Here is a 96,431-nt window from a genome sequence, read left to right as displayed (position 1 = left end):
AAGAGCCCTCTAAAACCTTCTGATTAACATTTGGTGGTAACTTCTCTCCAGTTTCCATATCGATGCGCTCAATAACATGCATCCCAACGAATGGTAGCCCACCGTCAGGATAATCTTGTTGCATGAAAAGCTGGTTGATAAAGAACACTAAAAAAACCTGTCAAGTATGATTTTTCATACTTTAAACTATACAAATGCACATGTAAACTCTAGGTGTCAAAAAGTAGATATATAATCAAACAAAAGGATACCTAGGAATGAAAATAATGCTTAAAGATGTACTAAAAGAAATGCGTGAGCGTAAGCAGTTAAAGCAAAGTGAAGTAGCGGAACACGTAGGTGTAACGGCTCAAACTTATATGAAATGGGAAAATGGTAAAAACGAGCCGAAAGCAAGCGATATTAAAAAGCTTGCCGAAATATTATGTGTGAGTGAAACCGAGATATGCAGGGGAGAAAAATTTGATAGTGACATAAGTGAAATACAATTTATGAAAAAAACCGCAAGCATAATGAAAGAGTTAGATGAGGTTACATTCACATTTATCCTATTTGAATTCATCAAAGATAAAAAAGGGTTTATGGAAAAACTGGATAATGAAAGGCCGACAGATGAAATGCTTCTTGAAAAATACATGTACGAAAAAGAAAAGGCCGAGCAATATGCAGAACATATAGCAACGCATGGATATGAAATTGCAGAGCAGCAAAAAAAAGAAGATGAAGAGTCATTCATGAGGTATGAAAGTGAACATAAATTTTAATTGAAAATTCCGGAATTCCGGAGTTAGTTCGGGTGTAACAGGAACCCGAACCGCTTCGCGGTCAAAAAGCAGCACGGCAAGTTATCCACAAATGTCTCAAAATGAGACAAGGGTACATTACATGCGGCTCCCTGCTCTCCTTAATCCTCCTCCTCAGTCTGGTCATCGTCATTCATCGTTTGGTCGCCAAATACACGTCAATAGATAGAAGAACGGCGACCGCTGACTTAATGCAGGTAGGGGAAATTCCGCTTCCTCGTAAATATTCGCGTAGCGAAATTTACTTGCGGCGAGCGGTTGAGGTTAAAAAGCAGGGATTCAAATGCGCATTATGCAAGTTATATTACGGGCTTCGCTTGTTAAGCGATTCTCTTTCCTAAGCATCACGGCCAGCGTTGCACTGGCCGGATTTAGCTAAGTCTTTCGCCCACTCTTAACGGGCTCTCAGGCCAAAAGGCAAACCCTCAACATAACTCATATCCATAATGCGCACTGGTATAGGGAATGATTGACTTACTTTTATCCTCATGCTTTGATGGAAAAACGTTAGATACAACAAGGATATGTAATGAAACGTGAAACTATTGCTTTACATCATGGATACCAACCAGATAACCAAAATGCTGTTGCGATCCCCGTTCACCAAACCACATCATTTAGCTTTGATAATGCTCAACATGCCGCCGATCTATTTGACTTAAAAGTTCAAGGGAATATTTACTCTCGAATTATGAACCCAACGTGTGATGTTCTTGAGCAGCGCATTGCAGCCCTTGAAGGCGGTGTTGGGGCTTTAGCCGTGGCTTCGGGTATGGCGGCTATAACCTATGCGATTCAAACTATTGCTCAAACTGGAGATAATATTGTCTCAATCAGTGAGCTCTATGGTGGAACATATAACTTATTTGCTCATACATTACCAAGACAAGGAATTGAAGTCCGTTTTGCTGATAAAGATAACTTTAATCACATCGCTCAGCTTATTGATGCGAATACTCGTGCTATTTTTTGTGAAAGTATTGGTAACCCATCTGGCAGTATTGTCGATATTCAAGCTTTAGCGGATATTGCTCATCAGCATGGTGTTCCTTTGATTGTTGATAATACGGTTGCAACCCCATTTCTTTTGCGTCCTTTTGAACATGGTGCTGATATCGTCGTACATTCTGCCACCAAATATATTGGTGGGCACGGCACCACTATCGGTGGATTAATTGTTGATTCAGGACAATTTCCATGGGCTGAACATACAGAGCGTTTCCCTTTACTTAACCAACCCGATGTTTCTTATCATGGCGTGAACTATACGCAAGATATTGGTGCTGCTGCCTTTATTGCTCGGGCAAGAGTCGTACCGCTTCGTAACATGGGGGCTGCACTCAGTGCTCAATCGGCATGGAATCTTCTACAAGGGTTAGAAACGTTAGCGCTGCGTATCGAGCGTATTAACCAAAATAGTTTGGCGGTTGCTCAATGGCTCTCCCAGCATCCACAAGTGAGTTGGGTAAAGTATGCAGGTTTACCCACACATAAAGATCATCACCTAGCAGAAAAATATATGCAGGGACAAGCATCGGGGATCTTAAGTTTTGGGATTGTAGGAGGAAGAGATGCCGGTGCCCGCTTCTATGATGCTCTGAAATTAATACTTCGTTTGGTTAATATTGGCGATGCAAAAAGTTGTTCTGCTATTCCAGCCGCAACAACACACCGGCAACTCAATGATGAAGAGTTAAAAGCTGCGGGTGTCTCAGCCGATATGGTCCGACTCTCTATTGGAATTGAACACATCGATGATTTAATTTCAGACCTTGATCAAGCCCTGAAAGCATCACAATAATACTTGGCTTGTTAACCTCGTAAATCAGTTCTTATCATTTAAAGCTCATTAAATGTGACATTGTCACTATATATTAATGAGCTTTTTCTCTACCTCATTTTATGTAAAAGTCTAAACAATTCACCACTAATAAAACTCCTGCTATATCCCGACATCTCTGATTGTTCTTCGTGCGCAATAAGTGACAGCGTTACGTTTTAGCATATTAAACTGGCAAGAATATTGCCATTGTTCATCGTGTAATTTTATTACAACCCCCCTTTCCTTAGTCCGTTCTGATGCGCTTATGGCAGCATTTAATTCTTCCATAAGTATATAAAATAAAAGTAATTTTTAATGGTTTTGCTTTTTTGAGCAAAAAAAAAGAGCGCTTTTAGCGCCCTATTCTTTAGTCTTTTCTGTAGTTTACTCTTTGCTTTGAGAGGCAGTTGTTTGCTTAGCCCGTATTTCTTCGGCAACAACTTTAATGGCTTGTGCTGTACTCATACCTTGTGACATCAATTGTTGAATTTGTTCAACTGCGGCTTGTTGTTCTGCATGGGTTAAGGTTGGTAAATCATCAAACATAAAAAAGGCTCCTATAAAGGAGCCAAACTATAGAGGTTCATTTAGTAACTCGCAAGGAAGTTTACATAGGCTCCCATCGCTTTTTCATTGGTATAACTCGCACCAATATCTAATTGAAATAATCCAAGTGGAGAGAGACCAACACCAGCAGTTACGGTATCTTCTGAATGACTATAAGCTAAGTTTTTGTTATACCCTGCTCTGAGCTTCAGTTGTCTCAGAATGTCCACTTCTCCACCGACTCTGATCATTTGTGTGTCATCCGCAAAATCTTTATAGCGTTTGTCGGTATTCAAATCATAATCAACACTAAGAGAAAAATAATCAGCGACAATCCCTGCCCCCAATGTAATCTGTGGACGAATTTGGTATTCATATTGTGTATTGCCAATACTACGGGTCTGTATGTCTCGACTGACTAAATTACTTGCTGAAAGCCCTAATCGATAAGGGCCATGAAACCATAATGCCCCCGCATCAATATTAAAGGTGGTTTCACCGGTCCCCTCATCTAAAAAATCTTTAAACTCATAGTTGGTAAAGCTGGCTTGATAAACATAGGTATAGATACGTTGTAGCTTGGGACTAATACCAAAGGACATATGTTGTCCTAATACCGTTTGATATTTTGCTAATGATATTCCAACCTCTGTTACGGCGACGGAAACGGCATTGACGGTACTCTTTTGTGCTTTTTCAAGAGTACAACTATCAGCTTCACTGGGATCAGAGCAAGTATTGGCTATCACTGGAGCGGCGAAGGCTTCAACATAAGCTTTGCCAAAAATATTGGCAGAGATATAACGATTCGGAATTCCAAAAGCAACGACCCCTCCTATATTGGCGTTAAGGACACTGCCATCGATATTGTCCATGGCAGCCTGTAGCTCACTCGCTTTTGACAGATCGTTGCTATTGATTAAATCTGCGATATTATCAATGCCTTTAACAAGCTTATCTGGGTCGTTATAGGTTAGGCCAACACTCGGTAATATCATACCCGCATCATCACTACGTCGATAAATAGCAACTATCGCAGGGTTATAAAATGGTGCTGTCAGGTAGTTCGCCGCAACTACCCCTACGCCCCCCATAGCATCACCACGGGCTTCAATGGCATAATTGGCAGAAAAGGCATTTCCTGCTGCCAATGTGGTCGATAACACTAAAAGGTGAATTTTATACTTCATGCTAAATAAACCGTCAGTCTCTTTTTTGTTTTAACGACCTATTCTCTATTAACTTTAGCTATTCCTCTAGTGAAACATTATAGGTTTTACTGATAACTTGAGCCTGCTCAATGGTTATTGCTCCCTGCCAACGTTGATGAGTCATTGATACGGCGAGGACGTAACGATCAGAAGCTAAACTTGTGAGTTCAAGTTCGGTGGGGTAATCCGATTCATAACTTTTCGTCCAGATCTCTTTATACTCACTATCGATATAATCAAAAACGGATACATCCAGTTTTGGCAATGGGCAGTATCGATTGAGTAGTGCATTTTTATCTACTACCCACTTATCTTTGGAGGCCCAACGCACGGTTTGCTTCGCTTTAGGCTCGCCAAAAATCACCCAGGAACTCCAAGATTCTTGATCATTTGCAGTAATATCTAGCCGATATAATCCAATGGGTAGCTTTGTATTTAAGTTGTAGCGTTTAAGATAGGTTCGCCAATCATTCGTGACATTGTCACCTTTTAGGTTAAGTATGACATCCGTAGAAAGTGGCTTCTTAACCCACTTCGTCAACTTAACATCTACCAGTTCTTTGTTTGTTTGTGCTTCAACTAAGACTTGGTAGGCATCCCTCCCCGGACTTTGAATATCGACATTGGTAATGGTGATAGATTTGATCCATTCAGGAAACGGTTTACTCTGTAACCCTTTTCCACAATCAACAGAAAGTGATTGAATTAATAAATCATTCAGATGAGTTTGTATATTTTGGTTCTGTTCAAGTTGCCACACCTCAACCAAAGAAGCAAACATACTCTCGAGATCATTGGTCAGTAAGTTTTGATGGGCTTGAGTTAAAGGGGTGTTTGTTTCAAACCAACCAGTGCTATGAACAAGGAAAGGCACGCTCGCTAACGTGCCTAAGATAAATGCTTTTTTTTGCATATCAGGCTTTCATCTTGTATCCCACACCACGCAACGTTTCAATTTCTAATCCGGGAAGCTTTTGGCGTAGTTGTAGAACATGAGTATCAACCGTTCGTGTTGTTGGGAAATGATTGTATCCCCATACGTGATCCAGAAGTTCATCACGGGTAAAAACACGCCCTAAGTTACTGGCTAAAAAGAGTAACAAATCAAATTCTGTTCGAGTTAGGGTCACAGATTGCCCATGAAAGAAGACTTCTCTCGTCGCTTTATCAATAAGCAAATTGGGAGTCATTACCTTGCTATCATCATGTTCATCACTATCAGGAGAGCGAAGCTGGGCTCGAATTCTGGCAAACAGCTCAGCTTCAGCAAAAGGCTTAGTTAAATAGTCATTGGCTCCTGCATCAAGGCCCGTTACTTTATCTTTGACGGTCACCAGTGCCGTTAATAAGATAACGGGAACCTCTTTGATTTTTTTCCATTCAGCCATATGCTGCACTGAGTCGCCATCTGGTAATTGGCGATCCAAAATCACTAAATCCGCTTTTTCCCAATGTTGTTTTACAGCTGCAATGGTTTCTGCATGTAAACAGTCATATCCTGCTTGCTCCAAGCTAACTAATAAGCCGTCAGCGAGGTTTTTATCATCTTCAACGAGAAGCAATGTCTGTTTCACAGGGTATCTCCAATATAAAAGTGGTTGGTGGTCCAATGAGGGTCATCGAGCCCCCCATCCTCCCAACCATCGATTCTACAATAGTTAAGCCAAGTCCTAAGCCGCTTTTGCTAACAAAGGGCTTGCGTAAATGACGCCAGTCTTTATTTGTCAGTGTTCCTTGGTCTGTCACTTTGATGGTGACAGAATTTGCTTGTGTCAAAACTTCCAATCTTATTGGAGGAATGCCATATTTGACCGCATTGCGGATTAAATTATCCACACAAGTTCCCAGCCAGTAGACATTTAATTTTGCGGCGATATCTTGGTTGATAATAAATTCAATCGGCTCTACAAATTCTTCTTCAACTTTATATTCTAGCCATTCAGCAACGGAAGGCACCCAATCCGTCGCCAGTGGTTTGTTATCTGATTGCAAATAGTCTTTGCTTGCTTCGGCTAACTGCCTTAAACGACGGGAATCTTCGCAGAGTCGGCGAAACTCATCGTATACGGATTCTGGCAAACGTTCAAACTCACGTCGAAAACCTTCAACCGTTAACGACAAGCTGGCAATCGGAGTTCTCAGCTCATGAGTGAGAATCTGTAAAATGAGCATCCGACTTTTCATATCTTGTCGTTTGGAATTCCATCGGTAAATAGACCAGCCGATCACCAGTAGGATATTGGCAATCACCAAGATCACCATACTAATACGTAAGAGATCAGAGTGATCTTCTATGTCCCAGCATAAATTGCCCCGCTGTACAAAACAGGAGCTATCATTACTGGCTAAGGTAAAAGACAATCCGGCCTTACTTACATTCTGTAGCCAGATGCTTTCTTCGAATAGGTAGTACTTGTCCCCTTTTCTAAGCCAAAACAGAGCTCCATCACTGAACATCACGGCGCCTGAAATCAAGGCGCTCATCGTTTCTTCATCCATGATTTGCAGCCGTCCAAGTAGACTCTCTTCTGGGGCTTTTGGACGTTCTTGAATATGCATAAATGATTCAAGTTCAGCAAACATGTCAGGATAAGATTCCACATAACGAGCAGCATAAGTTCCACCGCCAGGGTGAATGAGTGCGCTTCGAGAAAACCAACGTATCGGCAACTTTGTACCTTTACATAGTGCTCGAGTAAAAACCAACGGTTCCGTCACCAAAGGGTTCAACGGTAAATTACCTGAACAATTTTCAGCTAATCGATACAGTAACTGTATATCCTTTAGCGGATAAGCTGATGTTTGCGGTAACATCGTTTCGTGAATCAAGAGCCGTGTGGGGTACTCTTTCTGGATGCTACGAATGTCATAAGTGACGACCGCCGTTTGGTAATCAAACGATGAAACAAACTGATCGATCCGCTCTGGTAACGAATCGGCATAAACCGAAAAGACGGAGATGCTCGCCCATAAAAAAATAAGGGGGCGACGAATAGTGATCGCCAATGTTAATGCTCGTTTGATCATAAAACCCCAAAAATGGAGATTAATTATCTGATGGATATAACGTGCTCTTGTTATATCACTGTCAATAATAGACAGAGCTAACGTCAAAAAAGATTAGGCCATGTCTAAAATGAATAAAGCCAGCAGATGCTGGCTTTATTCGAACCTAAGGCAGAAGATTACAATGCTTTAGATATGGAGTCTACACTCTCTTTTGCATCACCAAAGAGCATATAGGTGTTTTCTTTAAAGAACAGAGGGTTTTGTACTCCAGCATAACCCGTGTTCATTGAACGTTTAAAGACAATCACATTTTTAGCATGCCAAACTTCTAAAACAGGCATACCTGCAATTGGGCTGTTCGGATCTTCGAGTGCAGCGGGGTTAACGGTATCATTTGCCCCAATAACTAAAACGGTATCGGTCTCAGCAAAGTCATCATTGATCTCATCCATTTCGAGCACGATATCATAAGGCACTTTGGCTTCTGCAAGTAGCACGTTCATGTGACCCGGTAACCGACCAGCCACAGGATGGATACCAAAGCGGACTTTCACCCCATGCGCACGGAGTTTTTCTGTAATTTCATGAACTGGGTATTGTGCTTGAGCCACTGCCATTCCGTATCCTGGAGTGATGACTACCGAGTTTGAGTTTTTCAGTAGATCCGCAACATCCTCTGCACTCATCTCACGGTATTCACCTTGCTCTTCATCCGCGTTAATCACGATCTCTTGGCCAAAACCGCCCGCAATCACACTGATAAAAGAACGGTTCATTGCTTTACACATGATATAAGACAGAATCGCACCTGAAGAACCAACTAATGCCCCAGTCACGATCAAGAGATCGTTAGCCAGCATAAATCCTGCGGCAGCAGCGGCCCAACCGGAGTAAGAGTTCAACATGGAAACCACCACTGGCATATCTGCACCACCAATAGAAGCCACTAAATGATAACCAAAGACCAAAGCAATAGCGGTCATCACAATCAAGGGGAAAAGTCCCCCATCGGTATTCAAGAAATTAACCAGTAAGAAGCCTGATACAACCAGTGCCGCAAGGTTTAACTTATGTTTGTGTGGCAAATTAAGCGGTGATGAACTAATCGTTCCCCGTAATTTACCAAAAGCAACGATAGAACCCGTAAAGGTTACCGCACCAATAAAGACACCCAGAAAAACTTCGACAAGGTGAATCACATGTTCAGCATGAGTGGCCACCAGAGGGGCATCAAGTAGGCTATTATAGCCCACCAATACCGCCGCCATACCAACAAAGCTGTGCAACATGGCAACCAGCTCCGGCATTTGGGTCATTTCCACTTTCTTCGCTAAGTGGATACCAATTGCCGCTCCAATGACCATGGCTAGTAAAATCCAACTGAGCCCTTGAGCATCTGGGCTGAAAATAGTCGCAAGTAAGGCTATTGCCATCCCCGCAATACCATAGTAGTTCCCTGCTCTTGCTGATTCTTGTTTTGATAAACCAGCCAAACTCAAAATAAAAAATAGAGCAGCAACAATATAAGCCGCGTGTACTAATCCTGCAGACATTGTGAACTCCCTTAGTCTTTACGGAACATTTCAAGCATACGTTTGGTTACCGTAAAGCCACCAAAGATGTTGATACTTGCAATTAAAACAGCAATGAATGCCAAGGCGGTAACAACCCCATTTCCTTGCCCTATTTGTAATAATGCTCCAACAACAATAATACCGGAGATAGCATTTGTAACAGACATGAGTGGAGTATGCAGAGCATGTGTTACGTTCCAAACCACGTAATATCCGACCACACAAGCCAGAACAAACACGGTGAAATGCCCTAAAAATGCAGCAGGGGCAACAGAAGCAACCCAAGCAAAGGCTCCAACACCTATGGCAAGCCCAAGAAATTTCTTGATGGGTGATGTCGGTTCAGGCTTCGCTTTTTCTACTACAGGTTTCGCCGGTGCTTGTTGAGGCTGGGCTGAAACTTGGATTGGCGGCGCAGGCCATGTGATTTCACCTTGTTTTATAACCGTAACACCACGTAATACCACATCATCAAAGTCGATATGAATATTCCCGTCTTTTTCTTTGCAAAGCAGTTTAAGCAAATTGACTAAGTTTGTGGCATAAAGCTGTGAAGATTGCGTTGGTAAACGTCCAACCATGTCGGTGTAACCAATCACTTTGACACCATTTTCCGTCACAAAGACTTGGTCTTTTACGGTATATTCACAGTTACCGCCATTAGCTGCTGCTAAATCAACAATCACGCTACCGGCTTTCATACTATCGACCATTGCTTTAGTAATCAGTTTAGGAGCCGGTTTCCCAGGGATTAGTGCTGTGGTAATGATAATATCGACATCTTTTGCTTGTTCCGCATAAAGCTCTGCGGCTTTACGGTTGAAATCGTCGGACATTTCTTTAGCATAACCATCGCCAGAGCCTGCGGTTTCTTGATAGTCAACTTCTAAAAAGTCAGCGCCCATAGACTGTACTTGTTCTTTGACTTCTGGACGGACGTCAAAAGCACGTACGATGGCCCCTAAACTTCCCGCAGCCCCAATGGCTGCTAGGCCTGCAACGCCAGCACCAGCAACAAAGACTTTTGCAGGCGGCACTTTTCCGGCGGCGGTAATTTGCCCAGTAAAGAAACGACCAAATTCATGGGCAGCTTCAACTACCGCTCGATAGCCAGCAATGTTTGCCATTGAAGAGAGAGCATCTAAGGCTTGAGCTCGAGAAATTCGAGGAACACAATCCATAGCAAGTACATTAATATTCTTGCGTGAAAGCTTTTCCATGAGCTCAGCTTGCTGCGCTGGCCAGATAAAGCTAATCAGTGTGGCTCCATCCTTGAGCAAAGAAATTTCGTCAATATCATCATCACTAACAGGGGCGTTTACTTTTAAAATCAGTTCTGAATTCCAGACTTGCTCTTTATCCGCAATTGTCGCTCCAGCCGCTTGAAAAGCGGAATCTTCAAAACTTGCTAAAATACCTGCTTGAGATTCAATGACGACCTCAAAACCTAGTTTTACTAACTGTTCAACCGATGAGGGTGAAGCAGCGACTCGCGTTTCTCCTGCGAGTATTTCTTTTGGTACACCAATTTGCATAGCAGTTCCTTGACTATTGGCACAATGATTCATCTATTCTTATCCGTTTACCCTAAAAATCTGATGACATAAATAACCTTAAGATCAGTATTTATTGGGAGAATGACTTGAATTTGCTGTTTTTAAACATCTCACGTGTATGAAGTCAGATAAGATAGCAAATCTACACAAGTCGTAACAGAGAAAAACAGGTTGTTGCAAAGTACGCAAATATATAAAAGAACCGTAAGCATATCGTCTTATGGCTCTTTTATTTATGATTTTTGTCAATAGCTTGGCGAATTATTCAAAGATCTGACCACTCATTTGGTCAATGTAGAGCTGTGCTTTCTTTAACATGAGTTCTTTGGCTTCCGTCTCTGAGGAAAGAAGATCGGAACGAATAAAGCGGTGCTCTTTCCTTTCCCCTTCTACTTCTTGAGTAATTCGGCCAGCAACACGAAATTGCCCCTGCTCATTAATCGGTTCCTGATAGATAAAAAAACCTTTGTATTCAACTGGCTGAGCCTCTTGCACTCTTTTTTTTGATTGGCCGCCAAACAGACGCGAAAATAATCCCACAACTACTCCTTTTCCATCATTTTATTGCCCATAATCGGCGTTTCATACCATTCTAAAGCGGCTTCTTCATCGATAATACGTTTTCCATATACAACCGGAGCTATTGTGTCTCGTTCGGTCCGGCGATCATCAATGATCATCGATTCAGCCGCTTCCACCGCCGTCATTGCCCGCTGTTTTAATACCACTAAACGCTCTTCTGGTAGTGAAGATAAAAAATCGATATCAAACCGAATATAAATCGGCCGAATTTGATTTAAAGCTAAACAAGCTAAATCGGCCAATTGATCATTATTATACTGTGAGACATAGTGATCTTGGGCGAGCACTTGCCCAACTAATGTTTCCATATAATTATGGACTTCCATGTTCAGTTGCATCTCTGAACTCCTCATTATTGTATAGTAAACAAAACGACTTTATCTCACTTGTGATACAGAAAGCCTGTTACACTGAGGTAAGAAGGTGAGTAATGAAAACTAATATTGGCTCTTTGCGCTAAAACGCCTGAACTCAAACGAAAGTGTTATTTTTGCGTTTAGTTTAGCAAAAGCTTGGCAATTGATGAAATCAACGTATCCTTATATTTCACGAGATAACGTCATTTATCTCTTTTCATAGCGTTTAATTTTTATCTCAACGTAATCACAGTAAATGGTTTATAAATAAAACATGTTAACGGGTTTTACCTCCTCGTCTTGGTTTCGTTTTGCTTTTCCTATTCTCTTACTGATCACAGTATGGGCAGGAATGAATAACGTGATTCTCATCAGTCGAACTAATAGTGGTTTTGCAGAAACATTGCCTTATGTGCTTTTCTCTGCCGCTATTGCAGTGGCGCATCTCTTTAAACAGAGCCGTATTGCGATGATTGCTTTCAGTATGCTACTCAGCTACTGGGTTATTCAATCTCGTTTACAAATGCCATTTGTCACCAGTTCAGCAATCCTTGAACTGTCTCTCTTAGCGATATTACTTCCTATTGCCTGCCTGATTGGTTATGCATTCAATAATGAAGGGTTAATCAGTAAAGGGGTTGCTCTTTATCTTGGTATATTAGCGTTTTTTACTCTATGGAGTGGCTTGATGGTCGTGCACTTCGATTCTGAAGGCTTTAATGGCTTAAATGAAGGGCTGCTTTATTCAGAACCTAAACTCTCTCGATTACCGATCATTGTGATTCTTTATCTTGTCTGTTTAGTGGGTATCTGCGGAATATTATTATTGACGAGAAACCGTTTGATGGATGCGGTGACCTATTCCTCTGTCTTATTAATCGCTAATACGTTTATTTTTTTCCATGTCCCTTACCTTTCTAGCACGATGTTTTCATTGGCAGGGTTGATCCTACTTTTATATCTACTTTCCGTTGGCCATGAATTAGCATTTAAAGATCGTCTCACACAGTTACCGGGGCGCTACGCTTTAGATCTTGATCTACCAAGGTTAGGCAAAAAATTTACCATAGCGATGTTAGACATTGATCACTTTAAAAACTTCAATGATAGCTTTGGCCATGATACGGGCGATGATGTTCTCAAGTTGGTCGCCAGCCGGTTAAGACATCTTCCTGCTAAAGGTCATGCCTATCGTTATGGTGGAGAAGAATTTACCATTTTGTTTAAAGGAAAAAATGTGGCTCAAGCACAAGAATCGCTTGAATGGTTACGCCGTGATATTGAGCAATATGATCTTGTGGTACGTAATGTCAGTGAGCGCCCTAAAAGCCAACGTGCAGGGGTAAAGCAACGAGTGAATGAGAAAAAAATGCCGGTAAACATCACCGTGAGTATTGGTATATGCGATAGCTCTGTTGAGCAAGATCCCAAACGAGCATTAAAGTTGGCAGATGAAGCCTTATATCAGGCAAAACATTCGGGAAGAAACTGTATTAGACAAGCCCCTTCTCTTACCGTTGTTGGGTCTTGTTCTTATTAATAAATGGGTTAGAAATACAAATCCCTCCTTGTATCGAGGAGGGATTTTCATTGAAAACGATTCAATTTTGTTGTTTTTCTTGAACGTATTGCTGGCTTACATCAACAATAGCCACATCTTTGAAAAAGCTTCTTCCTAATAAAATTGGAAAGGTTAAGTGGGTTCGGTTGGCGAGTGTAAATTCTGTTTTCTCCTTTAATTCACCAATTTGAATCCACGCGACCACAACAGGGCGTCGGTGCCCTCCTTCGCTAGCTGATTGTCGGATATGAACCCACCGCTCAACCGGAAGATTAATTTCACCACTTTGAATACCATCATGTTCAATGCGAAATTTAACCCAGTCTTTCCCATCTCGTTCAAATGGAACAATATCAACAGCGCTGATGGATGAGGTTGTCGCACCAGTATCAATTCTTGCTCGGAAATGTTCCTGCAACGCAGGAACATACACCCACTCTTTCTCACCAAGAATTAGCTTTCCATCTGAGGTTTTGGTCGACGCTAACACAACCACCGTTTGCTCTGTAGATTGAGGTTCTGAATTCGGTGTCCCCTCATCCTTCACCTGAGCCCCATCTTCATTTGAAATTTGGGCTTGTTCAACAGGCGCTAATGTCTGTTGCTCGGTAGGCATAAGGCTACACGCACTTAAACCTCCTGAAAGCATAAACGGGATAAGGATTTTCCATTGTGATTTCATTCATTCACCTAATCAAACTGCAGTTAAGATACCTTGACTATTGCTTCTGCCACATAAGGAATGTCTTTTTCTGTTAAACCTGCGATGTTAATACGGCCATCTGCAACGCCATAGATTGCAAATTCTTCTCGCAAATGATGCATCTGCTCAGCACTAAACCCAAGCACAGTAAACATCCCTTTGTGGTTTTCGATAAAGTCGAATTGTGCCGTATTATGTTGATTTCTCAACTCATTACATAAGGTTTGACGAAGGCTTAACAAACGATGTTGCATTTCGTTGAGTTCTTGTTTCCAAATCGAGGTTAATGCCTCGCTCTGTAACACGGTTTTTACTAATGCAGCGCCGTGAGCTGGTGGCATGGTGTAGGTCGAACGCGCTAAGGTCAGCATCTTACCTCGTGCATTGGCAACCTCTTGTGCATTTTTTCCCAGGACAATAGCTGCGCCAGTTCTTTCTCGATACAAACCAAAGTTTTTAGAACAGGAGGTCGTGATCAGCATTTCCTCAACTTGCGCCGCCATATGGCGTAGCCCTTTCGCATCCTCTTCTAAACCACCACCAAATCCCTGATAAGCAATATCGACAAATGGAGTAAAGCCTTGTTTGAGTGCTAGCTCTGTTATGGCTTGCCAAGCAGAGAAATCAATATCAGCCCCGGTAGGGTTATGGCAACAACCATGCAGTAACACCACATCTTTTGGCCCCGCCTGAGATAAATCATCCAGCATGCGTTCAACATCAACCATTTTGCTCTGTGAGCTAAAATAAGCATAGTATTTAACCTTTAACCCTGCTGCTTCCATCACGGGTTTGTGGTTAATATAACTAGGGTTGGTTAACCAAACGGTGGTTTCCGGCTGAGCGACCCGCATTAAGTCACCAAGCATACGTAAAGCACCGCTGGCGCCCGGTGTTTGAATGGCGGTGAGCCGATCAAATACAGGTGTTTCACCCAATACCAGCTTAGCAATACTCTGGTTAAACTCTTCACAGCCTGCTAATCCGACATACGATTTGGTGGTTTGTGTTTCGACAACCCATTTTTGTGCTTGCTGCACAGCTTGCATGATTGGGGTTTCACCTTGGCTATTTTTATATACGCCAATCCCAAGATCGACTTTTTCTGGACGAGGATCTTGGCGAAACGCCACGGAAAGGGAAAGAATAGGATCTAACGCTGGTGTTGATAAATGAGAAAGCATGAAAGTCACAACCCTTTGAAATTCAAGTAATGACTTTCAAGTAAACACTAGATAAGAAAAAATCGAAAGTGATTTTTACAATTTGAAGCGATGAATCACTTGATTACTGCTCCCCCGCCAATCCAAACTGGGATCCGCCAGTGATTGTTCAAACTTACCATCCACTAAGACATCTACATAATCAATGAGTTGACGTTGCTGTTCATCGAGTTCGTGTAAACAATAACCGGTCCATAACCAAATATCTTTACCGACACATTCCTGTTTCACTCGCTGAACCAACTGCAAGACTGCCGACACATTTTGTGGGTGCAAAGGATCGCCACCAGAGAGTGACAAACCTCTTCTAGGAATCCGCGTATCATTGAGATCAGCGATAATTTTATCTTCCATTTCAGAGGTAAAAGGGTGTCCTGAATCTAATGGCCAAGTGCTTTTATTATAGCAACCACGACATTGATGAAGGCAACCGGAAACGAACAAAGTGCAGCGTGTTCCCGGGCCATTTACCACATCAATCGGGTAGTATTGGTGATAATTCATAAGACTATAGATGTTTTACTCGACGTTTAACTTCTTCTTGCTTACCAAAGTTAAACGGACGAGCATCTGGACTGCCTAAATAGCCACAAACTCGACGCGTCACTGAAACTTTTGAAGAGTCATGGTTACCACATTTAGGGCATACGAATCCTTTACTTGTGCAATCAAATTCACCAGTAAATCCACACTCATAGCATTCATCAATCGGGGTATTGGTTCCGTAGTATGGCACTCGGGTATAGCTGTAATCCCATACATTCTCTAAAGCTTCAACATTACGCTGCATATTGGGAAATTCCCCATAGCAGATAAAACCACCACTAGAGAGCGGCGGATATGGCATCTCAAAATCTATTTTATCGTAAGGGTTAACTTTCTTTTCAACATCTAAATGGAAGCTGTTGGTGTAATACCCTTTATCCGTTACTCCATGAATCACGCCAAACTCTTTGGTATCAATACGGCAAAAACGACTGCATAGGTTTTCACTCGGAGTTCCGTACAGGCTAAAAGCATAGCCAGTTTCTTCTTTCCATTGATCCACTGCGGAGCGAAGTTTGCCAATGATATTTAAGGCATGTTGACGTAGCTCAGCACTGTCATAAACATGCTGTTCTTGGCCAAATAAAGCATTCACGGTTTCATGAACGCCAATGTAACCCAGCGAAATAGAGGCCCGACCATGTTTGAAAATTTGTGCAATAGAATCATCGGCTTTTAAGCGAACACCACAAGCCCCTTCCATGTATAAGATAGGCGCGACACGGGCTTTCACATTTTCTAAACGGCTAATCCGAGTTTCTAACGCTCGACGTGCTAGCTTCAATTTTGTATCTAATAGACGGTAGAAAGTATCGAGGTTCCCTTTTGCTTTTAATGCAATGCGCGGTAAGTTTAAGCTTACAACGCCAAGGTTATTACGACCTTCATGAACTAATTCACCGTGTTCTTCATACGGGTTTAAGAAACTGCGGCACCCCATCGGCGTTTTAAATGACCCTGTCACTTCTACCACTTTGTCATAGTTGAGAATATCTGGGTACATACGCTTAGATGCACATTCTAAAGCCAATTGTTTAATATCGTAGTTTGGTTCACCCACTTTATGGTTTAACCCATCTTTAATAGCAAACACGAGCTTAGGGAATACCGCTGTTTTACGATTTTTACCAAGCCCTGCAATTCGATTTTTTAAGATTGATTGCTGAATTAAACGAGCTTCCCAACTGGTTCCTAAACCAAACCCAAAGGTAACAAAGGGGGTTTGCCCATTGGCGGTATGCAAAGTATTGACTTCGTATTCTAAAGATTGAAATGCGTCGTAACACTCTTTTTCAGTGCGAGCCATAGCAAAGGCTTGAGGATCGGCAATCGCCCATTCTTGAGCAATAGCTAAGTGTTTGTCATAGCTAGAAGTAACATAAGGAGAGAGGACTTCATCAATGCGGTTAATCGTTGTTCCACCATAAATATGGCTGGCCACTTGTGCAATGATCTGGGCTGTAACCGCCGTGGCTGTAGAGATAGATTTAGGTGTGTCAATCTCGGCATTACCCATTTTAAATCCATGAGTCAACATGCCTTTTAGATCAATCAACATACAGTTGAACATCGGGAAGAAGGGGGCGTAATCAAGGTCATGATAGTGGATATCCCCTTCTTCGTGAGCCTGAACAATATCACGAGGAAGAATGCGTGTTTTCGCATAGTGTTTAGCAACAATACCTGCTAATAAATCACGCTGAGTTGGGATAACTTTACCATCTTTATTGGCATTCTCATTGAGAAGATCGGCATTGCTTTCTTGGATCAATCCCTCGATCTCTTTCGTCAATGTGCTTTGCTTTTCTCGGGCTATGTCACGATCATGGCGATATTCAATGTATGAACGAGCTAATGCTTTATAAGGGCCTTGCATTAGCTCGTTCTCTACTAGAGTTTGGATCTCAGCAATATGGACTTGTTCATAGGTTTTCAGCTTCAACTCGACCGCCAAAGCGACATTAAGGGCGTAAATAGCAATGTCACTCGTTACTTGATCGGCGGCGCTTTCTACGGCTGATTGAATGCGATCTCTGCTAAACGGGGCTTTTGAGCCATCACGTTTGATTACTATTGGTTTCACCATTTCTCCTTACCCAGCATATTCACAGAATTATCCACAAACACACTATATAGGGTTTTATAATCGCCAACGGACACTATATGTTGTGCTGTATTTAACGCAAAGACCTAACCAGCCGTATTGATTTAGATCAATTAAAAACAGACAATGGGTAAGAAGGAATCAATCTTATTGAATAAGATCTCAATCTGTTGAGAATGAATGAAAAGGCTATTTTCATAGAGAATAAACTTGATTTCTGTGTAACCCTTTTAAGTCAAGGGCTGGGAAAGATTAAAGCAAAAAAAGGCAGATAAATAACAAAATTATCACTGCCATAGATACCATCATGCGGTCATATTTATTTTCCTAAAGTTATGCACAGCCTGATAGAAAAAGCCCCATGCATCGAATGACACAGGGGCAAGCAGAAGCAGAAAAAGAGGATCACTGAATTCGATTTAATGATTTTTTACTTTAAGCCAACGGTTCATTACCCCTAACCCCACCATCATCGAGATAAAAAAGACCCAAACCCCAGGATTGCCAAGAGCCAAACTAGAGACGGCGGGCCCAGGGCAGATGCCAGCAATGCCCCAACCAAGGCCAAATAAAAGAGCCCCCATCAGTAACTTACTGTCAATCAGGCTATTTTTTGCTAGACAAAATTCCGGCGCATTTAACGGTTTTTGCTTAGGCTTAATCAGTAGAAAATAGGCTGGCATAAACACCAACAATGCCCCGCCCATCACAAAGATCAAACTCGGATCCCAAGCGCCCGTAATATCTAGAAAACCAATAACTTTCGTTGGGTTAGCCATACCGGATATCACCATTCCTATACCAAACAGTAACCCAGAAAATAATGCGGTAAGTTGAAAGAGTATTTTATTCATGAGGTTATCCTTACTCTTATTCCATTAAAGAAGATGAAGACGAAAATAAACGGTGATGCCAGCCACCAGCATGAAAACCCCAGTCGCAACAATCGAGCGAATGGATAAGCGTCCAATACCACAGATACCATGACCACTCGTGCAACCATTTCCTAAGCGGGTTCCTAAACCGACCAATAATCCAGCTAAAAACAGCAAACTATAGCTAGACTCAAACTGTAGAGGTACATCGCTCACAAAAGCCTGCACCCCTAATACGCCGCCAGAAACCATGCCGAAAACAAACAGTACACGCCAAGCAAAATCTTGCGCCTTAGCCGATATTATTCCCGCTAAAATACCGCTAATTCCCGCAACCTTGCCGTTGAGCAGCAACATTAAGGTTGCTGAGACGCCGAGTAACATACCGCCAAACAGCGATTCCCAAGGAATAGAAAACGTCATGATCACCTCATTATTATTGATTCACACTAAATTCAGAACAAAACACCATATGTAAATGGTAGATCAATTGATTGACTCGACTATCAGCGAGTGAATAAAAAACCTGCTGTGAAGCTTTACGCGCTTGAATTAACCCTTGTTTTCTTAACACGGTTAAATGTTGAGAAAACGCTGATTGACTCAGTGAAGAGCATTTCTGTAACTGTGTAACCCCCGCTTCTCCCTGAGTCAATTGACACAATACCCTTAGCCGTTCGGGATGAGCCATAATTCTCAATAAGTCAGAAACTTCAATAGCGTTATCATGCGTCAGCTTAATATCCACCTTATCCATATCTGCTCCTCCGTTTTGCTACTTATCGGAATGATACGGAAGAATTATTAAATTAGTCAAATCTTATTTAGCTTAATAAAATTTAGATAAATAAACATTAGACAAAGCTAAATCATGATTTTATAGTAATACTAATTTTGCAACGGAGGCTAAAACCATGACTATCGAAAATGGCATCAGAGTGATCGCAGGAAGTATGATTCTTCTTTCAGTACTATTAACCGTCTTTGTCCACCCTAATTTTGTATGGCTAACGGTCTTTATTGGTGCCAACTTGCTACAAAGTGCATTTACAGGCACTTGTCCCGGCGTTTTTGTCTTAAAAAAATTAGGCATCCTTGCTAAGTAAGGCCGGATCTATTGTCGTTGCCCTACTTACAACATAAATGGGTATAACAGGATTTATCATTTGCCCTACAGGCTTAAGGTGTGTAGGGCGATTACTTTTGGAGTCGTTATGAAAAAAATCGTTATTGTCGGTGGGGTTGCAGGCGGAGCTTCGGCCGCGGCCCGGGCTCGTCGTTTAAGCGAAGAGGCACACATTATCATGTTTGAACGAGGTCCTTTTGTTTCATTTGCCAACTGTGGATTACCCTATCATATAGGAGGCGACATAAAAGAACGCAGTCACTTACTGCTACAGACCCCAGAAAGCTTCTTGGCTCGTTTTAATGTGGATGTTCGGGTTAGGAATGAAGTAATACGAATTAATCGTGATGCAAAAACCGTAACGGTTCGTAACCTTATTGAACAAAAAGAATATGAAGAAAGCTATGATTTTCTTCTTCTTAGCCCTGGTGCAGGCCCTGTCATTCCCCCGATTCCCGGTTTAGATAACCCACTGACTTATTCGCTTCGTAATATCCCAGATATGGATAACATCATGAAAGCGATCCAGATGAACCAACCCAGCCATGCCACCGTTGTCGGTGGTGGGTTTATCGGGTTAGAAATGATGGAAGCGTTTCATCAATTAGGGATAAAAACCACACTCATTGAAATGGCCGATCAAGTTATGACCCCTGTCGATCGTGAAATGGCCGGTTTTGCCCATGCCGAAATTCGTGCTAAAGGCATCGACCTACGTTTAGGTGTCGCACTACAGTCCATCGAATATACTCCGACCACCTCAATAGCCAATGTGGATGCTGGCGAATCGGCAAACCGGCAACACCTTTGCGGTCAGCTAGAATTGACACTCAGTAATGGTGACACCTTATCTACAGAATTATTGATCATGGCAATAGGTGTACGCCCGGAAACCCAACTAGCGAAAGAAGCTGGATTGCATATTGGTGAACTGGGCGGCATCTGGACCAATGAATCAATGCAAACCAGTGATCCTGATATCTATGCTGTTGGTGATGCGATTGAAGAAAAAGACTTTGTCACTGGAGAACAAACTCTGGTTCCTCTAGCAGGCCCCGCCAACCGTCAAGGTCGCCTAGCCGCCGACAACATGCTTGGCCGCAATGAAACTTACCAAGGCACTCAAGGGACTGCGATTTGTAAAATTTTCGACCTCGCTGTGGCTTCAACAGGCAAAAATGAAAAACAGCTAAAACGTGCGGGTATCGAGTATGAAAAAGTGTACGTTCATACGGCAAGCCATGCGAGCTACTATCCAGGCGCAGAAGTGGTTTCGTTCAAACTATTGTTTGATCCCCAAACGGGTAAAATTTTCGGCGCGCAAGCAGTTGGTAAAGATGGTATCGATAAACGTATCGACGTAATGGCGGTAGCTCAACGCGCAGGAATGACAGTAGAGCAGCTACAACATTTAGAGTTGACTTACGCCCCCCCCTACGGCAGTGCAAAAGATGTGATTAACCAAGCCGCATTTGTTGCCAATAATCTTATAAAAGGTGACGCCAAAGCGATTCACTTTGATGAAATCGACCACTTAGATGAAAATCAGATCATATTGGATGTGCGTAATCCCAACGAACGAGAAGGCAACCAACACTTCATTGGTGATATCAATATCCCTGTTGACCAACTTCGCCAACGACTCAATGAACTGCCTAAAGATAAAGAAATCATCATTTATTGCCAAGTTGGGTTACGCGGTAACGTAGCCTATCGACAATTAGTGCATCATGGCTTTAAGGCTCGGAACTTAATTGGGGGATACCGTACTTACCTATTTGCCACTGCTTAACGTCCTTCCTTTCTTCAATAGCCAGCACCTAACCCGTGCTGGCTTTTTCTGTCTGGGCTCTATCAGCCTCGGTTCCTCTTCCTAGTGATAAATATAGTTTTTGCCTATCGATAATATAGGTATAAGCAATTTTATTTTAACAACCTGAAATGTGAATATACTTTCCGAACGCAAGACATTGCGAAATCAAAAAACTGAAAGGAAAGTAAAGAATGATTAACACTCAAATCAAACCATTTAGCGCAACAGCATACAAAAACGGTGAATTCGTAGAGATCACAGAACAAGATGTTCTCGGTAAATGGGCCGTGTTCTTCTTCTACCCAGCAGATTTCACGTTTGTTTGTCCAACTGAGCTTGGTGACCTTGCTGACCATTATGAAGAACTACAAAAACGTGGCGTAGAAGTGTTCTCTGTTTCAACAGACACACATTTCACACACAAAGCATGGCATGACAGCTCTGATACCATTGGTAAAATCAACTACTACATGGTTGGCGACCAAACTGGCAACATCACCAACAACTTTGGTGTTATGCGTGAAGGTCAAGGCCTTGCAGACCGTGCAACCTTTGTTATCGACCCAGAAGGTGTAATCCAAGCGATGGAAATCACTGCTGAAGGTATCGGTCGTGATGCAGAAGATCTACTACGTAAAATCAAAGCCGCACAATACGTTGCTGCACACCCAGGTGAAGTATGCCCTGCGAAATGGAAAGAAGGTGAAGCGACTCTTGCTCCTTCTCTCGACCTAGTCGGTAAAATCTAACCTTTACCTAACTGATTAAGAGCAAGCTGGGTGTTTTACTCTGACGACCTAAATGCCCAGTTTGCTCTCCCTTTTCGCTCAATCTCTATCATAAAGTCAACATCGATAAAAACTTAGCAGCGACCAAAGGGTATTTTGCATTTATCCAGAGTAGCCATTCTCTTTATCACATTATTCGACAGGATTAGATAACTATGCTAGACCAAGCGATCAAGCAACAATTAAAACAATATCTCAGTAATCTGAAAGAAGAAGTCCGTTTAGTGGTTAGTCTAGATGAAAGCAAAGCTTCACAAGACATTCTTTCACTAGCGAATGAAATTGCTGACCTCAGTGATTTGGTATCCGTGATCCAAGATGTTCAAGCCAGTGCACGTAAACCCGTGATGACGGTGAGTAACCCAACAAAAAATACCCAATTACGCTTTGCTGGCGTGCCTATGGGGCACGAATTTACCTCTTTAGTTTTGGCTCTGCTCCACTCAGGTGGACATCCAATGAAACTTGAACCTGTGGTTATCGAACAAATCGCGCAATTGGATAAACAGCTGGATGTGGAAATCTTTATTTCTCTCTCTTGCCAAAACTGTCCTGATGTTGTGCAAGCATTCAACATGATGGCGGCGATCAACCCTAATATTCGTGCCACCATGATTGACGGTGCCCTATTCCAAGATGAAGTAAAACAGCGCGACATCATGGCAGTACCAAGCGTCTTTATTAATGGTGAATTATTTGGTCAAGGCAGAATGAGTCTCACTGAAATTCTCAATAAATTGGATGATGGTGCAGCTAAAAAAGCCGCAGCAAGCTTAAATGAGAAGGCTCCTTATGATGTACTGGTTGTCGGTGGTGGTCCTGCGGGGGCAGCAGCGGCTATCTACGCGGCTCGTAAAGGCATTCGCACGGGAATCGTCGCCCAACGCCTTGGCGGTCAGGTGATGGATACCATGTCGATTGAGAACTTTATCTCGGTTAAACATACCGAAGGGCCAAAATTGGCTGCGGATTTAGGAGAACACCTCAAAGAGTACGGTGTGGATATTATTACGGAGCAGCAAGCAGATAAACTGATGAGCGCTGATTTTACTAACGATGGTAATATTCACCTCAGCCTTGAAAGTGGTGCCCAGCTGAAAAGTAAAAGTGTGATTTTAAGCCCGGGGGCTCGCTGGCGTGAAATGAACGTACCGGGTGAGCAAGAATACCGTAATAAAGGGGTTGCCTACTGTCCTCATTGTGATGGTCCTTTATTTAAAGGTAAAAAGACCGCGGTGATCGGTGGTGGTAACTCAGGGATTGAAGCGGCAATTGACCTTGCTGGTATTGTAGAACACGTCACTGTGTTGGAATTTGCTGATACGCTGCGAGCAGACCAAGTGCTGATCAATAAAGCCAACTCAACACCGAATATCGACATTATTACCATGGCACAAACCACAGAAGTGATTGGCGATGGGAAACGGGTTACTGGACTGAAATATAAAGACCGTAATACCGATGAGATCAAAGAGATCGAACTCTCTGGAATCTTTGTCCAAATTGGCTTAGTCCCAAATACCGAGTGGCTAAAAGATTCAGCGGTAGAGCTTTCTGCTCGTGGTGAAATTGAAATTGGCAGCCGTGGTGAAACCAGTATGCCGGGTGTTTTTGCTGCTGGTGATGCGACAACGGTTCCTTATAAACAAATTATCATAGCGATGGGTGAAGGGGCTAAAGCCAGCCTTGGCGCTTTTGATTACCTTATTCGTCAGCAAGGTTAATTCGCCCAATCGGATAGGAAGCAAAATAACGGGTAAATCTTCTTCGCCTTTTCTAGGAGCCTACCCATTTTGCTTTATCTTAAGCCGTTCACTTTATGAGCGGCTTTTTCTTTTCCGTACCAGTTTTATATTCAATCCCGATTCTTTTCACACTTTCTTCGCTTTATTCCACACACTGTATTGACTTTTGAGTGTAACTTTTTAGCATGGCGTTTTCCCTTGATGAGAAATCTTTCATGTCAGAAACGACTCAAACTGAAGCACCGACCATTACTTTAGATACTATTTCGCCTGAACTCCGCCAGGTCATCGAGTTTGACCAAGTGCCAGAGCAGATGTACAGCATGGTGACTTCTATCCATGAAGTATCAGAAGAAGTCGTTCGAGAGGCGTGGAATAGCCTTCCAGCCAGCGCACAAAATATTCTTGATAATTTCGAACAGTTCCATGCGCTTATTTCTGTGAGTCAGGCCTTTGCTGGTATTGATGTAATGGAAGAGTTTCCAAAACTAAACTTACCTAAAGAAATGACAGAGCAAGATAAGGAAGAATATCGCGCTCAGTTGCTTGATCAAGTTTTACACAACTGTGTCAAAGATATGGTTAAGCAAATTAAAAAAGCTCGCCGAGATCCCATTTTGAAACGTGACTTTAAAGAAGTGTTTCAAAAATAAGTAACGGCTAAACAAACCCTAGTATAGAAGCTCGCTATCGGCGGGCTTTTTTATTGCGGCCTCTTTCCCCCTAATGCTACCTCCCTGTCATCTTCTCCACTTATTTATCTTTTATCGTCATTTCACCAACCATGTGGTTTCCGATCCTACTTTGCGCTAGCCATAAGATAGAAAGTAATAGCAAAACATGATCAAGATCAAAAATAAACGAGTGAAAACTGCCATTCTTGAGCATTTGATGGTTTCATACGAACATAAACAAACATAATCGAGCGGAAAGGCCATCAAAATGAAAAAACAACACAGTTCAACGCCATTTAACGAACATGATGTGTTAGACATCATCGTGGTCGGAGGGGGTATTAATGGAGCCGGTATTGCGGCAGATGCCGCTGGAAGAGGGTTAAACGTCGGTTTATATGAAGCGAAAGATTTTGCTAGTGCCACCTCTTCTGCTAGCTCGAAATTAATTCATGGTGGGCTGCGTTATCTTGAGCACTACGAATTTCGCTTAGTTAGCGAAGCACTGGCTGAACGAGAAGTGTTACTTAAAAAAGCCCCTCATATTGTGACTCCTATGCGCTTTCGTCTTCCTCATCGCCCTTTTCTTCGTCCTGCATGGATGATTCGCATTGGCTTATTTTTATACGATAACTTAGGCAAACGAACCACGTTACCGGCGAGTAAAAAAGTCTCGCTCAAGGCGGGGAGCGTCACCAAAGCACAGATGAAAATGGGTTTTGAATATTCAGACTGTTGGGTTGATGATGCCCGACTCGTGATCCTCAATGCGATGCAAGCTAAGGAGCTGGGATCAGAAGTCATGAATTACTGCCGCGTTGAAAAAGCGGTTCGAGAAGGTGCGCTCTGGAATGTGACTTTATTTGATGAGCGAACGCAAACCCATTTTGTACGTAAAAGCCGAACATTAGTGAACGCAACGGGTCCATGGGTAAAACAGTTTTTAGATACGAATATTCAAATTCGCTCACCCTATGGCATTCGATTAATCAAAGGTTCACACATCATCGTTCCTAAAATTCATGATGAACCACAAGCGTACATTCTACAAAATGAAGATAAACGAATCGTCTTTGTGATTCCCTATCTGGACAAATACTCCATGATAGGAACCACCGATGTCGAATATAAGGGCGACCCAAGGGACGTCGCTATTTCCATCGAGGAACGACAATATTTAATCAATATTGTTAATAAACACTTTGTTCGTGAAATTACGGCCGATGACATCGTCTCTGAATTTAGCGGTGTTCGCCCCTTGTGTGATGACGAATCAGATTCACCACAGGCGATTACTCGAGACTACACCCTTTCGCTCGATCAACAAGGAGAGGAGGCTCCACTGTTGTCCATCTTTGGTGGAAAACTCACCACTTACCGCAAGCTGGCAGAAGCGGCCATGAAACAACTCACTCCATTTCTACCACCAATGAAACCGAGCTGGACCGCTCAATCCACCTTGCCCGGTGGTGAAAATTACCAGCCAAGCTCACTCTTGGAGACCATCAAACAACAAGTTTCCTTTGTTGATGAGCAAACGATCTCTCGCTGGCTTAAACAGTATGGTTCACGAACTCAAGAGCTGTTACGCGGAGTGGAAACCGTAGAAGATTTAGGCCACGCATTCAGTAATACCCTTTTCCAACGAGAAATTGATTATTTGATTGAGAACGAATATGCCTATCAAGCGGAAGATATCTTTTGGCGACGAAGCAAGCTAGGGATTGATCATGACGCCAGTTGTATCAAAAACGTCGAGTTATATTTAAAAAATGGAACGGAACTTTCACAGCCACACCATGCTCTTGGTTAAGCATGTTATCTTATAGTCGAAAAGTAAGTAAAAGTGCCGAAAATCTGAGAAATCACCAAGGGTGAGTAGATTTTCGGCAACCGAATTGAGAATATCATTCTCATTTATGTTTTATTGCGCAGTTGTTCTAACGAATTTTTAAATACCGCAGGCATGGTATAAAGCAGCAATAATCGAATCGCATGATTGACCATCACAAACGCAGGCTCTAATCCTAGTAAAAGGGCTACCGCTGTCATAGCTTCAACACTTCCGGGAACCCAAGAGAGCAGCAAAACTAACCAACTCATTCCCAGCCAGTGTGCCGCTAAAAAAGAAACACCAACCGCAACCGTTAACCCGATGAGCATCACCATTACGCCCGCTTTTGAGTAAGAACATGCTTCTCGTAAAGTCGTTTCCGCTAAGCGTACGCCAATCAATACTCCCAGTAGAGCGGTGGCAAATAACACCAGAGAAACGGGAACCAATAATGAGTCGACAGGCATTACGCTATTCACGGTTGCTGCAATTAATAGTGACGCAATCATATAAGGAGCGGGAATGCCAAATTTGATCGAGAGTTTTCCACATAACATACTGATAGCGACCAATATTAATAATATCGCCCAGTGTTGAATCGTCATAGTGACACTATTGATTGCCGTTTCAGTCGCACTATTGGAGATAACCCCAGCCATCAAGATCAAAATGATCAAACGAACAGAATGTGCATACACTACTTTTGATGACGGTTTACTGCCCGATTCACTGATCACCAATATGGCTGCCATTGCACCGGGTACCGCCCCTAATAACGATTCAAAGGGATGCCAACCTTCTCGCCTATATAGCCACCAGAAACCGCCACTGGTTTGTAAAATCAAGCAAATCACTAACCCCATCACAACGGGTAAACTTAATGTTTGGGCAAGTTCCCCTATCGAAATGGTTGCTCCGACGCTGATTCCTAATACCACTTGAATAAACATCAACAAAGTTTTAGGCAACGTTAACGCAATATTGGCTCTTTTTCGCAGAAGAATAACGAAAATTGCGGCTATAAACAGTTCTGCTAATGGCAGCGAGAAAAACAGCCCCAGTAACATCGAAAGTAAAGCGATGCTGGTAATTTTTAATAGATTAGATAAAGCGTTTTTTTTGAACACGAGAAAGCCTCACTAGGCTTAAAAAGCCATACAGACAGCAATACACGTTAACACCAAAGGTTATGCCATACTCGGATGAAAACGACTCCAGCTCACCAAAAGTAGACCAGCAAAAGCAATCCACACCAAAGTAGCAAAACTGAGTGTCCACAGTAGATTAAATTGGTAACTGAAGTAATAAACGGCCAGTAAATAAGCGGCATAAGGAATGAGTGAGTACAACCCAAAGAGCACCGCTATTCTTAATTCTTCCATGGTACGTTCAGTACCAACAATGTAGTGAGCGATGAGGGCAAAAGTAGGAAAAAGAGGAACCAAGCCAGAAATAAAAAAACTTTTACTTTTCGAAAGCAGAGCTATCAGCAAAACAGCCAATGCACCCAGCAGACATTTGAAAAACAGAGCCAGCATAACCATCCTTATTTTGCGACACTCACCGCGTTTGACTATAACCCTATGTAACCAAATGTAAAGTAAGAGTTATCACTCAATGATAAACAGCCTATTCAACGTGAAAATAGGTCGCAATAGATCGCTTATTTTTCCTTACTCCAGATTCAGCGGTTTGAGTTCAATCACATTACCTTCGGGATCTTCAATATAAATCGAACGTCCAAACCCTTGTGCACCATAGCGTTTGTCAAAATCTGAATGTGGGATCTGGTGTTTATCCAGATATTGGATGAGCGAAGCTTCGGCAAGCGGGGTAATTTGTAAACAGAGATGGTCAACATTGCGTCCATCTTGCTGAGGGGCCCTTCCCCCCATTTGACCGAGTTCACTATTGACGGTCACTAAATCAATCAAGGCATTACCCGCTCGAAGTTGTGTCAAACCTAGTTCTTTCGATAAGTCTCTTTCTATCTGACAACCTAATATTGAACAATAGAAATACACCATTTGCTCTAATTGCGTAGTGCGTAAAACAACATGATCCAATCCATGTATTGTCAGCATCTTGCTCCTCTCCGATTCCTCTGCCATAGGTTCAATGTAGTTAAGCTATTTGATCAGTGAAAGGATCGTTTTGAAATGTGGTGATCGACAGTCTTCGACCATCTCATAAAGGCACATCTCTACCGAGGTTAACTTTGCCCCTAACTGCTGCATTTTATTGAGAGCCAATTGCTTATTCGCCATTTGGCGAGCACTGATGGCATCAACCACCACTTCAACCTGATAACCGAGTTGTAATAACCCACAAACGGTTTGATAGACACAAATATGAGCTTCAATTCCACAAACCAGCCAGTGGGAAATCTCCGCTTGACGTAATTGCTCCACCAAAGTGGGTTCTTGTGTTGCATCGAAGGTCATTTTATTTATGGGAAAGGTAGAAGAATGAAGTAATTGAGCCAGTTGAGGGGCCGTTGGCCCTAGCTTTTCTGAATTTTGCTCAAGCCATACGATAGGAAGGTCTAACCGCTGAGCCCCTTGAATAAGCCGAGCCGTTTGTGTCATCAGCTCTGCACTGTTCTCCACTATCTGAGCTAATTTCCCTTGAATATCAATAACGATAAGTCCGGTATTATATTGAGAAAGCATCCTGCCTCCAGAAAATGATCAGTTCTTACCCAAAACAGGGTAAACATAAAGATAATACCACACTCTTTCTCCGTGGTTAGCGCACGGATTTAACGCTAGACTAATGAAAATGTTCTCTCATCAATCAAACCAAGGATTCATCATGATCAAACAAGGACAACCACTTCCAACGGGTACACTGAGCCAAATTACCCCTGAAGGCATGGTTAATCATAATGTTAACGAGCTCTTTGCTGGCAAAAAAGTCGTCCTTTTTGCGGTTCCCGGAGCATTCACCCCCACCTGCTCTGAAGCTCATTTACCCGGCTATGTAGTCTTAGCGGATCAATTAAAAGCCAAAGGTGTCGATATGATTGCTTGCGTAGCCGTCAACGATGCCTTTGTTATGAAAGCATGGGGCGAAGCACAAAATGCCTCAGAGCTGATAATGCTTGCTGATGGTGATGCCAGTTTTACTAAAGCACTCGGTTTAGAAATGGATACCGCCAGTTTTGGAGGTATTCGTTCACAGCGCTATGCGATGATTATCGACAACGGCATCATCACGACATTAAATATCGAAGAAGCAAAAAGCTTTGAAGTCAGTAAAGCAGAAGCCATTCTCGCTGCACTGTAAGACTATCGATGACCAAGTTCAGAGACCTTCCTCTGAGCTTGGTATGACAGTGAAAGCTAAATAAAACAACCTTTTTATTCCAAATACTATCGGATATCTTGTTCCCATTCGATTTAATTTCGACTAGCTCTACAACTCCCTCCTTGGGTGGCATACAATAGCGATTCATTTTCACGTTATTCTAGTCGGAGCCAAGATAAGTGAGCGCAAAATATACCCATCTAGCCTGGCAACTCAATTGTGCAAGCCCAGCTGAAAAGCTGGTGTTACTGATGCTTGCAGATAGTACAGATGATATGGGGTATGTCACAGTTAACTTAGAACATATGGGCCCCTTGTGCTGCCTATCGACTTTTGGACTTGCCGAATGCTTGCGTGCGTTATGTGAGCAGCAGCGATTAGAAAAAATCAAAGTAGAATATCGTCAAGGTGCTGAATTACATATTTTTAAGATGCTGATCAATCAGCAAAGTAACGAGGAAGTTCTGACTGCACCAGCACCAGCACCAGCACCACAGGAAACCTTTCCTAATTTACCCAAGCAAGCACTACACTATCGTAATAACGCCTCAAATCTTATGCAGGGTAATGCGATTGCCACACATGATTTGGATGAAAATGAAATTCCAATGTGGGCAGAACGCGCTTTCAAATTTTCGGGGATTAGTAATGATCACATTTTAGTTTGGAAGAAATTTGTTCTTTGGCATAAATCTAAAGCCAGCGAATTATTAACCATTGCGCGGTTAGAAAACAAACTCCAGTATTGGCTGACTAACGAGAAACTTAATGAAAGACAGCAAGCGAAAACCTCTGAACATTCAGGAAATCGAGAGCAAACTGCGGGAAATGGGTATAAACCAAAGCTTAGCCCATCTGAGCGCTTCCGACAGCAGCTTATCCAAAGAGGAAAAAAACCCACCTTCTGAGCCAAGCATGCCAGAAGTGCTTGGACATGAAGAACCGTCAGACTGGTGTCTGCATGTCTTTGGATCTTTTCTGAGTGTCTATGAAACTCAATGGGAATACCAATATGGTAGTCAGCCTACGGGAAAGTTTATTGATTTTGCCGAGTCGATTGACCCAAATAGTCTGAATCGAGTACTAAAACATTGCCATGAACGAATTCAATTAGGGAACAGTTGGCCACCACAAATGGGGGAACTGTGGGTTCTCCGTGATGCGTTAACCGCAGAAGAGTTGTTAGATAGCCGTATTCGAGTTTTGTCCCGAGAGCCAGAAAACCAAATTGAAAAATGGTTAGTACAAAATAAATTGTATGATTTAAAACGCGTAGCAGAAAACAAACTCGATCAACTGTTCAAAAAATATTATCTAGAAGCTAAACGGTTAGAAGAGAAAGGGAAATTGATGACGGAGTTACCTGACAACCTGTTGCCCTCTCACTCCGTCAAAAACCTCAATGATATCAAACGGGAAGAGTATGAGCAGCAACATGGCAAACAACTCAACCCTCGTATACAAGCGATTTTAAATAGTAAGAAATCTTGATAGTAGGCGTCATAAAACGCCTACCATTTTTTAATTAAGCGTCCGAATAAGTTAGGATGATAATGCCAACAGTGATCAAACATACTCATGAGTTCTGGATTTCCATGACGTGATACTGTCACGGCATGAAATCGATTTTTTCGCGTTTTTAATCGTTGGACTTGCTGTAAAATGCTGTCATTTTGTTTCGGTGCAATAAAATCAGAAATGATGATGAGATCAGCATTGCTATAACGTTCTCCATTCATTTGTTCAATGGCTTTTTCCATCGCTAAATCGAGATCTGTTCCGCCATGAAAGGTATAACTTAAAAAGTCACTGGCTTCTCTTAGCCCATCTTGTCGAGTGAGTTCATAGACAATCGCCTGAGTGGAAAAAAGCACCACAAAGCAATCACGATCTTCCGCCAATGCTATTTGCATCAACGCATAAGCCATCGCTTTAGCACTCTGTTCAGGAAAACCTTTCATAGAACCAGAAGCATCAATACAGATAATAAATGGGCCTTTTTCTATATCCAACGGCTTATTTTCGGTCGATTGAGAATGAACTTTACGTAACGTGCGTGATTTCCCCTGCATACGATAATTCATCAAGCGTTTATCAATAAGATGCTTATAAAAAACCACTTCCAATTCAGGGTAAGCTAAAAATAAGGTTTCGTTAAGTAGCAGTTTATTCAAATCATCACTAGCGTGAATTCCTACAATATCGTCTGTCGCTTGATCCGATTTCTCTTCAACCATCTGAAGTTGCTCGGTATGCTCGTGATTAAAAGTGGGATCATCCAGTTGGCTGGCCATTCTTCCTAATTGTTGAGCGATTTCTTGCAAACCTTGATGCTTTTTAAGAAATTCCGCATGATGCTTTAGGGTTGAGAGATCCATCCGGCTCAGCTTAGATGAAGCCATATCCCATAAGCGCCCCACACTGGCTTCATCACCACTGCCTGACACTTTATCCAAATTACGCAGCGTTTCCATTCGTTGGTAAAGATCAAGATACTCTTTCTCTTTACTGCTTTCGATCTCTATGATTTGGGCTTGTTTTATCTCATGGCACAGTGCTTTATACCAACGGTCACAGAAAAAATGCGCAAACATCGGGTTATTAAATGTCTTTTTATCTTCAACTAACTGACGGGCCTGAGTATAAAAAGAGGAATGCCATTCTAACTGCTTCAATAATTCTGGAAGCTGTTTAATAAAATCGTGTTCGGTAAGCTGGACAGTTTGTTGATACAGTGCAATTTCTGTTTGGAAATGATCCGCTTCTCCAACTTCAGTCATGCGTTTTTTAACACGATGATGCCATTGTGTTAGATGCTTCTTAACCGATAAACGCAGAGCTTCGTTCTCAATCATGACAACTTGAGAACGTGCAAACAAATCGTTCACCGCTGTTTCTATAATTCCGGATTCAGCAATAGCTAACACGATATTGACGCTATCGGGTCCAAGCATTATTTCGCCTCACTAATCAAAATATTGCTGAAGGTATCGAATGCGCTGAGCATTTTTATCGCACTCTTGATGTGTTGTCTCTAACTGTTGTTGTATCTGATGTAAGGTCGCTTCCATTTCAATCGGTAGATCAGGATCAATGAAGTTATGAGGTAGTGAGCCATGGAAATGAGAGCGTACTTTACGTAAATGGTACTCCGCTTGTTTCAGTTGGCTCATCGCTTGCTCTGACTTCACTAGCCACTCTTGATTTCTCACTTCCTCAAGGCCCTCTTGGGTAGCAAGGGCCAATAATATGGAACGGTTAGCAATGTCTTTAATGGCCAGCTTATGGTTAGCGTCAAGTTCAAAACGCAAACGATATAGGTTTGGGTTATGGTTCACATACCCATAAATATCCCCTTGCCCCTCTTTGATTAAGCGTTCCATGTCAGATTTTGTGATATAAACCCAACGACTATCGCCTTTTTCATCTTCAGCCACAGACATGTTGCTTTGCAGCAAGACTAGCTTAATGAGATTCTTGATCTGCCCAACTTGATACATCTTGGCTTGACTAAAATCGTATTGGTATACTTGTTTCTTTCTTAGTCCATTGGACATTTCCTGTGACAAAACAATCGAGAGTTCTGCTTCAATTTCCTCTTGAAGCGCGGCAAATTCCATTCGGCAAAGATCTAGCTGCTGCTCAACCTGAGATTGATCAAACGCCTCTCGAAGCGCAAATTCACGAATGACTCGATAAACCACATCACGTGACTCAGGGCTATTCCATAGACAGTCTTGCAAAAGTAGTAAATCTAATGGGCTGATTTGATCTCGCCCATTAAAAAAAGCACTCGCTTTTAATAGTTTAACCGCCTTCTTCCATCTTCGGTCAGAAACATAAACATCTTCCGTCGGCAAAGCACTCTCTTTCGCCGCCTGCTCAAGCATACTTTTTAGTTGGTAAAGTTTTTCAAATACCTCATTGCTTAACGGTAATTGATTCATTTGAGCCAACCACTGATGATACTCTTGATCGGTAATCGCAAGACCAGCAGGAATTTTTGCTTCTTGCTCTGTTCCCACCGTTAGCATGGACTTGAAGTTCTGTTTATTTTGAATACGATTGACAAAAATTCGCACGAGAATACGGTCATAGAGCGCATCCAGCCCACTTTCTTCATCCGGTAGTTCGTTAGAGGCCGAAATTAAGACACGCATAGGAACAGGCTCAATGTCACTGCCATTTTTAAAGGTTTTCTCATTCACAACAGTAAGTAGTGTATTCAAAATCGCGGGGCCTGCTTTCCAGATTTCATCAAGGAACACGACTTGAGCCGTAGGCAGATAGCCCTCAGTCAAACGAACATAACGCCCATGATCCTTTAACTCTTGAATACTCAGTGGACCAAACACCTCTTCTGGCGTTGAGAAGCGAGTCATTAAATATTCAAAGTAGCTACTGTTATCAAAAGCTTGAATTAAACGTTTCGCAATTAAACTTTTCGCAATGCCAGGAGGGCCTAACAAAAAAACACTTTCCCCCGCCAACGCAGCCAACAAACAAAGCTTGATGGTATTTTCTCGTTCGTAAACACCATCAGAAAGAGCTTGAGCTAATTTATTAATTCGTTCTGCCAATAGTGCTTTTTGAGAATAAGAAGCAGAAGGGGAATTTATCATTGAATCACTCCGATACGGGACACAGGATAGGAAGTATAAATTAATTTATAGTTTGGTTATCATTTTGTTACATTTTCACTTTTGTTTCAACGTGTTTTTATATCAGATCTTGCCTTATTGAAAGTAATTGCAATCAATGTTTGCAGTTGTGAGTCCAGAATGGCGGATTAATAACGGCTATTAATCATCATTTTTACTCAATAATTCCATTTTTAGCCAATATCCATCCATTTATCTAACGATTCGCCAAAACCATTCACAAAAAAAGGAATACTATTTGGGCTCCTTTTACCAAATAAGGTAAGGTAATGCCTTCTGATTTGAGGCAAAGACCCTACCTATGAGCAAAATCATACACCAATGGAAAGCGATCAGTTTAATCGAAATCCCTGTGGGACTTCCTACAGGAAAAACCGTTGTCCACACCATGATAAAACATCCAGGTGCTTCGGTTATCCTTCCAATTAACGATAATAATGAAATTATTATCGTTAATCAGTTTCGCCCTTCTCTGAATAAATGGCTACTTGAGCTCCCAGCCGGTACCATTGATGCGGGAGAAAAGCCATTGGAATGCGCTCAACGAGAGCTAGAAGAGGAAACGGGCTATAGTGCCAAAGAATGGGTTGAACTCGGGCAAGTTACCCCAATGGCAGGGTTTTGTGATGAAATTCAACACTTATTTGTTGCCAAGCAGCTCAGTAAAACAAATCGTTTAGCCTGTGATGATGACGAGGTTATTGAAGTATTGACCTTATCGCTCTCTGAAGTCGAAAAAAAGATTATTTCTGGAGAAATCAGTGATGCAAAGACCATTGCTTGCCTCAGTAAAGCCAAGTTATGTGGATGCTTATGTTAACCGGTGAGAGTCACTTTATCGTGACTCAAGCTAAATTCATCAATCATCAATGAGCGTTTTTATCCACTTAATCTATCTTGACGGTTTCAATAATTTCCTCTCCAACGTAAATATCCCCATCAATAATATGCAGGGGGATCGGTTCTAGCCCAACACCTTTACAAGGTCCTTCCGTACAATGACCATCGTGCAGATTGAACTTAGCGTAGTGAATAGCACACATAAATTGGCGGCGATCTGAAGTAAACATTTCACCCGGCTGAACGTTTAGAGGTACATCAAAATGAGGACAAACATTCATATATGCCCGAATGTAACCTTCATCGTTATACAAAAACATACGAAAAAGGTTTTTCTTTTGCTTGCCAAAACTAAATTCCATTACTCCATTTAGTGGAATATCATTAGTTGAACATAAATATGTTCCAACTGCTGGCGAATTTTTTTCTTGATACCATCGTTTCATATCATTTCATGAACACATTAGGTTGTTTTATTCGATAATATCCATTTATCTTTATAAAAAATAAAAACTAAATGTTCGATTAACTGATATTTCAACCCTCTGTGTTCATCCTCTCTATTCAATGATTACTATACACTAGCCTTTCATTATCTAGGCTTTTCTCATGAACTTATAATTGATTCACTCGATTATTGAGTTTTAATGGAAATAAAGTAAGAGGTTAATTAAATTCGCTCAATTAACATCGAAATACCCTGCCCAACCCCGATACACATGCAGCATACTGCATAGCGTTTCTGTGTTAGAGATAGCTCTAACATGGCACTATTCACGAGACGAGCACCACTCATGCCAAGAGGATGTCCAAGAGCAATCGCGCCTCCATTTGGGTTGATTCTTGTATCATCATCCTTTAAACCTAAACCTCGAATAGTCGCAAGAGCTTGTGATGCAAAAGCTTCATTTATTTCAAAGAGATCAATGTCATCTATGGTTAGACCGGTTTTTTCAAGCAATTTCTTAGTCGCAGGTACAGGACCATATCCCATAATACGGGGTTCCACACCTGCCGTTGCTGCTGCAATAACTTTACCCCTAGGCGTTAAATTATGCTTAATCACTGCGTTCGTCGATGCTAGGATTACTGCGCATGCGCCATCGTTAACCCCTGACGCATTACCTGCGGTTACACTGCCTCCGGCACGGAATGGGGTACGCAATTGAGAAAGTGTTTCTAATTGGGTATCTGGGCGTAGATGTTCATCGAGAAGGACTTCTCGTGCATTTCCTTTACGATCTTTTATGATAACAGGCACGATTTCTTTAGCAAAACGCCCCGACTCTTGAGCGACTTTGGCCTTTCTTTGACTATGAAAGGCAAATAAATCTTGGTCTTCTCGAGATATATTGAATGTTTCAGCAACATTTTCCCCTGTTTCTGGCATAGAGTCGACACCATATTGCTCAGCCATGATAGGGTTAATAAATCGCCATCCAATAGTGGTGTCGTACAGCCCATTAGCCTCACGACTAAACGGGGATTCCGCTTTTCCCATGACGAAAGGCGCACGAGACATCGACTCGACGCCACCCGCAATAATGAGATCGGCTTCTCCTGATTTAATCGCTCTAGCCGCAATGCTAATGGCATCCATTCCTGAACCACATAATCGGTTGATCGTCGTCGCCGGAACCGAAACGGGCAACCCAGCCAATAATCCAGACATTCGAGCAACGTTACGGTTATCTTCGCCAGCTTGGTTAGCACAACCATAAATCACTTCATCGACATGACTCCAATCTAAGTTGGGGTGTTGTTGTAAAAGATATTTAATCGGTAAGGCACCAAGATCATCGGCTCTAACACTCGACAATGCGCCACCATATCGACCAATCGGTGTACGTATACCATCACAAATAAATACATCTTGCATATTTACAATCCTTTTTAATCATTATTTTAAATAAAGTATTTAATACTGGTGAATCTCGATAGATTCACCAGTAAATACAGATAAGCAATCAGATAAAAATGATGATATTATTCTGGTTTAACTCCCCAATAGGCTTTTTCTAACAATTCTCTAACGGCGGAATAATCAGCCGGTCTAGGGTTATAATATGGATTTTTAGTAGCGATTTCTGCCGCCTTATCTAAATCACTTTCCAGCATTCCAATATCTTTCAAGGCAATTGGTGCCCCAATTTGTTTCGCTAATTCATATAATGCAGCAGCTGATTTCTCTGGTACCACATTTAGAGCGCGGCCAATCGCTGCCATCGCTTGAGGGGCATGATCTTTGTTAAAGTTCACCACTTGGGGAATCATGACCGTGTGAACTTCTGCATGGGGTAAATTAAAACTACCGCCTAAGGTATGGCAAAGTTTATGGTGGATAGCCATTCCAACATTACCTAATACCGTACCCGACAACCATGCACCATATAAGGCTTGGGAACGTGCATTACGATCTTGAGGTTGTTCCACTACCGTCACCAAGTTTTGGCCTAGAGCTCTGATCCCTTCTTCTGCTAGTAAAGAAATGATTGGGTTTCTATTCTCGGCATAGAGGCCTTCCACACAGTGTGCTATCGCATTCATCCCACTTGGGCCAGAAATGAAATTAGGTAGAGTGACCGTCAGCTCAGGATCATAAATCACGGTTTTAGCTAAAACTCTGACATCACGCCCTGTTGTTTTAATACCTTCATGGGTAATTCCCCATACCGGCGTCATTTCTGAGCCAGCATACGTTGTAGGAATGGTTAAAATCGGCAGTTCAGTTTTCAGTGCGATAGCTTTGGCTAAGCCAATCGTTGAGCCTCCTCCTACCGCGACACACCCATCAACTTGCAGTTCTTTCACGACTTCCATGACATCATTCACCGTTTCCGATGGAACGTGCATAACCGCTTGGTCATAAATACCTACGGCAATATCCCCCAAACGCTCGGAGATATCATGAGCGAGATCAGCCTGCTGAGGTGTCGCTAACACTAAGGCTCGCTTAATCCCAAGCTTTTCTACTTCTGCTCGCGTTTCTGCAATTTTCCCAATACCGAAGATCACTCGAATCGGCATCGCTTGATACATAAAATCCATCATGACTACTCTCCCTTATGCGCACGTTCAGTACGTAAATTAAGATCGCGTAGCACTTCGAGTTCTTCTGCGCTTGGCGCAGGTGTGACTTTTAACTCAGGAGCTATGCGTAAGTCCCAGCCTGTACTTTCCTTAACTTGTTCTAAGGTAATTCCAGGATGAAGTGAGGTCATCACTAACTCTTTGGTTACCGGATCAGGCTCTAGAATCCCTAAATCTGTAATGACCGCTTTAGGGCCTTGACCGGGTAAACCCAGTTTTTCACGGGCATCGCCACCATCGAGGTAGCCCGGAGAAGTGATAAAGTCCAATTTTTCGATAAATGAGCGAGTACTTTGCTTCAGAATGATCAGGACTTCTTTGCAGTTAGTGCTGATTTCTGGCGCACCACCCGCTCCCGGAAGGCGGACTTTCGGATTATGGTAATCACCAACGACAGTAGTATTGATGTTGGCAAATTTGTCAATTTGCGCAGCCCCAAGAAACCCCAAGTCAATATGACCACCTTGTAACCAATAGCGGAACATTTCAGGAACCGAAACCACGACATCGGCCGTATTTGCTAGCTGCCCATCACCAATAGATAGAGGAAGAACATCTGGCTTAGTTCCAATCGTTCCTGATTCATAGATCAAAACTATATCCGGTGTATTAGTCAGCCTAGCTAAGTTCGCCGCTGCACTAGGCATACCGATACCGACAAAACAGACTTGCCCCGCTCGCAACATTCGAGAAGCACAAATGGTCATCATCTCGGTTGAGGTATAATCACTCATAGCGCTTCCTCCAAATCGCGGTTTAGAGCCTGCTTGAACTCGGCAAAGTCTTTTGTTCCAAGCACATATGTCTCTATCCAATTAACAAACGCTTGTCGATCACGGGAAATCGCATCCCACCGCTGATAAAAGGCGTTATTACGTTCGTAATAGCCTTGAGCGTAAGAAGGGAACGCGCCTCCCGGAACTTCACAGACGGCATCAATGATCCAGTGAGGAAGCACCACCTGATTCACTTTAGGTTCTAGGCTATCAACAATTTCTTCCACCGTGATAATGACTTTTTTCGCCGCTAGCACTGCTTCTTTTTGCACACCGATGATACCCCAAAGTAAGACGTTGCCTTTTTTATCCGCCTTCTGAGCGTGAATAACGGTAACATCAGGACGAATAGCCGGAACAGCCGCCAACACTTCTCCGGTAAAAGGACAAGTGATTTGCTTAATGACTGAGGTATATTTTGGGATGTCACACCCCAAATAACCTCTTAATACCGCAAAGGGTAAGTTAGCAGCACCTGCGTCATAAGCATTAGCCATATCCGCATGAGCGTGCTCTTCTATCTCAAGTTGATGCGGCCAACCTTTCTCAACCGCATCACGGAAACGGTGCAGAGAACCGACACCCGGGTTTCCACCCCATGAGAAGATTAATTTCTTAGCACACCCCATACCAATAAGTTGGTCATAAATGATATCGGGGGTCATACGTACCAGTGTTAGCTCTTTTTTTTGCTGGCGGATAATTTCATGACCCGCTGCACAAGGGATTAGATGTGTAAAACCTTCCAGAGAAACCGTATCACCGTCACTCACAAATTGTGATACCGCTTTCTGTAACGTCATGATTTTTGACATAGTTACTGCTCCCTTTTGACTTAGCGTTTGTAAAAAGGAGGAAGTTTTGCATCAACGTTTACCCAGACAGACTTGACCTGAGTATATTCACGCATGACTTCAAATCCCATTTCACGTCCATACCCTGAACGTCCTACCCCACCAAATGGGCTAGCTGGGTTGACACGTTTGTAGCAGTTGATCCAAACCATACCGGCATGCATTTCACGTGCAAATTTATGTGCACGCCCAATGTCTCTCGTCCAGAGACCTGAACCCAATCCATACTCGGTACTGTTAGCAATAGCTAATGCTTCTTCATCATCTTTAAAGGTAATAACCGTGACAAAAGGTCCAAAGACTTCTTCTTGAGCAATACGATCGGTGTATTTGGCTTTAACCACCGTGGGTTCGATATAACAACCATTGGCTAACGCTTTTGCATCAGGAGCTTTACCACCCAATAGGATTTCACAACCCTCTTCACGTGCAACATCACAATACGCTAATACGCGATCACGATGCTGAGGAGAGGTTAGAGGGCCCATTTCTGTTTCTGGTAAACGAGGATCACCCTGACGGATAGAGCTTGCTAGTGCCAAGAATTTCTCTAAGAAGGCATCAGCAATACTTTCTTGAACAATGATTCGTGAGCCAGCAATACAAGCTTGTCCTTGGTTATGGAAAATCGCCCAGGCACTTCCATTAACCGCCGCGGTTAAGTTTGCATCTTCAAAAATAATGTTTGCGCCTTTTCCGCCTAGCTCTAATTGAACTTTCTTCAAGTTACCTGCTGAGGCTCTGACGATTTGTTGACCGGTTGCCGTTGAACCAGTAAAGGCAATTTTACCTACATCATCATGTTCAGAAAGGCGAGCACCAGCAGTACTACCATAACCCACAACCACGTTCACCACACCATCAGGGAAACCGACTTCTTGCATTAATTCAGCAATACGTAGTGTAGTTAATGGCGTAATTTCTGAGGGTTTAATGACTACAGTGTTACCAGCTGCCAATGCTGGTGCCATTTTCCAACTGGTAAACATCAGTGGGAAGTTCCAAGGAACGACTTGCCCTACCACACCAATCGGCTCACGTGTGGTGTAGTTTAAGAAGCCTTCTTCGACGGGAATAACGCTGCCTTCAATCTTATCCGCCATTCCACCAAAGTAACGGAAACAGTAAGCGGTTCTTGGTACATCAATATTTAATGTGTCACGAATCGGGTGACCCGTATCTAAAGTTTCTAGCAGGGCCAGTTCTTCTGCATTTTCTTCAATTTTATCGGCCAGTTTCAGCAACAAGCGCCCTCTTTCAGAAGCCGCTAAGCCTCCCCATGCGGGGAAGGCTTCTTTTGCTGCTTGTACGGCACGATCGACATCTGCTTCTTTTGCTTCAGCCACTTGAGTAATTAATGAACCATCATGTGGGTTGATAACATCAATAACACTGCCATCAACACTATCGACCCACTGGCCACCAATCAGTAACTTATTTTGGATATCCATCGTCGTACTCCTTTAATTAAAACGTTACAGGTACCATTGGAACAGTTCCGGCTTTAATCATTTCCATGATTTCAGGTGAACCGTTTTCCCAGACCAGTAACATTGAACGTTTGGGGGACATACCTTGGTGACGAATATCACCAGGCATTGCCGCAATATCACCGGCACGCATGGTCACCGTAGCCAAAGGACGGCTGGTTTTGCCATCTTTGATATCCCATGAAATTTCGTCAGAGAATTGAACAAACCATTCCACACGGTCGTTTCCATGGTCGATCGGAAGGATAAATTCTTCTGTTGTTGGGCAGAACAGACTTTGGCGGACAACTGAAACAACAGAAGGGTTCCAAGTCACATCCGAACGAGATAGATAGCCAAATAAGTTAAAGGCATGCAATTCACCTTCAAACTCTGGCTCAGCTTCGACGACAGGTTGGGTTTGATCTACATCCAAGAAAGCCCGGTTGACAGGATAACCCGCTTCATCGGTACGTAACGGTGCATCACCTGGAATACCAACCATACGTTTTGCTACTTCACGTTTACGTTCAATTAGGCGGTCTTCATTACCATTTTTAGGGCCCCACGCGGTTCCAGTTTCTTGAGGGGCTGCAAAGGGGTCAAATCCAGCAATAGTCCAATCCGACATCATGAGTTTGAAGATGTCCATCAATACATCGGATTTGAAATTTTCTTTGAAATCACGTTTAGCACTCGTCCACTCTTTATGTTGAGAACCTAAGTAAAGATCAACATTGCCGTAGTGGTTTGTTGTGCCAAACACATCATCAAACGCCACGGTGCCATAGAAAAATCCCCAAGCGATGTCACGCATCAAAGCTTTAAGGAAGTTGTCGATAGGCATCATATGGACACCCGTTGGGCAGGTGATATAAGCAAAGTATTCACAGCGGTCAAAACTAAAGCTCCCCGCAGTAAATGTTTGGTATCCTGTTGCATTATTGTTAATTGTGCATTTTACTTGAGTATTCATTTTTATATTCCTTTATTCACGTTATCAGGCTAAATCACATTATTTGAGACAAATATCTGCCCACTTCTCGACGGATACCTCTCCGATGATGGATTGAAGTAACAATGTGGCAGGTTTAGAGGAATAAAAACGGTAAGCAGTTTTTTCTGGAAGAAGGGCTTGATGGCCTCGTTGTAAGATAATTCGGCCCATTTTTTTGCCGTCAGGGTTGTCATTTAGCATGACAGCGCCATCTTTATCTTCATCAACGATGCTTTCATCAGCAAGCTTGACGTAGTGAACTTCGACTTCATAGTCCATAGCAACCACGAATTCATCGTGAGCACAGACGTACCAAGGGGAATTTCCTTCCGCTCTTGCTATTTCTATGGAATAGTCTAAGTTTTTTGCCGCAACGATGCGCTCATAAGGTGCGTTGGTCGCTGCAATTTCAAACATATTGGAAAATACATAACGTTTAGGGTCTTCCATGAGGACTTGAACCCCACCCTTATTGTAGTTATCTATTGAAGCGAAGATGGTTTTGTATTGTACAGACATGATGCTCTCCTTTTCCTTTAGTCGAAGCAAGATCATAGGGTTTAAAGCGGCTTTATCATGTATTATTATGCCACCATAAGTTCGCATTGCGAACATGTGAATCACCATGCGAACGCGATTTAGATATTGAGGAAGTGTTAATAGAATGTCAATACCCGAAAAGTCAAAAGAGTTTGTTACGTCACTAGAACGTGGGCTTTCTGTGATCCAGGTGTTTGATCACAGCAAAAAGAAGCTATCTTTAAGTGATGTTGCAAAATATACCGATCTGAGTCGGGCTACTGCTCGACGCTTTTTGTTTACATTAAAAGTCTTAGGATATGTGGAAAGTGATGGAAAACTATTCTGGCTTTCCCCCAAAGTTCTGCAATTGGGATACTCTTATTTAGCCTCACAGCCTATCGTTGAGATAGTCCAACCCATTATTGAGAAAGTGAGCCAAGAAACTGGGGAATCTTGCTCTGTGGCGGTCATTGATGGTGCAGAAATTGTCTACATTGCCCGCTACATGACTCACCATATCATGTCGGTGAACCTTGGCGTTGGAACTCGCTTACCCGCTTTTGCCACTTCAATGGGGCGAGTCTTATTATCGTATAAGAGCCTTGAAGAACAGATTCAGGCCATCGGTACTCCTCCAGAGGAAAAATTCACCCCTTACACTCAGACGGACCAAAAAATTTTGCTCGATACATTAACCGAGGTAAGAAGACAAGGTTTTTCAATTGTGAATCAAGAGCTAGAGTTAGGGCTACGCTCTATTGCCGTACCCATTATGGATCAGCGTAATCAAGTTATTGCCGCAATGAATATTTCCACGCAAGCCAGCCGAACGTCAGAATCCGCATTAATGGACAACGTCCTTCCGAGTCTATTAAGAGCGAGCCGTTTGGTGCAAGAAAGGTTACCAATGTAACAAAATAGAGCAAATTTCTTGCAAACAGATAAGAGAAGGCGATGAAATGTGCAGTTAATCGCTCAAGTGTTTCATTATCCGTGAAACTTGTGGGTATATCTGGTAAAACAGCGGGGATCTTGATTGATGAAGAAGAGTAATGAGCGAAAAAAGACAAGGGCGGCGTAGTGCCCAAGATGCCCAAAAAACTCGGTATCATATTCTTAAAATTGCTGCTGAGCTATTTTGTGAGCTAGGTTATGAGCGCGTTTCACTACGGAGTATTAGTGAAAAAGCGGGAGTTTCGCACAGTTTGATTCGCCATCATTTCGGCAGTAAAGAAAAGATTTGGCACAGTATCAGTGATGGTCTCCATCTCTATATGGAACACTACTTACGTCGAGTCATTGATGAAATCCCCAGCGCGACACCAGCAAATGTGAAACTGTACCATTTCACTATGCGGTTATTAGCTCACGGACTCGTCATCAAGCAACCGATCCAACTGATTGCAGATGCGGTAAGACAAGAAGATGCATTATTTGACTACTTTATTGATACTTCAGACGAACTTGAGCATATTATTGAAAGTTTTGCTGACCAATATAATCAACAATACCCAGATAACCCCATTAAAATTTGGGAAGTGAAATGGCAAATGATTATGTACACCCACAGCGCCGCCAGTTTAACCCCATTTTTAAAAGAAACGTGGCGTGATGAAAATGCCGATTTAGATCAATGTCTACTTAATCATTGGCAGTTGTTTAACGAGCTGATGATCCACAAATATCAAATTGCTGACAAATTTGTCCTTAACCCAAAGAGTGTACATGAATTGGTCTATGATGTGGCTTATAGTTGGGAGCAACAATGTGCCAAAATGAGAGAGGAAAACTCCCCCCATTGATGCCCTCCTATTTTTTCGCATGTCTTGTCTTAGAGCTCAAACGGCTATTTTTTTCCTCGCTTGGCATGTATTTTGAGTTTGGCTTTTAGCTTACGTTTTTCTGCTGAGCGGCTTAAACGACGGGCAGAAGAGACTTCTTCTGTCGGTTCGACCAATGATGGTTCAAACCCTTTTAACCATTCTTGTGGCAAACGCTGATCCAATAACTGCTCAATCGCTTGCAACATTGGCTCTTCATTCGGGCTCATAAAAGAGATAGCCATTCCTGCTTTACCCGCTCGCCCTGTTCGCCCAATTCGATGCACGTAATCTTCTGCTTTATATGGCATATCGTAGTTAACCACTTGCTCTAACTCACAAATATCGATGCCTCTTGCTGCCACATCGGTGGCAATCAAGGCGCGGATTTTACCCGCTTTAAAGTCATCCAATGCTTTTTGACGCGCCCCTTGACTCTTATCCCCATTGATCGACGCCGACTTAATGCCATCCAGTTTCAGTTCTTGGGCCAAAGCATCACTGCCCTGCTTTGTTTTCGTAAACACCAAAACTTGCTGCCAATTTCGTGAACCAATTAAATAAGATAATAATTCTCGCTTACGTTTTTTATCAACGGGATACACCATTTGCGTCACCGTTTCTGCGGTTGAATTTTCCGGAGTCACTTGAACTTCTTCAGGTTCATGTAATAAGCGATATGCCAAATTTTTCACTTTATGATCAAAAGTGGCCGAAAAAAACAGCGTTTGCCTTGCTCGGCTAAGCTTTCTGAGTACTCGTTGAATATCCGGCATAAACCCCATATCCAACATTCGATCGGCTTCATCCAACACTAGGGTTTGTGTATTACCAAGGTATAAACTCTTAACGTGAACATGATCGAGAAGACGCCCCGGTGTAGCGACTAAAATATCTGCACCACCTCGTAAATGCTGTTTTTGTACATTCATACTCGTGCCACCATAGACAGCAACGATTTTGAGCCCACTCCCCTCAGCATAAGCTTGTAAATGATCAAAGACTTGCTGTGCTAATTCACGTGTAGGCACTAAGACTAGGGCTCGAATATCTTTCGCTTCACTTCTAGACTCGACCGTAGAAGGCAAGAGTCGTTGCAATAACGGTAAACCAAATGCCGCCGTTTTTCCCGTTCCTGTCTGTGCTCCCGCAAGCAGATCTTTTCCCGCCAGAATATGAGGAATAGCCTGCTTTTGAATGTCAGTCGGGGTATGAATCCCTAATGTGGCTAAGCGTTCAGCTAAAGCGGGCGCAATCCCTAATTGCAGAAAACTCAAGGCGTGTGAAGACATATTCATTTCTCATAAAACCCAATAAACGCTAATAAAAGCGTCAAATACTATTAGCGCCAGATTGTATCAAATTGACCGTCACTTGGCTTCGTCTAACCCTCGCTATTTTGTTGTGTCTAACGGCCATCAAGTTCATCGAACCACCACATCACCATAGAACGAAAATCCGTACAAAAATAATTACACTTTTGGTTTAATATTTTTACAACGACATTGACCGACTAGCATTATTTCTTCAAAATAGGCACAAAGTAGTGAATAAAGCCAATAATCTTGGTTCTCTTTCGCACATTACCCTTCTGTAACCACAACAATCGTACAATTATATTTACATTATGAAAAAATCTAAACTTTTAGGCAGTAGTTTGATTATTGCAGGAACGACCATTGGAGCCGGCATGCTGGCGCTTCCTTTAGCCTCTGCTGGTATTGGTTTTTCCACGTCGCTCGTTATTATGTTTACTTTGTGGGCGTTAATGGCTTTTACTGCATTACTGATGGTTGAAATCCACCAGTACTCAAGTAAAGAGGCAACCTTGCACACGCTGGCAAAAGAAATTCTCGGGCATAAAGGGAAATGGATTGCGACCTTTGCAATGCTTTTCCTCTTTTACTCCCTTTGTGCCGCCTATATTGCAGGAGGCGGTGCGCAGTTTACTCATCGTGTCGCGGAGCTAACCGGTGTTGAAGTTTCAGGCTCAACCGGAACATTACTGTTTACTTTTCTCGTTGCAGCCGTCGTCACGATTGGTACCGCGACCGTTGATAAAGTCAATCGAGTTCTATTTGCAGGAAAAATTATTGCCATGATGATGGTGCTGACTTTTCTTGCCCCCAATGTGACTGAATCCTACCTGCTCAGTATGCCATTGGAACAAGGGTTAGTGATTGCCTCTATACCTGTCATTTTCACTTCTTTTGGTTTTCATGGCAGCATTCCTGCTATTGTTAACTACCTTGATGGGCATACCGCATCACTTCGTAAAGCCATTATCATTGGCTCGGCGATTCCGCTTATTATTTATATCCTTTGGCAATTAGCGACATTAGGCGTTGTTAGCCAAGCGGATTTAGTTCAAAACAGTGGGCTATCGGCACTGATTCGAACCCTCGCACAAACAGCACATCAGTCTGGCCTAAGCAATATGATTGGTATTTTTGCCGATTTAGCCCTCTTAACCTCTTTCCTCGGGGTCAGCTTAGGATTGTTCGAATTTATGGGAGATACCCTGCGTAAACCCGGCGCGACGAAGAGTCGTATCCGAGCTTCCATCGTCACTTATACTCCACCGCTAATTTTTGCGTTGTTCTATCCACAAGGGTTTATTATGGCTCTGGGGTATGCTGCTATTGCCTTAGCCGTATTAGCCATTTTTCTACCTATCGCTATGGTCACGAAAGTTCGACAGAAAAAGACTGATAGTCAGTATTATCAAGTACTTGGTGGCAAACCAGCGTTGATCTTTACAGGAATTGTTGGCTTTATCATTGTGACTGCACAGCTTCTGATTACCGTGGGGGTTCTACCCGCTTTAGGTTAATCCCCCCCCTCGTTTTACCAACCAAGCCGACGTGATGATCTCGTCGGCTTTATTTCACCAGCAAATAGTCGATCTATATCTCATTTCTAATATATTCATACATATTTATTTCATAAATTTATGAGATATTACACATCCTTGCCTCTCTGCTAGCCATACACTTCTTGAGCTACAGAAATCAGTTGCACCGGAGAAACTATGAAAGAAGTTCAATTCAGGATGATTGACCGTGTGTTTATTAAAATGTCGATCAACGATAAAATGTGGGCCATTTTTGCGCTCTTTTTCGTCACACTTACCGCTTTAGCAGGAACGCGTTACTGGCAAACGATTCAAGGTTTTGAAACGCAAGCTAAATTGGCGGTTGAATATAAACTGCAAGGCATTCTCAGCCAAGCCAACATTACAACCATTTCAGGTTTAGAGACTCGTTCCAGCTTATCTGAACCCCAATATCGACAAGGCCAAGCCATCGCAACAGGACGAGCCAATAATGGGCAAATCTATCGTTTAAGTGAAGATTTTTCTCACCAAGAGCGACAAATGCGATCTCATGCCCTCACGACTTTTTTACTTAGCTATTTGTGGCTTATCCCTTTTGCTCTATTCACTTATTGGGTCGCAACGTTTATTGGTGGAGCGCTGTGGGTGCTTTACACCACAACCCAAAAGATTGCCCAAGGTGATCTCACTTCTCGATTAGGTTTTCACCCTGGCCGTGATGAGTTTGGCACGATTGGCTGTGCGTTGGATAATGCTATGGATACCCTCACCGAACTGGTTGTGACAGTTAAAGATAACTCCGCAACACTGAGTGAAACATCACGCTCTTTTGCCTCTGAAATGAAAGAGAGTGAAACACAAATCTCCCATCAATATGCATCACTCGACTCGGTTGCAACCGCAATGGAAGAGATGACCGCTTCTGCACAAGAGGTTTCTAGCATCTCTCAACAAGCCAATCAGCAGGCCAATCAAGATGCTCAACAAGTGGAAACCAGTCACCAGCGAGTTACCCAAGCAATTAATGAGATTGAGCAACTCTCACGCTTTATTGCACAAACATCTTCATCTGTAACCACGTTAAATGAAAATGCGATTCAAATTAATGAGGTGATTACGACTATTAATGCCATTTCTGAACAGACGAATCTATTAGCATTAAATGCTGCGATTGAAGCAGCTCGTGCGGGTGAGCAAGGTCGTGGGTTTGCCGTGGTTGCCGATGAAGTACGTACGCTGGCGAGTCGAACTCAGGCAGCAACAGTCGAAATTCAATCGATGATAGAAAAATTGCAAACGGAAAGCCAACACATTGCCAAAATCACAGATCAAACAGTGAGTCAAGCGCATACCAGCAGCCAGTTAGTGACTGAAATCGGCCATGATATTGAACATATCGCAGAATCATCACGCATGATTAATGATATGAGCGTCCAGATCTCAACTTCCGCGGAAGAACAAAGTGCAGTAGCGAATGATATTGCCTCTGAATTAAGTGATATCCGCAGCCAGTCCAACACCATCCGACGAGTAGCAGAGCAATCCTCTTCGGGCATACAGGAGATCGCTCAAGCAACGCAAAACTTGAGTCAAATATTAAGCCGCTATCAAACCAATTAGAAACTCAAAAGCCAACCTCATCGGTTGGCTTTTGCTTTAATATGAATCCGTTAAGCGTCAGGGTAACCTTGTGGGTTACGTGATTGCCAACGCCAAGTATCTTCCGTCATTTCTTGCAACGTACGAGTCGCCTGCCATCCTAATTCTTGGCGTGCTTTCGTTGGGTCCGCCCAGCATTCAGCGATATCTCCGGGGCGACGTTCCACCAACTGATAAGGGACGTTTTTCTGGCTTGCCAACTCAAAAGCGTGCACCATATCGAGCACACTATAGCCTTTGCCCGTTCCTAGATTAAAAATGTGTAATCCGGCATGGCGGCCAACATTGCGTAGAGCCGCGATATGCCCATCAGCTAAATCCATAACATGGATATAGTCACGAACGCCTGTTCCATCTTTTGTTGGGTAGTCACTGCCAAACACAGAGAGATATTCACGTCGTCCGACCGCAACTTGAGAAATAAATGGCATTAAGTTATTGGGAATACCTTGTGGATCTTCCCCTAATTCACCAGAAGGGTGTGAACCCACTGGGTTAAAGTACCTTAATAAAGTAATGCTCCAGTCTGGGTTTGCTTTTTGAAAATCCGTCAAACATTCTTCAACCATCAATTTACTGCGCCCATACGGGTTGGTTGCACTGGTCGGAAAAGATTCTGTAATAGGCACACTGGCAGGGTCGCCATACACAGTAGCGGAAGAACTAAAGACCAGCGATTTTACCCCAGCTTCTCGCATCGCAGCGACCAGAACTAAAGTGCCATTAACGTTAGTATCATAATACTCAAGCGGTTTTTGAACGGATTCTCCCACGGCTTTTAAGCCCGCAAAATGGATCACCGACTCTATCTGATGCCGAGTTAAAATCTCAACCAAGTGCGTCTTATCCCGGATATCCCCTAGAATAAATGTGGGGCGAACCCCTGATACTTTTTCAATTCTATCGAGAACCGTGGATTTACTGTTATAAAGGTTATCCATAATAATTGGGGTCATTCCCGCTTGAATCATTTGGATGCAGGTATGGCTGCCAATGTATCCCATGCCCCCTGTCACTAATACTTTCATTCCTAGCTACCTTCGTTGTCATGATTGCTGGTCAAGATTGTATCGATAAATGCGCGATAGATCACTGATCATTACCCTCTCTGATCGTAAAAATCATCAATTAGAACAATGGGAAACCTTAGGGTATATTCTATACTCAACAAAGCGTTATAGTGCCCTTTTGAAGATACGCACCAAATACAGGAAAGGCATAAGGACTCAACTTCGTGACGATAACAAACCGCACCATCAAACTGAACTGTGATATGGGTGAAAGCTTTGGCGCATGGACAATGGGCGCAGACGAACAAGTGATGCCTTATGTCGATATGGCGAATATCGCTTGTGGCTTCCATGCCTCAGATCCCCATATCATGAGCAAAACCATTGACTTGGCCATACAAAATGATGTGATGATTGGCGCTCATCCTGGCTATCCCGATCTCCAAGGGTTTGGACGCCGTTCTCTCCACTTTTCGGATGAGGAAATTTGTGAACTTATGATCTATCAAATCGGAGCCTTAAAAGCCTTATGTGAAAGCAAAAATGCCGAATTAAGTTACGTAAAACCTCACGGCGCACTTTACAACGACATGATGCGAAACAAAGCTATTTTCCGTGCCATTGTTGATGCCGTTTCCTGTTTTAACGTGCCGCTAATGATGTTAGCCTCTTCTAATAATCAAGATTATTTAGATATTGCCGATCGCTTTGATGTTCCCCTGCTGTTTGAAGCATTTGCCGACCGAACTTACCTTGCGAATGGACAGCTCACTCCCCGTGCTATGCCAAACTCAGTCCTGACCAGTGAAGAAGCCATTCTCAACCAAGTGCAACAAATTGCCCGCTATGGAAAAGTGACCAGTGCTGATGGTTTTATTATTCCTATTGAAGCCGATACGTTATGCGTTCATGGTGATAATCCCCATGCCATTCTTCTGATTGAGAAGATTCGTCATCGCTTGCTAAGTTAAAATGGACTCGACTGTGAACTATACGCTTCAACCAATCTCAGAAACCAGTTTATTAGTGACATTTGAGTCCCCTTCACATCCAAACCTATCCATATACATAGGTCAGATAGCGGCCTATATCCAAGCTGAGTTAGGTGAATTTGTGATGAACATTACCCCAGCTTATACCACGATTTTGATTGATTATTTACCTTATCGCATTGCACCACAAGACTTTGAGCAACGCTTACGATACGGGTTAGCCCATTCCGGCGACTTATCGCCAGTGCAAGTGAAAAACATTGCACTACCCGTTTACTATCATTCAGAGGTTGGCCCAGATTTAGCTTTATATCAGCAGCAAGGCTTTTCTTTAACAGAAGTTATTACATTACATACTCAACACGTTTATACCGTCAGCGCTATTGGATTCGCTCCCGGATTCGCTTTTATGACCGACGTTCACCCTAAGCTACAACGTCCAAGACGGGAAACACCTCGGCTATTTGTTCCCCAAGGCAGTGTCGCCATTGCCGAGCAACAAACGGCGGTATATCCTAACCATTCTCCCGGAGGGTGGAATATTATTGGTAATTGCCCCATTGCCTTGTTCAATCCAACACAAGATCCTATGCTGCCATGGACAATCGGTTCAAAAGTTAGCTTTTATTCTATTGATCGCAAAGAATTTTTAGCTTTAGGTGGCGTGATTCAACCTCAGGTATTTCAGCGAGATGATAACGAATGAGCAACGCCTTCCTCACCGTCAGCAAACCCGGTAGTTTAAGCCTACTGCAAGATTTTGGCCGCTATGGACTCAGCCATTTAGGTATTAATACCGCAGGTGCTGTTGATGAATATGCCTACAGTTGGGCGAATCATTTACTCGATAACCCAGCCAATAGCCCAGTTTTAGAAATCACCTTAGGTCAAGCTGAATTTATCATTCACCACTCTTGTCAGTTGGCTATTGCTGGAGGGGATTTAGCCGCCAAATTGTCAGGACAGCCACTCACCAACTGGAGCGTATTTACCGCTCAGGCAGGAGATAGGTTGACCTTCGCACTGCCACGCAATGGGCTTAGAGCCTATCTTTCCGTTCGAGGCGGCTTCCACGTATCCAAGCAGTTAGGCAGTGTTTCTACCGCGTGTCGACAATCCTTAGGCGGATTACAACATAATGGCCAAGCGTTACAAGCGGGTGATCAACTCCACTTTTCCCCTCACTCAATAGAGAAAAAGAGACGACAAGTCACCTTTCGTTTTCTGCCTAACTATAACTTACCCCTTAAATTGCGTGTTATCGAAAGTTACCAATTTCAGCAATTTAACCCATCAAGCTTAGATACCTTTTATCAAGGGAAGTTTCTGGTTAGCCAACATGCGGATAGAATGGGCTACCGTTTAAACGGCCCGAAGGTTATCTCTCCCACTCGCCCATTATTATCAGAAGGCATAGCCTTAGGTAGTATTCAAATTCCCCCCGATGGTCAACCAATTATCTTGTTAAATGACCGACAAACCCTAGGGGGATATCCCAAAATAGGTTGTGTAGCGAGGATTGATCTGCCCAGATTAGCGCAAGCCAAACCGGGGCAAATGGTACAGTTTGTTCGTGGCGATCTGGCAGGATTACAACAAGTATGGGGCCAATGGGCGAAATTTTTCGGTTATTAGAGGCTAGCTCACACCTCCACCCACAACTTTAGCGAGGGCAACGGGATAACCTCGCTTCTGAGCTAACTGCATGGCTTTTTGTTCCACTTCTTGCTCCGTTAAACTCATACTCACAGGATGCTGCTGCTCAATCGATGAGGGTATAACATGGTTAATGAGTTGCCATGTCGACACGATTTTCTTGGCCGCTTCCAACGCAGAAGATCCTTTCACGATTTCAATACGAGCATAATGGTTAGCTTCAAACGTGACATCCGCAGCACGTAGCGACGCATCTTCCCCCGGAATTTGCTGCGCACCAAATAACGGTGTTCCCGCCACTTCCGCATAACTAAACTCGGGAATAAATTGACTCATATGGTCAATCGCTTGTTGTGTCCGCTTAGTTAAGCTTTCTAGCGACCAGCCTTGAGTGATTTTTTGTTCTAAGTACTGAGGCAATCGAGGTTGAGAAGAGGCCGAACTGGATGTCACTAATCCGTCATTGAATAATGTAATGTCCTGAGTCATACCGTGTAATTGAAACATCCCATCGGCGTAAGGCGTTAATTGGGCCATGCCTTTGGGCGTCCCTCTTGGACCATGAAAAATCACCTCAGGCCATGCTTGATGACACTGGGGCCAATGAGAAACATAGGCAGCTTTAAACTCAACGAATCGCTGGCGAGGATGAGTGGTTAAATCATCAATAGTGCCGGTTTCATAGCCACACGCATTGATCAAGTAGTCACAAATTAATGAATGTTCGATGCCTGCCTGGTCTCGATAGGTTAAATGCCATTGGTCATCCATGAAAACGGCATGAACTAAAGTGCTGTGGGTGAAAACCTGACAATTATCTAAACGGTTTAGCGTCAGCGCGGCACTAGCAGCAAGACGAAAAACACTCCAACCGTATTCCTGCACCGCCACAACCGGATATTTTAACTGCTCGAGGTTTGCATATTGAGCAAAAGGGATAAGCCAGTCATCCATCGTTTGAGGGTAACGAGGTTGAGACTGTTTGGCTAACCGCTCCAATTCCTCTTGTTGGTAAAGGCGATAGTAGTTCTTAGGTTCACCGAGAATTTGATTATTCGGATCCTCATCGACTAGCCTTTGATAAGCCGTTCGAATCACCTCTAACCGCGCAAGCAACTCTTGTGAAGAGCCGGGATCAGAATGTGGAACCGCAATCACCGTTGGGCGCTGGTTTAGCGTATGGGGGTAAAGTCGAATGGTTTCTATCGATTGACGCAATAATTCCATGCATTGAGTTAAAGAAATATCCCGATAGAGATTTCCTCCAGCATGCAGATGACAGATCGGTGGCCCATCCACTAAATCGGCTTTTTTTTCCAGTAAACTGACCTTTAGCCCTTGTTCACTCAAATGGATAGCCGCGGTACTTCCCGCAACGCCACCACCAACAATAGCCACGCTAGGGATCGGTTGTGCTGATTTTATTGATACCATATTACTGCCGCTAGTCATTTACTCATTGCTTAGTTTAAAGTGTGTAAAACGTTATGAAAATCACATTTTTCATAAGGTTATTGACTGATAAAAAGACCAACAAAAAGAAAAATGCCATTCACGATTTACCTAAGAATACAATTGAAAAATCCACTGAAAAAGGCAAAAAAATGCTTGACTCATTATTGGTAAATCTTCTTTTTTTACGACTTGTGAATAAGCCATCACGGGTAAGCTCGATTGCTATTGGCTTAGCACCAAAACATGGGTTATTCACACCCTAAGTTATCCCAAAGTTTATCCACCGTTTTTGTGGATAAGTTATTAACTTACTCAATGAATTTCTAATTAAATGCTTTATTCATCGGTGTTAATAACTGGCTGAGTAAACTTCCCACCACCAAGGCTAACGTTAAAAATGTCAGTAACGGCAACAGTAGCCAAATGCCCCAATGCACCTGTGGGGATAACGCAAATCCCCAGTACATAATTCCGGCAACCACCGCATCGGCACCCACACTAGCAATCAACCCAGCTACCAGCGCCATAACACCAAATTCAGCCCAAATAGTGGTGGTTATTCGGCGACGACTTGCTCCAAGCGTCCGATAAAGCTGTATCTCTTGCTGGCGTTGACTCAGACTGAGTCGTAACAAGGTAAAGATAAGTAGTAAACCGGCCACTATTCCCAAGGCAGCTAAAATGGTTATTGCCCACACTATTTGGGTCAGTAGGTGTTGTATTTTTTCCCCCATCAAGCGAATATCCATCAAACTGACGGTCGGAAACTGACGAGATAATGAGTCAAGTAAGGTTTGATGCTCAGCTTCAATCCGAAAGCTCACCATCCAACTTCCAGAGATATTTGACATAACATCATTCGTGAAGATAAAAAAGAAGTTCGGTTTCATTTCCCTCCATTCAACGTCACGAATGGAATTTACCACCGCTTCTACAGACTGACTACTGATCAAAAATGTGAGCGTATCTCCCACTTTGATATCAAGTTCATCAGCTAATTCACGCTCAATAGATACGCCTTTTTCACCTTCCCATCGCCCTGCTACAATGGGGTTGTAACTGGGTAACTCATCTTCCCATGTTAAATTCAGCTCTCTTCGCAACGCGTTCGGCCCTTCTCCATTGTCCACTCGTGCTTGGGCTGGCTGACCGTTAATATCAGTTAGACGACCTCGAATAATTGGAAAAGCGGTTGAACGCTCGATGCCAGCGCTATCTAATGCTGCTAAGTAAGCCTCTTTTTCATAACCCGCGATATTAATAGCAAAGGCATTATGGGCATTATCCGGCAACATTTTTTGCCAATCAGCCAGCAAATCGGTTCGAACCAACCACATCACCGCAAGCAGCATCAAAGAAAGCGATAACGCCCCAAATTGGAGCCCTGTTGTGACGCTAGAACGGTTAATTCGGCTTAAAGCTAATGTCATTGCCGTATTCAATGGCAACCAATTCAGCGCACGGGTAATCAACAAGCTCACCACGGCTAAAATAAAAAATAACCCCAGCATTCCAGCAAGGACCATCCAGACCAATCGGTTTTGCCAATAGACAGCGACCATTGGCACGAATGGAACCAGTAACAGTGCCCCATTTAATAATAATCGAGGCGGTTTTTTGGCCGTTTGCATCACATTAATAGCGCTGATATTTAACAAGTGCCCCAATGGTATTCCTAACGCTGGCACGGCGATTAAGGCACTCGACAGTAATGCCACGAGAATTGGTTTCATACCATAAGTGGGTAATGGCTCGGGTAAAAGATCTGCCAATGGAATTCTTAAGCCATATTCCAGTACGACACCAATCATCCCCCCAGCCAATACAGCCATAACAAATAACAATAACACTTGAGTACTGAGCCAACGAGCAATCCATTTTTTACTTGCGCCCAAGCTTTTTAGCATCGCAATGGTGCGTTGTCGGCTCACGACATAATGCTGACAAGTCAATACTAACGTCGTCGCCGCCATAATAATGACAATAGCTAACGTCAATGACAGATAGTGTTGGGTACGTTCAAAGACTTCATTGGTTCGATTGGCTGTTTCCGTATCGCGCCATGTGTCACTGGGGGTTAATGCAACCGCTTCTTTAAGCTCCCGTAAAGCACTTGGCGCTGCATTAATAAATAAACGGTATTGCACTCGACTCCCCAGTTGTATGGCTCCCGTTTTCTCCACATCCGTTTGATGAATTAACACTGTTGGCATTTGTTGAAATGGATTAAAGCTTAATCCCGGTTGTTCAACCATTCGTCCGCTGATAATAAAATCAGCGTCACCAATGCTCATCACATCTCCTATCACAACATCCAGTTGAGAAAATAAGCGTTCATCCAACCAGAGTTCATTTGCAGAAACCCTCTGTCGGGTATTCTGACCATCAGAGAGCACGAGTTTGCCACGTAAAGGATACTGACTATCGACCGCTTGTACGGTAACGAGCTGCATTCCACGGTCACTGAATGCCATGGTTGTAAACCGAGTCATCTGTGAGGTTGTTAGGGCCTTTTGCTCAGTCAGTTGTACTAATCTTGTCGGTATAGGGTTAGCGGACACAAAGACACTATCGGCAGTCAATGCTTCTTTTCCTTGTTTAACCACCACTTGTTCCATACGTTGTGTTAACGCGGTGAGCGCAAAGATACAAGCGATGATCAAGGTTAGAGCAATAGAAATAGGCCATAACTGACCATGACGAATTTCGCTAAAACTCCATCCGAGAAGACGTCGATTTAACGCCCGTGAAGAAAGAGGATTCATCTTTGCTCCTCCAACAATCCTGAAGACATATAAAAACGGCGATCACAACGCGCTGCCAATCGGGGATCATGGGTGACGAGCACCAGCGTTGTACCGTGCTGCTGATTGAGATCAAACAAGAGATCTATCACTTTACTTGCCGTTTCTTGATCAAGGTTGCCCGTCGGTTCATCCGCAAATAAGATCTGAGGCTCAACCATGAAGGCTCGGGCAATCGCTACACGCTGCTGCTCTCCGCCAGAAAGCTGCGTAGGAGAATGATGCATTCGATGCGCTAACCCAACAGAGGTTAACAATGCTTTGGCTCGTTGTTTATTTTCTGGCTCTCCCTTCAGTAAACAGGGTAAGGTAACATTCTCCAATGCCGACAAGCTGGGGATCAGCAAAAAGCTTTGAAACACAAAACCGACCGAGCGACTTCGGATTGCAGCACGCGCTTCATCATCCAATGTTGATAATGGGTGACCGAGTAGATGAACTTCCCCCTCGCTCGGAGTATCTAATCCAGCCAGTAGAGTCATTAAGGTCGACTTCCCGGCTCCAGAACTTCCGACAATCGCCACACTTTCTCCGGTGTGAATAACCAGATTAATGTCTCGAAGGATTGTCAACGACTCCTGTTTGGTGGAGACTACTTTAGATAACGATTGAACAGAAATAATAACGGAGCTTTGCATGACGAAACGGCTTTCCTTAATGTTGATATGGTTAATGCCTGCGAGCGCACTGTTGTTCGCCGCGCATGTTAGTAGTAACACACTCTTAGTCTTAGGGGATAGCCTAAGTGCGGGATATCAAATGCCCTTAGAGAAAGCTTGGCCAAGTTTATTGAATCAAACATTTTCACAGCAATCCCTAGACATCACAGTTATCAACGGCAGCATCTCCGGTGACACCACTGGCAATGGGCTAGAACGCTTACCCGCTTTATTAGAACAGCATCATCCCCAATGGGTATTGATTACTTTAGGAGCCAATGATGGTTTACGTGGCTTTCCTCCTCACCTTATTGAGAATAACTTACGCGCCATGATCGTGCAGATCAAAGCCAGCAATGCGCAACCCATGATCATGCAAATCCACACACCACCCAATTATGGCCGGCGCTACAGTGAGGCCTTTGCAGAAATCTACCCTCGTTTAAGCGAAGAGTTATCGGCCCCACTGATCCGTTTTTTTCTTGAGCAAGTGATCGTCAAACCAGAATGGATGATGCCAGACGGCCTTCACCCTACACCGGAAGCTCAACCGTGGATAGCACAATATATGACACAGCAGCTCACCCCATTGATCTCCGATTTTTAGACCGCCCTTAACAGAGAATTCAAGTCGTAACTCATTACGTTCGGTTAAATTCTGGTTAAAAGTCTCTTTTTTCATGGTCTAGCTCAAGAAACTTTACCTAGCTTTACGTTATTTTGATCCCTCTCCCAAGTATCAATAGGTGATTTTTTCATGCGCATTGAGCCGATTATCCAAGGTGTGGTCGCTCGCACCGCTCACCCTTTTGGATGTAAACAAGCTGTACTCGAACAGATTCATTACGTTAAATCAGCAAAGCCTATCTCTCATGGCCCTAAACGGGTTTTAATTCTGGGTGCTTCTTCTGGATTTGGTCTCGCGGCTAGAATCGCACTGACCTTTGGTGGGGCAGATGCCGATACCATTGGTGTCTCTTTTGAACGCGGCCCTTCTGAAAAAAGCGTCGGTAGCGCGGGTTTTTACAATAACATCTTCTTTAAGCAACAAGCAGAACAGGCCGGACGCATAGCCGTCAATATCAATGGGGATGTGTTCTCAAACGAGATCAAAGAACAAGTGATTGAAGCCATTGAAACCTACTTTGAAGGTGAAGTGGACTTAGTTATTTACAGTATTGCCAGTGGCATGCGCCGAAAACCGCAATCAGACGAATTTTGGCACTCAGTGATTAAACCCATTGGTGAACCTGTTTCTGGGGCAACCGTTCTATTAGAAAATGATACGTGGATTGATACCACATTACCTCCTGCGACTGAGGAAGAAATTGATCACACCTTAAAAGTCATGGGAGGAGAAGATTGGGAAAATTGGATCGATACTTTAATCAACAATGACTCACTGGCGCAAGGTTGTAAAACCATCGCCTTTTCCTATGTAGGTCCAGAAATGACTCACCCTATTTATTTGGACGGTACATTAGGTCGAGCAAAAATTGACCTTCACCAAACGAGTCATGCACTTAACTTAAAATTGGCCAATTTTGACGGAAATGCCTATGCGACCGTATGTAAGGCATTAGTGACCAAAGCCAGTGTGTTTATTCCTGCGTTCACCCCTTACATCCTAGCGCTTTACCGCGTGATGAAAGAGAAAGGGACTCATGAAGAGTGTATCGAACAAATGCAACGACTGTTCAGTGATAAACTGTATGCCCGCACGCCCGTGCCAGTAGATAGTGAAAGGTTATTGCGTATGGATGACTGGGAATTAAATCCCGATACTCAAACCCGCGTACAAGAGATTGTAGAGCAGATGAATGCCAGCAATTTTGCTGAACTCGGCGACTATCAAGGATTTAAGCAGGCCTTTTTACGTCTCAATGGGTTTGGCATTGAAGGTGTAGACTACCAAGCAGATGTTGATTTATCGCTATTTATGCCATCACGCTAAAGCCAAAGACTCTCTATCCATAACGTCCCCCAGATGAAGGCCAGTACAGGCTTTCATCTGGCTTATAAACACAGTTAAATACAATTAACACGAAACCAATCTCGAGAAAATGCCAAGCAATAGAGACTATAAGCCTTTTCCTTATGGGGGAGATTACTTATCATGCCTTTACTCTATGTGAGGCGCTCCCTATAATCGCCCACCTTTCTCTCTCTAATAAGTGAAAATCGAGATGGATTTATTAATAGCGACACTGAAAAAACTCGAAAAACAGAATTACCGCGTCTATCAAAAGATCAAAGGACAGTATGACTTTACTGATTTTACTCTGTTTATCGACCATATTCAGCCAGACCCTTACGCTTCCCCCTCCCGATTACGTGCAACTCGTGCATGGTCGCTGACTGGTTTAGAGTGGATAAGAAACCAATCATCCGCTTATCAACAAGCGGCCCGTGATTTTATTGCAAGACGATTTGCTGAGTTAGCCAAACAAGAAAATAGTTTATCCATTGCTTTAAATGGGCAAACCGTACTAGACAGTACAGCCGTGGTTTTTAATGATGATGGCATTGAGCTACGCTTTCGTATGAATTTACCCGCTGAAGGGCGAGATATTCTTGCCAAAAAAGCGCTCAACATTTTAACCTTTCATCTCCCTAAATTTATTCGCCGCGCCACACTTGAGCGAGAACTGGATAAAGAGGTTTTAATTCATCACTGCCAAGTTATTGAAGATCAAGAAGCCCTGCGAGATCAACTCAGCGAACAAGGGCTCGTTGCCTTTGTTGCTAATGGCAGTATTTTACCTCGTCTTGCGGGTGACAGCGATCTCCCGATGAAAGAAGCCATTCCCTTTCAGACGCCACAGAGTCTACAAGTGACCTTATCCACTCCCAATCAAGGCCCGATTACCGGAATGGGAATTCCAAAAGGCATAACCTTAATTGTCGGCGGGGGATTTCATGGTAAATCGACGTTGTTAACCGCCTTAGAACGTTCTATCTACAATCATATTCCGGGTGATGGCCGTGAACGTGTAGTCATGGATAAGCAAGCAATGAAAATTCGAGCTGAAGAAGGCCGCTGCATCCATAACCTTAATTTGTCTAATTATATTAACCATCTTCCTATGGGTAAAAATACCCATGACTTCAGTACACAAGATGCTTCAGGTTCAACTTCTCAAGCGGCTTGGTTACAAGAATCGATGGAAGCGGGAGCAAAAACGTTGCTGATTGATGAAGACACCTCTGCCACCAATTTTATGATCCGTGATGAAAGAATGCAGGCTCTGGTGAGCAAAGGAGATGAACCCATCACTCCACTCGTTGATCGTATTGGTCAACTTCGAGACGAATTAGGAACCTCAACGCTGATCGTGATGGGCGGTTCTGGTGATTACCTTGATATCGCAGATACCGTCATTCAAATGCATGACTATCAAGCCATTGATGTGACAGAAAAAGCAAAAGCGGTCATAGAACAACATCCAACGTTACGTCGTAACGAATGCGAAACGCCATTAGCCGTCTTTACGCCACGACACCTTAACCGCAACGCATTGCAAAAGTTGTTAGTTGAAGGGAAATTCCGCGTTTCTGCAAAAGGAAAAGGCTCCCTTCGCTTTGGGAAAGAGTTCACCGATATTTCTGCTCTCGAACAATTGGAATCTGCCGCTGAAATTAATGCCATAGGCTGGTTATGGTTTCAACTCGCTCAACAACCGGGATGGTCAACCAACCCTGCTTTGGAGATGGAAAGGTTACTCGATGGGGAATGGTATGCAAAAATGCCTAACCAAGGCGATCTCGCTAAACCGCGTATTCTTGATGCCATGGCAGCCTTAAACCGTTTACGGAAAGCCCAATTTAAAGGGTAAGGTTCGTCTTCTTTATTCCGCCAATGCGGCTTGTATTGAAACTAAGGTTCTTGGCGTAAAACGTTCCACGCTGCACATAAAATTCGAAACCGCTCTGCGTTGCCGTTATCCCGATCCGGATGCCAGCGCAGTGCAAGTTTCCGCCAAGTTTTCCGAATTTCAAACGAAGAAGCCTCTTCTGTCAATTCAAATAGGCGTAGAGCTTTGGCGCGATCCAACGTTTTAATCGTTTCTCCACCAACAGAACGTTGATAGCGAGTCCAAAACTCATTCAATAAACGTCGAACCTCCCCTTCGCTGGCTTCATAATGTTCCCAACGGGTGTAATAGTCTCGTAACGGATCATTCGCATCAATCACATACTGCGCATGACGAAATATCGGTCGTAAAGCAATATCCATCGCTTCCACTTGCAACCAACTTTTGGGGTACAGCATCTCTTGTAATTGATAGAGGGCATTCATGATCAAAAAATTACGCTTAAAGAGATCTTTATCCGCAGCCGTATCTAAGGTCGGCATTAACTCTTGTTCAATCAAATGTGCCGCCAAGGTGTGGACCTTCCAGCCAGAAGGCTGACGTTTTAGCACTTCCAAAATTGGCCATAGCAATGGATTTTCCATGTACGACTGAAAGGTTGTACTCAATGCTTGTGTGTTTGACATGCGATACCCATAATTTCTTTCATAATGTTCATTCAAAGCTAAAGCAAAGGATTTGTCGAGCCCCATCCCAGCCAGATTGTCAGTTTTTGAACTAGACTCCGCTTCTAAAGCCTCTTATCAGAAAAAACTGAGCCCAAAACACGCTTGAAGTTCATCGCGGGATCAGCGTAATATAAAAATCGAACAGCGTTCAAAATAATTCATTAACGTATATAAGGGAATAAAACCGTTATGATGCTATCGAAACCCATCGCGCTATTTACTTTCGCTTACCTCCCTATTTTTCTTTTTTCTGCGATTGCGCCAACCTCACATGCCGTGTGGATCGCTGAGATCTTACCTGCACTATGTATTCTCTCAGTCCTATGGTGGGTGTCTTATCACGGTACATTAAGCAAAACCGCTTACTTACTCGCTTTCCTCTGGCTTGCACTCCATACCATTGGTGCGAAATACACGTTTGCTGAAGTTCCTTTTGATTGGTTTAACCAACTTCTAGGCTCTTCTCGTAATCATTTTGATCGAGTGGCACACTTTGCTATCGGTCTATACGCCTACCCCATCGCCGAGTTATTACTGCGCAAAAAACTCTGCAACCGTCTGATCGCCTCTTTGTTTGCGCTGTTTTCCATTATGAGTGTGGCAGCAGGTTATGAAATTGTGGAATGGTGGTATGCAGAACTGGCAGGCGGGGAAGAGGGCTTGGCCTTTTTAGGCTCACAAGGTGATATTTGGGATGCACAAAAAGATATGCTGTGCGACACCTTAGGGGGAATCACGGCATTAATGATTCTTAACTGGCAATGCTACCGATCTCCTGAGCGATTTACCCATTCGGGAGTGTGTGCAATCCGTTCGCCTGAGTATGCTGTGAAATCCAAGCTAAGTAAGGGTCAAAACCTTCGGTGATCGGAACCTGCACAATTTGTGGAACTTGATAACTATGTAGGCGAACAATCTCTTGTTCTAATTCCACATAACACGCCTCTCGCGTTTTTATAATCAGCAAAATTTCGTCATCACAACAAACTTCGCCATTCCAGCGATAATGACTCTGAATCGGTAGCGTTTGAATACAAGCCGCTAAGTATTTAGACAATAAGGCCTGAATCATTAACTGAGCATTTTCCACTCGGTTGGTCGTTGTCAATACCATACAGAAGCTTTGATCACTCATGGCTACCTCATTACCCGTTCGTCTTAAAATAGATGCCCCATCAATTCATCCAAATGACTTAATAAGCGAACATTCGGATGATTAAAATGATTCAGCGGACTTAATGGTTGAAGCTGAAAAGTGACCACACCAGCATTGACTCCCGCTTTCACCCCTTTCGCTGTATCATCCACATAGACGCACTCTTCAAGCGGAAAACCCATGTTCATGGCACAGTAACGAATAAGATCCGGCTCAGGTTTCCAGCTATTGGCTTCAAAAGCTGAAAAAATTTTACCTTCAAAACGATCTGCCAACCCTGCCTTAGAAAGTGAATCGACAATTTTTTCATAAGGGGCATTGGAAGCCACACAATATTCAATATGGTGTTGATCAAGCTGCTGTAATAACGATTCACTACCAGGCATCGGTTTCAGTTGCGTCATAAAAATAGACTCAAGCACTTGTCGATAACGAACTTCTAGCAGATCAAGATCCGCGCTCATTCCCGCTAATTCTAGTGTATCTGCCAAGATATCGGCAATTTTTCCACCAGAAAAATGTTGAGCGACATCATGCAGTGTTAATTGTGCACCTAATTCATTGAATACTTGAACAAGAGCCATGCAACATAAACGTTCACTATCGACTAACGTGCCTTCACAATCAAATATCACGCAGCTAAACTTTCTTTTCTTCATATACGACTCCTCCTGTTATCACCGAGTGTATACGGATAGATGCATAACAAAATGATGCAGTTAACAGAATGACGTTAGCTGACATAGTCAAAGCTCATATCTTCAAGCAATGTCACTCTTCTTGAGTGCTTACTTACCGCGCTGATTCAATATAGATATTTCCCGTAAATGAACGCCCTTCCATCCATTTATCAATCACTGCACAAGCAAAATGATCGGGGGTTCCAAAAGCGGCCGTATCATGAATGACAATATCGGAAATCAACAAACTGTGTTCTGTTTCAGTCAATAAAGCGGCAGCAACCGGCTTAGTGTCAACAAAACCTAGAAATAAAGAACAAGGTGCTGAATAAATGATTTGGGTAAAAAACTCCACCAATAATGCTTGCTGTTCTTCTTGTAGGCAACGTGAAGCCTGCAAGAGTGCAAACATAATCGTTAAACGATGAAAATCAACCAGATAAATGCTGTCTAAATGAATATGGTGCTGTGCACTAAACGTCAGTGGGGCGACACTCTGCTGAGCATTGAGTGATAGATAGAGCTCCCGCCCTTTAATACTCTCAGCGGTAGGAAATAAAACATCAACGTGATGACAAAGCCATCTGTTTTTTGTTTCCACAATGGCTTGCATGGTAAGATCGACAAAAGCGTGGGTCATAGTGAGACTTCTTAATATGAAAGCGGTGCATCGATAATGAGCCCTTCATCATCAACATGGACCGAGGTTGAAACCATCTTAACACAATTCTCTCCTGCCTTTCTTATTCATTGCTGCTATCATCCCCCTCAATTAACCATAGCGATTCTGCGAGTATGATATGAAAAAAACAGCCTTAATCTTTGGCCTCTCTTTATTACTGGCGGGATGTAATAAGAATGAAGTGGGCGATGTTTCCCTTGGCTTATTCACCATGAAAGACATCAAAATAACCTCATTAGATGACCCTATCGTGACTGGCGTTACCTGCCATATCGCCTCTATTGAAGCCAACTTGAGCCTTGCAGATCCCAGTGACAGTTCTATCTCGTGCCGCCAAACCGGTGAAATCACGCCTGAAATGATAGCGAATATTGATAAAAGCAAATCAGGTGACGTAGTCTTTAAACAGTCAAAGAGTATTTTCTTTAAATCAATGAAGGTTCGTCGGATTTATGATCCAGAAAATCAGACGCTACTCTATTTATCCTACTCCACCAAAGAAACGTCTGGCAGTTTCAAACACAGCCTATCAACCGTTCCTCTGTGGGGGACACAGGCGTATCAAAATACAAGTACAACTCAACAAAACTAGGCCAAGCGGCATCTATCATCGAGAGGAATCTTGTTTGAAATTGATTCATTGAGCCTAGTTTTACTTGGCGTTATAGTAGGTTAACTATAATGATGGTCAATCCGGTGTATTAATATGTTGCTAACACAAGATCCCACAAACCCAAACAAACCTCCCTTTCTTGAGCATCAGCAGCAACGTTTAATACATATTTTTGATCTCTTTAGCGAAGGGATCTTCCACATGGGGATGGATAAAATCATGACCTTCTATAATCCCCATTTTTATCAACAATTTGGTTTCCATACCTCCAGTCTCTCCTACCAAGAGTGGCTATCCATCGTACATCCGCTTGATAGAGAGAGGCTTGAACAACGAGTAGAAGCACATCTGGAAGAAGAGTCTCGCGTTACGACTGAATATCGGGTCAAACGAAAAGATGGGCAATATCTTTGGATTTTGGCGACAGCGGTAACGAAAACGGTTCAAAATGAACGTTTTTTAGTTGGTAGCCATCGGGATATCTCTGAGCAAAAGAAATTAACCTCTTTTCTACACCAAGCCGCTTTTTATGATGCACCCTCTGGTATGGCCAACACCACCAAGTTATTGCGCGATATTAATGATATTAAGCACCAATGCTCCTCACCTGAAGCTACGCTGATTTATATCCAAATTGAGGATATCCGATCCTACCTCAATCAATATGGATCCGATGTCATTCAACACATTCTTCACCATATGAATCAAGCATTGAGTGCTTTAATTAACCATGATTCTGTTATTTATCGAGTACGAACTGACGATTTTGCTATTTTACTGCGTACCCCAAAGAGCCGTGAACAGCTTCACGCGTTATGCCTAACGATCATGGAACGCTATGCTAAATCAGCCCAAGAACAAGGGTATCTTTTAGGCGACAAAATGAATATTGGTGTTTATCCTCATTTTTCTCTCGAAGAAGAGGCGATCCAAATTCTGAATATAGCTTCGCGTACCTGCCAATATGCAGGAGAAAAAAGTGGCGCTCATATTGAGATTTATAGTGGAAAAACCCAACGAGCGGTTGATCGGTATTTCTTTATTGAGCGGGGGTTAAAAGAAGCCTTATATCAACACGCTCTTTCGGTCAAATTTCAACCAATCATTGATACCCAATCGAATAAAGTGGTCAGTTTTGAAGCTCTCGTTCGCTGGAGATCAAAAGAATTTGGTGAGATCTATCCTGACGAGTTTATTCCCTTAGCTGAGAAAAAAGGAATGATTACGGAATTGGGATACCAAGTATTTGAGCAAGCCTGTCAATTTATTAGCCACTATCGAAGAATTCATGGTGTCATGACCCGAATCAATATTAATGTTTCCGTTTTGCAGCTATTACACAGTAACTTCCCCTCTAACATAAAAATGATGGCAGACAATGCAGGTATTAACACTCAATCCATTGTGTTAGAGCTAACAGAAACGGTTATTTTAGATGGAAACCGACATGCGATAGATCAGTTAAATCGGCTCAGTGAAATGGGGTTTCAGCTGTCATTGGATGATTTTGGTGCTGGGTTAAGTTCTATTTATAGCTTTTTCGACCTCCCCCTTAATCAGATCAAAATTGATCGTACGATGGCACAAAAAACGCTGTGTAATCCAATTTCAGAAGAATATTTACGGTTTATTATTAAGCTATGTCATTCCAAACACATGGATGTGGTTATTGAAGGCATTGAAAACGCCCAAATGCACGAGAAATTCTACCAAATGGGCGTTGATTACTTACAAGGTTACTGGTTTTCTAAGCCTTTATCTTTTGCTACAGCCAGTCGCTACACCCTTCTTTCTACACCGCCAATAGCCTAAGCACATTAACCCAAGCCAAGAAAGAAAATTAAGGCTTCCTCCACTACTTGATGATTCTGATGAAGGTTCAAAAAAAGCTCGTCGCATTTCATCCGTAACAATATAGTCGGCGGTAATAGCCCCCTCTAATACGCCTTTAATCCATGTTTGATACTGAACCACTTCAGTAAAAACTGAGGTGACCTGTGAGTCACCCAACCCATGGCCGCAAACACTAGGGCCAAAACTGGTAATCCCCACTTGTTTTAAATCACCATCATCATTCCAATACACAGGCCCTCCTGAATCACCTTGGCATGTGCCATTACTCAAGGTTGTCGTTGAGTTGATTTCTCCGGAAAAACATAAGTGCGAAGTGTTTAAAGGTTGAGCGATCCCTTGTTGACAACTTGCGTTGGAAACATAACTCAAGGTGGTAAAAAGTAGTTGATCGGTTTCATCTTTCCCCGATTGGGTATTGCCATGCCCTACCGCTTCGAAAATATATGAATTTTCATCATCATCGAAACCATTAGTACCTAAGCGATAATCTGTATTGCTAGGTAATTTAACTTCCCCCAAGATATTCATGGGGTGTGCTAACCGAATAATCGCAATATCATTTGCCCACAACATCTCTGAGGAATCGATATAGTCAGGATGATGAAAAAACTCCGCGCCACGCACGATTTCAATATTTCCATTAGGAAAAGCTGATTCATCATCCGTTTGCGCCGCAGAAGTAAAGAGTAAAATATGGGTGTTTAATTGCCCATCTCCGTCAAAAAGGCAGTGGGCGGCCGTGAGAATATGGCTCTCATCTAACATGGTTCCACCACAGAAACTGCCGACACCATAGACCCCATCGTATTCAATACGATCATAAAATAAGCTAACAAAGGAGGGATACTGAATCAGGGTTGTTGAAGTGCCATTAACAATATAGGGCGAAATCGCCCACTCGGCAGACGCATAAGAAGGTAAAAAAGACATCGAAAGTAGAGTCGAAAGTATCCATTTATTCATAAAATTAACCAATCAATCCATAAACTAATAATATTATGCATCAATGAAAAGCATGGCGCTTGAATTTTTATGCTTAAAATGAATACTTGCTATCGTTAACCGCGAACATAGTGTTGTGGAACAAAAGGCATTTTTTCGACCCGCATGGCTAATCGCTTTCCTCGAACCTCAGCAAAAATCTCTGCCCCCAAAATGGCAAGATCACTTTGTACATAGGCCATAGAAATCGGTTTTTCAGCCGTAGGACCAACGGTTCCACTGGTAACAATACCAACCTGATTGCCTTTAGAATCAAAAAGTTCTGTCCCTTCTCGAACAGGAGCTTTCGTTACCCCAACCAACCCAACACGCTTGCGAGTAACCGTTTTGGTTTCAATTTGGCTTAGAATCATTTCTGCGCCAGGAAAGCCCCCTTCTCGAGCTCCTCCTTTACGGCGTACCGGAGAAATCGCCCACAGTAGACTCGCTTCGACAGGTGTCGTCGTTTCGTTCAAATCATGACCATATAAACAAAGTCCGCACTCTAAACGCAGTGAATCTCGAGCACCAAGCCCTACCCATTCCACCTCTTCAGCTTCAGCCAACATCGCTGCAAAATTTGCCGCTTGCTCTGCGGATAGCGAGATCTCAAAACCATCTTCTCCCGTATAACCACTACGACTCACAATACAGTCAATACCATTGATCTCCATTGGCTGAATATCCATAAAAATCAAATCATGTACTTTAGGCTGCCATCGAGCGAGAACTTCCGCTGCGGCTGGGCCTTGCAATGCGAGTAATGCTCTATCCTCTACAACGTCAAGAATCACATCACTGGGTAAATGAGCTCGTAGGTGGTCAATATCTTGTTGCTTACACGCTGCATTGACGACTAAAAATAAATGATCCCCCATATTAGCCACCATTAAATCATCCAGAATTCCCCCTTGCTCATTCGTGAATAAAGCATAACGCTGCTTACCAACGGGGAGATCCATAATATCGACCGGAACTAATCGTTCCAGAGCTGCCGCCGCCTGCACGCCATATAAGCGCAGTTGCCCCATGTGGGAGACATCAAATAATCCTGCGGCTTGCCGTGTATGTATATGCTCTTTCTTAACCCCTAAAGCGTATTGGACGGGCATATCATACCCAGCGAAAGGAACCATTTTGGCTCCCATCGCTAAATGAAGATCATGTAAAGGGGTCATTAAAAGATCTGGGGAAGTCTGCTGCTGAGTCATTGTCATCTCCATGAATTTCGATTCAAGATAAAAGCCGCCAGCAAGCACGATCATTGCTCGCTAAGTCTAAATTTCCAATAGTAAACAAAATGCGCTAATTTTTGATTATCAACAACGTTCTCGTACTATTACCCATCATATTTAACACCAAGATCACATTTCAGTCAGGATAAGAATCGAGGTTTAGCCCGCCTTTCACAACATCATGCACAATAAATCCACTATTGGAAACCTAAGCTATTTTGCCGTTACCCATAAAATCAAGGCATCTTGTTCACTGCTAGAAACCAGCATATGTCCCATCGTGGCGTCGTAATAAACGCTGTCACCCAAAGAGAGGGATACGGGTTCATAAAACTCACTGTAGAAAATGACTTCACCTTCTAAAATCAGCAAAAACTCTTCACCATCATGACGGATCCAATCTCGATAATCGTCAAAAGCACGAGCTCGAACTCGGCTTTTAAATGGCATCATTTTTTTATTCGAGAGTTGAGTTGAGAGCAATTCATGTTCATACGTCTGTGTTGGGTGAGGTTTACCTTGCCCATGTCGAGTAATATCTCGCCGACCTGTCGCTATAATTTTCTTTGGTGGCTCAAAGAGTTGAGGCATATCAATTTGTAATCCATGCGCTAATTTCTGCATGGCTTGGAAGGTGGGGGAAATTTGCTCATTCTCAATTTTACTGAGTGTTGAACGAGCCAGCCCTGTACGCTGACTCGCCTCTTCCAGCGTAATACCTAACTGGGTTCGAATGGTTTTAATTCTCTGCCCCAATTTTAATGGTGTAATACTATTCTCTACCTCATCATTCACCTGTTTTGCTAAGGTCATCGAGGGGTATTCATCAAGAATGTCTTCAGTCATGATTTATTAGGCTTCTTATTTAGCGCGCATCGTCATTTCTATATTGTGCATGAAGAATTCAAACAAGGCGGTATCATGCCTATAAAACGTGCTTTCTGTAACAAAAAAATCACTTCAGTTTCCTATAGGAAATTTTTTTATTGAACCTCTATTGGCGTAGGCGTATGTTATTAATTTGTAGCAATTGAGTTTCCTATCGATTCAGTGATCGATAGCGCAAAAGTTCTCACCTAACTGTTGCAAACTCGTGGCTGTTTTAGGTGTCAATCGCTCAAGAATAGAGAGCATCGCCTCTCTTTATTCGTTGATCATTCAATCATCTTTTGGAGAACAAACACATGGATAAAGCACTGAAGTTTACAGATAGCCACGAGTGGGTACGTGATAATGGTGATGGGACCGCCACGGTAGGCATTTCCGAACATGCCCAAGACATGCTGGGAGATGTCGTTTTTGTTGAGTTACCTGAAATAGAGAGTGAATACGATGCTGGGGATAATTTTTCCTTAGTTGAATCCGTTAAAGCGGCCTCCGATATTTATGCTCCAGTCTCTGGCATGATTATCGAAGTCAATGATGAACTGGCTGATAGCCCTGAATTAATTAATGAATCCCCTTATGATGCAGGCTGGATCGTCAAAGTTAAACTGTCTGACCCGGCTGAGCTCGATGATCTAAAAGATGCAGACGAGTATCTTCGCTCTATAGAAGAAGAGTAATCAAGGATAAAGCTACCTTTTCTCACCGGTAGCTTTAACTATCACAGGCTTGAAGTATCAGCGTTAACTCAATGAGCTTCATTTCTTATTGTGATTGTAAAAGGTAAAGGAAAATGACTGAACTGCTTCAAAGCCTAGAAACAAAAAATGAATTTATCGCTCGCCATAATGGTCCTAGCAAGGCGGAACAAGCCAAAATGCTCGCTCTCGTTCAAGCAAAAACCCTTGATAACCTCATTGACCAGACCATTCCTGACAATATTCGTTTAGAAGCACCATTACTCCTTCCCGATCCAAAAAGTGAGGCTGAGATGTTGGCCCATCTCAAACGTTTTGCTCAGCAAAATCAGCTCAAACGAACTTTCATTGGCCAAGGTTACTATAATACCTTCACCCCTAGCGTCATTTTACGTAACGTGTTCGAAAATCCGGGCTGGTATACCGCTTACACGCCCTATCAGCCTGAAATATCTCAAGGTCGGTTAGAGTCATTACTTAACTTTCAGCAAATGATCATTGATTTAACGGGCATGGATATTGCCAACGCCTCATTGTTGGATGAAGCCACTGCGGCGGCAGAAGCCATGGCTCTGTGTCATCGAGCAGGGAAAAACAAGAATAATACCTTTTTTGTCGCGGATGATGTCCACCCACAAACCATAGAGGTGGTGAAAACACGAGCCTCTTTCCTTGGGTTTGAGGTACGAGTAGGCCCACTTGAGGAACTCACTCAACAACCTGTTTTTGGCGCACTCCTGCAAAATCCTAGTACAACAGGAGCGGTGTACGATTTAACGGAGATCATTACTCAAGCCCATCATCAAAATACCTTAGTCACGGTTGCCACTGATTTGCTGGCTTGCACGCTGATCAAACCTGCGGGAGAAATGGGGGCAGATGTCGTGATTGGTTCTGCACAGCGATTCGGTGTTCCTATCGGTTACGGCGGCCCTCATGCTGCATTTATGGCAACTCGTGAAGCCTATAAGCGTACTATGCCAGGCCGTGTTATTGGCGTCTCAATTGATAGTAAAGGTAACCGTGCACTTCGCATGGCCATGCAAACTCGAGAGCAACATATTCGGCGAGAAAAAGCCACCTCCAATATTTGTACTGCGCAAGCTCTATTAGCCAACATGGCCGCTTTTTATGCCGTCTATCATGGGCCAAAGGGGCTCAAAAAAATTGCGCGCAGAACTCATCATTACACCGCTATTCTTGCTGCTGGCTTAACACAAGCGGGTTATGAATTAGCACACCATACTTTTTTTGACACCTTAACCATCAAAACCGGCAACACCACAGAAAAGCACTATCAACAAGCCCTAAAAACCAATATCAATTTACGAAAATGGCCAAACCAGTTGGGTATCAGTTTTGATGAAACAACGACCTTAAAGGATATTGATGCGTTATTCTCTCTGTTTGGAATAGAAACATCCATTTATGATCTCTCCACTCAAATTGCGAATCATGAATTAGCCGCTATCCCTCATTCATGTCAACGAAGCTCTCGCTATCTGACTCACCCTGTATTTAATACCTATCACAGTGAAACACAGATGATGCGTTACCTAAAACAGTTAGAAAATAAGGACTTTTCTTTAACCCATGGCATGATCCCACTAGGTAGCTGCACGATGAAATTAAATGCAGCAGCGGAAATGATCCCCGTTTCTTGGCCAGAATTTGCATCTTTACACCCCTTCGTTCCTAAAGAACAAGCGCTTGGATACACAGCTTTAGCGGAGGATCTCAAGCAGAAACTGTGTGAAATCACGGGCTATGATGCCTTTTCTTTACAACCCAATTCAGGTGCATCTGGCGAATATGCAGGGCTCATTGCCATCCAACGTTATCATCAAAGCCGCGGAGAAGGGCATCGCAATATATGCTTAATTCCAAGCTCTGCCCATGGAACCAACCCAGCAACGGCATCCATGCTTTCAATGAAAGTCGTCGTTGTTCAGTGTGATAATCTCGGCAATATCGATTTGCATGACCTTTCTGAAAAGATCAACAAACACCGCGAACATCTCTCCGCCATTATGATTACCTATCCGTCGACCCATGGCGTTTATGAAGAACACGTTCGGCAAGTTTGCGAACAGGTTCATGCAGCGGGTGGGCAAGTGTACTTAGATGGAGCCAATATGAATGCTCAGGTGGGTTTAACCTCTCCAGGTTTTATAGGCTCTGACGTCTCTCACCTTAACTTGCATAAAACGTTCTGCATTCCTCATGGCGGCGGTGGCCCTGGGGTTGGGCCTATCGGAGTAAAATCTCACTTAGCTCCTTTCCTACCCGGCCATGTTGAACAAGGTGTTGATGGAGAACAATTTGCAGTATCCGCCGCTGATTTAGGAAGTGCTTCTATTCTCCCAATCTCTTGGGCTTACATTACTATGATGGGAACCGAAGGCCTTCAACAAGCTTCTAAACTCGCCATATTAAATGCCAACTACATAATGGAACGCTTACGCCCTCACTACCCTATTCTTTATCGAGGAACACACGGCCGTGTCGCCCATGAATGTATTGTCGATATTCGTCCAATTAAAGAACAAACAGGCATAAGTGAAGAAGATATTGCCAAACGCCTCATGGATTATGGTTTTCATGCACCAACTATGTCTTTTCCTGTTGCGGGGACACTCATGATTGAACCAACGGAATCTGAATGCCTTACTGAACTTGATCGCTTTTGTGACGCCATGATTGCGATTCGAGAAGAAATTAGGCAAGTAGAACTTGGGTATTGGTCCGCCAAGGATAATCCATTGATCAATGCTCCACACACGCTTGCGGATTTAACTCTTGAACCATGGCCCCACTCATACACCAGAGAGCAAGCCTGTTTTCCTTCACCTTACGTAAAAGTGAATAAATATTGGCCAACGGTAAACCGAGTAGACAATGTATATGGTGACCGAAACCTGATTTGCTCTTGCCCTAGTGTCGATCAGTATCTGGCATAACGGTTCCTACTTATTCACATAAATGACAAAAGGCGAACGATGATGTTCGCCTTTACTATACCGGTAATTTAAACGATACCATTAAGCAAAATTTCTCTTGATATTATCTTGGTTTCCCATGCATTAACTGCGACAATGCCGTGTTAATCCCTATAAGATGATCATCATGAAATTGTTAGTTAGAAATCTTGCTCGCTCCACAACTGAACATGAGTTACGAGTACTCTTTTCCGATTTTGGACAAGTCACAGAATGTACATTAGTCCTTGACCAAGAAACCGGACTCTCAAAAGGCTTCGCCTTTGTTACTATGCCCAATGATGAAGAAGCAAAGTCGGCCATCACAGCCCTTAACTTAACCCTGTTTGCGAAAAGTAAAATTCGCGTAAAAAAAGCCGATTAATCTTTAAGCAGAACGGGAGCCTCTCGTTCTGCCCCCTCTATATCACCCGTTAGATCAAATAGTTAATCTCTATATTCTTGCTTTGTATCACCATATAGATGCATATCTCTAAATAATTAAAAATAATCCTAGCTATTTAAATCACTCCGTGTATAGTAGCTATCGGCTCTTAAAGAAGAGTTGTTAATGTAAATTCAGTGTAAGTTTAGTGTTATACAAGTCACGAAATCTTTCGTTATACCTGTGTCAACTGCACCTAGATCGACCATTCAGCTTATCTCGGCCAAAAACTCATTCAATTAAAACTTAAGATATTTAGAGGTGACTATGTCTGGTAAAATGACTGGTACAGTAAAATGGTTCAACGAAACTAAAGGCTTCGGCTTCATTTCTCAAGACAACGGTGGTAAAGACGTATTCGTACACTTTAACTCTATCGTTTCTGAAGGTTTCAAAACGTTAGCTGAAGGTCAAAAAGTGAGCTTCAACGTTGAAGAAGGCAAAAAAGGCCCACAAGCGACTCAAGTAACCGCTCTGTAAGCATTTCATGCCAATAATTTCAAAACGCAGTGCCTCGGCACTGCGTTTTACTTTAGAGTAAAAATAGCTAAGAGGCCAGTTTCATCCCAATAATTCCTAACACGATCAGCCCTAAGCTCACAGTTTTAATCCAACTGAATGGCTCACTCAAGAAGATCAAACCAACCAGTGCCGTTCCTACAACGCCGATTCCAACCCATACACTATAAGCCAATCCAAGCGGTAACGTTTTCAACGATAAACCGAGTAAAACAAAACTCACCACTAAACAAATTAATGTAATCATTGAAGGAATGGGTTTACTAAACCCTTCGGTGTACTTAAGGCCAGCGGCCCAAGCAACTTCGCTCAACCCTGCAATAAAAAGAATAACCCAAGCCATCATCATGCCCCTTTCTATCAATATGGGGCCGTCCCCTTATGGAAATAGAGCGGTAAGGTCGTCCTTACTTCGAATTCGCTACTTAGAGTAACAAAAACGCATAATCGACCCAAGCTTAATCATCCTCAACCTCTCGATTCAGAAGATCAATAGAGATGTTCATCACCCTATCCCTCTTCAATCTCTCCTGATCAATAGAGTTTCGCTACGCTTTAGTCTTTTCTACTAAGCCATCTACAATCAACAGAATTTTCCTACAACACATAGCCATTCATCCTCTTTTTATTGCTATTTTTCCACTTTCTAATCATACAAATGTAAGTAAATATTACAGTAAATCTCTATTAGCTATGCATATCACTTTGATGAAAAAAATAAATAACCAAAATAACTCACCACATAAATGATAAAAATATTTTTCTAACTACATGAAAAATATAAATATAATTTTAGAACGGTTTTTTCTCAGCAAAAATAAATCAGATAAAAAACCAATACCATTAACCAAAATCTAATGAAATCACGAATCACAAATACAAGATAGTAACAATCGACACTTGGTAGAGAATGGGACTACAGATAAAAATATTCCGAGTAGGAGATTTCTTAAGTATTATTTGCATCGAAAAATAAGTCCCTATGGAAAGAAGACTAGAACCGCTAAGATGAAAAGCACAAATAACATAGAATATATCAACAATACGGATATTCACGAACCATATATCAAACCTGTTTTTAATAACAAACATGAACTGTCTGGTGGTGAGATTGTCATTAACACTTTTTCAAAAGATGAACGGTTAATTTCATTAAGCCAAATGGCTAATATAGAAAATTGCAGTAATGATAGCTTCATCACTACAAAAAATTTTCTTGAGTCTATTATATATAACTTCATTACCCCTCATGAGGTAAATGAATTTAACTTATACATTAATATTAATGAGCTTTTTCTATCCTGTAACAAATTGACAGAATGCTTATATGGTTTTTGTAGCATATTACTTAACCGAGATAAAAATCTTGTTATCTCTTTAGTTATTAATGATAAAAGTACTTTTACTCATGGATGTCCCCCGTATGGAAAAATATTACGGTCATTTCGTCAACTTGGCGTTAAAATTTGTATAAGAAGCTACAATGGAGACCTCTCTAATTTTCATTATCTAAGTCAATATAACATTGATAGCATCGTGATAGATAGACGATTTATCAGCGCACTAATTGATGACAATGAACATCAGATAAGGTTAAAAAATATCATTAACTTAGCTAAAGATAATAACATGAAAATAGTCATCGAAGGTATTGATACCATTTTACAATATGCTATCACCTCTAAATATAGGAATGCTTATTTTCAAGGAAAGTTATTATGTAAGGCGATGTCATTAGAATATTTTAAGTTACAAATTTTTGAAAGTAACTTACAAGTCATTTAGTGTAATCAAAACCTTCAATGAAGGGATTCCCCAAAATATAAAATAAAGACTATAAATAAGGATCATACAATGTCAAACATCTTAGGCATGATTTTAGCCGGTGGTGAAGGCTCTCGCTTAATGCCCCTAACGAGTAGTAGAACAAAACCAGCAGTACCTTTTGCAGGAAGCTATCGTCTGATTGACTTCGCGTTAAATAACTTTATCAATTCAGATTTAATGCGTGTTTATGTCTTGACTCAATTTAAATCACAGTCGCTCTCTCAACATATGAAAAAAGGTTGGAACCTTTCCAGTATCACCGGGCATTTTATTGATGCTATCCCGGCACAGATGCGCGATGGAAAACGTTGGTATGAGGGAACGGCTGATGCCATCTATCAAAACATTCGTTTCATTGAACTGCAACGCCCTGATCATGTCTGCATTTTTGGCTCTGACCATATCTATAAGATGGATATCCGTCAAATGTTGGATTTCCACAAACGAAATGCAGCAAGCCTGACGGTGTCAGCCATTCGTATGCCTATCTCCCAGGCATCTCAATTTGGAGTGATTGAAGTCGATGAAAACTATAAGATGATCGGCTTTGAAGAAAAACCCGCTCATCCTAAATCTATCCCCGGGGAGCCAGATTGGGCACTGGTTTCAATGGGTAACTATATCTTTGAAACAGAAACGCTCTGTAATGAATTAAGAGCAGATGCTAATAATGAACAATCTTCGCATGATTTTGGCAAAGACATTATTCCGACCTTATACCCCAATGGCAATGTTTATGTCTATGATTTTGCGACCAATATCATTGCAGGAGAACATTCGTCCTGTTATTGGCGAGATGTCGGTACGATTGATTCTTATTGGCAATCACAAATGGATTTGTTAGCTAAAGATCCACTATTTTCGCTGTATAACCCACGCTGGCCAATACATACTTATTACCCACCGCTTCCACCTGCCACGTTTGTGGACGTAGGTAATAACAAAGTAGAAGTGACGGACAGTATGATTTCTGGTGGTAGTTATATTCAGGGTTCAAGAATCCACAAGTCGATTTTAGGCTACCGTACCAATATTGCTGAAGGCTCAATGGTTAATGAATCTATTATTCTCGGTGATGTAAAAATCGGGGCGGGCTGTGTAATTAACAGAGCCGTGATAGATAAAAATGTTGAAATTGCACCAGGGACAACCATTGGTGAAGATTTGGAACTCGATAGACAACGCTTTACCGTTTCAGAAGAAGGTATCGTTGTTATAGCGAAAGGTGCCCGAATCGGATTTTAACCCTCACATGGGTGGGCCTCTCCCACCCATTTCATCATGAGCGTCGAGCCCAAGGCATTCGATAAAGCAATAATGATCCCAGTAATAAAGCACACCCAACCACTTTGTTGAACGGCAAGGTTTCCTGATAAATCCAGATGCTGAATAATAATGTCCACACGGGCTCCAATAACATCAATAGTGCTGCATTAGAGGGGGGAGCATTTTTTTGCCCCATGGTCTGCATCAAATAACGTAAACTGGTTGCCAATAACACACTCAATGTAAACCACTTCCATGTTGTTGAGCTAATCGTCTGTGGCCAGACTTCAAAGCAAGCTGACAGCAATAACCCTAAGCACCCCGCCATCAACAACTGTAATGTCGTTAATAACATGGTGGGTAATTTCGCTGAATATTGGCTATTAAAATTAAAATGCAAAGCCAATCCAAAAGCAGCAACAAGAAACCATAGCTGGTTAGGGGCTAGCTGCCATGCGCCATTCCAAGAAAGTAAAAATAACCCACTGACAGCGACAGGCAGTGAGATCCAAAATGCTCGATTGGGTTTAAGCCCAAATAAGGGCCAAGCCAGTAATGGAACAAACAGCATCGAAAGACTCATGATGAATGCCCCTTCACCCAGCGTTGGGCTAATTGAAATAGCGTATATCCAACAAAAAATTGAACCACCTAAAAAAAAGCCTACGCCCATCGCTCGAAAGCAATCTTGCCATGTTGCTCGCTTAAAAGCAGAAAAACAAAAAGGCGCTAAAATCAACGCGGCGGCAATAAAGCGTAGCCCGATAAAACCAAACGGAGGTAAGCCTTCGATCGCTTGCTTTGAAAACACCCATCCAGCCGCAGCAAGCACCGTTGTCACAATCAAAATCAGTTCAGCACGTAAATGAACAAACATCGTAAGGGTCTGAGTCTTCTTCTTATTAGAGGTAATGGATTGTGCGACAATTCTTTCAAAAACACCACAAGTCACTCAAGCTTATTGATTGTTTATCATATTGATAACAAACGATGACCATCTAAAAACACTTTAAAAATAAGACCATAAACCCAACGCAAGTAATAAATAAAGAATAAAAAACCAATAAAAACCCATTAACCCGGTTTCATTCCATTTTGAAAAGACAATAAAACAGTGTATTTAACTAGCCAATCAAAATGATCATATAAGCTATTTATGGTAGCTTAACCAGAATTAAGGTTTAACTATGGTTTAACTTTTAGTGAAAGAATCTATAAATGTACTGAATTACAGCACCACGAACAATTCATCAACATGGAATACACACGATACGTACTGGACACTGAGCTTATTTGGTACGGCTGTGGGTGCAGGGATTCTTTTTCTACCGATCAACCTAGGGTTAGGGGGATTTTGGCCTTTAATTATCTTAGCCACTCTTGCTTACCCTATGACCTATTTTTCCCACCGAGGCTTGGCACGCTTTGTTCTTTCTTCCCAGCAGAGCCAAGGGGATTTTACCGACGTTATTCAAGAACATTTTGGCGTAAAAGCGGGGCGAACCATTTCTTGGCTCTACTTCTTGTCTATCTTCCCTATTTTATTGATCTATGGTGTTGGTTTAACCAATACGGTTGAGAGCTTTCTGATTCATCAAGCCGCCGTTACACCACCGCCTCGGACTTTGCTTTCTGGGCTTTTAGTATCGGTGCTCTTTTCCATTATGCTCGGTGGGGAAAAAATCATGCTGCGTACTTTTGCCGTGATGGTCTATCCTTTGGCCGCGATACTGCTTATCCTATCGTTGTACCTCATCCCTCGTTGGCATATGCCTTCATTGGATCTGCCTAAACTCACTGAGTTTACTCAAACAATATGGTTAGCAATTCCTGTCGTTGTCTTTTCATTCAGCCATGCTGCCGCTATATCAAGTTTTGCACACGTCCAGCGTCGTCACTATCAAAAACAAGCAGGCGTAAAATCAGAACAGATTTTAAGACGGACCAGTCTATTGTTAATTGCCTTTGTCTTACTTTTTGTTTTTTCATGTATTTTTACGCTTTCGCCAGAACAATTAGTCGAAGCCAAAGAACAAAACATTTCCATTCTCTCCTATCTGGCGAATGTCACACAGAATCCTTTAATGGGAACATTAGGTCCATTTGTGGCTTTCATTGCGATCACTTCGTCCTTCTTAGGGCATTTTCTTGGCGCACGAGAAAGCCTCAATGGACTCATCACCAAACACACTTCTCTTTCTTACTCTACTGCCGATAAGGTCGGTATTTTATTTCTCTTTCTCACGATTTGGATAACCGCCATCCTTAATCCAAGCATTTTAGGACTAATGGAGGCATTATCAGGGCCCGTAATTGCGCTCATTCTGTTTATTATGCCAATGATTGCCGTATATAAAGTGTCGCTTTTACATACTTATAAAAAAAATATCAGCACCTATTTTATTTTTGCCAGTGGGGTACTGGCCGTTTCAGCCCTACTTTTTCGATTGTTAAATTAAGTTAAAAATTCACTCAATTGCCAGTACCTCATCAATACAATTAAGCGACCACATAAGCCAGTTAAATGGGATTAGAAAATATATGGCACAGACTGTATTGACGAATAATTAACCAAGTTCTACCTTATTATGTAGTCTTGATCACATTCGGAGGTCTATCTATGAAACGCAGCAGCCCCAGTTATCGTCTTCAAATGATCAAAGAAGTCGCTAGCCGTCAACAATCTACCGTAACAGATCCCATGGCCAACTACATCCAAACCCTTCTTAGTAAGAAAAGTCTTCAACCATCCCAAAAACAAGAGAAAAAACGTACTTTTTCTGGCCTTCATTTTGATGAACATGCGGGTGGCTGGGTGAGTGACCGCTGGGTGGTAAAATAAGCGAGCAATGAGATCGTTGGTATCAATTCTTGTGGTGAACATTCAAAATAATTCATTTTGAGGCTCATCAACCTCAGTGTTGGGTAGGTCTTCTGTTTTGTTGATGCGTTTTTTACGCTGATAGCGTTGACGACAAAGACGAATAACATGTAATTGCTGAGCTGGGGTCATCTCTAGCCAAGTAAAGCGCTCGTCTCTTTTTCGCATACAGCCTTGGCAATACCCTTTATCATCGGTTACACAGATGCCAACACACGGACTCGGAATGGGGAAAAACTCTAGTTGCTCCATAGAGGCTCCTTATCGTTTCCTTTTAGCGAATAAATGGTAATGAATCATGGTAGTGTAAATGAATGCCTTGAAAAATCTATGACTCAGCCCTGACAGAAACAGTGTTTTATTAACTATACTAACGGCGTTTTCCATAGTGGGAGTATTGATAAATGAAGCTTAGTTCAAAAACCTTATTGGCGGCAATGACACTACCTATCCTTGTGACAGCATGTGTGAGCAATGGTGACCAAATGCAAGTAACGGCAGACGATTTACAACACCATCATTGGCAATTAACGCATATTGATGGTCAAGAATGGGTTAAGAGTGAGCATTATAATGCCCCTCGCCTTGAAATCGGTGAAAAAATGATGGCAAGTGGCAATGCAGGTTGCAATAACTTTTTTGGTCAAGCTGAGCTAAAAAATAATCAGTTCCGCATTGAAAAAATGGGTATGACCATGAAAATGTGCATTGGTGATGTGATGGATACTGAGCAGGCGGTTTCCCAATCATTATCTGATTGGAGTGAGGTGACAGTTTCAGAAAACACCTTAACCCTAAAAAATGATGTTCATACGCTGACCTTTACCCTACGCGATTGGGTTCAATAACATTCAGTATGGCAGCGAATTAACGCTGCCATTCCTCCGCTCTACCTTGTCTTTCTTAACCTTATTATTCAAATTTCAAACATCGTTCGCTGTATTCATCAGCGCCTTTTCCTCGGTTTCCATACTAAACGATCCCATGACAGACAAGCATCCCTACTCTGCACGGACTGCCAAGCAATAAGGTGAAAACATCAACTAAAGACGAGGGCTTTTAATGATGCTTCATGATCAATATCAGCAAACTCCGGCGGGTTCTCTAATCGGTATTGAAAGCTCAGTTGTGGCGCTTCTTGCTTCATCCCATCAATTAAAAAGTCACAGCTGACCATCGGCGAGTTAACACACGCTAGTACTTGTCCATGTTCAGCCAATAACTCAGGCAAACGGCGTAATATGCGCTGATAATCTTTTGTCAGTGCAAAACTGCCTTTTTGGAACGAAGGGGGATCGATAATAATCAAATCATAAGGACCTGAATGGGTAATTTTTCGCCATGATTTAAAAATGTCGTACCCCAAGAAACTTACTTGATTTAGATTATGTCCATTCAGCTTATGATTTTCCCGACCTTTGGCCAGTGATCCTCTCGCCATATCGACATTGACCACCTTATCCGCCCCACCCGAAATTGCCGCAACGGAAAACCCACAGGTATAAGCAAAAAGATTTAATACGTTTTTCTGTTTGGCTTGGTCACGAACCCACTCTCGGCCTAACCGCATATCTAAAAACAACCCCATATTTTGGTTAGTTCCAACGGTCAACTGATACGATAAACCGTTTTCCTGCACAATAGGATGCGTATCTAACTCACCGACAATCACCTGTGAAGGAGCCCCATTAGTATACCGGTGCTGTAATAACACGCACTGCCCTGCTTTTTCTTGCCACAAAGGGGAATCCACCAATGCCACTAAGCCTTGTGTTAAGGCCTCTAAATATTCCGTATCCACTTCTTTGTACAGTGTCACCACCAGTTGACCTTGTAACCAATCTGCAGTTAATTGCTCAAGCCCTGTCCATTTCCGGCCTCGTCCATGAAACAAACGACGAACTTCATTGGGAGCCATTGCAAGTTGATGATTTAATTCTGTAAAAAATTCTTTTAATGCTGTGATATTCATAAATTATTCATTAGATAGTGAAGGCCAAATCAATAGCCAAGGTGTCAGCCAAGTATCAATACCTTGACTCACTGACGGATGGTTCCATTTTTCACCGAGATGCTTGTTTTGTCTGGGATCGCAGACAAATTCAAAACGCTCCTCTTGATACGAAAAACGCAAAGCAAACGCATGTAAATACCCTCGATCGGCTTGACTACTGGGACTATAGATAGGATCACCAATAATCGCTGCACCAATCGACTTTAAAGCCACTCGAATTTGATGGGTTTTACCCGTATGAGGTTTACACAAAAATAATCGCTCACCGGGTTGCGCAGGCAAAGAGAAAAACTGTGTTCTGGCTGGATTTTCCTGAGAAGTTAATAATTTCCAACTCGCCCGACGTGACCGCTGCATGTCACCACTGATCAAGCCCTGCTTTTTTTTCGGCTTACTGCTGCCTATCGCTAAATAAAATTTTTCCACCGCTCGCTGGGCAAATGCCAGTGACAGTAATCGAGCCGCTTCAGAGTTACGAGCCAGCAATAAAAGGCCTGATGTCATTTTATCCAGTCGATGAACTAAATAGAGTTGACTATCTCCACTTTGTTTGGCGACTTCTTGCAACAACATCACCTCTCCATCATCTTTATGAACCGATACATTGGGATGCTTAATGATCACTAAAAAATCATGGTGTGTGTAGAGAATGTCAAACATGATGCCCTCTCAAATAGGCCGCATTATACAGAAAACTTCCTCTCCATCCTCAATAAATCCGGGGAGGATAAAACAGTAAAACCGCCATTTGTGGCGGTTTTACTGTTGTTCACTTTAATAATACAACTTACGCAAAGAAGACCATCAGCATTAAAACGGGGCAAACAATACGAACATAAATAGGCCAAATTTTCCAAAACCAGCTATGTTCAATTTCTGGGTAACCTTGTTTTAGCTCTGTCAAAATCTGATTACGATTCCAGATCCACCCCACGATAAGAGTAATTAATAAAGCAATAATTGGTTGAGAATAAACGGTCGTAACCTGAATCACCAACCCAAATAGACTCGAGAAATTAAAGACCACCACACCTGAAACCAAAGTCACTAAACCGCCTATCCATAACACTGCGGTGGTTCGAGTTTGTTGTAACTCTTCGATAGCGCACGCCACTGGCACTTCCAACATAGAGATAGAGGATGTCAACGCGGCGATAATCATTAATAAAAAGAAGACTAAACCAATGATGGCACCAACCGTCCCCATGGTTTCAAACATGGCAGGTAATACGGTGAAAACTAACGTATCAGAATTGAGTAATTCACCCGATGACGAAAATATTTCAACCCCATTATGCTTAGCGACAAACATGGCGGGTAAAATCATGAGTCCAGCCACAAAAGCTACGCCGGTATCCAGCAATGCCACTTGCGCAGCGGTTTTAGGCAAATTAGCTTCTTTTTTCAGATAAGAACCGTAGGTGGTCATTACACAAACCCCTAACGAAAGCGAGAAGAAAGCTTGCCCCATGGCACTGACCACTAACTTAGGGGTTAGATGTGAAATATCAGGCACTAAATACATCTTCAGGCCATCCCATGCACCTTCTTGCGTAAAAATATAGGCGGTCAGTAAACCAAAAAGAATAAACAGTAGTGGCATTAAACGAGTGGACCACTTTTCAATACCGTTGGCCACCCCATTACGGACCACAACGATGGTCAGAATCATAAAGGCCACCATCAAAATCAAATTGCGTTCCGTCGTAAAACTGGTTAACCAATGGCTCGCCGTTTGCATTCCAAGTAAATCAAAACCACTACCAAACAATGAACCGACCAGCCACCCCGCGACTATGGCGTAAAAGCTTAAGATTAATGAAACCACAATCATGCCGACAATACCCAAGAGTATTGCTCCCGCCTTTCCTTGCGGCCATGCTGCTCTAAACGAACGAATGGGGTTTGATTGCCCATAACGGCCAATCGTTAGCTCGGCCACTAGCATTGGAAATGCCAGTAAAAAGACCATCAGTAAATAGACAATCAGAAATACCGCGCCACCATTGCTGGCAGCTTGTGTGGGGAACCCCCATACATTACCAAGCCCAACCGCGGAACCCGCTGCGGCCATGATAAAACCAAATCGTGAAGAGAATTGGCCTCGAGAACTACTCGCCATTGTCTTTGTACCACTAGATTGTATTAATGTTTACAGTGCAGACTTGGCTGTATACATATCTGTACAGTTATAGAAAAACCAAGTCACACCAAGAGGGGTAGCAAGTAGAACAGTTTCAGCATAAAATTGGAAGGCCAGACTTGTTAATTTTGAGGCTTACTACGCCTTTTGTAGATTATTTGATGCTTTTATCAGCGAATGTCTTTTATATTCGTCTTAACATGTCCGAATTAACCCCGTTTTATGCGATTTCCGTTTCATATCCAACGCTTCCCCTTTCTTATCTGATGCTTTCCCTTTACTATCCCCACTGACAATCATAGGTATCAATGTGGATATGGATAAGATTTATCATTTTTTTACCCTCGCAGGCATTGTCATTTATTGGTTATTGGTTGCGGGTATAACGTTACGAGTGGTCCTGAAACGTAGAGCGGTGAGTGTTTCTCTCGCTTGGTTGATGGTGATTTACATTCTCCCCATCGTCGGGATTTTGTGTTACTTCCTGTTCGGTGAGCTCAATTTAGGTCGCAAGCGCGCAGAACGAGCAAAAGAAATGTTTAAACCCTTTGGCGAATGGTTCTTAAATCTGAATGATTGCCAAGCCCATTTACCCGAAACCATGGGTGCCCATATCTATAAAATTGATAAGCTCTGTAATCACCGAATGGGCATTCCTGCGCTCAGTGGTAATACCTTATCATTGCAAAACTCTCCCAATGAAATTTTGCATTCCATTATTGAAGATATTGAGCAAGCTCAGCACAACATCCGCATGGAATTTTATATCTGGAATCCTGGGGGGTTAGCCGATGCCGTGGGCTCTGCGTTAATTCAAGCCGCTAAGCGAGGTGTGGATGTTAAGCTATTACTCGACTCCGCAGGTAGCCCTCGTTTTTTCCGCAGCCACTGGTATCAAATGATGCGATCTGCGGGGATTCATGTGGTGCAAGCATTAGAAGTCAGCCCTTGGCGTATTTTTTTACGTCGATTAGATTTACGTCAGCACAGAAAGATTATCGTGATTGACGATAGTATTGCCTATACGGGTTCCATGAATATGGTTGACCCCGCTTTTTTTAAACAAGATTCGGGAGTAGGTCAATGGATAGATATCATGGTCCGTATTACAGGACCAACCGTGAATGTTCTATCTGCGATTCATTGTTGGGATTGGGAAGTTGAAACCGGCGCTCGCATGTTACCCAATATTCCTGAGTGCCAGCTGGATGTCACTATTCCACAACACCCTGTGCAAGTCGTACCTTCCGGGCCGGGAATGCCTGAAAATCTGATTTCCCAAGTATTGATCTTAGCGATCAACCAAGCCAATGAATCGGTTCGGATCACCACCCCTTATTTTGTCCCTAGTGCTGATTTATTAGCAACCTTAAAGATGACGGCACAGCGTGGCGTAAAAGTCGAATTGATCATCCCTCAAAAAAATGACTCTTTGATGGTACAGTGGGCCTCACGAGCATTTTATGGTGAACTGCTCCAAGCTGGCGTAACCATTCATGAATTTCATGGTGGCTTACTGCATACCAAATCGGTTGTCATAGACCGACAGTTCTGTTTAGTGGGTACCGTTAACTTAGACATGCGGAGTTTATGGCTTAACTTTGAGGTGACTTTAGCCGTTGATGATGAGGAATTTACTCAGCAACTATACTGGCAGCAAGAAAACTACATTAAACAATCACAAGAAGTTAACTATCCACTTTGGGAAGAACGCTCACTCGGCCACCGCTTTTTAGAGCGCCTGTTTTACCTCTTCAATCCATTACTTTAACTTTTCTCTAAGCCATTCGGCTAGAACAAAACCTAGCTTGGGGGTTGATTGATCGCCCCCTCCATGTTTTAAATAACATCTTCATCATTCAGACAAGGACAATTCATGTCAGAAGGCAAAAAAACTCAGCTTGTCACCGCTGGGCGCAATAAGAAATGGACACAAGGCGCGGTTAACCCACCAGTACAACGCGCTTCAACTGTTGTATTTGATAGTGTCGCTGAAAAACAGCATGCCACCATAAACCGAGCGAATAAAACACTGTTTTATGGTCGCCGAGGAACCACCACCCATTTTGCTTTCCAAGAAGCGATGACCGAAATTGAAGGGGGAGCCGGATGTGCGCTCTACCCTTGTGGGGCGGCGGCTATCAGTAATGCGCTTCTTTCCTTTGTTCAGTCTGGTGATCACTTGTTAATGGTCGATACCTGCTATGAACCGACACGTGATTTCTGTAATACCATCTTAAAAAAATTTGGCGTGGAAACCACCTATTATGATCCCATGATAGGAGACGACCTCCATACCTTAATCCAGCCGAACACCAAAGTACTATTTACTGAATCGCCCGGTTCTATCACGATGGAAGTACAAGACATTCCCACCTTAGCGCGTATCGCTCATGAACACGGCATCATTGTTATGATGGATAATACTTGGGCTGCTGGGGTTAACTTTTCAGCCTTAGAATATGGGGTAGATATTTCTATTCAAGCGGCCACAAAATACATCGTTGGGCACTCCGATGTCATGCTGGGTACCGCAGTGGCTAAAGCCCCTTTCTGGGATCAACTCCGTGAGCAGAGTTACTTAATGGGCCAATGTATTTCACCTGATGATGCTTACCTTGGCCTACGCGGGTTAAGAACGTTAGATGTCCGATTGCGCCAACATGAACAAAACAGCCTGAAAATAGCACAGTGGTTAGCACAACACCCACTGGTGGATCATGTTCGTCACCCTGCACTAGAGAGTTGCCCTGGGCATGAATATTTCCAACGAGACTTTACCGGTGGTAATGGTTTATTTTCTGTGGTGTTAAAAACCAGCGATCCACGAGCAACAACGGCCCTGCTCGATGGCATGCAGCACTTTAGCATGGGTTATTCATGGGGCGGTTTTGAAAGCCTGATTTTAGCTAATGAGCCAAAAAGTTTTGATAGCTTACGTACGGTGGCTAAGCCCCATTTCACGGGAACGCTCATTCGTTTGCATATTGGATTAGAAGATATCGATGACTTGATCACCGATCTCGAGCAAGGGTTGGCTCGTTATCAAGCACTCTTAGGCAAACAAGAGGGATAACGGTGCTGGCTGACCACACCGAAAAAGAGTCCCCGATACGGCTTTAACCACTATTACGAAAATCATCGACTAAGAGCGCTACAGCGCTCTTAGTCGTACTATCGATGCGGGCAATGCAACAAATGATCATTGACCATCCCTACGGCCTGCATAAAGGCATAGCAAATGGTTGGGCCGACAAATTTAAACCCTTTCTGCTTTAAGAATTTACTCATTGCCTGAGATTCTTCACTCGTGCTAGGAATTTGCCCCCCATCCTGCCACTGATTTAAGATTGGGGCCCCACCAACAAACGACCACAATACCTGACTTAACGATCCATATTCAGCTTGTAATGCCAGCGCCGCTCGCGCATTAGAAAAAACCGAGCTAATTTTACCCCGATGCTTCACCACATCAAATTGAGCAATGATGGCATCAATCTGTGAGTCATCATAACGGGCCAAAACCGCGAGATCATAATCTGAAAATGCTTGCCGATACCCTTCTCGTTTCTTCAGGATAGTCAACCAACTGAGCCCTGCTTGTGCGCCTTCCAGCGTTAAAAACTCAAACAAGATACGATCATCATAAACAGGTTTTCCCCACTCAGTATCATGGTAAATCCGGTCAAGAGGATGTGTGATCGTCCACGCACAGATCATCAGTTGATTCATGAGAAACCCTCTATTTTAGCATCCATTACAATTGGCGAAATCGACGATGAACAGTAAAGGTTTCAGAAGTCACATAAGCCTCCATCACTCGAACCTTCTGTTCCAGCTGCTTTAGATCCATCTCTAAGGTGGCGAGAATACGTTGTGCATTTTCTCCTTGCATCCACGCCTTATCTTTCAAAGTATGTGAACGCATCGAGCGCAACGCATCGCTATATTGAGGAGGCTGTTTTTCTAGCATCAACGAAAGGGCGATGTAAGCGATCAACACCAAAGCAAAACCACCTAGCAGTGCCACCGTAATGACAAGAATACGTACTAGCCACACCTCTAAACCAAAGAAATTCGCAAAACCGGCACAAACACCGGAGACTTTACCATTAACCGGATCTCGATACAGTTCACGATGATTCATATTGTCCTCTCCAAGTAGGGGCTTCCTTATCTAGAATTTTCTCTAATATTTCTACCCGCTGTTGTAGCCCTTTTGCTTGTTCCGATAAGGTTTGTAATTGTTGATACTCTTCTTCAGACAAGCCACTCTCTGCTTTACGTTTGCTCCGATAATGCAACAGTAGCCATAAGGGGGCCACAAAGATGAGAAAAACCACCAAAGGTCCCGCGATAAACAATGAGGCCATAATTGATTCCTATTCACTGGATGTTCGATAACATCCATAATACTGCCAAAGTCGACTCTACTCTGAATAATGTTATTCTGATTCTAACTGCTGTTTAAGCTTTGCCAATTCTTTATCAATCTCATCTTGAGCCTGTAATTCAGCAAATTCTTGATCTAATGAACGCCCTATATTTGACTGCGCATAAAGATCCGCTTCTGCTTCCAACTCATCAACTTTCCTAGAGTATTGAGCAAATTTTGCCAAGGCTTCATCACTACGATTCGTATGCAAATGGCGCTGTACACTGCGACGATTACTGGCCGTTTGGCTGCGAATGGCTAAAGCCTGCTGCTTTGCCCGCGTCTCGGTGATTTTACTTTCCAGCTTAGCAATTTCATCTGTGAGTTTCTCAATTGTTTCACTGACTAAACATTGCTCACTGTGTACACTTTGCAAAACATGCTGTAATTTTTGTTTTTCGATCAGCGCTGACCGTGCCAAATCTTCCCGCTGTTTGGTCAAGGCTAACGTGGCTTTTTCTTGCCAATCGGTCAATAGCCTTTCCATGGTTTCTCTCTTGCGTTCTAACTCTTTTTTATCCGCCATCGCTTTCGCAGAATGGGTTCTCACCTCAACCAAGGTCTCTTCCATTTCTTGAATAATCAGCCGAATCATTTTTTCTGGGTCTTCGGCTCTATCGAGTAATGCACTGATATTAGAATTAATAATATCGGCAAATCGGGAAAAAATACCCATAACACACTCCTTTAGATAAACATAAGTCCATACCGTGATAGATCCCAAATAAACCGATGGGGAATCGATTCTATAAGAGATACTTGAACCATTTTCAATAACCATGCCATCTTTTTTCTCATTATTTTTCAATGCATTATCATTTTCACATTCCTTTACCTTGGTTATGCTATGATGAAAATTACCAATAATTGGTTTAATTCACCGACTCAAGGAATCGCTCATGCAACAACACAGTTTACTTGGTGAATCCCCAGCTTTTCTCGCAGTGCTGGATAAAGTCTCTCGCTTAGCGCCGATTGAACGTCCCGTACTGATTGTTGGTGAACGAGGAACAGGCAAGGAATTGATCGCTCAGCGGTTGCACTATTTATCTAGGCGCTGGGAGCATCCTTTAGTCACGTTAAATTGCTCCACATTAAGTGAAGGATTGATAGACTCTGAATTATTTGGACATGAGTCGGGAGCGTTTACCGGAGCAAAACATCAACATCAAGGTCGCTTTGAACGAGCAGAAGGAGGCTCTCTCTTTCTTGATGAACTCGCTACCGCCCCTCTCGCCGTGCAGGAAAAACTACTGCGTGTTATTGAATATGGACAATATGAACGGGTTGGTGGCAGTCGATCCTTGAATGCCAATGTTCGCATCATTTGTGCGACTAACGAGAACCTACCAAACCTTGCTCAACAAGGACGATTCCGTGCCGATTTATTAGATAGACTCGCCTTTGATGTGATCGCTTTACCCCCTCTTCGTCAACGAAAAGAAGATATTTTATTACTGGCAGAGACCTTTGCGATGAGAATGTGTCGAGAATTATCGCTCCCTGTCTTTGTTGGGTTTACTGAACACGCTCAACAGCAATTGTGCCAATACCTTTGGCCAGGCAATGTTCGTGAACTTAAAAATGTGATTGAACGGACCGTTTATCAACATGGGCAAACACCAACACCCATCCACGCGTTAATTTTTGACCCATTTATGGAAGCCAACGCTATGGCAGAAAACGGGGTTACCCATTCAAACCTTAGCCAAGAAACAAGGGAAACCTTTTCTCTTCCCCTAAACTACAAACAGTGGCAGGCCGAACAAGATACATCATTACTGCAACAAGCACTCAAACGTGCTCAATTTAATCAGCGACAAGCAGCACAATTACTGGGATTGAGCTATGATCAATTCCGTGGCATGGTACGAAAGTATCAATTACTTTCATCAGAAAAGCATGACTAACCTCAGGGGGACAGACCAATGATTCATCATCTGACCTTTTCATTTGGCCTTGTTCGGTAAAGAATGGTAAATTAAGCGGATTTTGAGGCACAAGCTATCTTGCTTAGCCTTGCTGTTCGCAGATATACATCATTATGAACTCTTTATTACGCTTAACTTTCGGATTATGTGGTCTCGCTTTACTTGTGGGCTGTGGTGAAAGTATTGATCATAAAAAAATTCGCCAGTCCGGGTTTGTATACTGTGGTCAAAGTAACCTTACAACCTTTAACCCTCAATTGGTCGACAGTGGTATCACCTCTGAAACATTAAGCCCTCAGCTCTACGATACGTTACTGACTTTAAATCCAAAAACCTACCTCCCACAGCCCAGTTTAGCCTCTCATTGGGAGGTAAAAAATCATGGTCTTGAGTACACATTTACTCTCCGAGAAAATATTCAATTTCAATCGACCGCATGGTTTACACCAAGCCGTCCACTGAATGCAGAAGATGTGGTTTTCAGTTTCCGTCGAATTATCGATCCTTCTCATCCTTTCCATTCAGTCAGCAATGCCAGTTATCCTTGGTTCAGCAGCCTAGATTTTTCTGGGCTTGTCAAAGAAGTGAAAGCTCTCGATGAGCAAACCGTCACATTTACGCTCAATCGTCCGGATAATACCTTCCTCGCTAATATTGCCACACCGTATGCGGTTATCCTCTCGGCGGAATATGCACAACAGCGACAATTGCGCAATCAACATTCAATGATCGATAGTCACCCAGTAGGAACTGGGCCATTTTATTTAGATGAATATCGCCCAAGAGATGCCATTAGGTTACGCCGTCACCCTCGTTATTGGAATACCCCTGCTCAAATGAGCCAAGTTGTCTTGGATATATCACAAAGAGGAACAGGCGCATTGGCTAAATTATTACGAAATGAATGTGATGTGCTGGTTGCTCCGATTGCAAGTCAAATTCCAACCATTAAAGCCCATTCAGATCTGATTCTTGATGCCAGCTCGGCCATGAATGTGGCGTTTATTGCAGTCAATACACAACGCCCGATTCTGAAAGACAGACGCGTTCGTAACGCATTAAATTTTGCTATCAATCGAGATAAAATCTTAGACTCTGTGTATTACAATACCGGAAGTATTGCTTACAATATTCTCCCGCCTTCCTCTTGGGCATACCAAGAAGATAACATTCAAGTTCGTTATGATCGCAATTATGCCTTATCACTTCTCAAAGAAGCCGGGGTTCATTCTGGACTCGAATTGACGATGTCCGTTCCTCTCGAACCCAAAGTCTATAATCCTAGCCCTAGGAAAACCGCAGAATTAATCCAAACAAACTTGGCAGAAATTGGTATACATCTACATTTAATTTGGGAAGAACGCTCTGATAGAGGGGAGTTTTTTGAACACCCTAATGTTGACTTATCTTTAACCGGTTGGTCTGGCGCCACCAGTGATCCTGATAATTTTCTGCGTTCTCTGCTTTCGTGTGATGCAAAGCAAGCAGGGTTGAATGTGGCGCAATGGTGCCATACTGAGTTTGATTTTTTACTCAACTTAGCTTTGGAAACCGAGTCGCCTCGTTATAGACAAAATCTTTATACACAAGCGCAAAACATCTTAAATCAAGAATTTCCTGTCATCCCTTTGACGCATGGAAAACAGTTTAAGGCTTATCACAAATCGCTCACCGGATTTTCTCTTAGTCCTTTTAGTAGCCAGCCTTTTCATACCATAGAGAGGATCAGTGAATAATGTTTAATTACACGTTGCGCCGCTTAAATCTCTTTGTCATCACTTTACTCATATTAACGTTCGTTGGGTATGCGTTACTACGGCTTGAACCTCAGTCACCCCTTGCCCATCAACCGTATTGGACAGGCTGGTTCGCCTATTTAAATCAATTAATGAACTTAAATTTTGGTGTGAATAAAAGTGGAACGCCTATTTTTGAAGAACTGCTTTTTGTTTTTCCTGCCACATTAGAGCTTTGCTTCGTTGCTTTCCTCTTATCTTTATTGATTGGTATCCCACTGGGGACTCTCGCTGGCATGAAACAAGGAAAATGGGCCGATACTATTATTTCATTTACTTCCATGTCAGGGTACTCTGCTCCCATTTTTTGGGTCGCATTGATGATGATTATGGTCTTCTCTCTGCACTATGAAATATTTCCCGTGGCAGGGCGTTATGACTTACTTTACCAAGTTAAACCCATAACAGGATTTGCCTTGATTGATGCCTTTCTTGCTCAAGGCCCCTATCGTAGCCATGCATTACAAAGTGTGATTGAACATATGGTTTTACCTTGCCTCGTCTTGGCTTTAGCCCCCACCACACAAATTGTTGGTTTAATGCGCGCTTCCGTTGCCGATATTATGAATGAGAACTACATTCGTGCCGCTCGAATTAAGGGCCTTTCTTACTATCGGATCATCACTCAACATGTGTTACGAAATGCCATTCCTCCGATTATTCCTAAATTTGGTGTGCAATTATCCAGTATGCTTACTCTCGCTATTATTACCGAGTCTATTTTTAATTGGCCGGGGATTGGCCGCTGGTTACTCGATGCGCTTGCCAATAAAGATTACGTATCTATCCAAGCCGGTGTGATGGTTGTAGGAGCACTGGTGTTAACGGCCAGTATCCTCTCTGATTTAATCGGCACCATTGTGAATCCTCTAGTAAGGAAGGAGTGGTATGCTAACCAATAATATTTATCAAGAAGAGCATATCCCAAGCCAATTTGAACGCTTTTGGCGCAGTTATAAAGCCAATAAACTTGCCATGTTTGGTCTGTGGTGTTTGTTGATCATTTTGGTGCTCACCCTAACCTCGTATTGGATAACGCCTCATCATCCTCATATCCCTTCTGGGGAGCTATTAATGCCACCCTCATGGGACCCTTCTGGAACCGTACAATACTTTCTTGGAACCGATGACTTTGGCCGCGATATTTTATCTCGCTTAGTCGATGGTTCACGCATTACCTTTGGGGCGGCCTTATTCATCACTTTCATTGCGACTGTCATTGGTTGTATCATCGGAACCTTAGCCGGAATGACCAAAGGGCTGCTTTCTAGTACGTTAAATCATTTACTAGACACCGTCATGTCCATCCCTTCCCTCCTGTTGGCCATCATTTTTGTGGCATTTTTGGGGGCAGGAGAATTCAATATCATGCTTGCCATCTGTCTGGCATTAATCCCTCGTTTTATTCGTTCTGTATACATTGCGGTCCATAATGAAATTGAAAAAGATTATATTATGGCGGCGCGTCTCGATGGCGCAACCGATGTCTATTTACTCAGATCATCCATTCTGCCTAATATTTTATCCGTCATTGCCGCAGAAGTGACGATGGCATTATCTATTGCTATTTTAGATATTTCCGCATTAGGCTTTTTAGGCCTTGGCGCTCAATCACCCAGCACAGAGTGGGGAACAATGTTAGGCGACTCTGTTGAACTGATTTACCTTGCCCCTTGGACCGTTACCCTACCTGGTATGGCGATTATGTTTACTGTCGTTATGATAAACTTGGTAGGTGAAGGCGTTCGCCAAGCACTGAATGCGGGAGTCGAATAATGCCCTTACTTGATATTCGCCATCTCACGATTGAAATTGATACCCCACAAGGTATCGTAAAAGCCGTTGACCGGATGAGTTTAACCATGAACGAAGGTGAAATTCGTGGTTTAGTCGGTGAGTCGGGCTCAGGGAAAAGCTTAGTCGCCAAAGCGATTGTCGGTGTGAGCAAAGATAATTGGCGTATCAGTGCCGATCGATTGCGACTTGGCAATATTGATTTATTGCAACTGACCCCTAGGGAACGCCGCCGAGTCATCGCTCGTGATATTGCCATGATCTTTCAAGAGCCTTCTACCTGTCTTGATCCGTCTGAAAAAATTGGTGAGCAATTAATCGAATCTATCCCTTCTCGAACCTTTGAAGGGCGTTGGTGGCAACGCTTTACTTGGCGAAAAAAACAAGCTATAGCCTTGCTGCATAAAGTGGGGATCAAAGATCACCGACGCATTATGGGCAGCTACCCTTATGAAATGACGGATGGGGAGTGTCAAAAAGTGATGATCGCCATGGCGATCGCGGCCAAACCTAAACTGTTGATTGCCGATGAACCCACGAATGATTTAGACCCCATTACTCAATCACAGATTTTACGCCTACTCAGCCGTATGAATCAGGTTAACAATACTTCGATTTTGCTGATTGGTCATGATTTAACCACCATTACCCAGTGGGCGACTCGAATTACGGTTATGTATTGCGGTCAATCGGTTGAATCGGCGGATACTCAAAAAATCATGACCGAGCCCAAGCACCCTTATACGGTTGCCTTGCTCAAAGCGATGCCTGATTTTAGCGACTGGATACCCCATAAACAGAAATTACAGTCCTTACCGGGCTCGATTCCCCCACTTCAGCACTTGCCTATTGGTTGTCGACTTGGCCCCCGTTGCCCTTACGCACAGCGACAATGTGTAGAAGTACCCGCAACTCGCTGGGTTAAAAGTCATAAATTTGCCTGCCATTTTCCACTCAATATGGAGCCGTAGCCATGAGTGCATCACTACTAGAAGTCCATCAATTATCTAAAGACTTTATCACTCGTTCTGGCTTATTCCGAAAAAAAATTCAACATGCGGTAAAGCCCGTCAGCTTTTGTTTAGAAGCAGGGCAAACCATTGGTTTTATTGGTCAAAATGGCTCTGGGAAATCAACCCTTGCTCGAATGCTCGCGGGAATGGTCGAACCCACTAACGGGGAAATATTGGTCAATGGGGAGCAACTGGAACATAA

At 42.8% G+C, this 96,431-nt stretch carries 95 protein-coding genes and 2 pseudogenes (1 of these 97 running past the window's edge); 44 read left to right on the top strand and 53 right to left on the bottom strand.

Going from position 1 to position 96,431, the window contains the following annotated elements:
- A pseudogene (locus B5D54_RS17480) lies at positions 1-148 on the bottom strand (phage/plasmid replication protein, II/X family); the annotation flags it as partial.
- A gap of 118 nt (positions 149-266) precedes the next feature.
- Between B5D54_RS17480 and B5D54_RS01545 the strand changes: the two are divergent.
- Both B5D54_RS01545 and B5D54_RS01540 read left to right on the top strand, forming a co-directional pair.
- Complete coding sequence (locus B5D54_RS01545; RefSeq protein ID WP_242004485.1) at positions 267-764, top strand: helix-turn-helix transcriptional regulator; 498 nt, start codon at positions 267-269, stop codon at positions 762-764.
- Between the two features lie 568 nt (positions 765-1,332).
- The gene (locus tag B5D54_RS01540) at positions 1,333-2,604 is read left to right on the top strand and encodes an O-acetylhomoserine aminocarboxypropyltransferase/cysteine synthase family protein (RefSeq protein WP_078924709.1); all 1,272 of its coding nucleotides are present in this window, start codon (positions 1,333-1,335) and stop codon (positions 2,602-2,604) included.
- A 405-nt stretch (positions 2,605-3,009) separates the two neighbouring features.
- Here the strand turns inward: B5D54_RS01540 and B5D54_RS01535 are convergent, their stop codons facing one another.
- The 9 genes from B5D54_RS01535 to B5D54_RS01495 all read right to left on the bottom strand — a co-directional run bounded on the left by B5D54_RS01535 (position 3,010) and on the right by B5D54_RS01495 (position 11,441).
- The gene (locus tag B5D54_RS01535; RefSeq protein ID WP_078924708.1) at positions 3,010-3,171 is read right to left on the bottom strand and encodes a YoaH family protein; all 162 of its coding nucleotides are present in this window, start codon (positions 3,169-3,171) and stop codon (positions 3,010-3,012) included.
- Positions 3,172-3,212: 41 nt separating this feature from the next.
- Positions 3,213-4,361 carry a conjugal transfer protein TraF gene (locus tag B5D54_RS01530; RefSeq protein ID WP_078924707.1) on the bottom strand — a complete coding sequence of 383 codons (1,149 nt, stop codon included), beginning with the start codon at positions 4,359-4,361 and terminating at the stop codon, positions 3,213-3,215.
- Positions 4,362-4,419: 58 nt separating this feature from the next.
- Complete coding sequence (locus B5D54_RS01525; protein WP_078924706.1) at positions 4,420-5,295, bottom strand: DUF2861 family protein; 876 nt, start codon at positions 5,293-5,295, stop codon at positions 4,420-4,422.
- Position 5,296: 1 nt separating this feature from the next.
- Positions 5,297-5,956, bottom strand: a complete 660-nt coding sequence (vxrB, locus tag B5D54_RS01520; protein ID WP_078924705.1) for a response regulator transcription factor VxrB — start codon at positions 5,954-5,956, stop codon at positions 5,297-5,299.
- Entirely contained in the window at positions 5,931-7,433 is a 1,503-nt protein-coding gene (gene vxrA, locus B5D54_RS01515) for a sensor histidine kinase VxrA (RefSeq protein ID WP_229601136.1), read from the bottom strand. Before vxrA ends, vxrB begins: the two co-directional genes overlap by 26 nt.
- A gap of 134 nt (positions 7,434-7,567) precedes the next feature.
- Positions 7,568-8,944, bottom strand: coding sequence for a Re/Si-specific NAD(P)(+) transhydrogenase subunit beta (pntB, locus tag B5D54_RS01510; RefSeq protein WP_078924703.1), 1,377 nt, complete (start codon positions 8,942-8,944; stop codon positions 7,568-7,570).
- Positions 8,945-8,955: 11 nt separating this feature from the next.
- Positions 8,956-10,500, bottom strand: a complete 1,545-nt coding sequence (locus tag B5D54_RS01505) for a Re/Si-specific NAD(P)(+) transhydrogenase subunit alpha (RefSeq protein ID WP_078924702.1) — start codon at positions 10,498-10,500, stop codon at positions 8,956-8,958.
- 282 nt (positions 10,501-10,782) lie between these two features.
- Positions 10,783-11,061, bottom strand: a complete 279-nt coding sequence (locus tag B5D54_RS01500) for an HlyU family transcriptional regulator (RefSeq protein WP_078924701.1) — start codon at positions 11,059-11,061, stop codon at positions 10,783-10,785.
- A gap of 2 nt (positions 11,062-11,063) precedes the next feature.
- Complete coding sequence (locus B5D54_RS01495; RefSeq protein ID WP_078924700.1) at positions 11,064-11,441, bottom strand: late competence development ComFB family protein; 378 nt, start codon at positions 11,439-11,441, stop codon at positions 11,064-11,066.
- A 292-nt stretch (positions 11,442-11,733) separates the two neighbouring features.
- Here B5D54_RS01495 and B5D54_RS01490 point away from each other — a divergent pair, with 292 nt between their 5' ends.
- Complete coding sequence (locus B5D54_RS01490) at positions 11,734-12,999, top strand: GGDEF domain-containing protein (protein ID WP_115173998.1); 1,266 nt, start codon at positions 11,734-11,736, stop codon at positions 12,997-12,999.
- A 61-nt stretch (positions 13,000-13,060) separates the two neighbouring features.
- Here B5D54_RS01490 and B5D54_RS01485 read toward each other — a convergent pair whose 3' ends face one another.
- The 7 genes from B5D54_RS01485 to B5D54_RS01455 all read right to left on the bottom strand — a co-directional run bounded on the left by B5D54_RS01485 (position 13,061) and on the right by B5D54_RS01455 (position 19,228).
- On the bottom strand, positions 13,061-13,702 hold the full coding sequence (locus B5D54_RS01485) for an ATP-dependent zinc protease family protein (protein WP_078924699.1): 642 nt from the start codon (positions 13,700-13,702) through the stop codon (positions 13,061-13,063).
- Positions 13,703-13,725: 23 nt separating this feature from the next.
- The gene (locus B5D54_RS01480; RefSeq protein WP_078924698.1) at positions 13,726-14,907 is read right to left on the bottom strand and encodes an amino acid aminotransferase; all 1,182 of its coding nucleotides are present in this window, start codon (positions 14,905-14,907) and stop codon (positions 13,726-13,728) included.
- A 75-nt stretch (positions 14,908-14,982) separates the two neighbouring features.
- Complete coding sequence (nrdG, locus tag B5D54_RS01475) at positions 14,983-15,450, bottom strand: anaerobic ribonucleoside-triphosphate reductase-activating protein (RefSeq protein WP_078924697.1); 468 nt, start codon at positions 15,448-15,450, stop codon at positions 14,983-14,985.
- A 4-nt stretch (positions 15,451-15,454) separates the two neighbouring features.
- Positions 15,455-17,575: an anaerobic ribonucleoside-triphosphate reductase gene (gene nrdD, locus B5D54_RS01470; RefSeq protein ID WP_078924724.1), complete on the bottom strand. Its 2,121-nt coding sequence runs from the start codon at positions 17,573-17,575 to the stop codon at positions 15,455-15,457.
- A 440-nt stretch (positions 17,576-18,015) separates the two neighbouring features.
- Positions 18,016-18,450: a YeeE/YedE family protein gene (locus tag B5D54_RS01465; RefSeq protein ID WP_078924696.1), complete on the bottom strand. Its 435-nt coding sequence runs from the start codon at positions 18,448-18,450 to the stop codon at positions 18,016-18,018.
- A 24-nt stretch (positions 18,451-18,474) separates the two neighbouring features.
- On the bottom strand, positions 18,475-18,894 hold the full coding sequence (locus tag B5D54_RS01460) for a YeeE/YedE family protein (protein WP_078924695.1): 420 nt from the start codon (positions 18,892-18,894) through the stop codon (positions 18,475-18,477).
- Positions 18,895-18,907: 13 nt separating this feature from the next.
- Positions 18,908-19,228 carry an ArsR/SmtB family transcription factor gene (locus B5D54_RS01455; protein ID WP_078924694.1) on the bottom strand — a complete coding sequence of 107 codons (321 nt, stop codon included), beginning with the start codon at positions 19,226-19,228 and terminating at the stop codon, positions 18,908-18,910.
- A 157-nt stretch (positions 19,229-19,385) separates the two neighbouring features.
- Here B5D54_RS01455 and B5D54_RS01450 point away from each other — a divergent pair, with 157 nt between their 5' ends.
- The 6 genes from B5D54_RS01450 to glpD all read left to right on the top strand — a co-directional run bounded on the left by B5D54_RS01450 (position 19,386) and on the right by glpD (position 26,430).
- Positions 19,386-19,577 carry a YgaP family membrane protein gene (locus B5D54_RS01450; RefSeq protein ID WP_078924693.1) on the top strand — a complete coding sequence of 64 codons (192 nt, stop codon included), beginning with the start codon at positions 19,386-19,388 and terminating at the stop codon, positions 19,575-19,577.
- Between the two features lie 108 nt (positions 19,578-19,685).
- Complete coding sequence (locus B5D54_RS01445; RefSeq protein WP_078924692.1) at positions 19,686-21,389, top strand: FAD-dependent oxidoreductase; 1,704 nt, start codon at positions 19,686-19,688, stop codon at positions 21,387-21,389.
- 212 nt (positions 21,390-21,601) lie between these two features.
- Positions 21,602-22,159, top strand: a complete 558-nt coding sequence (gene ahpC, locus B5D54_RS01440; protein WP_078924691.1) for an alkyl hydroperoxide reductase subunit C — start codon at positions 21,602-21,604, stop codon at positions 22,157-22,159.
- 194 nt (positions 22,160-22,353) lie between these two features.
- Positions 22,354-23,922, top strand: coding sequence for an alkyl hydroperoxide reductase subunit F (gene ahpF, locus B5D54_RS01435; RefSeq protein WP_078924690.1), 1,569 nt, complete (start codon positions 22,354-22,356; stop codon positions 23,920-23,922).
- 236 nt (positions 23,923-24,158) lie between these two features.
- The gene (locus B5D54_RS01430) at positions 24,159-24,596 is read left to right on the top strand and encodes a DUF3069 domain-containing protein (RefSeq protein WP_078924689.1); all 438 of its coding nucleotides are present in this window, start codon (positions 24,159-24,161) and stop codon (positions 24,594-24,596) included.
- Positions 24,597-24,885: 289 nt separating this feature from the next.
- On the top strand, positions 24,886-26,430 hold the full coding sequence (gene glpD / locus B5D54_RS01425) for a glycerol-3-phosphate dehydrogenase (protein ID WP_078924688.1): 1,545 nt from the start codon (positions 24,886-24,888) through the stop codon (positions 26,428-26,430).
- A 104-nt stretch (positions 26,431-26,534) separates the two neighbouring features.
- Here glpD and B5D54_RS01420 read toward each other — a convergent pair whose 3' ends face one another.
- The 4 genes from B5D54_RS01420 to B5D54_RS01405 form a co-directional block, all read right to left on the bottom strand.
- The gene (locus B5D54_RS01420) at positions 26,535-27,578 is read right to left on the bottom strand and encodes an AbrB family transcriptional regulator (protein ID WP_078924687.1); all 1,044 of its coding nucleotides are present in this window, start codon (positions 27,576-27,578) and stop codon (positions 26,535-26,537) included.
- A 60-nt stretch (positions 27,579-27,638) separates the two neighbouring features.
- A complete protein-coding gene (locus B5D54_RS01415) occupies positions 27,639-27,989 on the bottom strand; it encodes a GlpM family protein (RefSeq protein WP_078924686.1) in 351 nt (116 codons plus the stop codon).
- Between the two features lie 135 nt (positions 27,990-28,124).
- A complete protein-coding gene (locus tag B5D54_RS01410; RefSeq protein ID WP_078924685.1) occupies positions 28,125-28,535 on the bottom strand; it encodes a VOC family protein in 411 nt (136 codons plus the stop codon).
- 45 nt (positions 28,536-28,580) lie between these two features.
- A complete protein-coding gene (locus tag B5D54_RS01405; RefSeq protein WP_078924684.1) occupies positions 28,581-29,123 on the bottom strand; it encodes an isochorismatase family protein in 543 nt (180 codons plus the stop codon).
- A gap of 142 nt (positions 29,124-29,265) precedes the next feature.
- On the opposite strand from B5D54_RS01405, the gene B5D54_RS01400 reads away from it, so the two are divergent.
- From B5D54_RS01400 to B5D54_RS01390, 3 genes are all read left to right on the top strand, one after another.
- Complete coding sequence (locus B5D54_RS01400; RefSeq protein ID WP_078924683.1) at positions 29,266-29,739, top strand: peroxiredoxin; 474 nt, start codon at positions 29,266-29,268, stop codon at positions 29,737-29,739.
- Between the two features lie 200 nt (positions 29,740-29,939).
- Positions 29,940-30,668 (top strand): hypothetical protein, encoded by a 729-nt coding sequence (locus B5D54_RS01395; RefSeq protein ID WP_078924682.1) that lies wholly within the window; start codon positions 29,940-29,942, stop codon positions 30,666-30,668.
- Positions 30,589-31,251, top strand: a complete 663-nt coding sequence (locus B5D54_RS01390; protein WP_078924681.1) for a hypothetical protein — start codon at positions 30,589-30,591, stop codon at positions 31,249-31,251. The genes B5D54_RS01395 and B5D54_RS01390 overlap by 80 nt, the downstream gene beginning before the upstream one ends.
- 20 nt (positions 31,252-31,271) lie before the next feature.
- On the opposite strand, the gene viaA is transcribed toward B5D54_RS01390, so the two are convergent.
- Positions 31,272-32,714 (bottom strand): ATPase RavA stimulator ViaA, encoded by a 1,443-nt coding sequence (gene viaA, locus B5D54_RS01385; protein ID WP_078924680.1) that lies wholly within the window; start codon positions 32,712-32,714, stop codon positions 31,272-31,274.
- A gap of 12 nt (positions 32,715-32,726) precedes the next feature.
- Positions 32,727-34,382, bottom strand: coding sequence for an ATPase RavA domain-containing protein (locus tag B5D54_RS01380; protein WP_078924679.1), 1,656 nt, complete (start codon positions 34,380-34,382; stop codon positions 32,727-32,729).
- A gap of 340 nt (positions 34,383-34,722) precedes the next feature.
- Between B5D54_RS01380 and B5D54_RS01375 the strand changes: the two genes are divergently transcribed.
- Complete coding sequence (locus B5D54_RS01375; RefSeq protein WP_078924678.1) at positions 34,723-35,241, top strand: NUDIX hydrolase; 519 nt, start codon at positions 34,723-34,725, stop codon at positions 35,239-35,241.
- Between the two features lie 67 nt (positions 35,242-35,308).
- Here the strand turns inward: B5D54_RS01375 and B5D54_RS01370 are convergent, their stop codons facing one another.
- From B5D54_RS01370 to B5D54_RS01335, 8 genes are all read right to left on the bottom strand, one after another.
- The gene (locus B5D54_RS01370; RefSeq protein WP_078924677.1) at positions 35,309-35,707 is read right to left on the bottom strand and encodes a Rieske (2Fe-2S) protein; all 399 of its coding nucleotides are present in this window, start codon (positions 35,705-35,707) and stop codon (positions 35,309-35,311) included.
- Positions 35,708-35,931: 224 nt separating this feature from the next.
- On the bottom strand, positions 35,932-37,140 hold the full coding sequence (pcaF, locus tag B5D54_RS01365) for a 3-oxoadipyl-CoA thiolase (RefSeq protein ID WP_078924676.1): 1,209 nt from the start codon (positions 37,138-37,140) through the stop codon (positions 35,932-35,934).
- A gap of 107 nt (positions 37,141-37,247) precedes the next feature.
- Positions 37,248-38,312, bottom strand: coding sequence for a maleylacetate reductase (locus B5D54_RS01360; RefSeq protein WP_078924675.1), 1,065 nt, complete (start codon positions 38,310-38,312; stop codon positions 37,248-37,250).
- 2 nt (positions 38,313-38,314) lie between these two features.
- On the bottom strand, positions 38,315-39,085 hold the full coding sequence (locus B5D54_RS01355; protein ID WP_078924674.1) for a CoA-transferase subunit beta: 771 nt from the start codon (positions 39,083-39,085) through the stop codon (positions 38,315-38,317).
- Positions 39,082-39,942: a CoA transferase subunit A gene (locus B5D54_RS01350; RefSeq protein WP_078924673.1), complete on the bottom strand. Its 861-nt coding sequence runs from the start codon at positions 39,940-39,942 to the stop codon at positions 39,082-39,084. Before B5D54_RS01350 ends, B5D54_RS01355 begins: the two co-directional genes overlap by 4 nt.
- 20 nt (positions 39,943-39,962) lie before the next feature.
- On the bottom strand, positions 39,963-41,432 hold the full coding sequence (locus tag B5D54_RS01345) for an aldehyde dehydrogenase family protein (RefSeq protein WP_199251523.1): 1,470 nt from the start codon (positions 41,430-41,432) through the stop codon (positions 39,963-39,965).
- A gap of 16 nt (positions 41,433-41,448) precedes the next feature.
- Positions 41,449-42,426, bottom strand: coding sequence for a hydroxyquinol 1,2-dioxygenase (locus B5D54_RS01340; protein ID WP_078924672.1), 978 nt, complete (start codon positions 42,424-42,426; stop codon positions 41,449-41,451).
- Positions 42,427-42,465: 39 nt separating this feature from the next.
- Positions 42,466-42,966, bottom strand: a complete 501-nt coding sequence (locus B5D54_RS01335) for a cupin domain-containing protein (RefSeq protein ID WP_078924671.1) — start codon at positions 42,964-42,966, stop codon at positions 42,466-42,468.
- A 145-nt stretch (positions 42,967-43,111) separates the two neighbouring features.
- Between B5D54_RS01335 and B5D54_RS01330 the strand changes: the two genes are divergently transcribed.
- Both B5D54_RS01330 and B5D54_RS01325 read left to right on the top strand, forming a co-directional pair.
- A complete protein-coding gene (locus tag B5D54_RS01330) occupies positions 43,112-43,882 on the top strand; it encodes an IclR family transcriptional regulator (protein WP_078924670.1) in 771 nt (256 codons plus the stop codon).
- A 139-nt stretch (positions 43,883-44,021) separates the two neighbouring features.
- Positions 44,022-44,771 (top strand): TetR/AcrR family transcriptional regulator, encoded by a 750-nt coding sequence (locus B5D54_RS01325; protein WP_078924669.1) that lies wholly within the window; start codon positions 44,022-44,024, stop codon positions 44,769-44,771.
- A 44-nt stretch (positions 44,772-44,815) separates the two neighbouring features.
- Here B5D54_RS01325 and B5D54_RS01320 read toward each other — a convergent pair whose 3' ends face one another.
- Complete coding sequence (locus tag B5D54_RS01320; RefSeq protein ID WP_078924668.1) at positions 44,816-46,081, bottom strand: DEAD/DEAH box helicase; 1,266 nt, start codon at positions 46,079-46,081, stop codon at positions 44,816-44,818.
- A gap of 335 nt (positions 46,082-46,416) precedes the next feature.
- On the opposite strand from B5D54_RS01320, the gene B5D54_RS01315 reads away from it, so the two are divergent.
- Positions 46,417-47,622: an aromatic amino acid transport family protein gene (locus B5D54_RS01315; protein WP_078924667.1), complete on the top strand. Its 1,206-nt coding sequence runs from the start codon at positions 46,417-46,419 to the stop codon at positions 47,620-47,622.
- Positions 47,623-47,820: 198 nt separating this feature from the next.
- A complete protein-coding gene (locus B5D54_RS01310; protein WP_078924666.1) occupies positions 47,821-49,245 on the top strand; it encodes a methyl-accepting chemotaxis protein in 1,425 nt (474 codons plus the stop codon).
- A gap of 50 nt (positions 49,246-49,295) precedes the next feature.
- Here the strand turns inward: B5D54_RS01310 and galE are convergent, their stop codons facing one another.
- On the bottom strand, positions 49,296-50,312 hold the full coding sequence (galE, locus tag B5D54_RS01305; protein ID WP_078924665.1) for a UDP-glucose 4-epimerase GalE: 1,017 nt from the start codon (positions 50,310-50,312) through the stop codon (positions 49,296-49,298).
- 212 nt (positions 50,313-50,524) lie between these two features.
- On the opposite strand from galE, the gene B5D54_RS01300 reads away from it, so the two are divergent.
- From B5D54_RS01300 to B5D54_RS01290, 3 genes are read left to right on the top strand one after another with little or no spacing between them, the layout of a single operon-like run.
- Positions 50,525-51,265 carry a 5-oxoprolinase subunit PxpA gene (locus B5D54_RS01300; RefSeq protein WP_078924722.1) on the top strand — a complete coding sequence of 247 codons (741 nt, stop codon included), beginning with the start codon at positions 50,525-50,527 and terminating at the stop codon, positions 51,263-51,265.
- 1 nt (position 51,266) lies between these two features.
- Positions 51,267-51,992 carry a 5-oxoprolinase subunit B family protein gene (locus B5D54_RS01295; protein ID WP_078924664.1) on the top strand — a complete coding sequence of 242 codons (726 nt, stop codon included), beginning with the start codon at positions 51,267-51,269 and terminating at the stop codon, positions 51,990-51,992.
- Positions 51,989-52,921: a 5-oxoprolinase subunit C family protein gene (locus tag B5D54_RS01290; protein WP_078924663.1), complete on the top strand. Its 933-nt coding sequence runs from the start codon at positions 51,989-51,991 to the stop codon at positions 52,919-52,921. Before B5D54_RS01295 ends, B5D54_RS01290 begins: the two co-directional genes overlap by 4 nt.
- Positions 52,922-52,924: 3 nt before the next feature.
- On the opposite strand, the gene B5D54_RS01285 is transcribed toward B5D54_RS01290, so the two are convergent.
- Positions 52,925-54,394, bottom strand: a complete 1,470-nt coding sequence (locus B5D54_RS01285; protein ID WP_078924662.1) for an FAD-dependent oxidoreductase — start codon at positions 54,392-54,394, stop codon at positions 52,925-52,927.
- Positions 54,395-54,429: 35 nt separating this feature from the next.
- Here B5D54_RS01285 and B5D54_RS01280 point away from each other — a divergent pair, with 35 nt between their 5' ends.
- Positions 54,430-54,660, top strand: coding sequence for a hypothetical protein (locus B5D54_RS01280; protein ID WP_078924661.1), 231 nt, complete (start codon positions 54,430-54,432; stop codon positions 54,658-54,660).
- A 60-nt stretch (positions 54,661-54,720) separates the two neighbouring features.
- On the opposite strand, the gene B5D54_RS01275 is transcribed toward B5D54_RS01280, so the two are convergent.
- Complete coding sequence (locus B5D54_RS01275; RefSeq protein ID WP_078924660.1) at positions 54,721-57,162, bottom strand: ABC transporter permease; 2,442 nt, start codon at positions 57,160-57,162, stop codon at positions 54,721-54,723.
- Complete coding sequence (locus B5D54_RS01270) at positions 57,159-57,839, bottom strand: ABC transporter ATP-binding protein (RefSeq protein ID WP_078924659.1); 681 nt, start codon at positions 57,837-57,839, stop codon at positions 57,159-57,161. The genes B5D54_RS01275 and B5D54_RS01270 overlap by 4 nt, the downstream gene beginning before the upstream one ends.
- Here B5D54_RS01270 and tesA point away from each other — a divergent pair.
- The 3 genes from tesA (at position 57,838) to B5D54_RS01255 (ending at position 61,696) form a co-directional block, all read left to right on the top strand.
- Positions 57,838-58,467 (top strand): multifunctional acyl-CoA thioesterase I/protease I/lysophospholipase L1, encoded by a 630-nt coding sequence (gene tesA, locus B5D54_RS01265; RefSeq protein ID WP_078924658.1) that lies wholly within the window; start codon positions 57,838-57,840, stop codon positions 58,465-58,467. The genes B5D54_RS01270 and tesA overlap by 2 nt on opposite strands.
- A gap of 150 nt (positions 58,468-58,617) precedes the next feature.
- Entirely contained in the window at positions 58,618-59,814 is a 1,197-nt protein-coding gene (gene fabV / locus B5D54_RS01260) for an enoyl-ACP reductase FabV (RefSeq protein ID WP_078924657.1), read from the top strand.
- Positions 59,815-60,046: 232 nt separating this feature from the next.
- On the top strand, positions 60,047-61,696 hold the full coding sequence (locus tag B5D54_RS01255) for an ABC-ATPase domain-containing protein (RefSeq protein WP_078924656.1): 1,650 nt from the start codon (positions 60,047-60,049) through the stop codon (positions 61,694-61,696).
- Between the two features lie 41 nt (positions 61,697-61,737).
- Here B5D54_RS01255 and B5D54_RS01250 read toward each other — a convergent pair whose 3' ends face one another.
- Complete coding sequence (locus tag B5D54_RS01250) at positions 61,738-62,361, bottom strand: DNA-J related domain-containing protein (RefSeq protein WP_078924721.1); 624 nt, start codon at positions 62,359-62,361, stop codon at positions 61,738-61,740.
- Positions 62,362-62,592: 231 nt separating this feature from the next.
- Here B5D54_RS01250 and B5D54_RS01245 point away from each other — a divergent pair.
- Positions 62,593-63,165 (top strand): annotated as a pseudogene (locus B5D54_RS01245) (DUF2238 domain-containing protein); the annotation flags it as partial.
- Between the two features lie 22 nt (positions 63,166-63,187).
- On the opposite strand, the gene cutA reads toward B5D54_RS01245, so the two are convergent.
- The 3 genes from cutA to B5D54_RS01230 all read right to left on the bottom strand — a co-directional run bounded on the left by cutA (position 63,188) and on the right by B5D54_RS01230 (position 64,879).
- Positions 63,188-63,538 (bottom strand): divalent-cation tolerance protein CutA, encoded by a 351-nt coding sequence (gene cutA, locus B5D54_RS01240; protein WP_078924654.1) that lies wholly within the window; start codon positions 63,536-63,538, stop codon positions 63,188-63,190.
- Between the two features lie 23 nt (positions 63,539-63,561).
- Complete coding sequence (locus B5D54_RS01235) at positions 63,562-64,218, bottom strand: HAD family hydrolase (protein WP_078924653.1); 657 nt, start codon at positions 64,216-64,218, stop codon at positions 63,562-63,564.
- Between the two features lie 133 nt (positions 64,219-64,351).
- On the bottom strand, positions 64,352-64,879 hold the full coding sequence (locus B5D54_RS01230; protein ID WP_242004483.1) for a hypothetical protein: 528 nt from the start codon (positions 64,877-64,879) through the stop codon (positions 64,352-64,354).
- Between the two features lie 160 nt (positions 64,880-65,039).
- On the opposite strand from B5D54_RS01230, the gene B5D54_RS01225 reads away from it, so the two are divergent.
- The gene (locus B5D54_RS01225) at positions 65,040-65,513 is read left to right on the top strand and encodes a CreA family protein (protein WP_078924652.1); all 474 of its coding nucleotides are present in this window, start codon (positions 65,040-65,042) and stop codon (positions 65,511-65,513) included.
- Between the two features lie 114 nt (positions 65,514-65,627).
- Positions 65,628-67,346 (top strand): GGDEF domain-containing phosphodiesterase, encoded by a 1,719-nt coding sequence (locus B5D54_RS01220; protein WP_078924651.1) that lies wholly within the window; start codon positions 65,628-65,630, stop codon positions 67,344-67,346.
- On the opposite strand, the gene B5D54_RS01215 is transcribed toward B5D54_RS01220, so the two are convergent.
- From B5D54_RS01215 to B5D54_RS01205, 3 genes are all read right to left on the bottom strand, one after another.
- Positions 67,290-68,351 (bottom strand): S1 family peptidase, encoded by a 1,062-nt coding sequence (locus tag B5D54_RS01215; protein WP_078924650.1) that lies wholly within the window; start codon positions 68,349-68,351, stop codon positions 67,290-67,292. The two genes, B5D54_RS01220 and B5D54_RS01215, sit on opposite strands and share 57 nt — an antisense overlap.
- Before the next feature lie 95 nt (positions 68,352-68,446).
- Positions 68,447-69,580, bottom strand: a complete 1,134-nt coding sequence (gene gcvT / locus B5D54_RS01210; RefSeq protein ID WP_172459878.1) for a glycine cleavage system aminomethyltransferase GcvT — start codon at positions 69,578-69,580, stop codon at positions 68,447-68,449.
- A gap of 237 nt (positions 69,581-69,817) precedes the next feature.
- Positions 69,818-70,450, bottom strand: a complete 633-nt coding sequence (locus B5D54_RS01205) for a helix-turn-helix domain-containing protein (protein ID WP_078924649.1) — start codon at positions 70,448-70,450, stop codon at positions 69,818-69,820.
- A 338-nt stretch (positions 70,451-70,788) separates the two neighbouring features.
- Between B5D54_RS01205 and gcvH the strand changes: the two genes are divergently transcribed.
- From gcvH to cspE, 4 genes are all read left to right on the top strand, one after another.
- Positions 70,789-71,169 carry a glycine cleavage system protein GcvH gene (gcvH, locus tag B5D54_RS01200; protein WP_078924648.1) on the top strand — a complete coding sequence of 127 codons (381 nt, stop codon included), beginning with the start codon at positions 70,789-70,791 and terminating at the stop codon, positions 71,167-71,169.
- A gap of 113 nt (positions 71,170-71,282) precedes the next feature.
- A complete protein-coding gene (gene gcvP, locus B5D54_RS01195) occupies positions 71,283-74,147 on the top strand; it encodes an aminomethyl-transferring glycine dehydrogenase (RefSeq protein WP_078924647.1) in 2,865 nt (954 codons plus the stop codon).
- A gap of 166 nt (positions 74,148-74,313) precedes the next feature.
- On the top strand, positions 74,314-74,550 hold the full coding sequence (locus tag B5D54_RS01190; protein WP_078924646.1) for an RNA recognition motif domain-containing protein: 237 nt from the start codon (positions 74,314-74,316) through the stop codon (positions 74,548-74,550).
- A 327-nt stretch (positions 74,551-74,877) separates the two neighbouring features.
- Positions 74,878-75,090 (top strand): transcription antiterminator/RNA stability regulator CspE, encoded by a 213-nt coding sequence (gene cspE, locus B5D54_RS01185; protein WP_078924645.1) that lies wholly within the window; start codon positions 74,878-74,880, stop codon positions 75,088-75,090.
- Positions 75,091-75,157: 67 nt separating this feature from the next.
- On the opposite strand, the gene B5D54_RS01180 is transcribed toward cspE, so the two are convergent.
- Positions 75,158-75,472 carry a DMT family transporter gene (locus tag B5D54_RS01180; RefSeq protein WP_078924718.1) on the bottom strand — a complete coding sequence of 105 codons (315 nt, stop codon included), beginning with the start codon at positions 75,470-75,472 and terminating at the stop codon, positions 75,158-75,160.
- 665 nt (positions 75,473-76,137) lie between these two features.
- Here B5D54_RS01180 and B5D54_RS01175 point away from each other — a divergent pair.
- Both B5D54_RS01175 and glgC read left to right on the top strand, forming a co-directional pair.
- Positions 76,138-76,914: an EAL domain-containing protein gene (locus tag B5D54_RS01175; RefSeq protein WP_078924644.1), complete on the top strand. Its 777-nt coding sequence runs from the start codon at positions 76,138-76,140 to the stop codon at positions 76,912-76,914.
- Positions 76,915-76,965: 51 nt separating this feature from the next.
- Positions 76,966-78,201 carry a glucose-1-phosphate adenylyltransferase gene (gene glgC / locus B5D54_RS01170; protein ID WP_280523070.1) on the top strand — a complete coding sequence of 412 codons (1,236 nt, stop codon included), beginning with the start codon at positions 76,966-76,968 and terminating at the stop codon, positions 78,199-78,201.
- A 34-nt stretch (positions 78,202-78,235) separates the two neighbouring features.
- On the opposite strand, the gene B5D54_RS01165 is transcribed toward glgC, so the two are convergent.
- The gene (locus tag B5D54_RS01165) at positions 78,236-79,099 is read right to left on the bottom strand and encodes a DMT family transporter (protein WP_078924642.1); all 864 of its coding nucleotides are present in this window, start codon (positions 79,097-79,099) and stop codon (positions 78,236-78,238) included.
- Positions 79,100-79,424: 325 nt separating this feature from the next.
- Between B5D54_RS01165 and B5D54_RS01160 the strand changes: the two genes are divergently transcribed.
- Both B5D54_RS01160 and B5D54_RS01155 read left to right on the top strand, forming a co-directional pair.
- Entirely contained in the window at positions 79,425-80,681 is a 1,257-nt protein-coding gene (locus tag B5D54_RS01160; protein WP_078924641.1) for an aromatic amino acid transport family protein, read from the top strand.
- Between the two features lie 161 nt (positions 80,682-80,842).
- The gene (locus B5D54_RS01155) at positions 80,843-81,064 is read left to right on the top strand and encodes a hypothetical protein (RefSeq protein ID WP_078924640.1); all 222 of its coding nucleotides are present in this window, start codon (positions 80,843-80,845) and stop codon (positions 81,062-81,064) included.
- Positions 81,065-81,106: 42 nt separating this feature from the next.
- On the opposite strand, the gene B5D54_RS01150 is transcribed toward B5D54_RS01155, so the two are convergent.
- Positions 81,107-81,355 (bottom strand): DUF1289 domain-containing protein, encoded by a 249-nt coding sequence (locus B5D54_RS01150; protein ID WP_078924639.1) that lies wholly within the window; start codon positions 81,353-81,355, stop codon positions 81,107-81,109.
- A 152-nt stretch (positions 81,356-81,507) separates the two neighbouring features.
- Between B5D54_RS01150 and B5D54_RS01145 the strand changes: the two genes are divergently transcribed.
- A complete protein-coding gene (locus B5D54_RS01145; RefSeq protein ID WP_078924638.1) occupies positions 81,508-81,951 on the top strand; it encodes an META domain-containing protein in 444 nt (147 codons plus the stop codon).
- Between the two features lie 191 nt (positions 81,952-82,142).
- Here the strand turns inward: B5D54_RS01145 and B5D54_RS01140 are convergent, their stop codons facing one another.
- From B5D54_RS01140 to B5D54_RS01130, 3 genes are all read right to left on the bottom strand, one after another.
- Positions 82,143-83,075: a class I SAM-dependent methyltransferase gene (locus B5D54_RS01140; RefSeq protein WP_078924637.1), complete on the bottom strand. Its 933-nt coding sequence runs from the start codon at positions 83,073-83,075 to the stop codon at positions 82,143-82,145.
- A 3-nt stretch (positions 83,076-83,078) separates the two neighbouring features.
- Positions 83,079-83,777, bottom strand: a complete 699-nt coding sequence (locus B5D54_RS01135; RefSeq protein WP_078924636.1) for a TIGR01621 family pseudouridine synthase — start codon at positions 83,775-83,777, stop codon at positions 83,079-83,081.
- A 127-nt stretch (positions 83,778-83,904) separates the two neighbouring features.
- Entirely contained in the window at positions 83,905-85,239 is a 1,335-nt protein-coding gene (locus tag B5D54_RS01130; RefSeq protein WP_078924635.1) for a sodium-dependent transporter, read from the bottom strand.
- A gap of 337 nt (positions 85,240-85,576) precedes the next feature.
- Between B5D54_RS01130 and cls the strand changes: the two genes are divergently transcribed.
- Together cls and B5D54_RS01120 are read left to right on the top strand one after the other, a co-directional pair.
- Positions 85,577-87,031, top strand: a complete 1,455-nt coding sequence (gene cls / locus B5D54_RS01125) for a cardiolipin synthase (protein WP_078924634.1) — start codon at positions 85,577-85,579, stop codon at positions 87,029-87,031.
- 105 nt (positions 87,032-87,136) lie between these two features.
- Positions 87,137-88,336 carry a cystathionine beta-lyase gene (locus tag B5D54_RS01120; protein WP_078924633.1) on the top strand — a complete coding sequence of 400 codons (1,200 nt, stop codon included), beginning with the start codon at positions 87,137-87,139 and terminating at the stop codon, positions 88,334-88,336.
- A 98-nt stretch (positions 88,337-88,434) separates the two neighbouring features.
- On the opposite strand, the gene B5D54_RS01115 is transcribed toward B5D54_RS01120, so the two are convergent.
- From B5D54_RS01115 to pspA, 4 genes are all read right to left on the bottom strand, one after another.
- Entirely contained in the window at positions 88,435-88,992 is a 558-nt protein-coding gene (locus tag B5D54_RS01115; protein WP_078924632.1) for a DNA-3-methyladenine glycosylase I, read from the bottom strand.
- A 25-nt stretch (positions 88,993-89,017) separates the two neighbouring features.
- A complete protein-coding gene (gene pspC, locus B5D54_RS01110; RefSeq protein ID WP_078924631.1) occupies positions 89,018-89,407 on the bottom strand; it encodes an envelope stress response membrane protein PspC in 390 nt (129 codons plus the stop codon).
- Complete coding sequence (pspB, locus tag B5D54_RS01105; protein WP_078924630.1) at positions 89,394-89,633, bottom strand: envelope stress response membrane protein PspB; 240 nt, start codon at positions 89,631-89,633, stop codon at positions 89,394-89,396. Before pspB ends, pspC begins: the two co-directional genes overlap by 14 nt.
- Before the next feature lie 72 nt (positions 89,634-89,705).
- A complete protein-coding gene (gene pspA / locus B5D54_RS01100) occupies positions 89,706-90,371 on the bottom strand; it encodes a phage shock protein PspA (RefSeq protein WP_078924629.1) in 666 nt (221 codons plus the stop codon).
- Positions 90,372-90,594: 223 nt separating this feature from the next.
- On the opposite strand from pspA, the gene pspF reads away from it, so the two are divergent.
- The 6 genes from pspF to B5D54_RS01070 form a co-directional block, all read left to right on the top strand.
- A complete protein-coding gene (gene pspF / locus B5D54_RS01095) occupies positions 90,595-91,605 on the top strand; it encodes a phage shock protein operon transcriptional activator (protein WP_078924628.1) in 1,011 nt (336 codons plus the stop codon).
- A 134-nt stretch (positions 91,606-91,739) separates the two neighbouring features.
- The gene (locus tag B5D54_RS01090; protein WP_078924627.1) at positions 91,740-93,362 is read left to right on the top strand and encodes an ABC transporter substrate-binding protein; all 1,623 of its coding nucleotides are present in this window, start codon (positions 91,740-91,742) and stop codon (positions 93,360-93,362) included.
- Positions 93,362-94,324, top strand: a complete 963-nt coding sequence (locus B5D54_RS01085; RefSeq protein ID WP_078924626.1) for an ABC transporter permease — start codon at positions 93,362-93,364, stop codon at positions 94,322-94,324. Before B5D54_RS01090 ends, B5D54_RS01085 begins: the two co-directional genes overlap by 1 nt.
- Entirely contained in the window at positions 94,311-95,198 is an 888-nt protein-coding gene (gene sapC, locus B5D54_RS01080) for a putrescine export ABC transporter permease SapC (RefSeq protein ID WP_078924625.1), read from the top strand. Before B5D54_RS01085 ends, sapC begins: the two co-directional genes overlap by 14 nt.
- The gene (locus tag B5D54_RS01075) at positions 95,198-96,187 is read left to right on the top strand and encodes a peptide ABC transporter ATP-binding protein (RefSeq protein WP_078924624.1); all 990 of its coding nucleotides are present in this window, start codon (positions 95,198-95,200) and stop codon (positions 96,185-96,187) included. Before sapC ends, B5D54_RS01075 begins: the two co-directional genes overlap by 1 nt.
- A 2-nt stretch (positions 96,188-96,189) precedes the next feature.
- Positions 96,190-96,431, top strand: the 5' portion of a protein-coding gene (locus B5D54_RS01070) for a peptide ABC transporter ATP-binding protein (RefSeq protein ID WP_078924623.1). Its footprint extends 547 nt past the window's final position; the window shows 242 of its 789 coding nt (coding positions 1-242); its start codon is at positions 96,190-96,192; its stop codon lies beyond the right edge, outside the window.

It is taken from the genome of Vibrio cincinnatiensis DSM 19608, from assembly GCF_900167345.1.
Classification (GTDB): Bacteria; Pseudomonadota; Gammaproteobacteria; order Enterobacterales; family Vibrionaceae; genus Vibrio; species Vibrio cincinnatiensis.
The sequence above is the reverse complement of the archived record's forward strand: the minus strand, read 5'-3'. Positions and strand labels throughout refer to the sequence as shown.

Coding starts and splice junctions, on each gene's coding strand:
- B5D54_RS01495 (WP_078924700.1), bottom strand. CDS start 11,441: ATGCAACTGAACATGGAAGTCCATAATTATATGGAAACATTAGTTGGG.
- pntB (WP_078924703.1), bottom strand. CDS start 8,944: ATGTCTGCAGGATTAGTACACGCGGCTTATATTGTTGCTGCTCTATTT.
- B5D54_RS01190 (WP_078924646.1), top strand. CDS start 74,314: ATGAAATTGTTAGTTAGAAATCTTGCTCGCTCCACAACTGAACATGAG.
- B5D54_RS01480 (WP_078924698.1), bottom strand. CDS start 14,907: ATGCTTTCTCATTTATCAACACCAGCGTTAGATCCTATTCTTTCCCTT.
- fabV (WP_078924657.1), top strand. CDS start 58,618: ATGCGCATTGAGCCGATTATCCAAGGTGTGGTCGCTCGCACCGCTCAC.
- B5D54_RS01360 (WP_078924675.1), bottom strand. CDS start 38,312: ATGATGGATTTTATGTATCAAGCGATGCCGATTCGAGTGATCTTCGGT.
- B5D54_RS01155 (WP_078924640.1), top strand. CDS start 80,843: ATGAAACGCAGCAGCCCCAGTTATCGTCTTCAAATGATCAAAGAAGTC.
- B5D54_RS01175 (WP_078924644.1), top strand. CDS start 76,138: ATGAAAAGCACAAATAACATAGAATATATCAACAATACGGATATTCAC.
- B5D54_RS01205 (WP_078924649.1), bottom strand. CDS start 70,450: ATGACTGAAGACATTCTTGATGAATACCCCTCGATGACCTTAGCAAAA.
- cls (WP_078924634.1), top strand. CDS start 85,577: ATGGATAAGATTTATCATTTTTTTACCCTCGCAGGCATTGTCATTTAT.
- B5D54_RS01455 (WP_078924694.1), bottom strand. CDS start 19,228: ATGGATAAGGTGGATATTAAGCTGACGCATGATAACGCTATTGAAGTT.
- ahpC (WP_078924691.1), top strand. CDS start 21,602: ATGATTAACACTCAAATCAAACCATTTAGCGCAACAGCATACAAAAAC.
- B5D54_RS01145 (WP_078924638.1), top strand. CDS start 81,508: ATGAAGCTTAGTTCAAAAACCTTATTGGCGGCAATGACACTACCTATC.
- viaA (WP_078924680.1), bottom strand. CDS start 32,714: ATGCTTGGACCCGATAGCGTCAATATCGTGTTAGCTATTGCTGAATCC.
- B5D54_RS01255 (WP_078924656.1), top strand. CDS start 60,047: ATGGATTTATTAATAGCGACACTGAAAAAACTCGAAAAACAGAATTAC.
- B5D54_RS01215 (WP_078924650.1), bottom strand. CDS start 68,351: ATGAATAAATGGATACTTTCGACTCTACTTTCGATGTCTTTTTTACCT.
- B5D54_RS01390 (WP_078924681.1), top strand. CDS start 30,589: ATGGGTATAAACCAAAGCTTAGCCCATCTGAGCGCTTCCGACAGCAGC.
- B5D54_RS01230 (WP_242004483.1), bottom strand. CDS start 64,879: ATGACCCACGCTTTTGTCGATCTTACCATGCAAGCCATTGTGGAAACA.
- B5D54_RS01540 (WP_078924709.1), top strand. CDS start 1,333: ATGAAACGTGAAACTATTGCTTTACATCATGGATACCAACCAGATAAC.
- B5D54_RS01310 (WP_078924666.1), top strand. CDS start 47,821: ATGAAAGAAGTTCAATTCAGGATGATTGACCGTGTGTTTATTAAAATG.
- B5D54_RS01415 (WP_078924686.1), bottom strand. CDS start 27,989: ATGCTGGCTCTGTTTTTCAAATGTCTGCTGGGTGCATTGGCTGTTTTG.
- cspE (WP_078924645.1), top strand. CDS start 74,878: ATGTCTGGTAAAATGACTGGTACAGTAAAATGGTTCAACGAAACTAAA.
- B5D54_RS01375 (WP_078924678.1), top strand. CDS start 34,723: ATGAGCAAAATCATACACCAATGGAAAGCGATCAGTTTAATCGAAATC.
- B5D54_RS01355 (WP_078924674.1), bottom strand. CDS start 39,085: ATGAGTGATTATACCTCAACCGAGATGATGACCATTTGTGCTTCTCGA.
- B5D54_RS01275 (WP_078924660.1), bottom strand. CDS start 57,162: ATGAATCCTCTTTCTTCACGGGCGTTAAATCGACGTCTTCTCGGATGG.
- B5D54_RS01270 (WP_078924659.1), bottom strand. CDS start 57,839: ATGCAAAGCTCCGTTATTATTTCTGTTCAATCGTTATCTAAAGTAGTC.
- galE (WP_078924665.1), bottom strand. CDS start 50,312: ATGAAAGTATTAGTGACAGGGGGCATGGGATACATTGGCAGCCATACC.
- B5D54_RS01140 (WP_078924637.1), bottom strand. CDS start 83,075: ATGAATATCACAGCATTAAAAGAATTTTTTACAGAATTAAATCATCAA.
- B5D54_RS01545 (WP_242004485.1), top strand. CDS start 267: ATGCTTAAAGATGTACTAAAAGAAATGCGTGAGCGTAAGCAGTTAAAG.
- B5D54_RS01505 (WP_078924702.1), bottom strand. CDS start 10,500: ATGCAAATTGGTGTACCAAAAGAAATACTCGCAGGAGAAACGCGAGTC.
- B5D54_RS01335 (WP_078924671.1), bottom strand. CDS start 42,966: ATGTCTGTACAATACAAAACCATCTTCGCTTCAATAGATAACTACAAT.
- B5D54_RS01465 (WP_078924696.1), bottom strand. CDS start 18,450: ATGAATAAAATACTCTTTCAACTTACCGCATTATTTTCTGGGTTACTG.
- B5D54_RS01400 (WP_078924683.1), top strand. CDS start 29,266: ATGATCAAACAAGGACAACCACTTCCAACGGGTACACTGAGCCAAATT.
- B5D54_RS01450 (WP_078924693.1), top strand. CDS start 19,386: ATGACTATCGAAAATGGCATCAGAGTGATCGCAGGAAGTATGATTCTT.
- B5D54_RS01315 (WP_078924667.1), top strand. CDS start 46,417: ATGAAAAAATCTAAACTTTTAGGCAGTAGTTTGATTATTGCAGGAACG.
- B5D54_RS01460 (WP_078924695.1), bottom strand. CDS start 18,894: ATGACGTTTTCTATTCCTTGGGAATCGCTGTTTGGCGGTATGTTACTC.
- B5D54_RS01225 (WP_078924652.1), top strand. CDS start 65,040: ATGAAAAAAACAGCCTTAATCTTTGGCCTCTCTTTATTACTGGCGGGA.
- B5D54_RS01445 (WP_078924692.1), top strand. CDS start 19,686: ATGAAAAAAATCGTTATTGTCGGTGGGGTTGCAGGCGGAGCTTCGGCC.
- glpD (WP_078924688.1), top strand. CDS start 24,886: ATGAAAAAACAACACAGTTCAACGCCATTTAACGAACATGATGTGTTA.
- B5D54_RS01380 (WP_078924679.1), bottom strand. CDS start 34,382: ATGATAAATTCCCCTTCTGCTTCTTATTCTCAAAAAGCACTATTGGCA.
- B5D54_RS01490 (WP_115173998.1), top strand. CDS start 11,734: ATGTTAACGGGTTTTACCTCCTCGTCTTGGTTTCGTTTTGCTTTTCCT.
- B5D54_RS01235 (WP_078924653.1), bottom strand. CDS start 64,218: ATGAAGAAAAGAAAGTTTAGCTGCGTGATATTTGATTGTGAAGGCACG.
- B5D54_RS01075 (WP_078924624.1), top strand. CDS start 95,198: ATGCCCTTACTTGATATTCGCCATCTCACGATTGAAATTGATACCCCA.
- B5D54_RS01115 (WP_078924632.1), bottom strand. CDS start 88,992: ATGAATCAACTGATGATCTGTGCGTGGACGATCACACATCCTCTTGAC.
- B5D54_RS01295 (WP_078924664.1), top strand. CDS start 51,267: ATGGACTCGACTGTGAACTATACGCTTCAACCAATCTCAGAAACCAGT.
- B5D54_RS01165 (WP_078924642.1), bottom strand. CDS start 79,099: ATGTTTGTTCATTTACGTGCTGAACTGATTTTGATTGTGACAACGGTG.
- pspA (WP_078924629.1), bottom strand. CDS start 90,371: ATGGGTATTTTTTCCCGATTTGCCGATATTATTAATTCTAATATCAGT.
- ahpF (WP_078924690.1), top strand. CDS start 22,354: ATGCTAGACCAAGCGATCAAGCAACAATTAAAACAATATCTCAGTAAT.
- sapC (WP_078924625.1), top strand. CDS start 94,311: ATGCTAACCAATAATATTTATCAAGAAGAGCATATCCCAAGCCAATTT.
- B5D54_RS01345 (WP_199251523.1), bottom strand. CDS start 41,432: ATGGATATCCAAAATAAGTTACTGATTGGTGGCCAGTGGGTCGATAGT.
- B5D54_RS01430 (WP_078924689.1), top strand. CDS start 24,159: ATGTCAGAAACGACTCAAACTGAAGCACCGACCATTACTTTAGATACT.
- B5D54_RS01320 (WP_078924668.1), bottom strand. CDS start 46,081: ATGTCTTCACACGCCTTGAGTTTTCTGCAATTAGGGATTGCGCCCGCT.
- B5D54_RS01285 (WP_078924662.1), bottom strand. CDS start 54,394: ATGACTAGCGGCAGTAATATGGTATCAATAAAATCAGCACAACCGATC.
- pspF (WP_078924628.1), top strand. CDS start 90,595: ATGCAACAACACAGTTTACTTGGTGAATCCCCAGCTTTTCTCGCAGTG.
- gcvP (WP_078924647.1), top strand. CDS start 71,283: ATGACTGAACTGCTTCAAAGCCTAGAAACAAAAAATGAATTTATCGCT.
- B5D54_RS01090 (WP_078924627.1), top strand. CDS start 91,740: ATGAACTCTTTATTACGCTTAACTTTCGGATTATGTGGTCTCGCTTTA.
- B5D54_RS01405 (WP_078924684.1), bottom strand. CDS start 29,123: ATGCTTTCTCAATATAATACCGGACTTATCGTTATTGATATTCAAGGG.
- B5D54_RS01150 (WP_078924639.1), bottom strand. CDS start 81,355: ATGGAGCAACTAGAGTTTTTCCCCATTCCGAGTCCGTGTGTTGGCATC.
- pspB (WP_078924630.1), bottom strand. CDS start 89,633: ATGGCCTCATTGTTTATCGCGGGACCTTTGGTGGTTTTTCTCATCTTT.
- gcvT (WP_172459878.1), bottom strand. CDS start 69,580: ATGACTCAGCAGCAGACTTCCCCAGATCTTTTAATGACCCCTTTACAT.
- cutA (WP_078924654.1), bottom strand. CDS start 63,538: ATGAGTGATCAAAGCTTCTGTATGGTATTGACAACGACCAACCGAGTG.
- pcaF (WP_078924676.1), bottom strand. CDS start 37,140: ATGCAAGATGTATTTATTTGTGATGGTATACGTACACCGATTGGTCGA.
- B5D54_RS01220 (WP_078924651.1), top strand. CDS start 65,628: ATGTTGCTAACACAAGATCCCACAAACCCAAACAAACCTCCCTTTCTT.
- B5D54_RS01350 (WP_078924673.1), bottom strand. CDS start 39,942: ATGTCAAAAATCATGACGTTACAGAAAGCGGTATCACAATTTGTGAGT.
- pspC (WP_078924631.1), bottom strand. CDS start 89,407: ATGAATCATCGTGAACTGTATCGAGATCCGGTTAATGGTAAAGTCTCC.
- B5D54_RS01330 (WP_078924670.1), top strand. CDS start 43,112: ATGTCAATACCCGAAAAGTCAAAAGAGTTTGTTACGTCACTAGAACGT.
- B5D54_RS01130 (WP_078924635.1), bottom strand. CDS start 85,239: ATGGCGAGTAGTTCTCGAGGCCAATTCTCTTCACGATTTGGTTTTATC.
- B5D54_RS01530 (WP_078924707.1), bottom strand. CDS start 4,361: ATGAAGTATAAAATTCACCTTTTAGTGTTATCGACCACATTGGCAGCA.
- B5D54_RS01085 (WP_078924626.1), top strand. CDS start 93,362: ATGTTTAATTACACGTTGCGCCGCTTAAATCTCTTTGTCATCACTTTA.
- B5D54_RS01485 (WP_078924699.1), bottom strand. CDS start 13,702: ATGAAATCACAATGGAAAATCCTTATCCCGTTTATGCTTTCAGGAGGT.
- B5D54_RS01340 (WP_078924672.1), bottom strand. CDS start 42,426: ATGAATACTCAAGTAAAATGCACAATTAACAATAATGCAACAGGATAC.
- B5D54_RS01370 (WP_078924677.1), bottom strand. CDS start 35,707: ATGAAACGATGGTATCAAGAAAAAAATTCGCCAGCAGTTGGAACATAT.
- nrdG (WP_078924697.1), bottom strand. CDS start 15,450: ATGAATTATCACCAATACTACCCGATTGATGTGGTAAATGGCCCGGGA.
- B5D54_RS01290 (WP_078924663.1), top strand. CDS start 51,989: ATGAGCAACGCCTTCCTCACCGTCAGCAAACCCGGTAGTTTAAGCCTA.
- B5D54_RS01250 (WP_078924721.1), bottom strand. CDS start 62,361: ATGTCAAACACACAAGCATTGAGTACAACCTTTCAGTCGTACATGGAA.
- B5D54_RS01180 (WP_078924718.1), bottom strand. CDS start 75,472: ATGGCTTGGGTTATTCTTTTTATTGCAGGGTTGAGCGAAGTTGCTTGG.
- tesA (WP_078924658.1), top strand. CDS start 57,838: ATGACGAAACGGCTTTCCTTAATGTTGATATGGTTAATGCCTGCGAGC.
- B5D54_RS01325 (WP_078924669.1), top strand. CDS start 44,022: ATGAGCGAAAAAAGACAAGGGCGGCGTAGTGCCCAAGATGCCCAAAAA.
- B5D54_RS01280 (WP_078924661.1), top strand. CDS start 54,430: ATGAAAATCACATTTTTCATAAGGTTATTGACTGATAAAAAGACCAAC.
- B5D54_RS01535 (WP_078924708.1), bottom strand. CDS start 3,171: ATGTTTGATGATTTACCAACCTTAACCCATGCAGAACAACAAGCCGCA.
- B5D54_RS01410 (WP_078924685.1), bottom strand. CDS start 28,535: ATGCTGACAATACATGGATTGGATCATGTTGTTTTACGCACTACGCAA.
- B5D54_RS01120 (WP_078924633.1), top strand. CDS start 87,137: ATGTCAGAAGGCAAAAAAACTCAGCTTGTCACCGCTGGGCGCAATAAG.
- gcvH (WP_078924648.1), top strand. CDS start 70,789: ATGGATAAAGCACTGAAGTTTACAGATAGCCACGAGTGGGTACGTGAT.
- B5D54_RS01525 (WP_078924706.1), bottom strand. CDS start 5,295: ATGCAAAAAAAAGCATTTATCTTAGGCACGTTAGCGAGCGTGCCTTTC.
- B5D54_RS01135 (WP_078924636.1), bottom strand. CDS start 83,777: ATGTTTGACATTCTCTACACACACCATGATTTTTTAGTGATCATTAAG.